The sequence below is a fragment of the Salinicola socius genome, from assembly GCF_001937195.1.
In the GTDB taxonomy this organism is placed as follows: domain Bacteria; phylum Pseudomonadota; class Gammaproteobacteria; order Pseudomonadales; family Halomonadaceae; genus Salinicola; species Salinicola socius.
The window spans coordinates 1-114,263 of sequence record NZ_MSDO01000025.1 but is presented as its reverse complement, the minus strand read 5'-3'; the positions used below and the strand labels follow the sequence as shown (position 1 = coordinate 114,263).

At 62.3% G+C, this 114,263-nt stretch carries 105 protein-coding genes (1 of these 105 running past the window's edge); 77 read left to right on the top strand and 28 right to left on the bottom strand.

The window, feature by feature from the left end:
• Nucleotides 1-69 carry the 3' end of an NUDIX hydrolase gene (locus tag BTW07_RS16420; RefSeq protein ID WP_075571256.1) on the top strand. It extends 489 nt beyond the left edge of the window, so only the last 69 of its 558 coding nucleotides appear in the window; its start codon lies off the left edge, out of view; it ends in the stop codon at nt 67-69.
• 13 nt (nt 70-82) lie between these two features.
• On the opposite strand, the gene BTW07_RS16415 is transcribed toward BTW07_RS16420, so the two are convergent.
• Entirely contained in the window at nt 83-427 is a 345-nt protein-coding gene (locus tag BTW07_RS16415; RefSeq protein ID WP_075571255.1) for a YqfO family protein, read from the bottom strand.
• A 177-nt stretch (nt 428-604) separates the two neighbouring features.
• On the opposite strand from BTW07_RS16415, the gene ftsB reads away from it, so the two are divergent.
• The 13 genes from ftsB (at nt 605) to BTW07_RS16350 (ending at nt 12,481) form a co-directional block, all read left to right on the top strand.
• Nucleotides 605-928 (top strand): cell division protein FtsB, encoded by a 324-nt coding sequence (ftsB, locus tag BTW07_RS16410; RefSeq protein WP_075571254.1) that lies wholly within the window; start codon nt 605-607, stop codon nt 926-928.
• Nucleotides 925-1,650, top strand: coding sequence for a 2-C-methyl-D-erythritol 4-phosphate cytidylyltransferase (ispD, locus tag BTW07_RS16405; protein ID WP_075571253.1), 726 nt, complete (start codon nt 925-927; stop codon nt 1,648-1,650). Before ftsB ends, ispD begins: the two co-directional genes overlap by 4 nt.
• Complete coding sequence (ispF, locus tag BTW07_RS16400; protein ID WP_075571252.1) at nt 1,647-2,132, top strand: 2-C-methyl-D-erythritol 2,4-cyclodiphosphate synthase; 486 nt, start codon at nt 1,647-1,649, stop codon at nt 2,130-2,132. Before ispD ends, ispF begins: the two co-directional genes overlap by 4 nt.
• Nucleotides 2,129-3,190 carry a tRNA pseudouridine(13) synthase TruD gene (truD, locus tag BTW07_RS16395; protein ID WP_083941958.1) on the top strand — a complete coding sequence of 354 codons (1,062 nt, stop codon included), beginning with the start codon at nt 2,129-2,131 and terminating at the stop codon, nt 3,188-3,190. The genes ispF and truD overlap by 4 nt, the downstream gene beginning before the upstream one ends.
• Before the next feature lie 38 nt (nt 3,191-3,228).
• Nucleotides 3,229-3,981: a 5'/3'-nucleotidase SurE gene (gene surE, locus BTW07_RS16390; RefSeq protein ID WP_075571251.1), complete on the top strand. Its 753-nt coding sequence runs from the start codon at nt 3,229-3,231 to the stop codon at nt 3,979-3,981.
• 19 nt (nt 3,982-4,000) lie between these two features.
• Nucleotides 4,001-4,636 (top strand): protein-L-isoaspartate(D-aspartate) O-methyltransferase, encoded by a 636-nt coding sequence (locus BTW07_RS16385; protein WP_244158417.1) that lies wholly within the window; start codon nt 4,001-4,003, stop codon nt 4,634-4,636.
• Nucleotides 4,633-5,550: a DUF368 domain-containing protein gene (locus BTW07_RS16380; protein WP_232823907.1), complete on the top strand. Its 918-nt coding sequence runs from the start codon at nt 4,633-4,635 to the stop codon at nt 5,548-5,550. The genes BTW07_RS16385 and BTW07_RS16380 overlap by 4 nt, the downstream gene beginning before the upstream one ends.
• Nucleotides 5,551-5,601: 51 nt before the next feature.
• On the top strand, nt 5,602-6,786 hold the full coding sequence (locus tag BTW07_RS16375) for a peptidoglycan DD-metalloendopeptidase family protein (protein ID WP_075571249.1): 1,185 nt from the start codon (nt 5,602-5,604) through the stop codon (nt 6,784-6,786).
• A gap of 264 nt (nt 6,787-7,050) precedes the next feature.
• On the top strand, nt 7,051-8,022 hold the full coding sequence (gene rpoS / locus BTW07_RS16370; protein WP_075571248.1) for an RNA polymerase sigma factor RpoS: 972 nt from the start codon (nt 7,051-7,053) through the stop codon (nt 8,020-8,022).
• Between the two features lie 322 nt (nt 8,023-8,344).
• The gene (locus BTW07_RS16365; protein ID WP_075571247.1) at nt 8,345-9,805 is read left to right on the top strand and encodes a TolC family outer membrane protein; all 1,461 of its coding nucleotides are present in this window, start codon (nt 8,345-8,347) and stop codon (nt 9,803-9,805) included.
• Nucleotides 9,806-10,083: 278 nt separating this feature from the next.
• The gene (gene alr, locus BTW07_RS16360; RefSeq protein WP_075571246.1) at nt 10,084-11,172 is read left to right on the top strand and encodes an alanine racemase; all 1,089 of its coding nucleotides are present in this window, start codon (nt 10,084-10,086) and stop codon (nt 11,170-11,172) included.
• 94 nt (nt 11,173-11,266) lie between these two features.
• A complete protein-coding gene (gene lpxL / locus BTW07_RS16355; protein ID WP_075571245.1) occupies nt 11,267-12,181 on the top strand; it encodes an LpxL/LpxP family Kdo(2)-lipid IV(A) lauroyl/palmitoleoyl acyltransferase in 915 nt (304 codons plus the stop codon).
• Between the two features lie 141 nt (nt 12,182-12,322).
• Complete coding sequence (locus BTW07_RS16350) at nt 12,323-12,481, top strand: DUF1328 domain-containing protein (RefSeq protein ID WP_075571244.1); 159 nt, start codon at nt 12,323-12,325, stop codon at nt 12,479-12,481.
• 92 nt (nt 12,482-12,573) lie between these two features.
• On the opposite strand, the gene ettA is transcribed toward BTW07_RS16350, so the two are convergent.
• The 4 genes from ettA to BTW07_RS16330 all read right to left on the bottom strand — a co-directional run bounded on the left by ettA (nt 12,574) and on the right by BTW07_RS16330 (nt 16,621).
• On the bottom strand, nt 12,574-14,235 hold the full coding sequence (gene ettA / locus BTW07_RS16345) for an energy-dependent translational throttle protein EttA (protein WP_075571243.1): 1,662 nt from the start codon (nt 14,233-14,235) through the stop codon (nt 12,574-12,576).
• A gap of 191 nt (nt 14,236-14,426) precedes the next feature.
• Nucleotides 14,427-14,621 carry a PA3496 family putative envelope integrity protein gene (locus BTW07_RS16340; protein ID WP_198651317.1) on the bottom strand — a complete coding sequence of 65 codons (195 nt, stop codon included), beginning with the start codon at nt 14,619-14,621 and terminating at the stop codon, nt 14,427-14,429.
• Between the two features lie 141 nt (nt 14,622-14,762).
• Nucleotides 14,763-15,209 carry a PAS domain-containing protein gene (locus BTW07_RS16335; protein ID WP_232823906.1) on the bottom strand — a complete coding sequence of 149 codons (447 nt, stop codon included), beginning with the start codon at nt 15,207-15,209 and terminating at the stop codon, nt 14,763-14,765.
• Nucleotides 15,210-15,298: 89 nt separating this feature from the next.
• Nucleotides 15,299-16,621 (bottom strand): MFS transporter, encoded by a 1,323-nt coding sequence (locus BTW07_RS16330; RefSeq protein WP_075571240.1) that lies wholly within the window; start codon nt 16,619-16,621, stop codon nt 15,299-15,301.
• A gap of 163 nt (nt 16,622-16,784) precedes the next feature.
• Between BTW07_RS16330 and BTW07_RS16325 the strand changes: the two genes are divergently transcribed.
• The gene (locus BTW07_RS16325; RefSeq protein WP_075571239.1) at nt 16,785-17,063 is read left to right on the top strand and encodes an Rdx family protein; all 279 of its coding nucleotides are present in this window, start codon (nt 16,785-16,787) and stop codon (nt 17,061-17,063) included.
• A gap of 3 nt (nt 17,064-17,066) precedes the next feature.
• Here the strand turns inward: BTW07_RS16325 and BTW07_RS16320 are convergent, their stop codons facing one another.
• Nucleotides 17,067-18,038, bottom strand: a complete 972-nt coding sequence (locus BTW07_RS16320) for a zinc transporter ZntB (RefSeq protein ID WP_244158416.1) — start codon at nt 18,036-18,038, stop codon at nt 17,067-17,069.
• 199 nt (nt 18,039-18,237) lie between these two features.
• Nucleotides 18,238-18,870: an arylesterase gene (locus BTW07_RS16315; protein WP_110661441.1), complete on the bottom strand. Its 633-nt coding sequence runs from the start codon at nt 18,868-18,870 to the stop codon at nt 18,238-18,240.
• Nucleotides 18,871-18,916: 46 nt separating this feature from the next.
• Between BTW07_RS16315 and BTW07_RS16310 the strand changes: the two genes are divergently transcribed.
• The 9 genes from BTW07_RS16310 to BTW07_RS16270 all read left to right on the top strand — a co-directional run bounded on the left by BTW07_RS16310 (nt 18,917) and on the right by BTW07_RS16270 (nt 29,908).
• Entirely contained in the window at nt 18,917-19,639 is a 723-nt protein-coding gene (locus BTW07_RS16310; protein ID WP_075571236.1) for an ABC transporter ATP-binding protein, read from the top strand.
• Nucleotides 19,636-22,155, top strand: coding sequence for an ABC transporter permease (locus BTW07_RS16305; protein ID WP_075571235.1), 2,520 nt, complete (start codon nt 19,636-19,638; stop codon nt 22,153-22,155). The genes BTW07_RS16310 and BTW07_RS16305 overlap by 4 nt, the downstream gene beginning before the upstream one ends.
• A gap of 276 nt (nt 22,156-22,431) precedes the next feature.
• The gene (gene glyA, locus BTW07_RS16300; RefSeq protein WP_075571234.1) at nt 22,432-23,694 is read left to right on the top strand and encodes a serine hydroxymethyltransferase; all 1,263 of its coding nucleotides are present in this window, start codon (nt 22,432-22,434) and stop codon (nt 23,692-23,694) included.
• A 224-nt stretch (nt 23,695-23,918) separates the two neighbouring features.
• Nucleotides 23,919-24,704 carry a FadR/GntR family transcriptional regulator gene (locus tag BTW07_RS16295; protein WP_075571292.1) on the top strand — a complete coding sequence of 262 codons (786 nt, stop codon included), beginning with the start codon at nt 23,919-23,921 and terminating at the stop codon, nt 24,702-24,704.
• Between the two features lie 49 nt (nt 24,705-24,753).
• Nucleotides 24,754-25,902 (top strand): galactonate dehydratase, encoded by a 1,149-nt coding sequence (gene dgoD, locus BTW07_RS16290; protein WP_075571233.1) that lies wholly within the window; start codon nt 24,754-24,756, stop codon nt 25,900-25,902.
• A gap of 10 nt (nt 25,903-25,912) precedes the next feature.
• Complete coding sequence (locus BTW07_RS16285) at nt 25,913-26,599, top strand: 2-dehydro-3-deoxy-6-phosphogalactonate aldolase (protein WP_075571232.1); 687 nt, start codon at nt 25,913-25,915, stop codon at nt 26,597-26,599.
• Nucleotides 26,596-27,513 (top strand): 2-dehydro-3-deoxygalactonokinase, encoded by a 918-nt coding sequence (locus tag BTW07_RS16280; protein WP_083941956.1) that lies wholly within the window; start codon nt 26,596-26,598, stop codon nt 27,511-27,513. The genes BTW07_RS16285 and BTW07_RS16280 overlap by 4 nt, the downstream gene beginning before the upstream one ends.
• A 221-nt stretch (nt 27,514-27,734) precedes the next feature.
• Nucleotides 27,735-28,601, top strand: coding sequence for an HAD-IIB family hydrolase (locus tag BTW07_RS16275; RefSeq protein ID WP_075571231.1), 867 nt, complete (start codon nt 27,735-27,737; stop codon nt 28,599-28,601).
• Between the two features lie 86 nt (nt 28,602-28,687).
• A complete protein-coding gene (locus tag BTW07_RS16270; RefSeq protein WP_075571230.1) occupies nt 28,688-29,908 on the top strand; it encodes a glycosyltransferase family protein in 1,221 nt (406 codons plus the stop codon).
• A gap of 163 nt (nt 29,909-30,071) precedes the next feature.
• Here BTW07_RS16270 and BTW07_RS16265 read toward each other — a convergent pair whose 3' ends face one another.
• Nucleotides 30,072-31,892, bottom strand: coding sequence for a sugar phosphorylase (locus tag BTW07_RS16265; RefSeq protein WP_075571229.1), 1,821 nt, complete (start codon nt 31,890-31,892; stop codon nt 30,072-30,074).
• Between the two features lie 347 nt (nt 31,893-32,239).
• Between BTW07_RS16265 and nrdR the strand changes: the two genes are divergently transcribed.
• The 11 genes from nrdR (at nt 32,240) to BTW07_RS16210 (ending at nt 42,886) form a co-directional block, all read left to right on the top strand.
• Nucleotides 32,240-32,728 carry a transcriptional regulator NrdR gene (gene nrdR / locus BTW07_RS16260; protein ID WP_075571228.1) on the top strand — a complete coding sequence of 163 codons (489 nt, stop codon included), beginning with the start codon at nt 32,240-32,242 and terminating at the stop codon, nt 32,726-32,728.
• Nucleotides 32,729-32,786: 58 nt separating this feature from the next.
• Nucleotides 32,787-33,956 (top strand): bifunctional diaminohydroxyphosphoribosylaminopyrimidine deaminase/5-amino-6-(5-phosphoribosylamino)uracil reductase RibD, encoded by a 1,170-nt coding sequence (gene ribD / locus BTW07_RS16255; protein WP_075571227.1) that lies wholly within the window; start codon nt 32,787-32,789, stop codon nt 33,954-33,956.
• Nucleotides 33,957-34,142: 186 nt separating this feature from the next.
• Complete coding sequence (gene ribBA / locus BTW07_RS16250) at nt 34,143-35,276, top strand: bifunctional 3,4-dihydroxy-2-butanone-4-phosphate synthase/GTP cyclohydrolase II (protein ID WP_075571226.1); 1,134 nt, start codon at nt 34,143-34,145, stop codon at nt 35,274-35,276.
• 169 nt (nt 35,277-35,445) lie between these two features.
• Nucleotides 35,446-35,928, top strand: coding sequence for a 6,7-dimethyl-8-ribityllumazine synthase (ribH, locus tag BTW07_RS16245; protein ID WP_075571225.1), 483 nt, complete (start codon nt 35,446-35,448; stop codon nt 35,926-35,928).
• Nucleotides 35,925-36,425: a transcription antitermination factor NusB gene (gene nusB, locus BTW07_RS16240; protein WP_075571224.1), complete on the top strand. Its 501-nt coding sequence runs from the start codon at nt 35,925-35,927 to the stop codon at nt 36,423-36,425. The genes ribH and nusB overlap by 4 nt, the downstream gene beginning before the upstream one ends.
• Nucleotide 36,426: 1 nt before the next feature.
• On the top strand, nt 36,427-37,398 hold the full coding sequence (gene thiL, locus BTW07_RS16235) for a thiamine-phosphate kinase (RefSeq protein WP_075571223.1): 972 nt from the start codon (nt 36,427-36,429) through the stop codon (nt 37,396-37,398).
• Nucleotides 37,395-37,868, top strand: coding sequence for a phosphatidylglycerophosphatase A family protein (locus BTW07_RS16230; RefSeq protein ID WP_075571222.1), 474 nt, complete (start codon nt 37,395-37,397; stop codon nt 37,866-37,868). Before thiL ends, BTW07_RS16230 begins: the two co-directional genes overlap by 4 nt.
• Before the next feature lie 60 nt (nt 37,869-37,928).
• Nucleotides 37,929-39,254, top strand: a complete 1,326-nt coding sequence (locus BTW07_RS16225) for a DUF945 family protein (protein WP_075571221.1) — start codon at nt 37,929-37,931, stop codon at nt 39,252-39,254.
• A gap of 146 nt (nt 39,255-39,400) precedes the next feature.
• Nucleotides 39,401-41,890 carry an endopeptidase La gene (gene lon / locus BTW07_RS16220; protein WP_075571220.1) on the top strand — a complete coding sequence of 830 codons (2,490 nt, stop codon included), beginning with the start codon at nt 39,401-39,403 and terminating at the stop codon, nt 41,888-41,890.
• Nucleotides 41,891-41,966: 76 nt separating this feature from the next.
• On the top strand, nt 41,967-42,170 hold the full coding sequence (locus tag BTW07_RS16215; RefSeq protein WP_075571219.1) for a hypothetical protein: 204 nt from the start codon (nt 41,967-41,969) through the stop codon (nt 42,168-42,170).
• 98 nt (nt 42,171-42,268) lie between these two features.
• Nucleotides 42,269-42,886: a LysE family translocator gene (locus tag BTW07_RS16210; protein ID WP_075571218.1), complete on the top strand. Its 618-nt coding sequence runs from the start codon at nt 42,269-42,271 to the stop codon at nt 42,884-42,886.
• A 34-nt stretch (nt 42,887-42,920) separates the two neighbouring features.
• Here BTW07_RS16210 and BTW07_RS16205 read toward each other — a convergent pair whose 3' ends face one another.
• The gene (locus tag BTW07_RS16205) at nt 42,921-43,844 is read right to left on the bottom strand and encodes a DMT family transporter (RefSeq protein ID WP_075571217.1); all 924 of its coding nucleotides are present in this window, start codon (nt 43,842-43,844) and stop codon (nt 42,921-42,923) included.
• Nucleotides 43,845-43,963: 119 nt separating this feature from the next.
• The gene (locus BTW07_RS16200; protein ID WP_075571216.1) at nt 43,964-44,734 is read right to left on the bottom strand and encodes an SDR family NAD(P)-dependent oxidoreductase; all 771 of its coding nucleotides are present in this window, start codon (nt 44,732-44,734) and stop codon (nt 43,964-43,966) included.
• 444 nt (nt 44,735-45,178) lie between these two features.
• Here BTW07_RS16200 and BTW07_RS16195 point away from each other — a divergent pair, with 444 nt between their 5' ends.
• Together BTW07_RS16195 and BTW07_RS16190 are read left to right on the top strand one after the other, a co-directional pair.
• Nucleotides 45,179-46,438 (top strand): acyltransferase family protein, encoded by a 1,260-nt coding sequence (locus BTW07_RS16195; RefSeq protein WP_075571215.1) that lies wholly within the window; start codon nt 45,179-45,181, stop codon nt 46,436-46,438.
• Between the two features lie 306 nt (nt 46,439-46,744).
• Nucleotides 46,745-47,794 (top strand): oxidoreductase, encoded by a 1,050-nt coding sequence (locus BTW07_RS16190; RefSeq protein WP_075571290.1) that lies wholly within the window; start codon nt 46,745-46,747, stop codon nt 47,792-47,794.
• Nucleotides 47,795-47,884: 90 nt separating this feature from the next.
• Here BTW07_RS16190 and BTW07_RS16185 read toward each other — a convergent pair whose 3' ends face one another.
• Nucleotides 47,885-48,928 carry a 2-keto-3-deoxygluconate permease gene (locus BTW07_RS16185; protein ID WP_075571214.1) on the bottom strand — a complete coding sequence of 348 codons (1,044 nt, stop codon included), beginning with the start codon at nt 48,926-48,928 and terminating at the stop codon, nt 47,885-47,887.
• A 128-nt stretch (nt 48,929-49,056) separates the two neighbouring features.
• Nucleotides 49,057-50,622, bottom strand: a complete 1,566-nt coding sequence (locus BTW07_RS16180) for a UxaA family hydrolase (RefSeq protein WP_075571213.1) — start codon at nt 50,620-50,622, stop codon at nt 49,057-49,059.
• Nucleotides 50,623-50,836: 214 nt separating this feature from the next.
• On the opposite strand from BTW07_RS16180, the gene BTW07_RS16175 reads away from it, so the two are divergent.
• Nucleotides 50,837-51,775 (top strand): LysR family transcriptional regulator, encoded by a 939-nt coding sequence (locus tag BTW07_RS16175; RefSeq protein WP_075571212.1) that lies wholly within the window; start codon nt 50,837-50,839, stop codon nt 51,773-51,775.
• A 120-nt stretch (nt 51,776-51,895) separates the two neighbouring features.
• Nucleotides 51,896-52,258, top strand: a complete 363-nt coding sequence (locus BTW07_RS16170; RefSeq protein ID WP_075571211.1) for a hypothetical protein — start codon at nt 51,896-51,898, stop codon at nt 52,256-52,258.
• A 180-nt stretch (nt 52,259-52,438) separates the two neighbouring features.
• On the opposite strand, the gene nudE is transcribed toward BTW07_RS16170, so the two are convergent.
• The gene (gene nudE, locus BTW07_RS16165; protein ID WP_075571210.1) at nt 52,439-53,032 is read right to left on the bottom strand and encodes an ADP compounds hydrolase NudE; all 594 of its coding nucleotides are present in this window, start codon (nt 53,030-53,032) and stop codon (nt 52,439-52,441) included.
• A 141-nt stretch (nt 53,033-53,173) separates the two neighbouring features.
• Between nudE and BTW07_RS16160 the strand changes: the two genes are divergently transcribed.
• The 8 genes from BTW07_RS16160 (at nt 53,174) to rsd (ending at nt 62,743) form a co-directional block, all read left to right on the top strand.
• Nucleotides 53,174-53,833, top strand: coding sequence for an HAD-IA family hydrolase (locus BTW07_RS16160; RefSeq protein ID WP_075571209.1), 660 nt, complete (start codon nt 53,174-53,176; stop codon nt 53,831-53,833).
• Nucleotides 53,834-53,880: 47 nt separating this feature from the next.
• Nucleotides 53,881-54,273, top strand: a complete 393-nt coding sequence (locus tag BTW07_RS16155; RefSeq protein WP_075571208.1) for an RNA-binding S4 domain-containing protein — start codon at nt 53,881-53,883, stop codon at nt 54,271-54,273.
• Between the two features lie 97 nt (nt 54,274-54,370).
• Nucleotides 54,371-55,243: an Hsp33 family molecular chaperone HslO gene (gene hslO / locus BTW07_RS16150; RefSeq protein WP_075571207.1), complete on the top strand. Its 873-nt coding sequence runs from the start codon at nt 54,371-54,373 to the stop codon at nt 55,241-55,243.
• Nucleotides 55,244-55,455: 212 nt separating this feature from the next.
• Nucleotides 55,456-57,036 (top strand): phosphoenolpyruvate carboxykinase, encoded by a 1,581-nt coding sequence (locus BTW07_RS16145; RefSeq protein WP_075571206.1) that lies wholly within the window; start codon nt 55,456-55,458, stop codon nt 57,034-57,036.
• A gap of 277 nt (nt 57,037-57,313) precedes the next feature.
• The gene (locus tag BTW07_RS16140) at nt 57,314-59,692 is read left to right on the top strand and encodes a Tex family protein (RefSeq protein ID WP_075571289.1); all 2,379 of its coding nucleotides are present in this window, start codon (nt 57,314-57,316) and stop codon (nt 59,690-59,692) included.
• A gap of 228 nt (nt 59,693-59,920) precedes the next feature.
• Nucleotides 59,921-61,492, top strand: a complete 1,572-nt coding sequence (gene gshA / locus BTW07_RS16135; protein ID WP_083941976.1) for a glutamate--cysteine ligase — start codon at nt 59,921-59,923, stop codon at nt 61,490-61,492.
• Between the two features lie 128 nt (nt 61,493-61,620).
• Nucleotides 61,621-62,175, top strand: coding sequence for a disulfide bond formation protein B (locus BTW07_RS16130; protein WP_144076938.1), 555 nt, complete (start codon nt 61,621-61,623; stop codon nt 62,173-62,175).
• A 49-nt stretch (nt 62,176-62,224) separates the two neighbouring features.
• Nucleotides 62,225-62,743 carry a sigma D regulator gene (gene rsd / locus BTW07_RS16125; protein WP_075571205.1) on the top strand — a complete coding sequence of 173 codons (519 nt, stop codon included), beginning with the start codon at nt 62,225-62,227 and terminating at the stop codon, nt 62,741-62,743.
• A gap of 127 nt (nt 62,744-62,870) precedes the next feature.
• Here rsd and BTW07_RS16120 read toward each other — a convergent pair whose 3' ends face one another.
• A complete protein-coding gene (locus BTW07_RS16120; RefSeq protein ID WP_075571204.1) occupies nt 62,871-63,527 on the bottom strand; it encodes a histidinol-phosphatase in 657 nt (218 codons plus the stop codon).
• A 424-nt stretch (nt 63,528-63,951) separates the two neighbouring features.
• On the opposite strand from BTW07_RS16120, the gene BTW07_RS16115 reads away from it, so the two are divergent.
• Both BTW07_RS16115 and ptsP read left to right on the top strand, forming a co-directional pair.
• Entirely contained in the window at nt 63,952-64,452 is a 501-nt protein-coding gene (locus BTW07_RS16115; protein ID WP_075571286.1) for an RNA pyrophosphohydrolase, read from the top strand.
• A 132-nt stretch (nt 64,453-64,584) separates the two neighbouring features.
• Complete coding sequence (gene ptsP / locus BTW07_RS16110; RefSeq protein ID WP_075571203.1) at nt 64,585-66,846, top strand: phosphoenolpyruvate--protein phosphotransferase; 2,262 nt, start codon at nt 64,585-64,587, stop codon at nt 66,844-66,846.
• Here ptsP and BTW07_RS16105 read toward each other — a convergent pair.
• On the bottom strand, nt 66,837-67,616 hold the full coding sequence (locus tag BTW07_RS16105) for an NRDE family protein (protein ID WP_075571202.1): 780 nt from the start codon (nt 67,614-67,616) through the stop codon (nt 66,837-66,839). The genes ptsP and BTW07_RS16105 overlap by 10 nt on opposite strands.
• A gap of 271 nt (nt 67,617-67,887) precedes the next feature.
• Between BTW07_RS16105 and BTW07_RS16100 the strand changes: the two genes are divergently transcribed.
• The 10 genes from BTW07_RS16100 to BTW07_RS16055 all read left to right on the top strand — a co-directional run bounded on the left by BTW07_RS16100 (nt 67,888) and on the right by BTW07_RS16055 (nt 78,004).
• Nucleotides 67,888-68,679, top strand: coding sequence for a sulfite exporter TauE/SafE family protein (locus tag BTW07_RS16100; RefSeq protein WP_075571201.1), 792 nt, complete (start codon nt 67,888-67,890; stop codon nt 68,677-68,679).
• Nucleotides 68,680-68,716: 37 nt separating this feature from the next.
• The gene (gene lgt / locus BTW07_RS16095) at nt 68,717-69,529 is read left to right on the top strand and encodes a prolipoprotein diacylglyceryl transferase (RefSeq protein WP_075571200.1); all 813 of its coding nucleotides are present in this window, start codon (nt 68,717-68,719) and stop codon (nt 69,527-69,529) included.
• A gap of 106 nt (nt 69,530-69,635) precedes the next feature.
• Nucleotides 69,636-70,430, top strand: coding sequence for a thymidylate synthase (locus tag BTW07_RS16090; RefSeq protein ID WP_075571199.1), 795 nt, complete (start codon nt 69,636-69,638; stop codon nt 70,428-70,430).
• Nucleotides 70,427-70,960, top strand: a complete 534-nt coding sequence (locus BTW07_RS16085) for a dihydrofolate reductase (RefSeq protein WP_075571198.1) — start codon at nt 70,427-70,429, stop codon at nt 70,958-70,960. The genes BTW07_RS16090 and BTW07_RS16085 overlap by 4 nt, the downstream gene beginning before the upstream one ends.
• A 104-nt stretch (nt 70,961-71,064) precedes the next feature.
• Nucleotides 71,065-71,985 carry a ProQ/FINO family protein gene (locus BTW07_RS20200; protein ID WP_075571197.1) on the top strand — a complete coding sequence of 307 codons (921 nt, stop codon included), beginning with the start codon at nt 71,065-71,067 and terminating at the stop codon, nt 71,983-71,985.
• 455 nt (nt 71,986-72,440) lie between these two features.
• A complete protein-coding gene (locus tag BTW07_RS16075) occupies nt 72,441-73,493 on the top strand; it encodes a porin (protein ID WP_075571196.1) in 1,053 nt (350 codons plus the stop codon).
• A gap of 379 nt (nt 73,494-73,872) precedes the next feature.
• Nucleotides 73,873-74,985, top strand: coding sequence for an extracellular solute-binding protein (locus BTW07_RS16070; RefSeq protein ID WP_075571195.1), 1,113 nt, complete (start codon nt 73,873-73,875; stop codon nt 74,983-74,985).
• Nucleotides 74,986-75,172: 187 nt separating this feature from the next.
• Entirely contained in the window at nt 75,173-76,309 is a 1,137-nt protein-coding gene (locus tag BTW07_RS16065) for an ABC transporter ATP-binding protein (RefSeq protein WP_075571194.1), read from the top strand.
• A complete protein-coding gene (locus tag BTW07_RS16060) occupies nt 76,290-77,177 on the top strand; it encodes an ABC transporter permease (RefSeq protein ID WP_075571193.1) in 888 nt (295 codons plus the stop codon). The genes BTW07_RS16065 and BTW07_RS16060 overlap by 20 nt, the downstream gene beginning before the upstream one ends.
• A 26-nt stretch (nt 77,178-77,203) precedes the next feature.
• Nucleotides 77,204-78,004: an ABC transporter permease gene (locus BTW07_RS16055; protein WP_075571192.1), complete on the top strand. Its 801-nt coding sequence runs from the start codon at nt 77,204-77,206 to the stop codon at nt 78,002-78,004.
• Nucleotides 78,005-78,032: 28 nt separating this feature from the next.
• Here BTW07_RS16055 and plsB read toward each other — a convergent pair whose 3' ends face one another.
• Nucleotides 78,033-80,453: a glycerol-3-phosphate 1-O-acyltransferase PlsB gene (plsB, locus tag BTW07_RS16050; RefSeq protein WP_075571191.1), complete on the bottom strand. Its 2,421-nt coding sequence runs from the start codon at nt 80,451-80,453 to the stop codon at nt 78,033-78,035.
• Nucleotides 80,454-80,660: 207 nt separating this feature from the next.
• Here plsB and BTW07_RS16045 point away from each other — a divergent pair, with 207 nt between their 5' ends.
• Nucleotides 80,661-81,788 carry a phospholipase D-like domain-containing protein gene (locus tag BTW07_RS16045; protein ID WP_075571190.1) on the top strand — a complete coding sequence of 376 codons (1,128 nt, stop codon included), beginning with the start codon at nt 80,661-80,663 and terminating at the stop codon, nt 81,786-81,788.
• A 66-nt stretch (nt 81,789-81,854) separates the two neighbouring features.
• Here BTW07_RS16045 and BTW07_RS16040 read toward each other — a convergent pair whose 3' ends face one another.
• Nucleotides 81,855-82,541, bottom strand: a complete 687-nt coding sequence (locus BTW07_RS16040) for a YecA/YgfB family protein (RefSeq protein WP_075571189.1) — start codon at nt 82,539-82,541, stop codon at nt 81,855-81,857.
• Nucleotides 82,542-82,620: 79 nt separating this feature from the next.
• Here BTW07_RS16040 and BTW07_RS16035 point away from each other — a divergent pair, with 79 nt between their 5' ends.
• The 3 genes from BTW07_RS16035 to BTW07_RS16025 all read left to right on the top strand — a co-directional run bounded on the left by BTW07_RS16035 (nt 82,621) and on the right by BTW07_RS16025 (nt 86,488).
• The gene (locus BTW07_RS16035; protein WP_232823903.1) at nt 82,621-83,220 is read left to right on the top strand and encodes a SprT family zinc-dependent metalloprotease; all 600 of its coding nucleotides are present in this window, start codon (nt 82,621-82,623) and stop codon (nt 83,218-83,220) included.
• A 261-nt stretch (nt 83,221-83,481) separates the two neighbouring features.
• Nucleotides 83,482-85,434 (top strand): acetate--CoA ligase, encoded by a 1,953-nt coding sequence (acs, locus tag BTW07_RS16030; protein ID WP_075571188.1) that lies wholly within the window; start codon nt 83,482-83,484, stop codon nt 85,432-85,434.
• Nucleotides 85,435-85,822: 388 nt separating this feature from the next.
• A complete protein-coding gene (locus BTW07_RS16025) occupies nt 85,823-86,488 on the top strand; it encodes a response regulator (RefSeq protein WP_075571187.1) in 666 nt (221 codons plus the stop codon).
• Between the two features lie 227 nt (nt 86,489-86,715).
• On the opposite strand, the gene BTW07_RS16020 is transcribed toward BTW07_RS16025, so the two are convergent.
• Together BTW07_RS16020 and BTW07_RS16015 are read right to left on the bottom strand one after the other, a co-directional pair.
• On the bottom strand, nt 86,716-87,354 hold the full coding sequence (locus BTW07_RS16020; RefSeq protein ID WP_075571186.1) for a hypothetical protein: 639 nt from the start codon (nt 87,352-87,354) through the stop codon (nt 86,716-86,718).
• Between the two features lie 114 nt (nt 87,355-87,468).
• On the bottom strand, nt 87,469-87,933 hold the full coding sequence (locus tag BTW07_RS16015; RefSeq protein WP_075571185.1) for a GlcG/HbpS family heme-binding protein: 465 nt from the start codon (nt 87,931-87,933) through the stop codon (nt 87,469-87,471).
• A gap of 101 nt (nt 87,934-88,034) precedes the next feature.
• On the opposite strand from BTW07_RS16015, the gene BTW07_RS16010 reads away from it, so the two are divergent.
• The 6 genes from BTW07_RS16010 (at nt 88,035) to BTW07_RS15985 (ending at nt 94,213) form a co-directional block, all read left to right on the top strand.
• Nucleotides 88,035-88,706 (top strand): GntR family transcriptional regulator, encoded by a 672-nt coding sequence (locus BTW07_RS16010; protein ID WP_075571184.1) that lies wholly within the window; start codon nt 88,035-88,037, stop codon nt 88,704-88,706.
• Nucleotides 88,707-89,164: 458 nt separating this feature from the next.
• Nucleotides 89,165-90,145, top strand: coding sequence for a TRAP transporter substrate-binding protein (locus tag BTW07_RS16005; RefSeq protein WP_075571183.1), 981 nt, complete (start codon nt 89,165-89,167; stop codon nt 90,143-90,145).
• 63 nt (nt 90,146-90,208) lie between these two features.
• The gene (locus tag BTW07_RS16000; protein ID WP_244158411.1) at nt 90,209-90,772 is read left to right on the top strand and encodes a TRAP transporter small permease; all 564 of its coding nucleotides are present in this window, start codon (nt 90,209-90,211) and stop codon (nt 90,770-90,772) included.
• On the top strand, nt 90,769-92,055 hold the full coding sequence (locus BTW07_RS15995; RefSeq protein ID WP_208605424.1) for a TRAP transporter large permease: 1,287 nt from the start codon (nt 90,769-90,771) through the stop codon (nt 92,053-92,055). Before BTW07_RS16000 ends, BTW07_RS15995 begins: the two co-directional genes overlap by 4 nt.
• Before the next feature lie 55 nt (nt 92,056-92,110).
• Nucleotides 92,111-92,899, top strand: coding sequence for an enoyl-CoA hydratase (locus BTW07_RS15990; protein WP_075571182.1), 789 nt, complete (start codon nt 92,111-92,113; stop codon nt 92,897-92,899).
• Nucleotides 92,900-93,025: 126 nt separating this feature from the next.
• Entirely contained in the window at nt 93,026-94,213 is a 1,188-nt protein-coding gene (locus BTW07_RS15985; RefSeq protein ID WP_075571181.1) for a CaiB/BaiF CoA transferase family protein, read from the top strand.
• 54 nt (nt 94,214-94,267) lie between these two features.
• Here the strand turns inward: BTW07_RS15985 and BTW07_RS15980 are convergent, their stop codons facing one another.
• Entirely contained in the window at nt 94,268-95,215 is a 948-nt protein-coding gene (locus tag BTW07_RS15980; RefSeq protein ID WP_075571180.1) for a LysR substrate-binding domain-containing protein, read from the bottom strand.
• A 158-nt stretch (nt 95,216-95,373) separates the two neighbouring features.
• On the opposite strand from BTW07_RS15980, the gene BTW07_RS15975 reads away from it, so the two are divergent.
• Nucleotides 95,374-96,753, top strand: coding sequence for an L-serine ammonia-lyase (locus tag BTW07_RS15975; RefSeq protein WP_075571179.1), 1,380 nt, complete (start codon nt 95,374-95,376; stop codon nt 96,751-96,753).
• A gap of 166 nt (nt 96,754-96,919) precedes the next feature.
• Nucleotides 96,920-97,654 carry a Crp/Fnr family transcriptional regulator gene (locus BTW07_RS15970; protein ID WP_075571178.1) on the top strand — a complete coding sequence of 245 codons (735 nt, stop codon included), beginning with the start codon at nt 96,920-96,922 and terminating at the stop codon, nt 97,652-97,654.
• A 70-nt stretch (nt 97,655-97,724) separates the two neighbouring features.
• Here BTW07_RS15970 and BTW07_RS15965 read toward each other — a convergent pair whose 3' ends face one another.
• On the bottom strand, nt 97,725-98,612 hold the full coding sequence (locus tag BTW07_RS15965) for a LysR family transcriptional regulator (RefSeq protein WP_075571177.1): 888 nt from the start codon (nt 98,610-98,612) through the stop codon (nt 97,725-97,727).
• Nucleotides 98,613-98,792: 180 nt separating this feature from the next.
• Here BTW07_RS15965 and BTW07_RS15960 point away from each other — a divergent pair, with 180 nt between their 5' ends.
• The gene (locus BTW07_RS15960; protein ID WP_075571176.1) at nt 98,793-99,902 is read left to right on the top strand and encodes an S-(hydroxymethyl)glutathione dehydrogenase/class III alcohol dehydrogenase; all 1,110 of its coding nucleotides are present in this window, start codon (nt 98,793-98,795) and stop codon (nt 99,900-99,902) included.
• Between the two features lie 90 nt (nt 99,903-99,992).
• Entirely contained in the window at nt 99,993-100,850 is an 858-nt protein-coding gene (gene fghA, locus BTW07_RS15955) for an S-formylglutathione hydrolase (protein WP_075571175.1), read from the top strand.
• A 124-nt stretch (nt 100,851-100,974) separates the two neighbouring features.
• On the opposite strand, the gene BTW07_RS15950 is transcribed toward fghA, so the two are convergent.
• From BTW07_RS15950 to BTW07_RS15930, 5 genes are all read right to left on the bottom strand, one after another.
• Nucleotides 100,975-102,105 (bottom strand): sulfate/molybdate ABC transporter ATP-binding protein, encoded by a 1,131-nt coding sequence (locus BTW07_RS15950; protein ID WP_075571174.1) that lies wholly within the window; start codon nt 102,103-102,105, stop codon nt 100,975-100,977.
• The gene (gene cysW, locus BTW07_RS15945) at nt 102,102-102,968 is read right to left on the bottom strand and encodes a sulfate ABC transporter permease subunit CysW (protein ID WP_075571173.1); all 867 of its coding nucleotides are present in this window, start codon (nt 102,966-102,968) and stop codon (nt 102,102-102,104) included. The genes BTW07_RS15950 and cysW overlap by 4 nt, the downstream gene beginning before the upstream one ends.
• Before the next feature lie 10 nt (nt 102,969-102,978).
• Complete coding sequence (gene cysT / locus BTW07_RS15940; RefSeq protein WP_075571172.1) at nt 102,979-103,806, bottom strand: sulfate ABC transporter permease subunit CysT; 828 nt, start codon at nt 103,804-103,806, stop codon at nt 102,979-102,981.
• Nucleotides 103,807-103,827: 21 nt separating this feature from the next.
• Nucleotides 103,828-104,898: a sulfate ABC transporter substrate-binding protein gene (locus BTW07_RS15935; RefSeq protein WP_279626543.1), complete on the bottom strand. Its 1,071-nt coding sequence runs from the start codon at nt 104,896-104,898 to the stop codon at nt 103,828-103,830.
• 119 nt (nt 104,899-105,017) lie between these two features.
• Nucleotides 105,018-106,040, bottom strand: a complete 1,023-nt coding sequence (locus BTW07_RS15930; protein ID WP_244158409.1) for a CysB family HTH-type transcriptional regulator — start codon at nt 106,038-106,040, stop codon at nt 105,018-105,020.
• A gap of 109 nt (nt 106,041-106,149) precedes the next feature.
• Between BTW07_RS15930 and BTW07_RS15925 the strand changes: the two genes are divergently transcribed.
• Nucleotides 106,150-107,091 (top strand): ABC transporter substrate-binding protein, encoded by a 942-nt coding sequence (locus BTW07_RS15925; RefSeq protein ID WP_075571170.1) that lies wholly within the window; start codon nt 106,150-106,152, stop codon nt 107,089-107,091.
• Between the two features lie 15 nt (nt 107,092-107,106).
• Here BTW07_RS15925 and BTW07_RS15920 read toward each other — a convergent pair whose 3' ends face one another.
• Nucleotides 107,107-107,805 (bottom strand): alpha/beta hydrolase fold domain-containing protein, encoded by a 699-nt coding sequence (locus BTW07_RS15920; protein WP_232823901.1) that lies wholly within the window; start codon nt 107,803-107,805, stop codon nt 107,107-107,109.
• 282 nt (nt 107,806-108,087) lie between these two features.
• Here BTW07_RS15920 and mtgA point away from each other — a divergent pair, with 282 nt between their 5' ends.
• Nucleotides 108,088-108,795: a monofunctional biosynthetic peptidoglycan transglycosylase gene (gene mtgA, locus BTW07_RS15915; RefSeq protein ID WP_075571168.1), complete on the top strand. Its 708-nt coding sequence runs from the start codon at nt 108,088-108,090 to the stop codon at nt 108,793-108,795.
• A gap of 14 nt (nt 108,796-108,809) precedes the next feature.
• Here mtgA and BTW07_RS15910 read toward each other — a convergent pair whose 3' ends face one another.
• On the bottom strand, nt 108,810-109,511 hold the full coding sequence (locus BTW07_RS15910; RefSeq protein WP_075571167.1) for a GntR family transcriptional regulator: 702 nt from the start codon (nt 109,509-109,511) through the stop codon (nt 108,810-108,812).
• A 271-nt stretch (nt 109,512-109,782) separates the two neighbouring features.
• Here BTW07_RS15910 and BTW07_RS15905 point away from each other — a divergent pair, with 271 nt between their 5' ends.
• On the top strand, nt 109,783-111,054 hold the full coding sequence (locus tag BTW07_RS15905; protein ID WP_075571166.1) for a pyridoxal-phosphate-dependent aminotransferase family protein: 1,272 nt from the start codon (nt 109,783-109,785) through the stop codon (nt 111,052-111,054).
• Nucleotides 111,055-111,117: 63 nt separating this feature from the next.
• Nucleotides 111,118-114,099: an FAD-binding and (Fe-S)-binding domain-containing protein gene (locus BTW07_RS15900; protein WP_244158407.1), complete on the top strand. Its 2,982-nt coding sequence runs from the start codon at nt 111,118-111,120 to the stop codon at nt 114,097-114,099.
• Nucleotides 114,100-114,263: the final 164 nt, after the last annotated feature.

The window sequence follows — 114,263 nt, the reverse complement described above, 5'->3', positions numbered from 1 at the left end:
GGCACTTTCGAACTGCACCTTAGCCAGATTGGCCAGGAAGAACGCGAACGCTTTTTCGGTTCCGCTTGAGCGCGGCCGGCCGTCAGCGCTCGTCGAATCGGTCTTTCGGCAGCGACGCCAGACTGCTCAGCGGCCAGACGTCGAAGGCCGGCTCCTCGTAGGGGTGCGCATCGATCAACGCTGCGATCGCCGCGCGGATTCGATCGTCCGCGCAGACCAGTTCGACCCGATACTCTTCGACACTTTCCAGCCTGCCGGCGGCACCGATGTGCGGCTGCGCCCCTGCGAGCGGCCGAAACTGGCCCTGGCCGCGCAGCTGGAAACAGCACGCCTCGTAATCCCCGATGCGGCCGGCACCGCTGGCGAAGACCGCGGATTTGACGCTTTCCAGGTGGGATTCGGGAACGAAGAACGCCAGTTTGTACATGAGGATCCTCCGATTCGGATTCTGTCGTGACGGTGGGCCGCGTGCGGCGATGATGGCATAATGAGCCCGCTCCGACAGCGGGCCTGCCTCCCTTTTTCCGGGTAGGTGCGCTGTCTGGAACGAAACTGTTCAGGAAGAACTGTTCGAAATGAAACGTGCCGACCGGAAGCCTTGGCGATGTGGAAATGGGTCATTGTAGTACTGGTTGTCATGCTGGGGCTGATGCAGTACCGGCTGTGGTTCGGCGAGGGCGGCATTCGAGAATTCAACGACATCCAGGCGCGCGCCGATACCCTGGAGGGTAATACCGATACGCTCAAGGCGCGCAATGATCGTCTGGCCGCCGAGGTCGTCGATCTCAAGAACGGTCTCGATGCCATCGAGGAGCGCGCGCGCAGCGATATCGGCATGGTTCGCCAGGACGAGCAGTTCTTCTGGGTGCCCGGTGTCGACGATTCCGGTGATGGACCCGCCGCCCGTACGGGAGTCGTGCAGCCATGACGCTATGGTTGATCGTACCTGCCGCCGGTCGTGGCCAGCGCATGCAGGCCGACCGCCCCAAGCAATACCTGATGCTCCAGGGAAAAAGCGTGCTGGCCCGCACGCTCGAGCGCCTGCATCAGGCGTTTCCCGAGGCCGTTCTGCGGCTGTGTCTCGACCCCGACGACGAGTATTTCGATCCTGCGGACGTGCCTTTCGAGGCGTGGCAGCGTGTCGGCGGCGGTGATGAACGTGCCGACACGGTAGGCCGTGCGCTGTCGACACTGGTGGAGCAGGCGGCGGACGACGATTGGGTGCTGGTGCATGACGCCGCCCGACCCTGCGTGCGGCTCCAGGATCTGCAGGCGCTGCGCGAAGCGCTCGAAGACGAGGCGATCGGCGCGCTGCTGGCAACGCCGGCGGCCGATACCATGAAGCGCGCCGACGCCCGCGGTCGCGTCAGCCACACCGAACCGCGCGATGGTCTCTGGCACGCGCTGACGCCGCAGGTATTCCGCTTCGATCTACTCCGTCAGGCGCTCGACGCGGCGCTGGCCACCGGCATGATGGTGACCGATGAAGCCTCGGCGATCGAAGCCATGGGGCTGGCACCCAGACTCGTCGCCGGTAGCCGCGACAATCTCAAGATCACCCATCCCGAGGATCTGGCCATGGCCGCACGAATTCTGGCCGTGCAGCGGGAATCGGCAACGCATGTCGGCGGGCAAGGAGTGGAAGCATGAGTGTCAGAATCGGACATGGTTTCGACGTGCACCGCTTCGGTGACGGCGACCATCTGATGATTGGCGGCGTCCGCTTGCCGTTCGATCGCGGTTTCGTCGCCCACTCCGACGGCGACGTGCTTTTACATGCCGTCAGCGATGCGTTGCTGGGCGCCTGTGCGCTGGGCGACATCGGTCGTCACTTTCCGGATACCGACCCGGCCTGGAAAGGTGCCGACAGTCGGGCGCTGCTGCGCCACGTCGTCGGGCTGGTGCATGACGCCGGCTATCGAATCGGCAATCTCGATGCCACGCTGATGGCACAGGCGCCGCGCATGGCCGAATGGATTCCGGGGATGCGCGAGACGATCGCGGCCGATCTTGACGTCGAGCTGGGCGCGGTCAACGTCAAGGCGACGACGACCGAGCGCCTCGGCTTCACCGGGCGTGGTGAAGGTATCGCCGCGGAAGCGGTGGCGCTGCTGATCGCGAGCGGCGAATGAGCGATCCGGCGCCGCCAACCGTCGATTCGTGGCCGCCGAACTGGTGTTACGTCGCGGGCATGCCGACCGTCGCCGGTGACTATCGCCAGCGGGCCGAGGATTTCCAGGTCGAGGAGCAGTTCGATTTCACGCCGGAAGGGCAGGGCGAGCATCTGTGGTTGTGGCTGGAAAAGCGCGGGTCGACCACGCCGGATCTGGCGCGTCTGCTGGCTCGGGCGGTCGACATCCCGGTGCGGGACGTGGGTTTCAGTGGTCTCAAGGATCGCGATGCGGTCACGCGTCAGTGGTTCTCGCTGGCGCTGCCCGGTCGCGAGCCGCCGCCGGGCTGGAAGGCGGGGCTGGCCGAGCGCCATGTCGAGTGTCTCGAAGCGGTTCGGCATCCGCGTAAGCTGAAACGCGGCGTGCATCGGGCCAATCGGTTCCGTCTTAGAATCCAGGGCGAAGCGATTGCCTCTTCGGCTACGCGAGAGCGCTGGGATCGACTGGTTGCCGACGGCGTGCCCAACTATTTCGGCCCGCAGCGTTTTGGCCCCGCCGGACGCAATCTGCATCGCGCCCGCCAGCTGCTGGCTCGTGGCTGGCGCAAACGCCAGGATCCGCAGGGGCTGCTGTTATCCACGGCGCGCAGCTATCTTTTCAACGCGGTGCTGTCGGCTCGGGTAGCCGATGGCAGCTGGTGCGTGCCGCAGCCTGGCGACGTACTGAATCTGGATGGCACCGCGAGCCGCTTTGCCTGCGAGACGATCGATCAGCAGCTGCTGGCCAGAGCGCAGGCCGGTGACCTGCATCCGACCGGGCCGCTGTGGGGAAAGGGCCGGCTGGAGAGCCTTGCCGACGTCGCCGGGCGGGAAACGGCCATCGCGACCGGCTTCGCCGAATTGGCTGACGGTCTCATCCAGGCCGGGGTACGTCAGGATCGGAGGCCGCTTCGGCTGCGGCTTGCCGACGCCAGCTGGGAAGCCGCGGATGATGCGGTCTGGCTCTCCTTCTCGTTACCGCGAGGTGCCTTTGCCACGTCGGTGCTGCGAGAGCTGTTTCAGCATCCGTCGCTGATCTGACGCCGCCGATTTCGGCAACTCATCATGAGGATCAAGAGATGCGCAGACTGTTGTTGTCCAACGACGACGGCGTCCATGCTCCAGGATTGAGGGCTCTGGCGCGAGCTCTCGAAAGCTACTCGCGGCTGCGAGTGGTGGCGCCGGATCGTGACATGAGCGGTGCCAGCAATTCGCTGACGCTGACACGACCGTTGGCGTTGACCGCACTGGACAATGGGTTCTACAGCGTCGACGGCACGCCGGCTGACTGCGTCTACCTGGGTGTCAACGGCGTGTGGGAAGAGAAACCCGATCTGGTGATCTCCGGGATCAATCATGGCGGCAACCTGGGTGACGACGTGCTCTACTCGGGCACCGTCGCGGCGGCCATGGAAGGACGCAATCTAGGCATGGCAGCAGTGGCCATTTCGCTCTGCGGGCAGCGCCACTTCGAGACCGCCGGACGCGTTGCCGCGAGTCTCGTCGGCGCGGCGGAGGCGCTGTCGCTGCCGCCTCGCAGTCTGCTCAATGTCAACGTGCCGGATCTGCCGTGGGGCGACATTCGCGGCTTCCGGGTGACGCGTCTGGGGTATCGCGGTCCGGCTTCGCAGCCGATACACGTCAAGGATCCACGCGGGCGTGACCGCTACTGGATCGCGGCGGTCTCGGAAAATGCCGATGACGGTCCCGATACCGATTTCGCGGCGATCGAGGCGGGCTTCGTCTCGATCACGCCGCTGCAAACCGATCTGACCCGTCACGAGACGCTAAACGACGTACAGGGCTGGCTGGATGGACTGTCACACGCCTGAAGAACTGAGCGGCGTCGGCATGACGTCGCAACGAACACGCAATCGCATGGTCGAACGTCTGGCGGCAGGCGGAATCCGCCATGCTCGCGTGCTGGAAGTGATGGCGGCCGAACCGCGCCATCTGTTTCTCGACGAGGCGTTGGCGCACCGTGCCTATGAAGACACGTCTCTGCCACTGGGGTTGGGACAGACCCTGTCTCAGCCCTGGATCGTGGCGCGGATGAGTGAATTGGTGGCTCTGGCCGAGCCGCAGCGCGTGCTGGAGATCGGCACTGGCTCAGGCTACCAGACGTTGATTCTGTCGCGTCTGGTCAGGAGCGTCTGGAGCGTGGAGCGTATCGCGGCGCTGCAGTCTCGGGCTCGGCAGCGCCTGAAGCGTCTGGGCGCGCACAACGTCAATCTACGCCACGCCGATGGTGGCATGGGCTGGCCGCAGGCAGCGCCGTTCGACGTCGTGTTGCTGACCGCCTGCGCCAGTGAGCTGCCCCAGCCGCTGTTGAGGCAACTGCGTGATGGCGGGGTACTGATTGCGCCACTGGCGGACAGCGAGGGACGTCAGTGGCTGACGCGGGTCCGCCGGCGTGGGCTGGCATTCGATCATCAGCGTCTCGAAGAGGTGCGTTTCGTACCATTGCTTGAGGGAGTCATTCGTTGAAGCGCATCGCGAAAACCGTATTGAAGGGTATGGGGATGGGGGCGGCAGATGCCGTGCCGGGCGTCTCGGGTGGCACCATCGCCCTGATCGTGGGTATCTATCAGGAGCTGATCGAGACCATCAAACGCTTCGGGCCGGGCGCCTTCGGCGTCTGGCGTCAGCAGGGTTTGACCGGACTGGTGAGCTACCTCAACCTGCGCTTTCTGGTGCCGCTGGTGGTGGGGATCGGGCTCAGCCTGGTGACGGTTGCCCATCTGGTGACCTGGTTGATGGCGCATCATCAATTGCCGCTCAACGCGTTCTTCTTCGGATTGGTGTTGGCGTCGGCCTGGGTGGTCATGCGACAGGTCGGCCATTGGCGCTGGCGTTACCTGCTCCCGGTGCTGATGGGGTTGGTCGTTGCGGCGTTCTTGCCGCACCTGTTGCCGGACATGAGCCGAGCCGGCGACGCGACGCTCTTTGTCGCGGGTGCCATCGCCATCAGTGCGATGCTGTTGCCGGGCGTGTCGGGCAGCTTTCTGCTGCTGGTGATGGGGCTCTACGGCACGGTGATGAGCGGCATCAAGAGTTTCGATGTCGGCCTGATAGCCGTCTTTGGGGCTGGCTGTCTCCTGGGTCTCTTCACCTTTTCCCGGCTGCTGTCCTGGTTGTTGCGTCATTATCATGCGATCACGCTGATGGCGATCGTCGGTTTCATTCTGGGTTCCTTGCCGCAACTCTGGCCCTGGCGTCAGATAGCGAGCTACCGCATGGGAGCCGATGGCCAGCAGGTAGCTCTTGCATACCACTATCTGATGCCTTCGGAGTACGCGGCGATCACCGGTCAGCCCTCACAGTGGCTGCTGGCCGGCGTGTTGATCCTCGCCGGCATTGTGGTGGTAATGTGTCTGGGAGAGCGCCGGGAGGCGTCATGACACGGTTCATCGGCTGCTGTTCGCTGTCCGTCACGAAAAAGGAATTTTCTTATGAGTAAACGTCGAACTGCACTGTTACTGGGGCTTCTCCCCGTCTTCGCCGTGGGGTTGAGCGCCTGCTCGACTTCGAGCGGCCGGCCTCAGGTGCAGGATCTCTCTGTCAGCCGCAACAGCACGACGAACTCCAGCTACACCGTCAAGAGTGGCGATACGATCTACGGCATTGCCTGGCAGAACCGGGTCGATTTTCGTGATCTTGCGCAGCTCAACGGCATTTCGCCTCCCTATCGTCTGGAGCCGGGCCAGCAACTCAGGCTGAAAGCCGGGGCGACTATCGACGCCGGCCAAACCGTTGCCAGTAGTGGCGGCGGAGTGACCGCGACGGGGCTGGGCGCTGCGGGTAGCGGTGCCAATCAGGCGCAGTCCGCGGCGGCCGACGGTGACAACCCCTCCTGGTTGCTGCCCTCAGGCGGAAGCGCGGCAGCGGGAAGCGCGCAAGACGCGTCGCAGAATGGAGGGAAGGGCACCACCGGCGCGTCCTCTTCGAACCCGGGACCGGTCTACGCGCAGGGCAATGACCAGAGCGGTACGTCGAGCGCTACCCGGAACGTCGCTCGGAATGAGGCGAGCAGCGGCTCGCAGCAGAGTTCTTCTACGGCAAACGCCAACGCCGGCGCGGGTCAGTCCAGCAGCTCGCAAGTGGCGTCCGGTTCGACGCCAACTGACACCGAATCGTCATCGTCTTCTGCTTCCATGAACCGGAGCAACACGAAGACGGCGGCAGGAAACGATGCGGGTACCGAGGTCGCGGGCGAGCCCAGCGGGGCGCCAGACCGTTCCGATAGAACCTACAAGCCGGTCGAAAACGTGCCTTGGCAGTGGCCGGCCAGTGGTCAGGTGGTCGGCAAATTCCAGGATGATTCGAACATAACTCCCGGCATTGATATTGCCGGTCAAAAGGGGCAACCTGTCAAAGCAGCCGGACCAGGGATTGTGGTGTATGCCGGCGACGGTGTGCGGGGATATGGCAACCTCATCATCCTCAAGCACAATGATCGCTTCTTGAGTGCTTACGCTCACAACGACGCGTTGAAAGTGAAGGAAAACGATGTCGTTGAGGCCGGAGAAACGATAGCGACGATGGGTCAGACGGATGCTGACCAGGTCGAGCTACATTTCGAGGTTCGCGTGAACGGACAACCTCAAGACCCACTGCAATACCTGCCTGCGCGTTGATTTTTTACATCGACAGTCTTCGGACTGTCGATGAAGGGCTTGCCGAATCCATCATCGAAGGCCGCATCCAATCACTCGACCTCAACGTAGTTGCCTTACGGGGCGACGTCGAGGTCGGTGATCGATAACGGCGACATTCGATACGGGGATTTGGCGAACCGGGATAACTAGGGAAAGTTATAACACTGCAAGGAATACGCGGTCGCCTTGATGAAGGATGGTCATGGCGAGGGACTCAGGTAGCCAAGATTGGGGGTAGTGGACATGAGCATGCTTGAACGGGAAATTCAGGATGTTGAGCTCGACGGTGATACTGCAGAAGTCGATATCGACAATGCGGGTCGCAAGGATGATGAAAGCGCTTTTGAGAAAGCGTTGAACCGTGAAGAAAATTCCTACCACCAAAGTCTCGATGCGACACAGATCTATCTCAACGAGATCGGGTTTTCGCCGCTGCTGACTCCCGAAGAAGAGGTGCATTTCGGCCGTCTTGCGCAGAAGGGCGACCCGGCCGGGCGTCAGCGGATGATCGAGTCCAATCTGCGCCTGGTGGTCAAGATCGCGCGGCGATATCTCAATCGGGGGTTGTCGCTGCTCGATCTGATCGAGGAAGGTAACCTGGGGTTGATTCGCGCCGTCGAGAAATTCGATCCCGAGCGAGGGTTTCGTTTCTCGACCTACGCCACCTGGTGGATTCGCCAGACCATCGAACGGGCGCTGATGAACCAGACGCGGACGATTCGCCTGCCGATCCACGTGGTCAAGGAACTCAATATCTATCTGCGTGCCGCCCGCGAGCTGACTCAGAAGCTCGATCACGAGGCGACCGCCGAAGAGATCGCCGAGTTCCTGGACAAGCCGGTGGGTACTGTCAAGCGCATGTTGGGACTCAACGAGCGTGTCTCCTCCGTCGATTACCCGATGGGCGCCGAGAGCGACAAGCCACTGATCGATACGATCGCCGACGAAAACGAAGATGGCCCGGAATCCAACTTGGTCGACGACGACGTCAAGCAGCATGTCGACGAATGGCTGATCGAGCTGAGCGAAAAACAGCGCGAGGTCGTTCTTCGTCGCTTTGGCCTGCGCGGGCATGAAGCGGCCACGCTGGAAGAGGTCGGCGAAGAGATCGGACTGACGCGTGAACGGGTCCGTCAAATTCAGGTCGAGGCACTCAAGAAGTTGCGCCGCATGCTGGAAAAACAGGGCCTGTCGATGGACTCGATCTTCGAATAAGCGGCTTCGGGCGCATAAATGCGCAAATGTCCGTGAAGGGTTGGTCTCGCTATTGATCCGGCAGCATACATGCGGCATTGTATGTAAACCTCAGCCGAGGCGTCAGCAGACATGCTGGCGCCTCGGCCATTTGTAGTGTGGCCCTGATGGCGTCGAAGACTATCGGCGTCTTGAGTCCGCCGGAAAAATAGCCATGATTGGGTTTCTGGGCGATGCCGACAGTGTCGCTACCGCTAGTGTCGGCTGGCTTGTATACGTTCAAGCCTGACTCGCATGATCGGTTGTATATCGTCTTCAGTGCTCAACGATAGGAAATGTCTCGATGTCGCCTCTCATCTCGTTGCCGTCGCGCTCCCCCTTGCGACATGCCATTTCTCTGCTGGTCGTGGCAGCGTTCGTGCCCTCGGCCCATGCGGCGGATCTACTGACCATCACGCAGGATGCACTGGAGCACTCCGCGACGTTGAACTCCTCGCGCTCGACGTTCAAGAGTACCGAAGCGGGCCAGGACGTCGAGCGTGGCGACTTGCTGCCGCAGATCAGCGCGACCGGCAGTCTGTATCACCAGAAAGTCTTCGACGAACAGAGCTCGACGCTGAGCGCCGGTAGCGGCAGTGGCGGGGCGGGTAGTGATGACAGCTACAACGGCAGTAGCGCAGGCGTCAATGTCACCCAGGCGCTGTTCGATGCGACCAACTGGTACGAGTACCTCCAGAGCAAGAAGCAGGTCGGTCAGCAGTCGTTGCAGTTGGAAATCGACCAGCAGCAACTGCTTTATGATGTCGCCGAGGCCTATTTCGAGATCCTGCGAGCCAAGGAGGTGCTGGACGCCAGCCAGGCGCAGGAGAAGGCGATCGGGCGGCAGCTGGAGCAATCCAACGAACAGTTCAACGTGGGTCTGGTGGCAATTACCGACGTCAACGAGGCGAAGGCCGCCTATGATTCGGCCCGAGCTGAGCGGATTGCGGCCAAGAGCGACCTTCAGGTGAGTTTCGAAGCACTCGAGCGCCTGACGGGCCGACGGTATCCCAGCATCGAAAGTTTGGCGGACGATCTGCCGATCGAGCCACCCATGCCCGCCAATCGCGACGACTGGGTGGACCTGGCGCTGGCCAGCAGCCCGTCGATCCAGTATGCCCAGGCGTCCGTGGAACTCGCGAAATCTGGCGTCGATATCGCCCAGGCAGGCCATCTGCCGACGCTGGATGCGTTCGCGGACTACTCCTATTCCGATAGCGATAATGACTACACCCGAGGCCACGGAGAGGATCTGCAAGTCGGTGTTCAGGCCAACCTGCCGATCTATACCGGCGGATCCACCAGTGCATCGGTCCGCGAGAATACCTATACGCTGGAGGCGACCCAGTACGATTTCGAAGATCAGCGTCGCTTTACCACGCAGCAGGTGCGCTCGCTGTTCGCCCAGGTCAGCAACGACGTCGAGTCGGTCGAGGCGCAGCGTGAGGCGATCGTCTCCAGTCGCAGCGCACTGGAAGCGACCCGCGCCGGATACGAAGTAGGTACCCGTAATATCGTCGATGTGCTGGATGCCGAGCAGGCGCTCTACGAGTCGATTTCCAATTATGCCGATGCCCGTTACACCTATGTCACGGATCTGCTGCAGCTGCGCCAGCAGGCTGGCGTGTTGAATCTCGACGTGATTCGCGGTACCAATCGCTGGCTGCGCGACAGTGATCCGGTCTCTCTGACCACGATCGACGATGATGGCGCGTCGGCTGTTGATGACATCGGCGCGCGTCCGACGCCGCCGCCCGCCCCCTGATCAGAAGCCGGCGCTGCTGGCTCCACTCAGGCAGCCGGCCCCGCCGGAGACGGTTTGTCGGCAGGCTGTGCCAGCAGCCCGCATCGGGCACCAAAATCGACGCCGCTGTCCTAGCGGCGTCGTCGTTTTCATGGACGGATGGTTTGCCAGTCAGCCGGCTCGAGTCGATCGACCCCGAACGTCGTCCCAGAGGGTGAAAGTACCGTTCGACAAGGTAACATGACGGTATTCGGCCGGTGTCAGCCACCGGCTTTTCTGATGGTATCGAAGGAAATGTCATGGCCCGGCCGCTCATTGCCGATATCGATCTCGACGCACTGCGCCACAATTACGCCGTCGCCAGAGCCCTGGCACCGCAAAGCCGCTCCATGGCGGTGATCAAGGCCAACGCCTACGGTCACGGGGCGGTGGCGTGTGCGAAAGCGCTGGAGGCCGTGGCGCCGGCCTTTGCGGTGGCGTCACTGGAGGAAGCCGAGACGCTGCGCGAGGCGGGGATTCGCCATCCGATACTGCTGCTCGAGGGAATCTTCGAGGTCAAGGAGCTGGCCCGGGTCGAAGCGCTGGGGTTGTGGCAGGTCGTGCATAGTGACTGGCAGTTCGATGCCGTGATGAACTATCCGGCGGCGCAACCGTTGCCGGTCTGGCTCAAGCTGGATTCGGGCATGCATCGGCTCGGGTACGACCCGGAATCGTTCGTCGATCGCTGGAGCCGATTGAAGGCTGCTCACCGCCGGGTCCGCGATCTTCATCTGGTCAGCCACTTTGCCAGTGCCGATCAATCCGATACCGCGCAGTTCGAGCATCAGTGGCGGGTCATCGAATCGATCCGTCAGCGTCTCGAAGCCCCGCTCTGTATCGCCAATTCACCAGCGACGCTGGCCAAGCCAGTCACCCATGGCCAGTGGAATCGTCCCGGCATCATGCTTTACGGCAGCAACCCTCTGGAGAGCGAACTGCCCGCAGGGGTGTCGCTCAAACCGGTCATGACGCTACGCTCGCGTCTCATCGCGGTGCAATCTCTGCAGGGCGGGGAGCCGGTAGGCTACGGGTCCCGCTGGCACACCTCACGGCCGTCTCGGATCGGAGTGGTCGCCGCTGGCTACGGCGACGGCTACGATCGCCATGCCGCCGACGGCACGCCGATACTGGTCGATGGTCAACGCTGCCCCCTGGTGGGGCGTGTGTCGATGGACATGTTGACGGTGGATATCAGTCACCTGCCCGAAGCCGATATCGGCAGCGAGGCGGTGCTTTGGGGACGAGGGCTGAGTGTCGATGAAGTCGCGAGCCATGGTGATACCATCGGTTACACGTTGCTGACCGGACTGCTGCCGAGGGTGCCGCGACGTTATCACTCGGGCGCCTAGAGCCCGCCCGCGCCAGTTCGCTACACTATCCGCCTTTTACACGACATCCCGGCATTCATACGAGATCCGGCATTCATACGACATCGGAAGAATCATGGCCAAGAAACGCTATCCTGCCAATCGCGCTCATCCCCGTTACTGGGGTGCCTGGCTTGGTATCGGGCTGATGCGAACGGGGGCGATGCTACCCTGGCGTCTCAAGCTGGCGTTGGGCCGCGGCCTCGGGTTGCTGACCTGGAAGCTCGCCAGGCGTCGACGTCATATCACCGACACCAACCTGTCGCTGTGTTTTCCCGAGCTGGACGGTCAGCAGCGGGCGGAACTGGTCAAGAAGACCTTCATCGCCAACGGAATCGGTATTCTCGAGACGGCGACCGGTTGGTGTCGCGATCCCGAACATCTGCGCCATCGAGTGACTTTCCGAGGAACCGAACACATGGAGCGCGCCATGGCGCAGGGAAAGGGAGCGCTGATCATCGGCATCCATTTCTCGACCCTGGATCTCGGCGGCGCCCTGCACTCGCTGTTCTTTCCCGCGGACGTCGTCTATCGCCCTCACGACAATCCGGTATTCGAGGATTTCATGACCCGTGCCCGGCGCAATATCTTCGGTGCGGCGATCGACCGTCACGACTTGCGTGGGGTCGTCCGTCGCATCAAGTCGGGTCACGCGGTCTGGTATTCGCCGGATCAGGACTTCGGCCGAGAGGTGAGCGTATTTGCGCCGTTCTTCGGGGTTTCCGCGGCATCGATCAAGCTGACGGCCAAGATCGCGCGGATGACGGGAGCGCCGGTCATGCCGCTGATGTTCCATCGCAATCCGGACGACCGGACCTACACGCTTGAGTATCTACCGCCGCTTGAGAATTTCCCCAGCGGCGATGATGTCGCCGATGCCGCTCAGGTCAATGCCTTCATCGAGCAGGCGATTCGTCGGCGGCCTGAGCAGTATCTCTGGCTGCATCGGCGTTTCAAGACCCGCCCGCCTGGCGAGGAGTCTTTTTATTGAGCGAGTCGTCGGGTACGAAACTTGACGAAAAGGCGGCGAACGACAAGGATGAGTCTGTCCTCACGGAACGAGAGGGCGGTTTGCCGAAGCCGGATAGCCCGGCCCAGGCGAGTCCAATGGGTCAGCACAGGAAGAGTTGCCATGCTTAGCTACGCCGTGATTTTCCTCATCGTCGCGATCATTGCCGGGGTTCTTGGGTTCGGTGGTGTCGCTGGGATCGCTGCGACGATCGCCAAAGTGTTATTCGTGATTTTCTTGATTCTGTTCGTCGTCTCGTTGGTTCGCGGACGGGGCCGCTGAAACGAATCGAAAGCCACCGTCACCAACCATTACCCCGCCATCAGGCGGGGTATTGGTTCATGCGGCAGTCGGAGCGAGCAGCGGTTTTGGGCTCAGGCGTCGATACGCTTGTACTTCATTCGCTTCGGCGTGTCGTTGCCAACTCGCTTGTGATAATCCGCTTCGTACTCGTTGTAGTTCCCCTCGAACAACACCACGTTTGAATCTCCCTCGTAGGCGAGAATATGGGTCGCGATGCGGTCCAGGAACCAGCGGTCGTGCGAGATGACCAGCGCGCAACCGGGAAACGCCAGCAAGGCTTCCTCCAGCGCTCGCAGGGTCTCGATATCCAGATCGTTGGAAGGTTCGTCCAGCAACAGCACGTTGGCGGCCTGCTTCAGCGTCTGGGCCAGTTGCAGACGCCCACGCTCACCGCCGGACAGATCGCTCAGGCGCTTCTGCTGATCGGTACCCTTGAAGTTGAACCGGCCGACATAGGCGCGGGAAGACACTTCGTAACCGTTGATGTTGAGAATGTCCTGACCACCGGAGACGGCTTCCCACACGGTCTGGGTATTGTCGAAATGGTCGCGGAGCTGTTCGACGTAGGCCACGTCGACCGTCTCGCCGAGTACCACCTCGCCGCTATCCGGCTGCTCGTTGCCGGCAATCAGCTTGAACAGCGTCGATTTGCCGGCCCCATTGCCGCCGACGATGCCGACGATTGCGCCGGGCGGAACCCGGAACGAGAGATTGTCGAACAGCATCTTCTCGTCGAAGCGCTTGCTGACATCTTGGAATTCGATGACCTTGTCGCCCAGTCGTGGCCCGGGCGGAATGTAGATCTCGTTGGTCTCGTTGCGCTTCTGGTAGTCGCCGGACTGCAGTTCCTCGAACCGGTTGAGGCGCGCCTTGCTCTTGGCCTGTCGGCCCTTGGCATTCTGACGGACCCACTCCAGCTCCTGCTTGATCGCGCGCTGACGGCCGGCTTCCTGCTTGGACTCCTGGGCGAGGCGCTGCTCCTTGGACTCGAGCCACTGAGAGTAGTTGCCTTCGAACGGAATGCCGTGACCGCGATCGAGTTCGAGAATCCAGCCGGCGACGTTGTCGAGGAAGTACCGGTCGTGGGTGATCGCCACCACCGTCCCCGGATAGTCGTGCAGGAAGCGCTCGAGCCAGGCGACCGATTCGGCATCCAGATGGTTGGTCGGCTCGTCCAGCAACAGCATGTCCGGGCTCGACAGCAGCAGACGGCAAAGCGCCACGCGGCGACGCTCCCCCCCGGACAGATGGCCGACACTGGCCTCCCACGGCGGCAGGCGGAGCGCTTCGGCGGCGACCTCCAGCTTGCGCTCGATATTATGGGCGTCGGCGGCTTCGATGATGTTCTCCAGGCGCGCCTGCTGCGCGGCCAGGGCATCGAAGTCGGCGTCCGGCTCGGCATAAGCGGCGTAGACGGCTTCCAGCTCCACCTGGGCCTTTTTGACCTCGCCCAGGGCTTCCTCGACCGTCTCGCGTACGTTCTTGCTGTCGTCGAGTTCGGGCTCCTGCGGCAGATAGCCGATATTGATACCCGGCATCGGGCGAGCTTCGCCGTTGTACTCGGTATCGACGCCGGCCATGATTCGCAGCAGTGTCGATTTTCCCGAGCCGTTGAGACCGAGCACGCCGATCTTTGCGCCAGGGAAGAAGGAGAGCGAGATGTCTTTCAGAATCTCGCGCTTCGGGGGGACGACCTTGCCCACCCGGTTCATGGTGTAAACGTATTGCGCCATGGAAATCCGATTCAGTGAGTCACAGTGGATAAAGACAGGCAATCGATGCTGCAGCGCCCGCCAACGGGGCGCAGCCTGGATAGGGCAGGGTAAACGACTCATGCCGACAATGCGAACGGGCGCCTGGGCGCCCGTCGGTACAACGCTCAGGGTCGCGACCTGCTCTATTACGACCTGCTCTTAATTACGACCTACTCTTCCTCGTCGCCGAAATCATCGTACCAGTCGTCTTCGATGGCACGTTTGAGGCGGCGTTCTTCCAGCAATGCCTCGACCTGGCGTCTGGCGCGCAGCGAGTCTGCCTTGCTACTGCGGGGACGTTCGAACTGTTCGTCGTTGATGGCTTCGGAAAAATCCTGATCCTCGACATAATCCTCACGGCTCATTACTTGGCCCTCCCGTGAAATCGCATCTCAGTGACGCTCCGGGCTATATATCGTCGAATCCGATCGGGTACAAGCGTTTCCTGGCTTAAAAAAAACTATCGCCGCAGTTGGCGGCGATAAGTGATGATCCCCGGATGCCGTTCAGGCGGGATCGCGCTCGGTTTTCAACGTCTCCAGCTCCTCCAGCGCCTTGGCCAGGTTGGTGACATCCTTCTGCACGCCAATGAAGTAAGTGAGCTGGTCCTCATCGTCGTAGACCGGGGTGATCGACAGCTCGTTCCAGAACGGACTGCCATCCTTGCGATAGTTTCGCAGCACCTCGCGGCACGACTTGCCTTCACGCAGTGCGGTACGAATTCTGTCGATTCCCGGTTGATCACGATCGCCGTTCTGCAGGAAACGGCAGTCGCGGTAGAGAATCTCGTCGATGGTATAGCCCGTCAGACGTTCGAAGCCCTGGTTGGCATAGATCAGGATATTCTCGTCGCCTTCCTGCTCGGCCACCACGATGCCGTCGTCCGAGGCGTTGACGATACGCTCCAACAAGGCCGGGCTGATCATGGGCGGGTGTTTACTGGTACTGGCCATCCTTGCCTCCAGGCTGGGCATTCGACGGATTGTAGGAGCGATACTTTCAATAATGATGCCATGGTGCGATGGGATTACAACGCTTTACGTCAGCTCGGCGTCTCGACCTCCGCCAGCGCGTGCGAACTCAGGGCCGCCGCGACCGCCAGCACTGCAAGCATCAACATCAGACCCGCGCTGCCCAGCCATTGCGCCAGCGCGCCGAGCAGGAGTCCGACGACCAGCATCAGCGCGCCGGTGAAGGTGTTGGAAAAGGCGACGTAGAGCGCGCGGGTGCTGCTGTCGGACAGGTCGATGACATAGGTCTTGCGGCCCAGGCGGACCCCCGCGTGAGCGATCATCAGCAGGCCATAGATCAGGGCGTAGGGCCATACGCTGGTTCGTATTGGCGCCGGAAGCCAAACGCAGGCGGCGCCTGCCAGGCAGCAGACGGCAGCGCCGATGGCACTGTTGCGCATCACTCGACGGCTGGAGCGATCGGCCAGTCGCCCCCAGATCGGGCCGGCAATCATGCTGGCTGCCCCGGAAGTCAGGATCAGGATGCCGAGGCTGGCCAGATCGGTACCGCTGTTCTGCTGTCCCAGCAGGGCAAGATAGGGAAGCGCGAGGGCACTGGACAGCAGCAGGGCGCGCGAGAGATTGAAGTGCAGGAAACGACGGTCGCGGCGCATCAGAGAGACGCCCTGCTTGATGCTGTCCCAGGCGTTGGCGCCGCCTTCGATAGCGCCCGGCGTCTCGCGAATCATGGCCGCGCACAGCGCGTTCAACGCCCAGCCCAGGGCGGCGGCGAACAGCAGGATCGCCAGCGCCCAGGTGCCGGGCTGGTCATCCAGAATGACCATGCCGGCGCCGACGATCAGCGTCAGCGCGCCGGCGACACTGGCGCTCCACCCCATCAAGGTGCCGCGACGCTGCTTGGCAATCGTCTTGCCAAGGACATCCTTGGTCGCGACCGACGAGAGCCCGCGGCCGAGCGCCAGGCCGGTCAGCGCGATCAATACCAGCATGCCCCCCCAATTGCCGTGACCAAACAGGGCGAGCAGCGCCAGCAGCAGTGCTCCGATCGCCTGGACGATGCCGCCGATCACCCATACCCACTTGCGGACAGGGCGCAGGCGGATGTAGCCGGCAATCATCAGTTGCGGCAGCAGGGCGCCGGCCTCGCGGATGGGCACGAGTAGACCCACCATCCAGATCGGTGCGCCGATCGCGCCCATCAGCCAGGGGAGAATCAGACGGGCGTTGGAAAGCTCGTCCGCCAGCTTGTTGCCGAGGGCGGCGATCAGGTGGCGGAAGAAGTTGCCGGGCTGCTCGTGACAGGCTTCGTCGGAGATGTCACGACACATGCGACTATCTTCGTCACCGGTGACGCGCTCGAAAAGGCGAGTGAGGCTGGCTTGCTGGGCTGACATGAAAAACGTTCCCTGTTTTCCGAGTAATGGCTTTCTGGTGCCGAGGCGTTGCGTCGACCGCCGATCCGACGAATATGAGCTGCCCGGAATCGCGCTGCGCTCCGCTTGAGTTGTGGCGCTTCAGCGCCGCATCATGTCGCTAACCTTCCCAGGAGAGAGCGATATGGCGCGTGTTCGTATTCACTATTGTACCCAATGCCAATGGTTGCTGCGTGCCGGCTGGTACGCGCAGGAGCTGTTGCAGACCTTCGGAGAAGATCTCGAGCAGGTCGCGCTGGCGCCCAGCCATGGTGGTCACTTCGAGGTGTTCTACGACGACGAAACGCTATGGGAGCGTAAACGCGACGGCGGCTTCCCCGACGTCAAGGAGCTCAAGCGCCGGGTTCGCGATCGTCTCGATCCAGAGCGCGATCTGGGTCACACGGATCGCGCCGCGCGCTGAGCGTCACCACCAGTGCTTGCGTTTGAGCAGCCACATCACCCAGCCGCCGACCACGGCGGTAATCGTCACGAACACGACGAAGCCGTATGGGCTGTCTGCGCCGGGTATGCCGCCCACGTTGATGCCCAGCAGACCGGTCAGAAAGCTCAGAGGCAGGAATACGGTGGTCACGATCGCCAGCATGTACATGCGCTGGTTCATGCGCTCGTTATGTTCGCTGAAGAGCTGTTCCTGCAGGATCAGCGCGCGCTCCTGCATGGCGTGGAAATCCTCCACGTAGCGTGACAGCTGGTTGGCACTTTCTCGGATCGACACCTTGGTATCTTCGTCCAACCATTCGGGACCGTGTGCCATCTGATCCAGACAGTCCCGTTGCGGTCCCATGAAACGCCGCAAGGTAACCAACGAGCGCCGAACGCGAGAGAGATCGTCGGGATCGACTTCACGATCGCTCAGTTGGTCCTCCTCGAGTTCGCCCAGGCGATCGTCGAGCTGATGCGTGACATCACCGACCTTGTCGACCAGCGTCTCGGTCAGCCACGCCAGCAGATCCGGGACCGACAGCGCGCCGTCGCCGCCATCGATGCGTTCACGCACGTCGCTGACCGATCTCAATGGCCGACGGCGCAGGGTGATCAACCGATTGGGGGCGCACCAGATGCGCAGCGAGATGAGATCCTCCGGCGCGGCGCCAGGATTGAGGTTGATACCGCGCAGCGTGGTGACGGCCCCGTTACGGAACTTGGCAACGCGGGGGCGAGTATCTTCCTCCAGCAGCGCCTCGATCGGTGCCTCGTCGAGCCCGGCGATCTCCTCGAGGTAGGTGTGAACATCCTCGTGACGAAAATCGAGATGCATCCACAGGGGGCGTTCAGGATCCGCCCACGCTTCGCGCAGTTGGCGCACGCTGAGAAGGGCGCCGCCGCCTTGCCCGTTGAGTTCGTAAGCGGCGACCAGGGCCGTTTCTGTCTCCATCATCAACCTCCTTGTCGAATCCAGACTCGCCATGCCGCGAGTGTTTTCAAGGTGGTGACGATAGCACGTTGGTCAAAATCGGGAGATGGGACGGGGCGCATGTCATGCTGGTGCGGAGGCGAGCCGGTGGAAACCTTGCCGAGGGCGGCCCTGTTTCCAAGCCCGTTCAGTCTCCAGGCCAGTTCAGTCCCGAGGCAGTTCAGTCGCTGCCGTTCGCCGAGGCCGACAGCATTGGCGCCAGTTTCGACCAGACGTTTTCGAGGATGATCGGCTGAGCTTCGGCGGTGGGGTGTATCCCGTCGCTCTGAAGCATGCTGTCGAGATCGACGCCCTTGAGCAGGAACGGCAGCAGCGTCACGCCATAGTCGCGGGCCAGCTGCGTATAGACGGCGCGAAAGGCCTCGGTGTAGGCGGGGCCATAGTTGGGTGGGACCTCGATGCCCAGCAGCAGCACCCGGGCGCCCTGCTTCTGGCTACGCTCGATCATCTTTCCCAGATTGACCTGCATCTGCTGGGGGGACAGGCCACGCAGGCCGTCATTGCCGCCAAGTTCCAGCAGAACGATATCGGGATGGTATTGTCCGAGAATGTCAGGGAGTCGTGCCGAGCCGCCGGATGTCGTCTCTCCGCTGATGCTGGCATTGACGACCTCGTGCTCGTCATCCAACCGATGCTTCAACAGACTGACCCACCCCGCCTGCGGATCGATGCCGTAGGCCGCGCTCAGACTGTCGCCCATGACCAGAATGGTGTCGGCACGCGCCGCATCGGGTGCCAGCGACAGCACGGTAAGACACAACAATAGTGCGCCACCTGCACAGCGCTTCGCCATTCTGGCGAAAGGCCTTTTGATATCAAGCACAGGGAAACCAGGCACCATGTCTTACTCCTCGGACAATCAACGAACGCGAATTTTATACGCCAACCAGCTCGGCAAAAGGGTAACAAGCGGGGAACGAGAGCTCGTTATCCTCGAATCGTTGGCGCTGGAAGTCGACCGCGGTGAGAGTGTTGCCATCGTTGGAAGTTCCGGGGCAGGCAAGTCGACGCTGCTGGGGTTGCTGGCGGGGCTCGATGCGCCGAGCTCGGGTGAGCTCGAAATGTTCGGTCAGTCCCTGAGCGCCCTCGATGAAGACGGACGGGCGGCACTACGAGCCGGTCGCGTCGGCTTCGTGTTCCAGAATTTCCAGTTATTACCCACTCTTACCGCCATGGAAAACGTCATGTTGCCGTTGGAACTGTCTCCACGGCAAGACGTGGCGACCAAAAGTCGTCAATGTCTGGAGCGTGTCGGTCTGGGCGCGCGTCTGGATCATCTGCCGAAACAGCTTTCCGGTGGCGAACAGCAGCGGGTGGCGGTGGCACGAGCCTTCGTGACCGATCCCGATCTGGTCTTCGCCGACGAGCCCACCGGCAATCTCGACGAGACGACCGGCAAGCGCATCATCGATCTGCTCTTCGATCTCAATCGCGAGTCCGGCACGACCCTGATCCTGGTGACGCACGACATGGCCCTCGCCAGGCGCTGCGATCGCTGTCTGCAGCTCGAGGGCGGCAGGCTGCAGGCGGCCGGGCGTCAGCATCACGGGGTCGAGGCATGAATCTGATTGCACTGTCGCTCAAGGGGCTCCGGCGTGACCTGCGGGCCTCCGACGTGAGAGCGCTGTTCGTGGCGCTGGCGCTGGCCGTGGCGGCGACCACCATGATCGGCTTTTTCCTTGACCGGCTCGATCGCGGGTTGACCCGTCAGGCCGGCCAGCTACTGGGCGGAGATCTGGTGCTGGAACAGGGCCAGCCCTTCGACGACGGGCTCCGGCAGGAGCTGCGCCAGGCCGGTCTGACGTTGAGCGATCAGGTCGATCTGGTGTCGATGGTCAGTCAGGCGGACGCCTTCCAGCCGGCCGGGCTCAAGGTCGTCGACGACCATTACCCGCTTTACGGGCAGGTTCGCGTCGACCGAGGCAACGGTGTCGAAGAACTCGGGCAGGGCCCGCCGCCGGGCAACGCCTGGATCGCGCCGCGGCTGGCTCAGCTGCTGGACGTCACCATCGGCGACGAGGTCCAGGTTGGGGCGCTGTCGTTGACCATCACGGGGCTGATCGATCGTGAACCCGATCAGCAGGGCGGGTTCGCCGGGCTGACGCCGCGTATCATGCTCAATCTCCAGAATCTCGAGGCGACCGGGCTGGTCAGACCCGGTTCGCGCATCGAATACGAACTGCTCGCCGCCGGCCCCCCGGCGGCGATCGACAGTCTCTCGAACCGACTGGACGCATTGCGCCAGGCCGGTGTCGAGATTCGCGATGTGCGTGTGGATCGGCCCAGCCTGGGTCGCTCGTTGGAGCGCGCGCAGAAATATCTCAGCCTGGCCGGGCTGGCGGCAGTATTGCTGGCCGGCGTCGCCGTGGCCATGGCCACTCGTCGCTACGTCGATCGCCATCTCGATACGGCAGCATTGCTGCGCTGTTTCGGGGCTTCCCAGCGACAGCTGGGCCAGCTATTTGCCTGGCAACTGGCGTGGCTGGGGCTGGTCGCGGCCGCGATCGGCGCGCTGCTGGGGCTTGCCGGGCAGGCGGTGCTGCTGGCGCTGCTGACGCGTTTTCTGCCGCTGGAGCTGCCGCCACCGGGCGGAATGCCGTGGCTGATGGGCGTGCTGACCGCGCTGGCGGTGCTGGTGGGGTTCGCCGGACCGACGTTACTGCGACTCAAGCGTGTCAGCGCGCTGAAAGTGCTGCGCCGCGAGCTCGATCCGATCCCGGCGTCCGGGTGGCTGGTGGTGGCCTTCGCCAGTCTCGTGTTCGGCGCTCTGCTGTGGCTCTATTCCGGCGATCCGGTGCTGTCGATCGGCATTCTGGTGGGCGGCCTGATCGCCCTGGTCGTGCTGTGGGGTGTGGGGCAATTGATGCTGCACCTGCTGCTTGGCGTACTGGCTCGCCTGCCGCAGCAAGGCCAGAAGGCTCGAGCGTGGCAACTGGGCGGTCGTCAGTTGGCAAGGCGGCGCACGGCGAGTCTGGGCCAGCTGCTGGCGTTTTCGGTCACTTTTGCCGCCATGGCGATCATCGCACTGGTCCGTGGCGATCTGCTGACGACCTGGCAGGCCCAGCTGCCGGCGGACACGCCCAACTACTTCGCGATCAATATCCAGCCTCAGGAGCGTGCGGGCGTCGAATCGTTGATCGAGGGTGCGGCCGACAGCTCCAGCGGGCTCTATCCGATGGTGCGGGGCCGGCTGACCGCCATCGATGGCAAGCCGCCGCAGCAGCAGGTACCGGAAGCCCATCAGACCGATGGTGCGCTCAGGCGTGATCTCAATCTGACCTGGCGTGCCGTGCTGCCCGAGGGCAACCGGATCACCGAGGGAGAGTGGTTCGACGCCGATGCAGCGCCGTCGAGCGATGGCCCGGCTCCGATATCCATCGAACAGGAGCTGGCGGGGAGGCTCGGCCTCTCGCTGGGCGACGAGCTGACGTTCACCATCGGCAGCGACAGCGTGACCGGCCGCATCACCAGCTTGCGCCATCTCGATTGGGAGAGCTTCCAGCCCAACTTCTTCATCATCTTCCCGCCCGGTGCGCTGGATGGCTTCGGTCACAGCTACATCACCTCGTTCCACCTGCCTGACGCCAGCAACGATATGCTTGGCGAGATGGTGCGACAGTATCCGGGGGTGTCGGTGCTCAACGTCGAAGCGCTGCTGGAGCAGGTCCGGGGGATCCTCGTCCAGGTGACGCGAGCCATCGAATTCGTGCTGGGGTTCGTGCTGCTTGCCGGCATCAGCGTGCTCTACGCGGCACTCACGGCCAGCCGGCCGGCGCGAGCCCACGAGGGTGCGCTGTTGCGGGTATTCGGCGCCGGCAACCGCGCGCTGTCGCGCATGCAGTGGGCCGAGTTCGCGCTGCTCGGGTTTGCCAGCGGGCTGATGGGCGCGGCGCTGGCCGAGGCGTCGGCGCTGGGTATCTACGGCTGGCTGGGGCTGGCCCCCAGGGTGCACTGGCTGATGTGGGGCGTGATGCCGGTGCTGGGTGCTGCAGCGGTGGGGGGCATCGGCTTCATGCTGTCTCGAGGTGCACGCCGACAAGCGCCGATGGATAGCCTGCGACTGCTGGGAGAGACCTGAGGCGATGGAAAGCGGTGTGATGGAAAGCGCCCGTGGTTCGCGAAGCACGAGAGACGTCCTGGCTGGCGGGCCTGGAACATCGGGTGGCGCGGACGAGCATGCTTTACCGAGGCTAAAGCCAAGGTGAGAAATTATGCTTCCGTGCATGACGGACTTTCATGGGAAAGGTCGTCAGCGCTGGGGTATCATTGCGACCGTCAAATCTAGATCGAGCCGCCGGATGCCGGACTTGCGCCGGTGGCAGTCGAACCATCCCCGAGCCGAGGATACCCGTCGATGTTCACCCGAGAGATGCAGGTTGCCGGATTCGATGACGCCCTCTGGGACGCGATGCAGCAGGAAGTCGTGCGCCAGGAAGCCCATATCGAGCTGATCGCTTCCGAGAACTACGCCAGCCCACGCGTGATGCAGGCCCAGGGCACGCAGCTGACCAACAAGTACGCGGAAGGCTATCCCGGCAAGCGCTACTACGGTGGCTGCGAGCACGTCGATGTGGTCGAGCAGTTGGCGATCGACTATGCCAAGGAGCTGTTTGGCGCCACCTACGCCAACGTTCAGCCACACTCCGGTTCTCAGGCCAACGGCGCGGTATTCCAGGCGCTGGTCAAGCCGGGCGACACCGTGTTGGGGATGAGCCTGGATGCCGGCGGTCACCTGACCCACGGTGCCAGGCCGAGCTTCTCGGGCAAGCACTACAACGCCATTCAGTACGGCATCGACGAAAGCGGCCGGATCGATTACGACGAAGTCGCCAAGCTGGCGCGCGAGCATCAGCCGAAGATGATCATCGCCGGCTTCTCCGCCTATTCGCAGATCATCGACTGGTCCAGGTTCCGCGAGATTGCCGATGAAGTCGGCGCGTTTCTGCTGGTCGACATGGCGCATGTCGCCGGTCTGGTCGCGGCAGGCGTCTATCCGAGTCCGCTGCCTCACGCTCACGTGGTCACCACGACCACGCACAAGACGCTGCGTGGTCCCCGCGGCGGTCTCATCCTGTCGGCCGAGAACGATGCCGACATCGAGAAGAAACTGCAGTCCGCCGTTTTCCCGGGCGGACAGGGCGGCCCGCTGATGCACGTCATCGCGGCCAAGGCGATCTGCTTCAAGGAGGCGATGGACCCCGGGTTCAAGACCTATCAGCAACAGGTGGTCAAGAATGCCCAGGCGATGGCCGGCGTGTTCATCGAACGCGGCTACGAGGTGGTCTCCGGCGGTACCGAAGACCATCTGTTCCTGCTGTCGCTGGTCAAGCAGGGTCTGACGGGCAAGGATGCCGACGCCGCTTTGGGTCGCGCTCACATCACCGTCAACAAGAACGCTGTGCCGGGCGACCCGCAGAGCCCGTTCGTGACGTCCGGTCTGCGTATCGGCACGCCGGCGGTGACGACTCGCGGCTTCGGTGAAACGGAATGCCGGGATCTGGCCGGCTGGATCTGCGACATTCTCGATGCCATGCAGGCGGGCGACTCCAGCCGGACGGAAGCCGAGGTCAAGACCCTGGTCGAAACCGTCTGCGCGCGCCTGCCGGTCTATCGTTGACCGTCAGGTTCGGCTCACGACGCCCCTCCTCGGAGGGGCGTCGTCGTTCTGGTCCCCGATGAGCGCTCGAGACACGATCTCGCCATGCCTGCGCCTTCGTCTGCGTATTTCGATATCAAGCCTTCTACGACTTTAGTCTTGGTCATGACCATGGTCTAAGAGCCAACGCGCCTGTCTTGCGAGAAGCTATGTCGGACATAAGCGCCACTGAGTTGAACATCGCCATGGCAGCAGATTCTCCTGTGACCGGTTCTTGCTCCGCCCCCAGAGTGGATATCGCCGAAGCTCTCGCCGAGGCTGTGTTCAGTGGCGACTATGCGATCGGCGCCACGATTCCGCGGGAGGTCGACCTCTGTGTGCGCTTCGGCGTCAGTCGGAGTACGGTTCGCAGCGCGCTGCAAAAACTGGTCAATGCCGGCCTGCTGGTGCGCGTCTCCGGCCAGGGTACCCGGGTCTGCGAGCTGTCGGCCTGGCATCTGCTCGATCCCCAGGTCAGCGCGTGGATGGCACGTTATGCCAAGCCCAACCCGCGGCTGCAGCGGGAAGTCTTCGCCTTCCGGGTGGCCGTCGAACCGTTCGTGGCCGGCCTGGCAGCGACCCACGCCACGGCTTCGGATCTGCTCGCCATCGAGACCGCCTACGAAGGCATGATCCGGGCGCTCGAACAGGCCGATCTGCGCTGGCAGGGCCACACGCATGACGACTACGACGTCGCCTTCCACGAAGCGATATTCGCGGCGTCCCATAATCTTATCTGGGCACAGATCAGCCACGTGCTCAAGCCCGCAATCGCGCTGATCGTCGAACGTTCCAACCATAGCGCCAAAGCGCTCGACGACAGCATGGCGCGCCATCTGAGGATGATGGAGGCGATCCGTCTGCGCCAGCCCGAAACGGCTGTGCAGGCGGCGCTTGCGGTGCTGGAACGGACCAGCCGCGATCTCGGCATGGAAGATCTGATGGCGAATCCGCCCTCCATCATGCTGCCGCTGCCGACACAAGCTCGCTAGCGTACTGGCGTTTCCCGGAATCGACTGAACTGAAAGCAACAGGTGATCCATGAAAATTACGCAACTCAAGACCTGGCAAGTACCGCCGCGCTGGCTGTTTCTCAAGATCGAGACCGACGAGGGCTGCTATGGCTGGGGCGAACCCGTGGTCGAGGGGCGTGCGGCCACCGTCGAGGCGGCGGTACATGAACTTTCCGATTATCTGATCGGTCAGGACCCGCATCGCATCGAACACTTGTGGAACATCATGTATCGCGCCGGTTTCTATCGCGGCGGCCCGATCCTGATGAGTGCCATTGCCGGCATCGATCAGGCGCTTTGGGATCTCAAGGGGCGTGATCTCGGCGTGCCGGTGCATCAGTTGCTGGGCGGTGCCTGTCGCGACAGGATGCGGATGTACGCGTGGACCGGCGGCGACAAGCCCAGCGACGTCGGCGCCGGTGCCAAGGCACTGGTCGAGCAGGGCTTTACCGCGTTCAAGATGAACGGCACCGCCGAGATGGCGATCGTCGATTCTCACGCCAAGGTCGACGAGGCGATCGCGCGTGTTGCCGAGGCCCGCGATGCGGTGGGTTCGGATGTCGGCATCGGTATCGATTTCCATGGTCGCGTGCATCGACCGATGGCCAAGGCCCTGCTGCGGGAGCTCGAACCGTATCACCCGATGTTCGTCGAAGAGCCGGTGCTGCCGGAGCATCTGCCGAGTCTCAAGCACATCGCCGGCGGCCTTGGATACCCCATCGCCACCGGCGAGCGGCTGCACACGCGTTATCAGTTCCGTGATCTGCTCGTCGAAGGGATGGTCGATATCGTCCAGCCTGATCTGTCTCACTGCGGCGGCATCAGCGAAGGGATGAAGATCGCGACGCTCGCCTCCTGTTTCGATGTCGCGCTGGCGCCGCACTGCCCGCTGGGCCCGTTGACGCTGGCCGCGTCGCTGCACGTGGATGCGGTCAACCACAACGCCTTCATCCAGGAGCAGAGCATGGGGATCCACTACAATCGGGACAACGACGTGCTCGATTATCTGGTGGACAAGAACGCGCTGGCGATCGAGGACGGTTTCTGTGCGATTCCCCAGGGGCCGGGACTGGGTGTGGAGATCGACGAGGCTTTCGTCGAGGAGCGCTCCAAGGTCGGTCACCGCTGGCGCAACCCCGTCTGGACCCATGAAGATGGTTCCGTCGCGGAGTGGTAAAGGAGACAACATGAACGAGACACGCAAGTTCGCACTGGAAACGGCGCTGCGCGAGCGGCCGCTGGTGGCCATTCTGCGCGGGATCACGCCGGAAGAGATCGATGCGGTATTCGACGCGCTGGTGACGGCAGGCTTCAAGCTGATCGAGATCCCGCTCAACTCGCCACGGGCCTGGGACAGTATTGCCGCCATCGCCGGGCGTTGCCCGGATGACGTGGTGATCGGCGCCGGTACGGTACTCGACCCCGCCCATGCCGAGCGGTTGGCCGATCTCGACGCACCGCTCCTGATCACGCCCAATACCGACCCGGAAGTGATTCGCGCCGGTGTCGAATACGGCCTGGCGCCGATGATCGGCTGCATGACGCCGAGCGAGGCGCTGGCGGCGGCCAAGGCTGGGGCCACGGCGCTCAAGCTATTTCCGGCGGCCCGTCTGGGGACCGGCTATTTCAAGGATATCAACGCGATCCTGCCCAAGGGTTTGCCGGTGCTGGCGGTCGGCGGCATCGATCAGAGCAACATGAGCGAGTGGCATGCCCATGGCGTGGCTGGCTTCGGGTTTGGCAGCAATCTCTACAAGCCGGGACGCAGCGCCGACGAAGTCGGACGGATTGCCGCTGAACTGGTCGAGGAGTGGCAGCGGCTGAGCGAGGTCGCCCACTATGCCGATCAGCTGGAACGCGAGGCCGATGCATGAGCGGCAACACGCCCGATCGCCTGATCGTCATCGACTGGGGGACCAGCAATTTTCGCGCGTTTCTGGTCGATACGGCCAGCGGCGACGTGCTGGATAGCCGGCGCTCGGCTTCCGGCCTGCGCGCGCTGAGCCAGAGCGAGTTCCCGCACTATTGTGCGTCGCAGACCGACGATTGGCGCGAAGGCGGTCGGGTTCCGATCTATCTCGCCGGAATGGTGGGGTCGGCGCGGGGCTGGCACGAGGCGCCGCAGCTGGAGCTGCCGGTGACGGCTGCCGATCTGGCGAACAATGTGGTGGCCGCGCCGGGGCTCGATAACGTCTGGATCGTGCCGGGCGTCAAGCAGGTCATGCCCGAGCATGTCGACGTGATGCGCGGCGAGGAGGTCCAGGCGTTCGGCGCGCTGGCGCTGGCTGGCACCGACAGCGGCGATTGCTGCCTGCCGGGTACGCACAGCAAGTGGGCGCGTCTCGACGCTGGCCGCATGGTCGAATTCACCACCGTGATGACCGGCGAGCTCTATCACGCCGTGCGCTTTCACACCCTCCCGGGAGAGCCTGCCCGCGACGAGTCGCCGTTCGACGAGGCCGCATTCCGGCTGGGTATTTCCCGGGCCGGTCGCCCCGGTGGCGTGATGCATGCGCTGTTCGAAGCGCGCAGTCGTCATCTCTATGCAGGGCTGGAAGCGGGGCAGGTGGGCAGTTTTCTGTCGGGCGTGCTGATCGGTGAGGAAGTCCGTGCCATGCGCGAGGCTCGCCCCGGGCTCGACACGGTGCGTTTGATCGGCGCCGCGTCGCTGCGCGAGAGTTACACCATTGCGCTGGATTCGGCCGGCATCCGGATCGAGGCGATAGACAGCGACCGGGCCACGCTGGCCGGCGTCGCCGCGATCGCGGCACGTCATGGCCAGCGCTGACGGTCAGCGTGCCACAGTGACGCATGGCGCTCGCGTCGATGCACCAAAAGCATGCATTAGCGGCTGCAAAGCGGCCCGGAATCGCCGCCGACGGCCCGAGGCTTCCCCGAATGCCTCGGGCCGTCGTGTTTGGCATGATCCGTGCTACCTTCATCTATGCGACTGCTGACCGGCAGCCGATCGTGTACGACTTGAAGAGGTGATGCCATGCAGGTGATGCAATGACACAGCCGGCCCTGAACAAACCTCCCCTGTTGGTGTTTACCGATCTCGATGGATCGCTGCTGGATCACGACACCTACAACTGGCAGCCGGCGGCAGCGTGGCTTTCGCGCCTCGAACGCCAAGCGATCCCGGTCATCCCCACCACCAGCAAGACGCGCACCGAACTGCTCGCCTTGCGTCAGGAGCTGGGCCTCGAGCACACGCCGTTCATTGCCGAGAACGGCGCCGTCATCGGCCTGCCGCCATCGTGGCAGCATGCGCGACTGGATCGCGACCCTGCGTCTCCGGACGGTCTGGTGGTCAAGACCCCGAGCATGGACGTGGACTATATCCGCAGACGCCTGGACGTGGTGCGTGAACGTCACGGTCTGCGCTTTCGTCGCATGGGCGAAATGGCGTTGGCCGAGGTGCGGGAGCTCACCGGGCTCAGCACCGCCGGCGCCGAACAGGCCATGGCTCGGGAAGGTAGCGAGCCGCTGGTATGGGAAGACGACGACGCCAGGCTGCAGGCACTGCATGAGACACTTCGGGCAGATGGCCTGCGGCTGACCCGAGGCGGGCGCTTCTGGCATGTGATGGGCGCGGTCGACAAGGGCCAGGCATCGGACTGGCTGGTCGCGCGATTCGAAGCGCTGCGGGGCTATCGTCCGCAGACGATCGGGCTGGGCGACGGTCCCAACGATCTGGCGCTGCTGGCTGCCACCGACATGGCGGTCGTCATCGCCGCGAATCATGGTCAACCCATGCCGCTGGAGGGTTCGCGGATCTATCGAACCCGGGCGCCAGGGCCGGCCGGCTGGTCGGAAGGCGTCTCTCACTGGCTCACCCGGGAGCTGGGGTGGTCCGGTGATCTGGAGGATTAAGAGAGAGTCCCGGCGGCTATCTTTGGAGAGTCCCGACAACAGGCGTCAAGGACCGACGCCAGACGACAACATCACGAGGGCGGCTCATGAGTGACTTTTATCAGAACGGTATCGTTACCAACTTTCATAACCTCACGCGTCGCTCGGTGGAAGCGCTGGAGACCGATCTCAAGCAGTTCTCGCGCAGCCGGCCGATGGGGTTGATCCTGCCGTCGCTCTACTCCGAACTGGAAGGACCGGCGCTCTCGCATATCGTCGACGAGCTGTGCAAGGTGCCTTATCTCAGCGAGATCGTCATCGGTCTCGATAGGGCCGATCGCGAACAGTTCCTCAAGGCGCGCGAGTTCTTCTCGCGCCTGCCGCAACATCACCGCATTCTCTGGAACGACGGCCCGCGTCTTCAGGCCCTTCACCAGGAGCTGGCCCAGGAAAATCTGGCTCCCCAGGAGCCGGGCAAAGGCTGCAACGTCTGGTACTGCTCCGGCTACGTGCGCGCGTCCGGCAAGGCCGAGTCGGTGGCGCTGCACGATTGCGATATCGTCACCTACGATCGGGGGCTACTGGCACGGTTGATCTATCCGGTGGCCAATCCGCGTTTCCATTACGAGTTCTGCAAGGGTTACTACTCGCGGATTGCCTCCGGCAAGCTCAACGGCCGCGTGGCCCGGCTGATGGTCACGCCGCTGATCCGGGCCTTCAAGATGATCTACGGCCCGCTGCCTTATCTGGACTATCTCGATAGCTTCCGCTACCCGATCTCGGGAGAGTTCTCGATGCGTGCCGATGTGCTCGACGGCATTCGCATCCCCAGCGACTGGGGTCTGGAGATTGGCGTACTCTCCGAGGTGCATCGCAACTTCTCGACCAAGCGGCTGTGTCAGGTCGATATCGCCGATGCCTACGATCACAAGCACCAGCCGGTCTCGGAAGATGATCCGGCGGGCGGGCTGAATCGCATGAGCATGGATATCGCCAAGGCGATGTATCGCAAGCTGGCGACGCTCGGGGTGGAAATGAGCGTCGAAAGCTTCCGCACCGTCAAGGCGACCTACTATCGCGTGGCGCTGGATCTGATCGAAGCCTACGACCACGATGCGGCCATGAACGGGCTGAAGCTCGATCGTCACAGCGAGGAGGCGGCGGTGGAGCTCTTCGCCGACAACATCATGCAGGCCGGTGCGGCGTTCTTCGAGTCGCCGCGCGACAAGCCGTTCATCCCTAGCTGGAATCGGGTGCAGGCTGCCATCCCCGATCTGCAGGATCGACTCTACGAGGCGGTCGAGCTGGACAACAGCGGCGACGTCTGATCGTCACTGCTACCGAATCCGGTGATCGAACGGCGGTGCGGGCGGGGAAGCGCGGGGCGGACCTCTTCGCTCGCGCGATCCGTCTCCGCCAGTGGTCTCTCCGCGCATCTCCCCGATCCGTCTTCCGATCCGGCTCTTCATTCCAGCCCGGCTCTTCCATCCGTCAGGGCTGTACCAGCCACAGGCTGCGGTAAGGGCGCAGAATGTCGCGTTCGTCGGGATGCGGACTCCAGCGCTTGCCGTCCTTGAGGACGTCGTACCAATCACCGTCGTTGAGCTCGTCGATCTTCAGCGGCTGGCGGGTGTCGCTGATGTTGTAGATCGCCAGCAGGCGTCGGCCATTGGCCAACGGTCCGCGTTCGATGGCGAAGATGCCCGCTGGCGTATCGAGTACGCGCTGGGCGGCTTCGGGATGGAAACAGGGTTCGCTGGCGCGGATGTTGAGCCGTCGTTTCAGCGACGTGAACGCCTCGCGGGTCGGCGTGCTGCGGCTGTCTATCAGCTCGTCCAGCTCTTCCTTGGGCCAGCGACGGCGATTGATCGAGCGCAGCTTGCCGCTGCGCTCGACCCCGCCGTGGTCATTGAGCGTCGCGGTCAAGCTGTGGAAATAGACGCCGGGGATGCCCTGCAGTGCCAGCATCAGGTTCTGGCTGCACAGGAAGCGTTCGACCTGCCAGGCATCGGCGCCTCGCCGGGTGCCTTTCATGGCGTCATAGTAGGTGATGTTGATTTCGTAGGGCGAGTCGCTGCCATCGGCGTTGGTTTTCATGCTGACGTAGCCGCCGAAGCGGTGCATCAGTTCGAGCATGATGTCGAGCTCGTGGGCTGGCAGCAGACCTTCGAGCGCTCGGACGCCGATACCGTCGTGACTGGCGGTGAAGTTGAAATAGGTACAACCCGGTGGCAGCGCAGGCAGGCTTCTTGCCCATTCGCTCAACGTCGTCGCATCGCCGCTGGTCAGCGTGTGCACGAGCAGGGGCGGCAGCGTGAACTGGTAGATCATGTGCGCTTCGTCGGGCATCGCGGCCGGATCTACGTCGTGGTCCTGACGTTCGCGATCCTGACGTTCGCGATCCGGGCGCAGACGATCAAGGCCGAAGTAGCTCATGTTCTCCTGATGCGGCACGTTGGTCTCGGTGATCAGCAGGGTGCCCGGTGCCATGAAATCCAGAATGGCTCGCAGCAGGCGCACGATGGCATGCGTCTGGGGGAGATGGACGCAGCGGGTGCCGACCTCCTTCCACAGGTAAGTGATGGCGTCGAGACGAATGAGACGCGCGCCCTGCTGGACGTAGTAGAGCAGGATGCCGATGAACTCGAGCAGGACATCGGGATTGGCGAAGTTGAGATCGATCTGGTCCTCGGAGAACGTCGCCCACAGATGGCGGGTGCCGCGGCGTGTGGATACCGGCACCAGCAGCGGCGAATTGCGTGGCCGGGTGACCTGCGAGAGGTCCGTCTCCGGATCCATCTCGATGAAGTAATCCCGCCCTGGCTGGGTCCCGGAGAGATAGTCGATGAACCACAGCGAATCGCGTGAGACGTGGTTGATGACCAGGTCGACCATCAGATCCACCCGCGACGCGAGCCGCCGGACGTCCTGCCAGTCGCCGAGTTTGGGGTTCACTTCGCGATAGTGGATCACCGAGAACCCGTCGTCGCTGCTCCACGGAAAGAACGGCAGGACATGCAGGCCGCTGAACGTGCCGTTGAGACGGGTGGCGAGAAAATCGTCCAGCACTTCCAGCGGCGGACGCTCGCCATCGGTGATGGTATCGCCGTAAGTGATCAGGATCTGGTCACGCTCGCTCCACGTTGGCCGAGGCAAACTGTCCAGTGCGCTGCGATGGTGCATGAGTAGCGTCATCAGACGGCGCATGACCTCATCACGGCGGGGGCCGTACACCTCTTCCAGGCGGGCGCTCGCGCGCTCGATGAAGGCGTCTTCGGAAAGCGCTGGATAATTCGCGGCACGGCTGGGCATGGAGAGAGGTTCCTGATTCAGCGGTTGGCATACGCGACGGCGTGCGTATCGAGACATTGTCGTGACGGACTTGTTGTCGTGACGGATTGTCTATTGTGAATGACCGTCACATTATCCTTGCAGAAGTTGGGCCAACATGAAAACCGCTGCAGTTTTTCGGCGTATTTCCGCTATGTTGCCCAAACCGTTACACTATCCATCGTTCATTTGACACCGTCCTGTCGTGCATGTGACACGGTCCTGGCGTGCATTTGACGCCGTTACCCCGTTCACTCGATCCGTCATCTCGTTCTTTCAACAATAGCGGCGGTTCTGCCAATCGCCCACGCTGACAGGTAGCCCCGACGATGCATTGCCCTTTCTGCGGTACGCACGATACCAAGGTGACCGATTCCCGCCTGGTGGCCGAGGGGGATCAAGTGCGTCGCCGCCGCCAGTGCGCCGAATGTGGCGAGCGCTTCACGACGTACGAGACCGCCGAGCTGGTGATGCCGCGCGTGGTCAAGTCCGACGGCTCGCGAGAAAGCTTCGACGAGCAGAAGATGCGTGCCGGAATGGCGCGGGCCCTGGAGAAGCGCCCGGTCAGCGTGGAATCCTTCGAGGCGGCCGTGGAGCGAATTCGCCAGCGGCTGCGGGCCAGAGGCGAGCGGGAAGTCGAGGCGCGTGAGGTGGGTGAAGAGGTGATGGGAACCCTCCAGCGGCTCGATCACGTGGCTTACATCCGTTTCGCCTCGGTCTACCGCCGTTTCCAGGATCTCGACGAATTTCGTGCCGAGATCGACCGATTGTCCCAGGAGCCGACGTTATCGTCGGGTGACGAGGACAATCCGCGCTGAATCGGCGCTTTCGTTCCGGTTTCGTTGTCAGACCATCCGTCGTTTCGAGCGAGTCGCCATGTCTGCTGCCAGTTCCGAATGTCTTTCCCCCGCCGCCTGCATGCATCGGGCGATTCGGCTCGCCTGGCGCGGGCAATATACCTGCGACCCCAATCCGCGAGTCGGCTGCGTGCTGGTCAAGGAGGGGCAGATCGTCGGCGAGGGCTTCCATGCACGTGCCGGCGAGGCGCATGCCGAAATTCACGCGCTGCGGAAGGCAGGGGAGGCCGCCCGAGGTGCGACGGTGTATGTCACGCTGGAGCCCTGTTCGCACACCGGGCTTACCGGCCCTTGCAGCCAGGCGCTGATCGACGCCGGCGTGGCGAAGGTGGTCGCGGCCATGGAGGATCCCAATCCAAAGGTGTCCGGTCGCGGTTTCGCGATGCTGCGCGAGGCGGGTATCGCAGTCGAGGTCGGCCTGCTCGAGGAGCAAGCGCGCCTTCTCAATCCCGGTTTCATCCGGCGCATGCGCGAGGGGCTGCCGCGCGTCACCTTGAAGATGGCGATGAGTCTCGATGGACGGACGGCCATGTCAGACGGTGAATCCCAATGGATCACCGGGCCTGCCGCCCGGCAGCAAGTGCAACGTCTGCGAGCGGCATCCAGCGCGGTACTGGCCGGGGTGGAATCGGTCATCTTCGACGACTCCCGGCTGACCGTTCGCGCCGGCCAGCTGGGGCTCGATGATGCCGAGGCGATCGCCCGGCGTCAGCCTCTCAGAGTGATCCTCGACAGCCAGCTGCGGTTGCCGCTGGCGGCGGCGTGCCTGAGCGAACCGGGTCGCACGCTGGTCTGCACGATCCAGCCGGAGATGAGCGAACGTCGGCGCAAGCTCGAAGCGGCGGGTGCCGAAGTGTTGGTCATGCCGGCCAACGCTGAAGGGCGTGTCGAGTTCACGGGTGTGCTGCGCTATCTGGCCACTCGCGAGGGGTGCAACGAGGTGCTGGTCGAGACCGGTGCGACCCTGGCCGGGGCCTTGCTGGAAGCGGACTGCGTCGACCGGCTCGAGCTGTTCATGGCGCCGACGCTGCTGGGTAGCGAGGCACGTCCGCTGTTCGCCTTGCCGGGCCTGGCGACGATGAGCCAGCAGCGCCGATTGCAGATCGACGAGATCCGCGCGGTGGGCGAGGACTGGCGCATTTCGGCACGGCCGGTCACTGCTGCGGCGCGGCAGGAGCAGAGCCGGTGACGCTTGCAGCGGGCGCAAGCGCTTCGCGTGCGGGTCCGTGTCGCGGCCATCCGACAGTAGCGTCCGCGTCTCGCGACAGGTAGGCTGTGCCGCATCGAGCCTGCTGGCCTCCAGCGGCCGGCGGGTTGCGTGGCATTCCCGTAGACGTGGTTTCAGCAGACGGCAGTTTCCGTGGACGAATCAGCAATGACGACAGCGCAATCGAGCCAGCTGGCCAGCATCGACGTTCTGGTCGAAGAGATTCGACAGGGCAGGATGGTCATCCTGATGGATGACGAAGATCGCGAGAACGAAGGCGATATCATCATGGCGGCCGAGTGCGTCGAGGCCGACCATATCAACTTCATGGCACGTCATGCCCGAGGCCTGATCTGCCAGCCGATGTCGAAAGCGCGCTGCCAGCAGTTGAAGCTGCCGCTGATGGTCAGCGACAACGGCTCCGGCTACGGCACCAAGTTCACCGTCTCCATCGAGGCGGCCAGCGGTGTTTCCACCGGCATTTCCGCGGCGGATCGCGCGCTCACCGTGCGTGCCGCGGCGGCGCGTGGCGCGAGGCCGGAAGATATCGTCCAGCCTGGGCATATCTTTCCGCTGATGGCGGAACCGGGTGGCGTTCTGCGCCGGGCCGGCCATACCGAAGCGGCCTGCGATCTGGCCGCCATGGCCGGTTTCGAGGCGACCGGCGTGATCTGCGAGATCATGAACGACGACGGCAGCATGGCGCGGCGGCCGGAACTCGAACGCTTCGCCGCCGAGCACGACATCAAGATCGGCACCATTGCCGATCTGATTCACTACCGCATGCTCAACGAGCGCACCGTCGACGCCGTCGAGCAGACACCAGTGGCAACCGCGTTCGGCGATATGACCCTGCATGTCTTCCACGACACCATTCAGGATCGGCATCACCTGGCGCTGGTCAAGGGCAAGCCCCAACACGCCACGCCGACGACGGTGCGGGTGCATGGCGGCGACACGCTTCGCGACCTGCTTGCGCTGTGTCGTGCCGATAGCCACTGGACGGCCCACACTGCACTGGCCGAGATCGGTCGGGCCGACGCCGGCGTCTTCGTGCTGCTCGACGATGCGCGCCCCCAGGGGGACTTCAAGCAACAGCTCGACGTGCTGATGGGGCGCCGCGCTTCGCCACGATCCAGCGCTTCCGACGGCTCGGGAAATTTCCTGTCGATCGGTACGGGGGCGCAGATTCTGCGTCAGCTCGGGGTCGGCAAGATGCGACTGTTGAGTTCGCCGTGGCGCTTCTCGGCCCTCTCCGGTTTCGACCTGGAAGTGGTCGAACTGGTCAGCGGCGACGCCTGAGCAAGAGTCAGCCAAGCCTCTGCGGGCATGGTAAGGCTGCGCGGCCATGGTAAGATGGCCGGCTTCGCGCGCCGAGCGCTAGGTTCTGGCGCCGGCCAATCAGACTGTTTTTATCGCGTCCAGATTCGAATTCATGACGAATCTGGCGCCGTGTATCCGGAACCCGACAATGCAACCGATCGCTCAACTGGAAGGTCAGTTCACCGATGTCGATTGCCGTTACGCCATCGTCGTGGGCCGTTTCAATCATCATGTCGTCGACAGCCTCGTGGAAGGCGCCGTCGACAGTCTGACGCGGCACGGCGTCAGTGAAGAGAACATCGAGCTGATCCATGTCCCCGGCGCCTGGGAACTGCCGTTGGCGGTCAAGCGCGTACTGCAGGTGTCCCGCCCCGATGCCGTCATCGCGCTGGGTGCGGTGATTCGTGGCGGCACGCCACATTTCGAGTACGTCGCCGGAAACTGCAATTCATCGTTGAGCAGTCTGCAGCTGGCGTTCGATACACCGATCGCCAACGGCGTGCTGACGGTCAACTCGATCGACCAGGCCATCGAACGTGCTGGCACCAAGGCGGGCAACAAGGGCACCGAAGCGGCCATGGCGGCAATGGAAATGGTATCGCTGTTCAAGCGACTGGGAGGCGAGGCATGAGTTCACCGACACGACAGCCGACGCCGGCTCAGGAGTCGCGCCGCGCGGCTCGCGAACTGGCCGTCCAGGGTCTCTATCAGTGGCAGATGACCGGCAAGTCGATCACTGCCGTCGAGGCCGAATTCCGCTCCCAGATCGCCGATGACGATCTCGAGGATCACGAAAACTGGCACAAGGTGATGGAGATTGCCGACAAGGCGCTCTTCCATGATCTGCTTCACAACACCGCCAGTCAGCGCGCCGAACTGGATGCCGCCATCGCACCGTTGCTCGATCGGCGTCTGGAGGATCTCGATCGGATCGAGCTGGCGATTCTGCGGCTCGGTACCTACGAACTCTCTCACCGCCCCGAAGTTCCCTACCGGGCCGTCATCAACGAAGGCGTCGAGCTGGCCAAGATATTCGGCGCCACCGATGGCCACAAATACGTCAACGGCATCCTCGATAAGCTCGCCTCGCGGCTGCGGGGCGCCGAGGTCGCTGCTCGCCGTCGTTGACATGGATCGCGTCTCGTTGAGCGAGTTCGAGCTGATCGCTCGCTATCTGTCGCGGCCTGCGGCCGCCGAGCGGGGCGATGTCGTCGTCGGCAATGGCGATGACTGTGCCGTGCTCGCGCCGTCTCCCGGCCATCAGCTGGCGATCAGCGTCGACACCTCCGTCGTCGATGTCCATTTTCCCCACGACGCGCCGCCGGCGGCCATCGGCCATCGGTCGCTGGCCGTCGCCCTGAGCGATCTCGCGGCGATGGGCGCCAGAGCGCGCTGGTGTTGCATGGCGCTGACGCTGCCGGCGGCCAACGCCGAGTGGCTCGCGGCTTTCGCCGAAGGTTTCCGGGCGCTGGCTGCCCGCAGCGGCTGCGAGCTGATCGGCGGCGACGTGACCCGCGGTCCGCTGACGATCGGCGTCACGGTCCACGGCGAGCTGCCGGCCGGCCAGGCGTTGCGGCGAAGTGGCGCGCGTAAAGGGGATCTGATCGCCGTGACCGGTTATCCCGGCCGCGCCGTCGCCGGGCTTGCCCGCTGGCAGCGCGGCGAGCGCGAGTCGGGGCACCCGTTGCTCGAGGCCTATCTGCGTCCGGAGCCTCGCCTGGCCGCGGGGGAGGCGCTGCGCGGCCTGGCCAGTAGCGCCATCGACATCTCGGACGGTCTGCTGTCGGATCTTCGGCACGTGCTGATGGCCTCGGGGCTGGGAGCCAGGATCGATATCGACGCATTGCCGCTGGCCACACCACTGCGTGCCTCACTCGATCTGGACGAGGTTCGGGAACAGGTGCTCAATGGCGGCGATGATTACGAACTGCTGGTGACGCTGGCGGCGTCGGATCTTGCCGAGGCCCAGCGTCGCCTGGCGCCGCTCCATCTGCCGTTGACGCCCATCGGGCGAATCATCGAAGGCGAGGGCATCGAGGGAGTTCCGCCGCGTCATCTCGGACGCAGCGGGTGGGACCATTTTCCGGAGATCGCCTCATGAATCGGGCGCCCGCGAGTGTATGGCGTCGACCGACGCATTTCCTGGCCTTCGGGCTGGGCAGTGGTGCGGTGCCGTTTGCGCCCGGAACCTTCGGCACTCTGGCGGCGATTCCGTTCTACTGGCTGTTGTCGGGACTGCCGCTGACCATCTACATGGGCGTGATGGGCGTGGCCACGCTGGTCGGCATCTGGCTCTGCGAGACGACGTCCCGCGACCTCGGCGTCCACGACCACTCGGGGATCGTCTGGGATGAATTCGTCGGCTATTGGCTGACCATGGCGGCCGTGCCGTTTTCCTGGGAAGCCGCGCTGTGGGGTTTCGTGGTGTTTCGTATCTTCGACATCCTCAAGCCGTGGCCGATTCGCTGGGTCGACCGTCGGGTTGCCGGCGGTATCGGCATCATGTTCGACGATATTCTCGCCGGCGTGTATGCCTGGAGCACGATGCACCTGTGGTTCTGGTTGCACTGAACGCACGCTGGCGTCGTTTGAAGACGCCCGTCAAAAAAATGATTGTCGAGGGATCAGAGAATGCGCAAGTGGGTTGGCGTGGTCGGCGGGATCGTGATTGTCGCAGCGGCGGGTTATCTCGGCGCTCAAGCCTATTCGAGCCAGCGCTTCGACAGCGAGATCGACGAGCTGGTCTCGCGACTCGATGCCAGCCCCGATTGGCAGGTATCGCGTGATGATGTCGACAGCGGCTGGTTCCATTCCAGCGGTCGCATCGAAGCGCGCTATCTGGAGGCGGCTCAGAATACTGATCCCGTCGTCGTCGAAGTCCCTTACGAAGCGAGTCATGGCCTGCTCGAAACGACGCTGAACGGCGAGGTCCAGATCCGAGGCAGCGAGGGCGAAGCGCTGTTCGGAGAAGTGATCGAAAGCGAAGGCCCGGTGACCTGGACCGGACGTTTCCTGACCCGCGAGCAGAAGTTGCAAGCCCATTTTATGCTGCCGAGCTTCTCCCAGACCGTCAGCGTGCCGGCGCAGCAAGTCGCCGGAGAGACGACCGCTCCGCGCGACATGCAGCTGGATTTCGCCGGGCTGACGCTCGATCTCGAGCAGGTAGACGACAAGGTGACCTTCAACGGCGAGGCGCCACGCCTGCAGATGGCCGACGATCAGGCCGATATTCTGGTCGAGGGAACCTCGCTCTCCGGCGCGTTCGAGGGCAACGAGAAAGCGTTCCATCAGGCGATGTCGCTGACCATCCCCACCACCACCGTCACGCCCAATGGCAACCCCGCGGTGGTTTCCAAGGATGTCAGTTATGCAGTGGAAGCCACGCTCGATGCCGAGCAACTGGCGATGCAGCTGCAGATGAAGATGGGCGAGACGCGAGTGCAGGATCAGTCGGTCTTCGACGGCGGCTTTGCGTTGACGCTGGATCACGTCGATGGCGATGCTTATCGCTCGCTGGTGGCCGCGCTGGACGAGCATCTGACCGATATCCAGAGCGCCATCGACGCCGACGACGATCAGCAGCTCCAGTCGGCGCTGCAGCCGCTGCGGCCATCGATCAAGGCGGTGCTGGCAGGATCGCCGCACCTCTCGCTGGATAGCCTGACCGCCAACAGCCCGGTGCTGGGAATGAAGATGCGGGGCAGCGGCGAGCTCGGCATCGACGGTGACGGCATCGAGAGCTGGGATCTCGATACGATGAACGTCGAAACGCTACAGCGCGTACTCCTGCCGCGGCTGGAAGGACGCCTCACCCTCGAAGGCGCGCCGGCAATGATGCTGATGGCACTGGGCCTGCCGATGAGTCGCGATCCGTTGCAGGTCGAACTGGCGGATGGTGTGCTCCAACTCAACGGCCAACGGATGCCGTTGCTGCCGCCGACGTCCGCGTCGGAGTGACGACTGCGCCATCTCAACCGGGCCGAGCCGCCGCGTTCGGCCCGTCGATTTATTCCCCGATCCCGCGCTCACGACTTGAACTCCGGCCTCGGTGCCCGCATCCCTAGGTCATTCGGCCAGCACTGGCCACGAACTCAGGGTGAATAATGAGCGATCATAATCGGGATTCCGCGGACGACTTCGACACCGTCCAGAACGCGTTCGAGACTCACCGTCACTCGTCCGAGGCCGGTCAGGATTCGTCCGATGGCCAGAATTCCGCCGACCACGATCAACACGCGTCACAGTCGACCAGTGGTGCCGTCGTTCCCTCAGGCGATTCTCTGCCGGAGCGGATCTATCTTCTCCCCATCCACAATCGACCTTTTTTCCCGGCCCAGGTACAGCCGCTGATCATTCAGCGTCAGCGCTGGGAAGAGACCATGAAACGCGTCGGCAACACGCCCCACCACATGGTGGGAGTGGCGTTCGTGGGCGACGTGAGCATGGAAGCGCTGAGTCCGGACAGTTTTCCCGAGATCGGGACGGCGGTGAAGGTGCATCGTCACCAGAGCGAAGAGCAGCAGATCCAGTTCATCGCCCAGGGCGTACGGCGTTTCCGCATTCACCGCTGGCTGTCGAAGACGCCGCCGTATCTGGTCGAGGTCTCCTACCCGCGGGAGCCGGTCGATGCCGAGGCCGAGGAAGCTCGCGCCTATGCGATGTCGCTGATCAACGGCATCAAGGAACTGCTGCCGATCAACCCGCTTTACGGCGAGGAGCTGAAAAGCTATCTCAACCGGTTCAGCCCGCATGAGCCGGGCCCGCTGACCGATTTCGCCGCGGCCATTACCTCGGCCAAGGGGCGCGAGCTGCAGAGCGTTCTCGAGACGTTGCCGATCATGGATCGGATGCAGAAGGTGTTGCCGCTGCTGCGCAAGGAGATCGAGGTCGCGCAGCTGCAGAACCAGATCAGCGAGCAGGTCAATTCGCAAATGCAGGAGCGCCAGCGCGAGTTTTTCCTGCGTGAGCAGCTCAAGGTGATCCAGAAAGAACTGGGTATATCGAAAGACGATCGCGAGAGCGATGTCGATACCTTTCGCGACCGGCTCGAAAGCCTGCAGGTGCCGGAGCGGGTACAGGGCCGAATCGACGACGAACTCGGCAAGCTGTCGGTGCTGGAGACAGGCTCGCCAGAATATGGCACCACGCGCAACTATCTCGACTGGCTGACCTCGCTGCCCTGGGGCATCACTTCCGAGGATCAGCTCGACCTCAAGCGCGCCCGAGGCGTGCTCGATCGAGATCACGACGGTCTCGGCGACGTCAAGGAACGGATCATCGAGTTCCTGGCCGAAGGGTCGTTCAAGGGCGACGTGGGCGGTTCGATCGTGCTGCTCGTCGGCCCGCCGGGGGTGGGCAAGACTTCGGTCGGGCGCTCGATTGCCGATGCCCTGGGCCGCAAGTTCTATCGCTTCTCGGTCGGTGGCATGCGCGACGAAGCCGAGATCAAGGGCCATCGCCGGACCTATATCGGCGCCATGCCGGGCAAGCTGGTGCAGGCGCTCAAGGAGGTCGAGGTCGAGAATCCGGTGATCATGCTCGACGAGATCGACAAGATGGGCCAGTCGTTTCAGGGCGACCCGGCCTCGGCGCTGCTCGAGGTGCTGGATCCCGAGCAGAACGTCGATTTCCTCGATCACTATCTCGACGTACGCCTGGATCTCTCCAAGGTGCTGTTCGTGTGTACGGCCAACCAGCTCGACACCATTCCACCGGCGCTGCTCGACCGCATGGAGCAGATCCGGCTCTCCGGCTACATCGCCGAGGAAAAGGTCGCGATCGCCAAGCATCACCTGTGGCCGAAGCTGTTGAAGCGGGACCGCATTCCCAAGAAGCGCATCAATCTGACGGACGCGGCGCTGAAGCAGGTGATCGAGGGCTATGCGCGTGAGGCCGGCGTGCGTCAGCTGGAGAAACAGCTGCATCGAATCGTGCGCAAGGCGGCGGTCAAGATGCTCGAGCAGCATCAGGAGACGGTCAAGGTTTCGGTCAACAACCTGGAAGAGTTCCTTGGCGCCCCCTTGTTCCGCAAGGAGAAAGTGCTCAAGGGCGTGGGCGTGGTCACCGGATTGGCCTGGACGGCGATGGGCGGAGCGACCTTGCCGATCGAGGCTACCAAGGTCCATGCGCTGACCCGCGGCTTCAAGCTGACCGGCAAGCTGGGCGAGGTGATGCAGGAGTCCGCCAATATCGCCTACAGCTACACGCTGGGGCATCTGGGCGAGTACGGTGCCGATGCGGATTTCTTCAACGAGGCTTTCGTCCACCTCCACGTGCCGGAAGGCGCGACGCCGAAGGACGGGCCCTCGGCAGGCGTCACCATGACAACCGCCCTGATGTCGCTGGCGAAAAACCAGAACATCGATCGGCCGCTGGCAATGACCGGCGAACTGACGCTGACCGGGCAGGTGCTGCCGGTCGGGGGTATTCGCGAGAAGGTGATCGCCGCACGTCGCAGCGAGATCTTCGAGCTGATCCTGCCGGAGGCCAATCAGCGCGACTACAATGAGTTGCCGGACTATCTCAAGGCGGGAATGACCGTGCATTTCGCCCAGGTCTATCGGGATGTCGCCAAGGTCGTGTTCGGCCGCTGAGACGCCCAGCTCTTGCATCATGTTACGCTGATGGACGAGGCCGGCGTGACGATCGGCATGACATGAGGAGAAAGGTGTGTTCAATAGCGAGAAACGGCGGCGGTCGCGTTATGTGATCACGTCGATCTGGGGGTTACTGGCCATGGTACTGTTGAGTGCCTGCAGTTATCACCCGGCGCGGATCGACCCGGAACCGCCGGTCATCATCGGCGATGGCGATCATCGCCACGGCGATGGTGACTTCTGCCCGCCGGGGCAAGCAAAAAAGGGTAACTGCTGAACCCCGGCGGTTCGCGAAACCCGAGCGGCAGCGCACTTGCGCTGCCGCTTTTTTGGATCGGATAATCGGTACTCGCCGACATCGGAATACTGACCCTCATGACACCCGAAAGCGCTGCCACCTATCTGCTGGCGATTTTTCTGTTCGCCATCACTCCCGGTCCGGGGGTGTTCGCCCTGATCGCTACCGGCATGAATGCCGGCTTCCGAGGGTGTCTGTCACTGGCAGTCGGCATGACGCTCAGTGACGTGCTCTACCTGCTGCTTGCCACCTTCGGTCTGGCGACCCTCGCCGAGCACTGGGGGGAAGTCTTCGGGGTTATCCGGGTTCTGGGTGCGCTCTACCTGTTCTACCTGGGTTGGAAACTGTGGACGAGCTCGACCCAGGACGAGGAAATGCCAGCGACTGGCGCCAACGGCGGAGCGCTTGCTGGCGTGACGCAGGGTTTTCTGATCTCCGCGTCCAATCCCAAGGTGATCCTGTTCTACATCGCTTTCCTGCCCACGTTCGTCGATCTGGATCGGCTCGGGGGCGCTTCCTTGACGCTACTGGTAGCGCTGACCGTCGTCGGCCTGATGAGTGGGCTCTGCCTGGTCGCGGCAGGTGCGGCGCGGACACGGCGGATCTTTCGCTCGTCCCGCGCCCAGCGGCGCCTGAATCGGGGCGCCGGATCGCTGATGATCGGCGCCGGTGCGCTGCTGATCGCCAAGAGCTGAACGAAGGGAACCGCATGGCACGCCGTCGCCGGGCTCACGCTTGCCGGTTGCGGGGCTTGCGGCTGACCAGGGCGACGCCGGCGGCAGCGATCGCCATGCCAAGCCAGGAGACCGCGGGCATGGGTTCATCGATCAGCCACCAGGAAAACAGCGCCGCGCACGGCGGTACCAGATAGAAGAGCGCCGACACTCGCGAAGCCTCTCCGCGACGGATCATCGCCAGCAGCAGCGATATCGCGATCAGCGAGTTGCCGATGACCAGGTAAGCCAGCGAGCCGACGAGGGCACCGTCCCAGTCGAGCGTGAAGTGGCCGAACAGCACGATTAGCGGCAGCGTGGTGAGCAAGCCGGTGAAGTACTGAATCAGATTGGCACTGACGGGATGCAGCGGCTGGCCGTAGCGCTTTTCGTACAGCGTCGCACCGCTCATGCCGAGCAGGGCGGCGATGGTCAACAACAAGCCGCCCGTGGTTATCCCCTCCACCGTCGATCGGCCCAGAATCACCACTACGGCGCCGACGAAGCCCAGCCCGAAGCCGAGCCAGCGCCGCGTACCGATGGTTTCTCCGACCATCGCCGGGGCGGCGAGCGCGACCAGGATTGGCTGCAGTGACACCACCAGCGCCACGACGCCGGCGGAGCTGCCGAGCGCAAAGGCGCTGTAGCAGCAGCCGAAGTAGACGGTCTGGATCAGGAACCCGACCACGGCCTGATGGCCCCAGGCGCTGAGCCGGGTCGGCATCGGCGGGCGTAGCCACAGCCAGACCGGCAGCATGATCGCCAGCACGAGCACGAATCGCAGACCCAGGAAAAGCAGCGGGTCCACGTGCTGGGTGCCGATCTTGGCAACCGGAAACCCCAGCGACCACAGCAACAGGAAAAGCCCGGGGGCCGCAGTGAGCCAAAGGGGTGGCCGCTCGCGAGCGGAGGTCGCCGCGGCGGAGGAGGAATCAGACATGTCGATCCGTGATTGTGATTATCGAGAGTGCCCTTGGTGGCAAGCGCGGTCGAGCATCGAGATTGCTCTCCATCGTCTGCAATTTCCAGTGAGTCGCGGGCTTCCCTTCCGCTCGGCGTTCATCCGTCTCGATTGACCGACAGGCCACCCCAGGACTGGCACACCGGCATGATCTCGAGGCGGTTGATGTTGAGATGCGGCGGTAACGTCGCGGCCAGGAAGACCTGCTCGGCGACATCCTCCGGCTGGATCGGCTCCACGCCGCCATAGAGCTTGTCGTGAGCGCTCTGATCCCCTTTCATTCGCACCAGCGTGAATTCGGTTTCCGACATGCCGGGGGCGATGTCGGTGACGCGAACCCCTGTGCCTCTGAGATCGCAGCGCAAGTTGTAGGAAAACTGATTGACGAACGCCTTGGACGCGCCATAGACGTGGCTGCCCGGGTAGGGCCACAGCGCGGCGGTGGAGCTGATGTTGATGATGGCGGCACCGCGACCGACCCCGATCAGTGTCGGCAGCAGCGTCCGCGTCACATTGACCAGCCCGGTGATGTTGGTGTCGATGACGGTTTTCCAATCGTCCAGGTTGGCTTCCTGGGCCGGGCCGGCGCCCAGCGCCAGACCGGCATTGTTGACCAGTACCTTGACCGCCTCGAAGGCAGCAGGCAATTCGTCGATCACCCGGGCAACGGCTTCACGGTCTCGGACATCCAGCGTGGCGACATGAACCGGGACCTTGCCCTCGAGCTGCTGTTTGACCGCGTCCAGACGCTCCTGACGCCGGCCGCTGAGTACCAGAGCCCATCCAGCCTCGGCAAAGCGATGGGCGCAGGCGCGCCCGAATCCGGATGTGGCACCGGTGATGAACGCGACGGGGGGATTGTGGCTCATGCAGACTCCTGATCCGGAAAAAGTGAAGGATGTCGACGCCGAACGAAGACATGACGGGATGATCGGGCCAGGCCGGTTCGCCTTTATCAGACTAGCGCATTCCCGATCGGAAATACCGCGGTTGGAAGATGACTACCGTGTCGTTCATTGGCGACAGGGGTGGCGGCTTTGTGTAAAACCCGGTGATTGCCGATACGCATTGATGAATGTTGTTGCCGTCTGATTACGTTTTGGCGACGATATCCCATCGTTCGCGCTGATCCTCGCGGTTCGGCCAACTCCCAAGGCATCACGTTTCTCGTAAACCCTTACGATCTTCGAACTGGCCGCACTCTTCTCGGCGTTTTATCAGCCACGGTATCAACCACTCGGGGATGGCTTCTCGAAGTCCTGTCTGCAGATCGGATCGACGGATGTCGTCTGGCGGTATGAAAGGAGGTGGCGATGTCCACTATCAAGCGGCAGCGTTATTACGGGCTGGAGTGGCTTCGGTTTCTCATGGCGCTGTGGATGGTCGCCTACCATTTCGGGGGCATCTACAGCGACATGCCCGATATGCTGAGAGGCGTCATCGGCATGGGCTTTTTCGCCACCAGCACGTTTTTCATGCTATCCGGGTTCCTGCTCGCTCACGTGGCGCTGGATCACGCCGGCGAGATGAAAATGTACGGGCCGGCGTTCGTCGCCAGACGATTGTGCAATCTCTACCCGATTCACGTGATGACCATGCTGTTATCGATCGGGCTGCTGTTGCTGCAATATCCGATTCGGCCCGAAGGGGTCTACGTCTACTTCAACACTCACCCGTACTACCCGCTGAGCGACGAAGCGCGCGCGGCATTTGCGGAACGTATCTCGTGGCCGAGTGCGCTGGGGCATATCGCGCTGCAGTTGACATTGCTACAGGCCTGGGAGCCTCGCTTTCTGTGGTTGAACGGTGCGTCCTGGTCGATTTCGGCGTTACTTTTCTTCTATGCCTGCTTTCCCTGGTTGGCCCCGCGACTGATGCGGCTCCAGCGTTGGGGGCTGGTGCTATTGGGTGTCTGGGGACTCTATGCGCTGGGTCCGCTGGTGGCGACGCTGGCAGGCTCGTTCGACTACGTGACGGTCGGCGTCCTGCATCGTAACCCGTTATTCCGGTTGCCCGAGTTCCTGACGGGCATCCTGCTCTACCGCGCCTGGCAATCGGAGCGCGTGAGCGAGCTGTTTCGACGTTTTCGCTATCCGCTGCTGGCCGCCGGACTGTGCGGCGTGCCGATCGGTATCTGGCTACTGAAGCTGGATGGTCTGCAGCTTTACTATCTGACCCACAATGGACTGCTGCTGCCGTTCCAGGGACTGGTACTGCTGAGTGTGTGTACGTTTGGCGCCCCTGAGAGCGCGACGATACGCGCCTGGGCCCAGCGCCTAGGAGAATCGGCATTGTGTATCTTTGCCCTGCACACCCCGCTGATCGGGCCGACTGCGAGAGCGACACGCTGGCTTCTACAGCGATGGCACGAAAGCTGGATCGCGGACAGCAGCAACGCGGCGCTCAAGTTCGCGATTCCGCTATGGACGATGGCTTTCCATCTCGCGCTGATCGTCGTTCTGGCGTTGCTAATGCAGCGCTTCGTGGTCGCTCCGATGCGACACTGGATGGAGGCGAGACTACCGTCGGCGTGGCAGCAGCGTCGGCTGCCGTTGGTCATCGCCAAGGCTTGATGGCCGACGCTATCTTTCTCTCTTTCTCTCTTTCTCTCTTTCTCTCTTTCTCTCTTTCTCTCTCCTCTCAAGCTCGGTGCATGTTTCTGTCTCGAGCGCCGATTCCCTCTACCTGATGTCCAGGCTAGCTTGACGTTGGCCGTTGGCGTCGCGCTGGCAAGGCGGCGGCGTCGGCCTGCGGATCCTGTGGCGCGCCTCCATCGTTTGGGGTAAATCATTGCCTTGAAGGATGCGATATCCTTGGAAATTCGTGCTTCGCCGGTCGTTCGGCAAAGCGATCGCGAATTCATCTCTAAGGGACGCCGCATGAAGGAATCCATCCGCGTGGGACTGGTCGGCTATGGCATGGCCGGCAAACGATTCCATGCGCCTTTGATCTCCGCCCAGGAAGGGCTTTCGCTGGTGGCCGTGGCGAGCCGGGATGCCGACAAGGTTCATGTCGACTGGCCGAGCGTGCCGGTGGAGCCGACGCCGCAGGCGCTTTTCGCCCGCGATGATATCGATCTGGTCGTGATTCCCACGCCGAATGCGACCCACTATCCGCTGGTCAGCGAGGCACTGGCTGCCGGCAAGCATGTCGTCGTCGACAAGCCGTTTACCGTGACGGCGGACGAAGCCCGCCAGTTGTGCGAGCAGGCCGCTGACGCGAAGCGTTTGCTGTCGGTGTTTCACAACCGGCGCTGGGATGCGGATTTCCTGACCGTGCGTCAACTCATCGATACCCGGTCGCTGGGCCGGATCGTGCATTTCGAGTCGCATTTCGATCGTTACCGGCCGGAAGTCGCGCAGCGTTGGCGTGAAGACCCGGCGCCGGGGGCCGGTGCCTGGTTCGATCTCGGATCCCACCTGCTCGACCAGAGTCTGGTGCTGTTCGGGATGCCGGATGCCATCTCGCTCGATCTCGCCTGTCAGCGCGAAGGAGCCAAAGTCGACGACTACTTTCACGCCGTACTTCGCTACCAGGAGTGCCGCGTGATACTGCATGGCGGTACGCTGGTGTCTGTCCCCGGGCCCCGTTTCACCGTTCACGGGACGCGGGCCAGCTATGTCAAGCACGGTCTCGATCCACAGGAAGACATGCTCAAGCGCGGCGATCGTCTGCCGTCGCCGTACTGGGGGGAAGATTGGCGCCACGGCATGATGACGGTGGGTCAGGTGCGGGAGGGCATTCAGCCCGAGTTGCACGAGGTGGCGACCCTGCCCGGCGACTATCTCGCCTACTATGCCGGGGTACGCGATGCCATTCAGAACGGGGTACCGCTCCCGGTGACGGCGGAAGACGCACTGACAGTCATGCGAATGCTGGAGGCCGGCATTCGAAGCGCCGAGTCGGGGCAGGTCGTCACCCTGTCCTGATGCGGTTCGGCGTCGCCATCAGTCACTGCAATGGATCGAGCCAGCGAATGCGCTGGCTCGAATCGTTTGGGGCACTGGTATCCAGAACGGTCACTTCATGATTGCCTCAGACCGCACCAGGTTGGATGCATCGCCGATTTCCGCAACTTCCTTTCGTGTTTCTTCCGGTGATCGCAGCTCGCCGTTGCGTTTGAGCAGCCACGAGGCGATGGCTGGTGCCATCAGGGCGGAAACCAGTACGCAGGCTGCGACCTGGGTCGTTGCGACGCCGACATAGGATTGGAGCGAAGGATCGGCCGCGGCAGCGATCGCTGGCGTCGCAATGGAATTACCGGCAGTGGTTCCAGCGGCGAAGCCGATGCCGCTACGTGGACCGCGTTTCAGCAGGTATCGATAGCCTAGATAGACTAGTCCTCCGGTAAAAGGGGCGACGATCAAGCCCAGCGCCAGTCCGGTAATGCCTCCATGTAATACATCGGTGAGATTGATGCCGGTGCCGAGCCCGAAGGAGAAAAATGGAATCACCATCTCCGGTACCGGACGCAGAACCTCGGTCCATTTTGGATCGAGGTTGCCCACCAGAATGCCCAGCAATAGCGGAATGATCGCGGCCATGAAGACTTCCAGAGGAATGTCTGCCAGCCCCGATGCTCCGATCAAAATCAGGGTGAAGAACGGACCATCATTGATCGCGCTGGCGATGTAGGCGCCGCGATCACGTTGATCACCGTAGCGTCCGGTAAAGGCGAGCCAGATACCGCCGTTACTGTTATCCATCGCGGCCAGCATGGCCAGAATCGAGATGCCGAACAGGCCGTGCATACCTGTGGTCAAACCGAGCACCGCGATCAGAACACCGGGAATCAGGCTCTTGGTTAAAAGTATGACGCTGGCGGTACCGACAATGGGGCCGGCATTGCGTGGAGTGATCTGCATGCCGGTGGCGAAGATCACCAGGCCCATGAAGGCCATGGCGCCATCCTTGAACAGCGCGGTCGTGAAACTACCGATCTCCAGCGCGGAGGGCGCTAGTGTACCCACGATCGAACCGAGTATCAGCGGCACGATCATCAGGCCGCCGGGAATACGATTGAGTGTGTCGTAGATGGGGATGCGAGATACAGGAGCCGACATGCGATTTTCTCCATGCCTATCATGATCAGACGCCGTCAGCGACGGCGCCCGCTGATTTAAGAGCGAAAAGCCTGGTTGACAAACGGAAGCCCAAATCGCGCACGAAAAGTAGCGGAAGGGCGTTGAATTCAGGTAATGACGCCGATCTGCCAGGGCACGAATTCCTGTTGCCCGTAGCCGTGGCGTTCACTTTGGCTGCGCTCGCCGGAAGCCAATGTCAGAAAGCGCTGGAATATCTGCTCGCCGAGCTGTTCCAGGTTGACGTCGCCGTCGGTCAGGACGCCGCAGTTGATATCCATATCATCCGACTGATGACGCCACAGCGCGGTGTTGGTCGAAAGCTTCATGGATGGCACCGGTGCGCAGCCGAACGCGCTGCCACGGCCGGTGGTGAACGCGATGAGATTGCAGCCGCTGGCCACCTGCCCAGTGACCGAAACGGGGTCGAATCCGGGAGAATCCATGAAGGCCAGGCCGCGTTCGCGCATCGGCTCGGCGTATTCCAGCACTTCGACCAGCGGCGTGGTGCCAGCCTTGGCCACGGCGCCCAGCGATTTCTCGAGGATCGTGGTCAACCCGCCGACCTTGTTGCCGGCCGAGGGGTTGTTATCGAGCGAGGCACCACGCACGCGGCAGAATTCTTCCCACCAATGAATACGCTCGATCAGCTTGTGGGCGACGGCGGGACTGACTGCCCGACGTGTCAGCAGATGCTCGGCGCCGTAGACTTCCGGCGTCTCGGCGAGCACGGCGCTGCCCCCATGGGCGATCAGCCGGTCGACGGCAACGCCCAATGCCGGATTGGCGGTAATGCCGGAGTAGCCATCGGAGCCGCCGCACTGCAGTGCGACCCGCAGATGTTCGGCCGAGCAGGGCGTGCGTTCGACCTGATTGGCCTCGCCGAGCAGCTGCTTGATGTGCCGTATGCCTTCGGCAATGGCCTTGGTGGTGCCGCCGATCTGCTGGATGGTAAAAGGGTGCAGTTTGGGGCCCGGCTTGAGGCCCTGGGACTCGATCAAGGCATCGATCTGATTGGTTTCGCAGCCCAGGCCGATGACCAGCACGGCGGCGAAATTGGCATGGCGCGCGTATCCGGCCAGCGTGCGCTGCAGCATCTGCAGCGCCTCACCATCCGCTGCCACTGCGCAACCGACGCCGTGGGTCAGGGCGACCACGCCATCCACGTGGGGATAGGGCGCCATTGCTTCGGGGTGAACGTCGCGCCGGAAATGATCGGCGATGGCATGAGCGACCGTGGCCGAACAGTTGACCGAGGTCAAAATGCCGATGTAGTTGCGTGTGGCGACTCGGCCATCCGTGCGCTGGATACCCATGAACGTGGCGGTGGGGGAAATCCGCTCGACGGGCGTGACCTCGCTACCGATGGCATAGTCCTGTTCGTGTCCGGCACCTTCGAGGTCACCAATACTCAGATTGTGAACATGGACATGGTCACCGGGTGCAATGGGCTGTGTGGCGCGGCCGATGATCTGGCCGTAGCGGCGAATCATGTCTCCCGTCCGAAGATCCCGGACGGCGATCTTGTGGGCGGCGGGCACCGCTCCTGTCAGGACGATGCCCGGCAGGACCTCGGTCCCCTTGGGTAGCGGTACGCGTGCGATGACGACATCATCGCGTTCGTGCAGGCGAATGATCGAGGCGGGTGCCTCGGTGGTATGGTCGATCAGTGCCATGAATCGGCTCCTCGAGCGGCTGGTGCCACTTTGGTCTATGCGACTTTAGACTTAAAGTCGTTTATAATCAGCGGTTTATTAGGATATTGCTGGTAGCCACACCCTATCCGCTCGCTCTGCAATGCACTACTGAGAGTTACTGATCGAGTGATAACGACGGCGCATTCGGCCAAAGTCTTATTTCTAGTCACATCGTGAGCGAGAGGATTCGTCGATGCCCCCGACGCTGGAAACGTTGATGTCGCGCCTGCGATTGCGCCAGCTGCGTCTATTGATGGCGCTCGACGAGTGCGGCTCCATTCACAAGGCCGCCGAGCAGGTGGCTATCTCCCAGCCCGGCGCGACACGCGCGTTGAACGAGATCGAGTCGACGCTGGGGTCGCCACTGTTCCTGCGAAGCGCGCGAGGATTGCAAGCCAACGATCTGGGGCGTTGCGTAATTCGCTACGCCAGATTGATTCAGACCGACGTGGCGCATCTGCGCGAGGAGATGATCGGTATACAGCAGGGCTACGGCGGCCATCTGGCGGTGGGCGGCACGATGGGTGCCATCGCCGCGATCGTCGAGACCATCGTCAAGGTTCGTGCCGAGCAGCCGTCGCTGTCGCTGCAGGTCATCGAGGATACGAGCGAAGGGTTGTTGCGTCTGCTCGACCACGGGCGGATCGATGTCGCGCTGTGTCGTTCCAACTTCGGTCGGCGCCCGGGCGACTACGAATGCCACGGCCACTTTCCCGAGCCGCTGTGGGTGGTCGCCAATCCCGGGCACCCGCTGGTCGAGGTCGGGCAGCCCGATTTCACCACGCTGGCCAGACAGGCGTGGATCGTCTATCCCGTCAGCATGCCGCGAATGCTGGAGCAGGAGTTCGTGACCGCCGGTCTATCGCAACCGGTGCAGGCGATCGAGATTTCGTCGACATATGCCATTCTGGCGATGCTGGAGCGAGACAAGGGAGTGTTGGCGCTGCTGCCAGAGCGGATTGCGCGCGAGCAGGTGGAGCGGGGCCATCTGGCTCGGGTGAGCTACTGCTTCAAGACGCGCAATCCCGCTTTCGAGATGCTCTGGCGCCGGGATCGAGAGCTGTCGCCGGTCGCGCGACGATTTATCGAATGCTACGACAGCGAGGAACAATCTGGCGGCAAGATTTGCTAACTGACGAATTGTTGTCTAGGTTTTGTATAGATTGCTCAGGCAAGTCGACGTGACACAAGCAGCATTGGCAATGGCTGCTGGGACCGTGTCGCGAATCAGGATGAATTACGGAGGATTCAAATGAAAAAAGTCAACGCCGCCATTTTTGCCGCACTCATCGCTCTTCCGACGGCAGGCGCCTTTGCTCAGGATCAGGCGCCCAGCGTCAGCCCGGAGACCGGCTCGGCCAACACCCAGTCCGGTGACAACACGACCAAAGCACAGGGTGGTACTGCGGCCGGCGACACTAGCGGTTCGCTCCCGACCGAGAACAACCTGCCCGACACTGACAACGCGCAGACCGGTTCTGCCAATACGCAGCCGGGCAGCCTGAAAGCCGAAGGCGGTACTGCGCAGGATACCTCTGCCGCGAAGGGTGCCATGAAAGACGATATGGAAAACAACCACGGCGTCGACTCCGCGCAGGATGTGGACCCCAACTAAGCAGTTTGAAGTCTCGCGATAGAGGCTCCGAAAACTGGCATTACTGTCGACGATCGCCCCGCTGAGCGGGGCGATCGTCGTCTTCAAGGCACGAATTCAAAGCGCGAGCTTCGAGGCACGGACTCGAAGCATGGATTCGGAGGAAACATGGTGGGTCGTACCTGGGTGAAAGTGACAAACCTACCACCAGCTTTCCGATTCACGCTCGCTGCGCAGCTTCTCGCGAGCGATGAACAGCGCCGCAATGGCCCGACCCTCGTGGAAGTCATCGCGAGCCAATAGCCCGACGATGTCGTCGATGGCATGCGTCTCGACGATCAGCGGTTCGGGCTCGTCGCCTTCCAGGCGTCTTTCGTAGAGATCGCTGGCCAGCATCACCTGGATGCGATGATTCATGTAGTTGGGGGCCAGTGACAGCTCCACCAGTGGTTCGATGCGGTTGGCCCCATAGCCGCACTCTTCCATCAGCTCCCGATTCGCTGCCGTGATGATATCTTCGCCGGGATCGACCAGCCCCTTGGGCAGCGTCAGCGTGTATTCGTCGAAGCCCGCCGCGTATTCTCGAATCAGCAGCACGTGATCCGGATCCGGCATCGCCACCAGCATCACCGCACCGCGGCCCTTGCCCTTCAAGCGTTCGAAAGTCCGCTCCGCACCGTTGGCAAAGCGCAGGTCGAGCGATTCGATGGCGAACAGTTCGCTCTGGGCGACATTGCGCCGGGCGAGAATCGCCGGCTTGATCGAGGATTTCGAGGGAGAGTCTGTCGGCACCATGCGGCCTCCGTGCATCGGGCGGGTTGCACTGGGTACAATAATCGACGCTTGTCCTCGTGGGAAATGACCCTGATGCATCCTGGCGAGAATAGGGGCGTTCCGCGAGAGGATTTCCTTCACCTGACGGCCGAGAATTCTCCGATGATCGACTGGAACACGATCGATACCGTTTTCCTGGATATGGACGGTACCTTGCTCGATCTACATTTCGACAGCCACTTCTGGCTCGAGCACCTGCCACGTCGCTACGTCGAGCTGCATCGGCTGGATGATGCGCACCGCTCGGCGCTGGAAGCGCGAATCCTCGATGCCCGTGGATCGCTGGACTGGTACAGCCTGGCGCACTGGAGTCGCGAGCTATCGGTGGATATCGTCGCGCTCAAACGCGAGGTCGCGCACCTGATCGGTTGGCGCGCCGATGCGCTGGCGTTCATGGAGTGGCTCAAGGCGGCGCCGGTGAAGGTCGTGCTGGCGACCAACGCCGATCGCGAGAGCCTCGGGCTGAAATTGCCGCTGACCGGGCTGGATCGCTACGTCGATCGCATCGTGTCGTCGGCGGATGTCGGTGTGCCCAAGGAGCAGCCGGCATTCTGGGACGCCATGCAGGGACTGCATCCGTTCGACCCTGCGCGGAGCCTCTTCATCGATGACAACACCGAGGTGCTGGGCAGCGCGCAGCGTTACGGCATCCGCCATCTGCTGGGCATTCATCAGCCCGACAGCCGCAAACCGGGGTGCAAGCATCCGACGTTTACCGTCGTCGAGCGCTTCGCGTCGCTGATGCCTGCAACGCCGGCTTGAACCCGGGACCAGCGGCCCCCATCTAGGCAGGTCGAGGTAACAGACCCATGAGTGAAACGATACGTATCGACAAGTGGCTGTGGGCTGCGCGGTTCTTCAAGACGCGCCAGCTGGCCAAGAAAGCGATCGAGGGTGGCAAGGTTCGCTACAACGGCGGCCGTGTGAAAACCAGCCGGGCCGTCGAGGTCGGCGCGCTGATCGAGGTGCCGCAAGGCTGGGATCATGCGACCGTCGAAGTCCTGGCGCTGTCGGATCAACGCCGTGGCGCCCCCGAGGCTCAGGCACTCTATGCCGAGACGCCGGACAGCATCGATCGTCGCGCGCGCGAGGCGCACCAGCGGAAGTTGGCCAATCAACTGATGCAGCCGCCGATCAAGCGCCCCGACAAACGCCAACGTCGTGATATTCACCGCTTCCAGCGCCAGCACGGCGACGACTGAACGTTCGGCGCCTGCGCCTTGAACGGTTTCCGACATCCCTTCTGCCATGGCCGGACGAGCGTCAGCGATTCGTCCGGCATCCGACGAGATCCGATTGATGAACGACGAAATTCAGCGCTTCCTCTTCGATGACACCAACGTACGCGGCGAGATCGTGCAATTGGAGACCGCCTACCGAGAAGTGCTCGAGCGTCAGGACTACCCCGAGCCGATTCGATATCAGCTGGGTGAGTTGTTGAGCGCGGTTGCCTTGCTGACCGAGACCGTCAAGCTCGATGGCACGGTCAGCCTGGAAATCCGGGGCAAGCAGGGCGTCGATGTATTGATGGCCGAATCCAGTCCCGGCGGGCAGCTGCGGGCCATCGCACGTTATGACGAGAATCAGGTATTTGCCGACAATGCGACGCTGCGCCAACTGGTGGGCGACGGACAGATCGTGATTACGCTCGATCCCGCCGAAGGCAATCGCTATCAAGGGATCGTGGCGTTGGAGCACGACCGGTTGGCGGGCTGCCTGGAAGAGTACTTCGCGCAGTCCGAGCAGCTGGCCACTCGCCTGTGGCTGAGCGCCGATGGCGAGCGCAGCGCTGGCCTGCTGTTGCAGCAGTTACCGAACGACGCCTCCAATCGTGACCCCGACGCCTGGGATCGCGTCGTTCACCTGGCCGCGACGATTACTGCCGAGGAAATGCTGACGCTGCCGGCGCAGGACGTGCTGTATCGACTGTTCCATGAAGAGACCACCCGGGTGTTCACGCCCAAGCCTCTGGCGTTCGGCTGCACCTGCTCGCGGGAGCGCATCGCCAACGCCCTGCACACTTTCGGGGCCGACGAGCTGCGCAGCATTCTGGATGAGCAGAAAGCCATCGATACGCAGTGCCATTTTTGTCATACGCAGTACCATTTTAGTGCGGCAGAGATCGAGGCGATCATCGACTCCCCGCAGGCGCCGTCGCCGACGCTGCACTAATACCGGCGCTCGGTGGTAGCCGGGCTTCGATCAAGGCGGAATTGACATCGAGCGTTCGGCGTTTGCGCGCCGGGCGCTTTTTGCCATAATGGCGATCCTTTTTCGCCCGCCAGACGCCGAGGTCGCCTGTCCCAGAGTGATGTCACCGGGACGGCGGATCTTCGACGCTGTGATAAAACACGAACAGAGGCCTTAGCGCCCAGGATTGGACAATGACCACCTCTCAAGCCTTCCAGGCTGCCGGCGATTCCCGCTCCGCCAAAGCGCACACCAATTTGACCACCGCCGAGCTGGTCGAATATGCCCTTGTCAGGGGAGAAGGCGTGCTGGCCGCCAATGGTGCACTGGTGGTGGAGACGGGAGCGCGTACCGGACGCTCTACCCTGGACCGCTTCATTGTCGAGGAGCCCTCCACGTCGGATCTGATCGACTGGGGGCAGGTCAATCGTCCAATCGGCCCTGATGTTTTCGATGCGCTATGGGAGCGGGTCGAGGATTATCTGGCGGGCGGCGATACTTTCGTTTCGGAGCTGCATGTCGGCGCCGATCCGGAGTATTACCTGCCGATCCGCGTCGTCACGCAGACGGCCTGGCATTGCCTCTACGGGCGCAATCTCTTCGTGCGTACCGACAACTGGAATCCTAAGGACAAGAGCGAGTGGACGGTGCTAAGCGCGCCCGATTTCGTCTGCGATCCGCAGCGCGACGGCACTCGCTCCGAAAGCACCGTGATGATCAATTTCGCACGGCGCCGAGTGCTGCTGGCGGGCATGCGCTATGCGGGCGAAATGAAGAAGGCGATGTTCTCGGTTCAGAACTTTCTGCTGCCGGAGAAGGACGTTCTGCCGATGCACTGCAGCGCCAACGTCGGTGAAGATGGTGAAACCACGCTGTTTTTCGGCCTTTCCGGCACTGGCAAGACGACACTGTCGGCGGATCCGGAGCGCTACCTCATCGGCGACGACGAGCATGGCTGGGGCGAGGGCACCGTCTTCAACTTCGAAGGCGGCTGTTATGCCAAGACCATCGATCTATCGCGCAAGAACGAGCCGATTATCTGGAATGCCATTCGCTTCGGCACCGTCCTGGAAAACGTGGTTCTGGAGGCGGATCGGGTGCCTGACTACTCCGACGACAGCCTTACCCAGAACGGCCGTGCCGGTTACCCGCTGGAGTTCGTCGACAAGCGCATCGAGGTGAATCGTGCCGGCGAGCCTAACGCGATCATCTTTCTGACCTGTGACATGAGCGGCGTGCTGCCCCCGGTGTCGCTGCTCACCAAGGAAGCGGCGGCCTATCATTTTCTATCCGGCTACACCGCCAAGGTCGGTTCGACCGAGATGGGCTCCACCAGCGGCCTGGAAGCGACCTTCTCGACCTGCTTTGGCGCGCCTTTCTTTCCGCGCCCGGCACATGAATACGCCGAGCTGCTGATCAAGCGTATCGAGGCGTTCGAATCCCGCGTCTACCTGGTCAATACCGGTTGGAGCGGCGGTGCCTACGGCCAGGGCGGCAGCCGCTTCAGCATTCCGACGACCCGCGCCATCATCCGCGCGATTCAGGAAGGCGACCTGAAAAATGTCGAGACCCGTCATATCGACGGTCTCAATCTCGACGTTCCGGTGGCGGTGGAGGGTGTCGATGCCAAACTGCTCGACCCGCGCGACGCCTGGGCCGATCAGGAAGCCTACCGCGAGCAGATGAATGCGCTGGTGGCCAAGTTTACCGCCAACTTCACCAAGTTCGATAACGTCGATACGGCGATCCTGGCGGCCGGTCCGCAGGTGCTCTAGCACGCGACAACGATGCCGATAGCGCCGATGGGGACGCTGACAGCCTCGAGGATGAGGCGGTCAGCCTGCTCGCCGGCGCTGATAGCCCGATCGCTGATGCTTGAAGTGCCGGATCGAAAACCTTGAGTCGCCATGTCCGACGATTGCACGGCAGCCATTGACGGGGATGACCATCGGTCATCCCCGTCCGGTTTCCGGCACGCCGGCAGCGTCGAGGTGTGAGCCATTCGCGCCGGTGTGCTAACGTGGCGCGATCCTACCCATCGTGATGGTTTTCATGTCCAAGATCCAAACCGCAATCATTGCGTTGATCGCCGAAGAACTCGGCGTTCGCCCGCTTCAGGTCAATGCTGCTGTCGAACTGCTGGATGGCGGCGCCACCGTCCCGTTCATCTCCCGCTATCGCAAGGAAGTCACCGGCGGTCTCGACGATAGCCAGCTACGGGCGCTGGAAGAGCGGCTGCGCTACCTGCGTGAAATGGAAGAACGCCGCGAAGCGATCCTGCAGGCGATCGACGAGCAGGGCCAGCTGACCGAGATGCTGCGCGCCGAGCTGAATTCGGCGACCACCAAGCAGCGCCTTGAAGATCTTTACCTTCCCTACCGCAAGAAGCGTCGGACCAAGGCGCAGATCGCTCGCGAGGCGGGACTGGAGCCACTGGCGGACCGGCTGCTGAGCGATCCGAGTCTCGACCCGGAGCGCGAAGCGGCGGCGTTCGCCGATAGCGCTACCGGTGCTGGCCACGGCATCGAGGACGCCAAGAGCGCGCTGGACGGGGCCAAGCAGATACTGATGGAACGCTTCAGCGAAGCGGCCGAACTGGTCGGTCGCCTGCGGGAACGGCTGTGGGAAGACGGCCAGCTTCGCGCCCGGGTGGTCAAGGGCAAGGAGGCGGAAGGGGCCAAGTTCTCGGATTACTTCGAGCACGACGAAGGTCTCGCCAAGACGCCTTCACATCGGGCGCTGGCGATGTTTCGAGGGCGCAAGGAGGGCGTGCTGTCGCTCTCGCTGGCCATGGCCGGCGAAGACGACGCGCCGATTCATCCTGCCGAGGTAGCGATCGCGCGTCATGTCGGTATCGATCTGGGGGCCGAGCAGGCCGCCTCTCGGTGGTTGAAAGAAGTGGTCCGCTGGAGCTGGCGCGTCAAGCTCTACACGCATCTCGAGACCGAATTGATGGGTCGGCTGCGAGAGCGCGCCGAGCAGGAAGCGATCGATGTCTTCGCCGCCAACCTCAAGGATCTGCTGCTGGCAGCACCGGCGGGACCGCGTACGACGCTGGGTCTCGATCCGGGTCAGCGTACCGGGTGCAAGGTTGCCGTGGTCGATGCCACCGGGCGTTTCCTCGAGGAAGCGGTGATCTACCCTCACGCGCCGCAGAAGCGCTGGGACGAGGCGCTGGCCACCCTGGTCACGCTGGTCGAGCGCCATGAGGTGTCGCTGGTGGCGATCGGTAACGGGACCGCCAGCCGCGAAACCGACAAGCTGGCCGCCGAACTGGTCAAGCGCGTGGCGCCGCGCCAGCTCACCAAGGTGATGGTCAGCGAGGCCGGAGCGTCGGTCTATTCCGCGTCGGAGCTGGCGGCCAAGGAGTTTCCCGATCTCGATGTCTCGATTCGTGGCGCGGTATCGATTGCCCGCCGGCTGCAGGATCCTCAGGCCGAACTGGTCAAGATCGACCCCAAGTCGATCGGCGTGGGGCAGTATCAACACGATGTCTCCCAGGTGAACCTGTCCCGCAGTCTCGAAACGGTGATCGAGGACTGCGTCAACGCCGTGGGCGTGGATCTCAATACCGCCTCCAGTGCGCTGCTTTCCCGAGTCTCGGGCCTCAGCACGATGCTGGCCGACAATATCGTCGCGCGGCGTGATCGCGAAGGCCCGTTTCGGACTCGCAAGGAGTTGCTCAGCGTCGACAGACTGGGGCCCAAGACCTTCGAGCAGTGTGCCGGCTTCCTGCGCATCATGGGCGGCACCAATCCGCTCGATGCCAGTGCCGTGCATCCTGAAGCCTATCCGCTGGTGGCGCGCATCGCCGAACGCAATGGGCGTGAGCTGGGCGGTCTGATCGGGGATAGCCGCTATCTCAAGTCACTCAAACCGTCGGATTACGTCGATGACGCGCTGGGAATCGATGCGACGTTCGGGTTGCCGACGGTGATCGATATCCTGGCGGAACTCGACAAGCCCGGTCGCGATCCGCGCCCGGAATTCAAGGCGGCAACGTTCCGTGAGGGGGTCGAGAAGCTTGGTGATCTCGAGCCCGACATGCTGCTGGAAGGGGTCGTGACCAACGTCACCCACTTCGGGGCCTTCGTCGATGTCGGCGTACATCAGGATGGCCTGGTGCATATTTCCGCACTGGCCGACAAGTTCGTCGACGATCCGCGCCAGGTGGTCAAGGCCGGCGATATCGTCAAGGTCAAGGTGATGGAGGTGGACGTGGCCCGTAAACGCATCGGCCTGACGATGCGGCTCAGTGACTCAGCGGGTGAGAAATCGCCAGCGGGCGAGCGCCGATCGAGCGGCGGCCAGTCGCGGGGTGGCGAAGCGAATCGGGGTCGTCAAGCGCGTCAGGGCAACGGCGACCGTCAGCCTGCGCAGCCAGGTGGCGCGATGGCCGAGGCGCTGCGCAAGGCTCAGCGGCGGACATAGCGTCGGAAGCGGCATCGAACATGTCGCCGGGAATGGCGTCGACGGAGAAGTCGTTAGCCTTGAAAGTGCTATCGCCGCCTCCATAATGAGATTTTGCTCGAGGCGGACCGGACAGGAACGAGTCCCGTCCGCCTCGTCGACGCACGGATAAACGGGGGAGTGCTGCTCCTCCAACGAGATAAGGTGTTGAGCGTGTCTGATCAACTCGCCAAGAACGTTGGCCAACTGATGGCGCCGGCCCGCAAGGGATTGCTGGGTCGCCTGCGCCGTGGCATCGAGAAGGAAGGCCTACGCGTCGATGCGAAGGGTGCCATCGTGCAGACCTCTCACCCGCATGCGCTCGGTTCCAAGCTGACCCATCCGCATATCACGACCGATTATTCGGAAGCGCTGCTCGAGTACATCACGCCGGTTTACTGTCGTCCCGCCGATGCACTCTCGTTTCTGGGCGATCTGGTGCGTTTCACCTACCGCAAGCTCGATGACGAGTGGCTGTGGCCGGCCAGCATGCCGGCGCGGCTGGCGGGTAACGACAGTATTCCGATCGCCGATTATGGCACGTCCAACATCGGTACCATGAAGTATGTGTACCGCAAGGGGCTCGACGCGCGATACGGCCGCATCATGCAGTCGATTGCCGGAATCCATTACAACGTGTCGCTGCCGGACGATATCTGGCCGATGCTGCAGGAAATGGAAGGGCGCCAGGAGGAGTCGCTGCAGGGCTTCCGTTCGACGCGTTACTTCGACCTGATTCGCAACTTCCGTCGCAACAGCTGGCTGTTGCTCTACCTGTTCGGTGCTTCGCCGGCACTGGATCGGAGCTTTCTGGGGGAAGAGGGCGGCGATGACCGCTGCGACAAGCTGAAGCCGCTGGGCGACAAGACCCTCTATGCGCCCTACGCCACCAGTCTGCGGATGTCCGATCTGGGTTATCAGAACAAGGTGCAGGAGCAGTTGAAGATCTGCTTCAACTCGCTCTCCAACTATGTGGGGACGCTGCGCAACGCGATCTCGACCGAATGGCCTGGCTATCGCCGGATCGGCGTCGATGTCGATGGCGAATGGCGGCAGCTCAGTGCCAATATCCTGCAGATCGAGAACGAGTATTACAGTGACATTCGGCCCAAGCGCGTGGCGCGACATGACGAGACGCCAACTCAGGCCCTTGAAGCGCGCGGCGTGGAATATATCGAGGTGCGCTGTCTCGATTTGAACCCGTTTCTGCCGCTGGGGATCGACGAGCCGCAGATGCGTTTCATGGATACCTTCCTGCTCTGGTGCCTGCTTTCCGAAAGCCCCTGGATCCCTGACGAGGAGTGCGACCGCCTGGACGACAATCGCCGGCTGGTCGTCGAGCAGGGGCGCGACCCGGCGCTCGAGCTGCAGATCGGGGATCGTCGGGTGTCGCTGCGTGTTCGCGGCCACGAGATCATCGAAGGCATGCGCAAGGTGGCCGAATTGCTCGATACCCTCGAGGGAGACGATCTTCATGTTGCCGCGATTGCCGCCATTGCCCCGCGCCTGGATGACCCCGAGCTGACGCCTTCCGCGCAGATGCTGCGTGCCTTGGAGGCGCATGGTGGCGAGTGGGCGGATTTCATTGCCGATCTGGCCAAGGAGCAGGCGCAGCACTGGCGTTCGACGCCGATGGACGAGGCGCGCGCCGAACTGTTTTCCCAACTGGTCGAGACATCGCATCAACAGCAGCATGACATCGAAGCCGAAGACAGGCTCTCGTTCGGCCAGTTTCTCGCCGAATATTTCCAGCGGGCGAGGGAACCTCGGTCGGCGACGTGAGTCAGTGAACCATTGGCGTTCATCGAGCGTACCCAGGATCGACTGTCGTCGAACGTACTTGTGACCGGCGGTCGTCGAGGATGAAAACCGCCGGCGCGAACGTGCGCCGGCATTCAGTGGGAAAGGACATGCAAATCAAGCATTGGATGGCACAGGCCAGTACTCGTCAGTGGTGTTTGCTGGGCCTCTTGATGTGCTGCTTCATGATGGCCGTCGCTCTCTATCTCCAGTATGGCGTCGGCCTGGAGCCTTGCCCGCTGTGCATCTTTCAACGCGTCGCGGTCATATCCGCGGGTGTCGTGTTCCTGATCGGCGCGATTCACAACCCCGCACGCGGCGGCCGTCTCGTCTACGCGGCGCTCTCTCTGTTGGCGGTGCTGGGTGGCATCGGCGTGGCGGGTCGGCACGTGTGGCTGCAGACGCTGCCTCCGGATAGTGTCCCCAGCTGCGGACCGGGTCTGGATTACATGATGGACATGCTGCCATTGTGGGACGTCATGGCGCGGGTGCTGCACGGCTCCGGAGAGTGTGCGTTGGTCGAGGGGTCGCTGTGGGGTGTGACGTTGCCGCAGTGGACGCTACTGGGTTTCGTCGTCCTGGTCATCATTCCGGTGATGATGATCGTGTCCCGATTGCGCTACAGTGGCAAAACGGTTCGCGAACCGGCGGGGCAGGCGTCCTGAATCGGGTTCGATGCCTCCCGGGAAACAGGCGACGAGGGAGAGTCTGATCATGCTGGAAGATTGCAAAACCGCCCAGGAACGGTGGGGTGGCGTTCATACGCTGATCGATCGATGGCTGGACCAGCGCCACGACATGCTGGTGACACTGGTCGATCTCCGCGAATTCTGCGATGGCGATCTCTCGGCGGTGTCGAAAGAGCGCATCGATGCTTTCAGCGAAGCCTTGATGGATTACATCAGCGCCGGACATTTCGAGATCTATCCACAGCTGCGCGAGGAGGCTAGAGCCTTCGACGACCGCGAAGCGCTCGACGTGGCAGACAAGCTATTGGCCCGTGTCGATGCATCGACGCAGATGGTGCTCGATTTCGATAACGAGTACGCCACGCCAGCGCGCTGTCAGCGCTATACCGACCGTCTTCCCGGCTGGCTCGATAAGCTGGGCGCGACGATGACAGAGCGCTTCGCGCTGGAAGACCAGCTCATCAGCCGTCTGCATGCGGTCCATGCGCCTTCCGCTGCCGACGTGGCGAAGGCGCCTGACGATCGGTCCGTTCGCACCGACTGATGGTGCCTTTCGTTCTACCTGAAGCCCCGGCCCTGGTCGGGGCTTGGCTTTTGTGACGTCGGCAGACTGTCGCAACCCTCCATGCCTGACTCGAACACGGCTCGCCACGCTCGAACGCCGCCGAGGACTAGCGCAGAGACAGTATGCGCCACGCCCGCTCACTCGCCAGGGCTCTGAGCTCGTCGTCGGGATCGACCGCCACCGGCTGGCTCACGGCCTCCAGCAGATAACGATCATTGATCGAATCACTGTAGAACCAGGCGTCGTCCAGGGTCAGGGTGGGGTGATCGTCCAGCCACTGCATGACGCGCGTGACCTTGCCTTCGCGGTAGCTGGGAACCCCTTCGACACGACCGGTGTAGCGTCCATTCTCGCGCTCCGCTTCAATGGCAATGAGATCGTCGACGCCGAGGCGCTCGGCGATGGGGCCGGTAATGAAGCGGTTGGTCGCGGTGACGATCAGCAGGAAATCGCCCCGTTGACGATGCCAGGCCAGCAGCGTCTCGCCCCGCGGCAGAATATGGGGTTCGATCCTGCAGGCCATGAACTGCTGGTGCCAGGCGTTGAGTTGCGCCTCGCTATGCTCGCTCAGCGGTTTCAGCGCCATCGAAAGATACGCCATGATATCCAGCTGGCCGGCTTGATAGTCTTGCAGATACTGATCGTTGGCACGGCGATAGCTTTCGCCGTCCACGGCGCCCTGTTCCACCAGGAATTCGCCCCAGGAATGGTCGCTGTCACAGCTCAGCAGGGTATTGTCGAGATCGAAGATGGCCAGGCTCAAAGGTGGGCTCCCGTGTTGGCGTGCGGCGCGTCTTGGTAGGTCGAAGTCTTTTTGGCCAGGTCTTTTCGGCCAGGTCTTTTCGACAAGTCTTGTCAGCGAGGTCTGTCAGTCAGCTCCTGACAGTGTCGAACGCTTGTCGGTTCAGCGATGAATACGAGCGCTCGGCAGTATCGCAAACTCCCGCCCCTTTGCCCACGCGCGCATCCCGGCAACGGCTCGAGAAACCGCTGTCGTCGACGTGGCCTGAGGATAATCCCCTATGAAGCTATGCCTCAACCTGACCGATCGGGATTCCGATGGGGCAGTGGGTGCAACCGAAGGATTTGAGTGAAGGTTTTATGGCCGGTTGGCTTAAGGCGTATTGATGCCCTTTCTCGCTTTGTGGAAGAATGATCCCAACGACGATTGAGCTAAGGTGAACGCTGTGATAGACGCCGATGGCTTTCGGCCGAACGTTGGCATCATCATTGCCAACTGTGACGGCCAGCTGCTCTGGGCGCGTCGGGCGGGACAGGAGGCGTGGCAATTTCCGCAGGGTGGTATCAATGCTTGCGAGACGCCGCATCAGGCACTCTTCCGGGAACTGGAGGAAGAGATCGGGCTGACATCCAAGGATGTCGATGTCGTTGCCTGTACGCGAGGATGGCTACGCTACCGTCTGCCCCGGCGCATGGTCCGGACACACTCGAAACCGATCTGTATTGGCCAGAAACAGAAGTGGTTTCTACTGAAGATTCGCTGTCACGACAGTCGGGTTTGCGTGGATAGCACCCCCAAGCCGGAATTCGATGGCTGGCGATGGGTGAGTTACTGGTATCCTTTAGGGCAGGTGGTCTCCTTCAAGCGTGAGGTCTACCGACGCGCGTTGCGGGAGCTGGCGCCAGATTTTCATCGACTGTCGCTGGAGGAAATGGCCAGGCTGTAGAACGACCCTGCTGTTTGAGTTCACGGGCCACGCTCCCCGATTCTGATGCCGATACCCGGTTGAGGTTTCGGGGATTGGCGCTGTCCACCCGAAGCCACCACGAGGATCTCCTCGCCCACAAGAAAAAGGCCCATGCTCGATACTCTTCGCCGCATCGTTCAGGAAGTCAACGGCGCCCGTAGCCTGGATGCCGCGCTGGCCACCATGGTACGTCGCATCCGTAAGGCGATGCGCACCGATGTCTGTTCCATCTACCTGTTCGACCGCGAGCGCGATCGTCTGGTGCTGATGGACACCATTGGCCTGCGAACCCAGGCCGTAGGCGTGGTGACGATGCGGCTCGGTGAAGGGCTGGTCGGACTCGTCGGTCAGCGGGAAGAGCCGTTGAATCTCGAGGATGCGCCTGCGCATCCGCAGTTCCGTTATTTCGTCGAGACCGGAGAGGAGCGATTCTCGAGTTTCCTGGGTGTGCCCATCATCCACCAGCGGCGAATGCTGGGCGTGCTGGTGGTTCAGCAGCAGGAAAAGCGTCGCTTCGACGAGGGCGACGAGGCGTTTCTGGTTACCATGGCGGCGCAGCTGGCCGGCGTGCTGGCTCATGCGCTGGTATCGGGGACGCTCAATCGCCGCGCCGAGCCTGACGGTCAGGCGATGTTTTCCGGCGTGGCGGCATCGCCGGGCATGGCCATCGGCGAGATCGTGGTGATCGCGCCGCCGGCGGACCTGGATAGCGTTCCCGATCTGATCCCCACCGACCCGGATGCCGAGGTGGTTCGCCTGCATGCGGCTCTGGCCCACGTGCGCGAAGATATCCGCAAGGCCGGCGCGCGCCTTGCCAGCCGTATTTCCACCCAGGAGCTGGCGCTGTTCGATGTCTATCAGCAGATGCTGGGCGATGCGGCGCTGGGCAACGAGGTCGAAAAGCGGATTCGCGAAGGGCAGTGGGCGCCGGGGGCGCTGGCCGATGTGGTGCGGCGCCATACGCAATACCTGGAGCGGGTCGACGACGGCTATCTTCGCGAGCGAGCGGCGGATATCCGCGATCTGGGGCGCCGCGTGCTGGCGCGTCTGCAGGAAGGCAATGAACTGACGCCATCGACCTACCCCGACAATGCCATTCTGGTAGGTGACGAGATCAGTGCGGCAACGCTCGGCGAGCTGCCCAGGGGGCGTCTGGCGGCGCTGGTCTCGATTCGCGGCTCCAGCAATTCGCATGTCGCCATTCTGGCCCGCGCCATGGGCATTCCCACCGTGCTGGGCATGGTCGATCTGCCGCTGCCGCGCATCAACGGGGCAAAGGCGATTCTCGACGGACACCGGGGCCGGCTGTTCGTGCGGCCCGATGCTCAACTGGCCAAACGCTATGAACGCCTGATCAAGGAGGAGCAGGCGCTGGCGGAGGTGCTCGAGCACGAGCAGCATCTGCCCAGCGAGACCTCCGATGGCTACAAGATGCCGCTCATGGTCAATACGGGGCTGGCGGTGGATGTCGTGGCGCAGCTCAAGCCACGGGTCAGCGGTGTCGGCCTGTACCGGACGGAAGTCCCGTTCATGATGAACGAGCGCTTCCCCAGCGAGCAGGAGCAGACCCGCCTCTACCACGAGCAGCTTTCCAGCTTTGCACCGCTGCCGGTGGTCATGCGAACGCTCGATATCGGCGGCGACAAGGACCTGCCTTATTTCCCGATCAACGAAGCCAATCCGTTTCTTGGCTGGCGAGGCATTCGGGTCACGCTCGATCACCCGGAAGTGCTGATGGTGCAGATGCGGGCGATGCTGATGGCATCGCGCGAGCTGGACAATCTGCGCATCCTGCTGCCGATGATCACCAGTGTGGACGAGGTCGATACCGCACTGCGCCTGCTGGCGCGAGCTCGCGAGGAACTCGCCGAGGATGGCATCGAGGTCGCCTCGCCCAAGGTCGGGGTGATGATCGAAGTACCGGCCACGCTCTACCAGTTATCGGCGCTGGCGGAGCGCGTCGATTTCTTCTCGGTGGGAAGCAACGATCTGACCCAGTATCTCCTGGCGGTCGACCGCAACAACGCCCGAGTGGCCAGTCTCTACGACGCCTGTCACCCGGCAGTGCTCAATGCCCTGGCGCGCCTGGCGACGGAGAGCCAGCAGCTCGGCGTGCCGGCCTCCGTCTGCGGCGAACTGGCCGGCGATCCCGCCGGCGCACTGCTGTTGATGGGCATGGGCTTCGACGCGCTGTCGATGAACGCGCCCAGCCTGCCTCGGGTGCGAGCGGCCATTCGGCGCGTCAGTATCGAGGATGCGCGCTCGCTGGTGTCGGAAACGCTCTCGTTGCCGACCACCGCGGTCGTCAGAGCGCACCTGCGCCAGCGGCTGAACGATTGGCAGATAGGTCACCTGCTTCCGCCTCAGGACTGATCCGTTCCCGTTGCGCGCGTCGCCAATCGCGTGATGTTGTCTGCCGGCACGCCGCCAGGGTCGAATCGCTGCTCTTCCAGCATCGTGTTCCCTGCAGCGGCCGTCACCAGCGTGGTGGCTCGCGTCCCGTAGTGGTAGCCCTCGATGAATGCCGGCGAGAGAACGCGTTCGAGATCCTGGCCGACGCCGGTATCGGGGAGCTCGTCGAGCGGTGCCTGGCGGGCATCGCGCATGGCCGACCACAGGTCGACTCGCCAGTCCGGCGCCGTCAACGCCTGTTGCAGGGCGTGCCGCGCCTGAACGAGCTTGGGCCAGGGCGTGTCGAGGCTGGCGTTGGACAGGCCGTGAATGCCGGCGGACACGAGTTGCCAGTGGGTGACTCGATGGTCGTGATGAAGCGTCCACAGCCGATGGCCCGACATCAGCAGCAGGTTGAATCCGGCGTACCGTTCGGCGCCGCCCGCGGCCAGGGTTTCCAGCCAAGCGACCGGATCGTCGGTCTCCAGCGCCTGACGCACCAGTTCGCCTCGGCTGGGCGCGCCGGGTGCCGCGGCCGGTCCCGGTTGGCGAACGTTGGTGAGCGCGGCCACGCGCGAGGGCGTCGCGGCAAGCCAGGTTCCCCCGCCCTGCAGGTCGCGGCCACCGATCAGTTCGGCGTCAGGCCAGCGATGCAGTGCCTGGGCTGGCCTGGCGTGGAATTCGTCGCGATTGGCAGCGAGGCGCAATTTCACCTCGGATCGAGGCTGCCAGTCGAATACGATCAAGCACATGGCATGGATTCCTGATTGGCAAAGCGATCCGGTCGAGAGACGGTGCCATGACACCATCCTGGCGGCAGCGTAACATGAGCATGCTAGCGATCCGCGGTCGAAATCTCTGCCCGGTTTCGGCGTTCGATCTTTGGCTCTCGCTCTCAACATCAACCGATACCTTGCGCCTACAGGATCGCTTCATGCCAGCCTTCACCATTCCGGCCGCTGCGCCAACCCGCATGGGTGCCACGCTCCCCTCCAGCGATATCGAGCAGGCCAGGAGCATTCCATGCTGACCGCGATCCTGATCTATCTCGTGGTCGGTGCCGCCGCTGGCCTGATGGCGGGCGTTTTCGGTATCGGTGGTGGCATCGTCATCGTTCCCGCGCTGGTCTTTACCTTTCTGGCGCAAGGCTTCGATCCTTCTGTCGTCGCGCATCTGGCGGTGGGTACGTCGCTGGCGACGATCGTGGTCACCGGCGCCTCGTCGGCCTGGGGGCATTGGCGTCGCGGCAGCGTGCGTCGAGACTGGCTGCGGCTGATGATCCCGGGTCTGCTCGCAGGCGGCGTTCTCGGTGTGCTGCTGGCGTCGGCGCTACCCGGTCATGCGCTGACTCGGCTGTTTGGTGTCTTTGCGGTGGTGATGGCGCTGAAGATGCTGTTGACGCGACCGCCCGCGACTCAGGGGCAAGTGCCGCGACGCTGGCCAATGACGGCAGCCGGCGCCGTGATCGGCGGCGTCTCGACCCTGTTCGGTGTCGGCGGTGGGGTGATGTCGGTGCCCTGGCTGTCACGTTTCACCAGCCGGATGACGGAAGCGGTGGGAACGTCCTCGGCGATCGGTTTGCCGATCGCGCTGATCGGCACCGTCACCAATATCGCCGTGGGTTGGAGCGAGATGACGCTGCCGGCCGGCGCGACCGGCTATGTGATGTGGCCAGCCTTTCTCGGCCTGATGGCGACCAGCGTGCCGATGGCTCGAGTCGGCGTCAAAGTCGCCCATGCATTGCCTGCCAGAACGCTGCGACGTATCTTTGCCCTCCTGCTGATCGTGGTAGGGGTCAAGCTGATGATTGGCTGACTCGCGATCTGGACCATCCCGTAGCCAAGGAGAAAGCATGCTGGCTTACCCCGAGATCGATCCGGTGGCCGTTTCGTTGGGCCCGCTCAAGATTCACTGGTACGGGCTGATGTACGTCATCGGCTTCGTGGGAGCCTGGTGGTTGGGACGTCGACGTGCCGACCGCCTGGGACTGAAGCCCGATGACATCGGCGACATGCTGTTCTATGGCGCGCTGGGGGTCGTACTCGGCGGTCGTATCGGCTATGCGCTGTTCTACGGTTTCGATCGGTTTCTGGACAACCCGCTGTGGATCTTTCAGGTCTGGGACGGCGGCATGAGTTTTCACGGTGGCCTGCTGGGGGTGCTGCTGGCGGCGCTGTTGTTCGCGCGCAAGCATGGTCTGGCGTTCTTCCAGCTCACGGATTTCATCGCGCCGCTGGTACCGATCGGGCTCGGCGCAGGGCGTATCGGCAACTTCATCAACCATGAATTGCCGGGCCGCGTGACGGACGTCCCCTGGGCGCTCGTGTTTCCGGGGATGGGCGGGCAGGGGCGCCATCCCTCTTCGCTGTATCAGTTCTTTCTGGAAGGCGTCGTGCTGTTCGGGGTGCTGTGGATGGCGTCCTTGTCGCCTCGTCGACGCGGCTTCATCTCGGGCCTCTTCCTGATCTGCTATGGCGCGTTTCGATTCCTGTCCGAATTCTTCCGGCGCCCGGACCCGCAGCTCGGCTTTATCGCCTTCGACTGGCTGACCATGGGGCAGCTGTTGTCACTGCCGATGATTGTTGCCGGTATCGCGCTGATCGCCTGGTCGCGGCACAATGGCGTCGACGACGCTCGCGTGGGGCAGCCGGCAGCTCAAGCGTGACTCATCGAGTGCTCGGCCGCCTGATTCCTGGCGGTCTCAATTTTGAACAAGTGTCTTGACGGGCTTGCCGTATGTGGCGAGCCCGTCACCGGAAAGGAGCGTGCCCATGCGGCCTTATCTCGACTTGATGCAACGCGTGCTCGACAGCGGCGTTGAAAAAGCCGATCGCACCGGGGTCGGTACGCTGAGCGTGTTCGGGCATCAGATGCGCTTCGATCTGCGCGAGGGGTTTCCGCTGGTGACCACCAAGAAGCTTCATCTGCGCTCGATCATTCACGAGCTGCTCTGGTTTCTGCGGGGCGAGACCAATATCGCCTATCTGCATGAGCACAACGTCACGATCTGGGACGAGTGGGCAGATGCCAGCGGCGATCTGGGTCCGGTCTACGGTTATCAGTGGCGCAGCTGGCCGTCGCCCGATGGTGAACATATCGATCAGATCGCCAAGGTGGTCGATCAGATTCGGCGTAATCCCGACTCCCGCCGGCACATCGTCTCGGCCTGGAATCCGGCCCTGGTCGATGAGATGGCGCTGCCGCCTTGCCATGCCCTGTTCCAGTTCTACGTCGCCAACGGTGAGCTGTCCTGCCAGCTCTACCAGCGCAGCGCCGATATCTTTCTGGGCGTGCCGTTCAACATCGCAAGCTATGCGCTGCTGACCCACATGGTGGCGCAGGTCTGCGGGCTGAAGCCCGGCGACTTCGTGCACACGCTGGGCGATGCACATCTCTATCTCAATCACCTCGATCAGGCCCGGTTGCAGCTGTCGCGCGAACCGTTGGCGTTGCCGAGACTGAAGCTCAATCCCGCGATCGATGATCTGTTCGACTTCCGGTTCGACGATATCGCGATCGAGGGGTATGAATCCCACCCATCCATCAAGGCACCGATTGCCGTATGAGCGACGTGAAACCTTCGACGCGAGAAACGCCGATCGCGATGATCGCCGCGATGTCGTCCAACCGGGTCATTGGCGTCGATAATCGCCTGCCCTGGTATCTGCCGGAGGATCTGAAGCGCTTCAAATCTCTCACGCTAGGCAAGCCGCTGGTGATGGGGCGCAAGACGTTCGAGTCGATTGGCCGGGCACTGCCGGGTCGGCTCAACATCGTGATCACGCGGGACCCGCACTACCAGCGCGAGGGCATCCGGATCTGCCATTCGCTGGACGAGGCGTTGCGACTTGCCGATCATCAGGCGTTGATCGATGGCGCCGATGAGATCATGGTAATGGGCGGAGGAGAGATCTACGCGCAGGCACTGCCGGTGGCCACGAGACTCCATCTCACGGAGGTGGACGTCGAGCTCGAGGGTGATGCCTTTTTTCCGGCCTTCACGCGAGAAGAGTGGGAGGAGGCTGAACGCACCGTCAGGACGGGATCACCGGATTATGCTTTCGTCCAGTATCGTCGTAGGCTCGGTTCTGGCTGAGTCTCTGCTGGAAGCGTGCGTCCGAGAGGGATCGAGCGCCTGTCGTCAGGATGACCGGCGGCGTGTCCCGATGTCGATTGAGAGGACTTGAGAGGAGTTGTGCCGTGTTGACGGATCGAACACAGGCGCTCCTGGCTGCCATCGAGCACCAGGTCGAAGCGGGTCAAGCTGCTTTGGAAGCCGAGAAAGAGCGCTACAAGGCGCTGGAGGCGGAAAACCGGGCGCTGAAGGAGCGGCTGCTTGCGCTGGCGGAGCTGGACCCCTTGATGGTCAAGGGGCACGATCATAACGAAGATCCGGACGGCGGAACTCGCGCCCGTGGGCTGGGTAATCTGGCGTTCCGACGGCCCCGGCCGAAACTGGACGAGACACCCGCTGGCCGCTCCAGCCAGACGATTTCGCCACTGCAGCGGCTGACATCGTCGTCCAACGGGACGCCAGGCGAACCGCCGGCTGCGCATCACCCAGAGACCCGGTCGACCGAGAGGGCTGAGATCGAAGGCGACGCGCACCCGACGATTGGGGAAGGGGCGTTAGCTTTCGAATCGCGCCCACCCGAGGAGCCGGGGGACTTTGCGTCGTCGATGCCGGATGCCGGGCAGCCACAGAACTCGCTGGCGTTTGGTGCAGAACACGAGGCGCCTTCGCCGCACTCGCTGCTCGCCCAGTGGTACAAGCGTTACCCGAAAACGTTCTTCAAGGGCCACACGCGGCCGTTGAAGACCGGCATTCATCTCGAATTGTGTGAAGTGGAGCCCTGGCCCGAGAAGCTGGTTCGCCGCGCGCTGGCCTGTTACGTGCATCTGCCACGCTATCTGAAATCGGTCCGGGAGGATGCGCGGCGTGTCGGCATGGACGGTGAAGATTGTGAGGCCGTCACCGCAGAGGAAGCCAAGCACGCCAAGCGGCAGTTGGAGGCCTTGCAGAAAAAACAGAAAACGCGTGAAACGCAGCAGCGATCCGAAAAGCTGGATCGCAAGATTAGCGCGTTGCTGGCCAAGCACGGCCAGCAGCCTCAGGAGTAGCGACGTGGTCGGATGAGCATCACGTCGCGCTGGAGAAGACAGGTCGACAGCAGCCGTTGGCGTTAGACCAGAGCATTTGGCGGTAAACTTTAGTCTCGTTCTGGCGCCAGGCTGTCAAATGTTCTACCGCTTTTCCTTGCCGAGCGGTGGGGTGTCATGGGATTGTCACCGCCCGAGGCTAGGCTGCGAGCGCCCGACAACTTCGTAGTTATCACCAGCATAGGTGAGAGCGACGGAGGCGAGAAGACGCCGCGACGGGAACGAAAACAGTGTTTTTTTCTTGTTGCGTTCCTCCAACGTCCAGTATAAGGTTTCTGGGCGAGCATTGGACAATAACAAGGCTTCTAAGTTCCACAGCCGTCATTCGTTCGCGTGACGATGCTGGTTGAAGGTGCCGAAGCCGACTGCATCTGCAGACACGATCGAACAGTAAGCTAGTTAAGGAACCTATCGCGATGAAAAAGACGCTCTTAGCGACTGCTATTGCTGGTGCCCTGGGCGCCTCCGCCGCTGCCCAGGCAGCGACTGTCTACAACCAGGACGGCACGCAGCTCGACATCTACGGCAACATCCAGATTGCCTACAAAAATGTCAAAAACGAACGCGGTAACTACGAAGACGAAATCTTCGACAACGGTTCGACCATCGGTTTCTCCGGCCAGCACATCATCAACCCGGGCCTGACCGGCTACTTCAAGGCCGAGTTCGAGCACCAGGCTGACGAAGAGAAGTCCAACGGTGGCATCAACGATGGTGACCAGGCCTACCTGGGTCTGAAGGGCAACTTCGGTGACGCACGTCTGGGTTCGTGGGATGCGCTGATCGATGACTGGGTCCAGGATCCGATCTCCAACAACGAATACTTCGACGTCAGCGATTCCAGCGGTGCTGCTCTGGATCCGTTCAGCGATGATGTGAATCTGGGCACCAACGACCGTGAAGGCGACAAGTTCCAGTACATGTCCCCGGTCTGGGCTGGCCTGCAGTTCGCCGTCGGTAGCCAGTACAAGGGCGACGCCGAAGAAGAAAACATTCGCAATGACAGCAACGCTTCTTTCTATACCGGTCTGAAGTACGCTGTTGGCGCATTCTCCATCGCGGGTGTCTATGACGATCTGGACAACTACGATGGAACGTATACCAGCAACGGCGCGACCTACGAGTCTGGCGACCAGTACGGTATCACCGCTCAGTACACCATCGATGCGCTGCGTCTGGCTGCCAAGGCCGAGCGTTTCGACAGCGAGCAGGGCGATGCCGACGCTGACTTCTACGCGCTGGGCGCTCGCTACGGCTACGGCTTCGGTGATGTCTACGGTGCCTATCAGTACATCAAGGCTGATGATGGCTCCACTTACCTCAACGGTGATGACACGGCCAACGAAATCGTCGGCGGTGTGACGTACAACATCTCTCCGGCGATGTACACCTTCATCGAAGGCGCGCTGCGTGACCGTAACGAAGACGAAGGCGACGGCGTTGCTGTCGGTGCCGTCTACAGCTTCTAAGCTGATCCCGATGCGAGTGGCCGCTTTGAGCCACTCTATCGAACGAAGCCGGCCTCAGGGCCGGCTTTTTCGTGGGTGAAAGATATTAGGCGATGGCGCGTCGACAACCATTTTCAGCCCTTGAATATTCCCATCGCTGTGCAACCGCCCGGCTTCGCCCTTCACTCTGCGTTTCATTCCTTTGTCCTGCCTGGCACTTCCCACCCTGACCTTTGTTCAGATGTCATTTCCGTGACGGGCTGGTAATCTCTCGTTGAGCGGACGTTCGATAATGATGGAGCGTCACGCGCCAGTAACAGGTCTGTCGTATAACAACGTTTTCCGCCGGCCGGTATTTTGCTAACCGGGTGGTGGATCGACAAACAACAGGAGACCTTCGATGACCCTTTCCCGTCGTCGCTTCTTGCAGGGCGCTGCGGCTGCCAGTGCCGCCGCTTCGGTACCGTTCTATATCAATCGCGCCTTCGCCCAGGATCAGGTGCTGCGCATTTATGCCTGGGCGGGCTATTTCACCGATGAAATGCTGTCGGATTTCACGGCCAAGACGGGCATCAAGGCGACGTTTACCCCTTACGGCACCAATGACGAACTGATGAATTCGTTGCGGGCCACCGATGGCTCCGGATTCGACGTGATCATGCCGACCGTGGACCGCGTCCCGGGTTATCTGGATTACCAGCTGATTCAGCCGCTGGATACGTCACGCATTCACTGGGATGGCTGCCTGGATACCGCGTTGAAGGGATCGGAAGTCGGTGGAATGGTCGACGGCAAGCGCTATTTCGCGCCGTCGGACTGGGGCACCGAGGCCATCGCCTACAACACACGGTACACGGATATCGACCGCGCCCAGCTGAGTTACGGTGATCTCTGGAACCCGGAAATCGGCCCTGGGGTGACGGTACGCGCGCATTCCGCCCTGGTGGGCATCGGCCTGTGGCTGGAAGCGCAGGGCAAGCTTCCCAGGCCATTGCTCGAGTCGTTCAAGACCGAAGAAGCGATGCGTGCCAACTTCGATGTCATTCTGGCCGAGGCCGTCAAGCACAAGGACATGGTGATCCAGTTCTGGTCGACCGAGAACGAAGCGCAGGGTGCTTTCCGTACCAACGGCGCCATGATCGGCCAGACATGGGACAGCACCGCCTTCCGGCTACAGACCGAAGGCGAGCCGATCGCCTACGGCGCACCCAAGGAAGGGGCGCTGGCGTGGATGGAGGGGTTCGTGATTCCCCAAAATGCGCGCAATGTCGATGCGGTTTACGAGCTGATCAACTGGTACTACACCCCGGAAGCGGGAGCGATGTTCGTCAAGTCCACCGGTTATAACTCGACGGCGGTGGGTGCCGAGGATCTGTTGCCAGAAGCGACGCGTCAGTTCTTCCAGAACTCCTACACTCAGCAGGATCTGGACAATCTGTGGTGGTGGCCGGTCCAGGATCCCTGGTACGTGGCGTTGCGCAACGAATATCAGGACCGTTATCTGTCGGCTTGATTGCACGGCTGTCGAGCGTCATTTTGCTAATGACGAACGCGATTCACGTTTTCGAACGACGAGCGCCACCCATGCTCATTGTCAGCCGGTCTCGAGGGGAATGTCGCACGATATTCGGACTTGAGACGCTGACCGCCAGCGAACGTTCAATGGCGGATAGGCAGCCGAATTACTCGAAGAGGGCGTCATGGACGGTCGCGTATCCTTGAACCAAGTCGCGATGCGGTTTGGTGATTTCACGGCGATTCAGCCGACTTCTCTGGAGATCGAGTCAGGCGAGTTCTTCAGCTTTCTTGGCCCCTCCGGCTGCGGCAAGACCACGCTGTTGAACCTGATCAGCGGGTTTCTGACTCCCAGCGAAGGCAGCGTTGCCATCGGCGGCACCGATATGACCCGCGTGCCGGTCAACCGGCGACCTACCGCAATGATTTTCCAGAATCTGGCGCTTTTTCCGCTGATGAGCGTCTATCAGAATATCGAGTTCGGGCTGGAAGTTCGCGGTATCGATCGTCGCGAGCGCCGTCGTAGAGCGGACGAATTGCTCGAGCTGGTAGCCCTGGTCGGTAGTGGTGACAAGCCGGTTGTCGAGCTCTCCGGTGGTCAGAAGCAGCGGATTGCGATCGCGCGTGCGCTGGCGGTCGAGCCGCGCGTCCTGTTGCTGGACGAGCCGCTATCGGCGCTGGATCTCAAGCTGCGCCAGCATATGCGGACCGAACTCAAGGCGATTCAACGCAAGACCGGTATTACCTTCATCTATATTACCCACGATCAGGGCGAAGCGCTGACCATGTCCGACCGGGTTGCCGTGATGTCCGAGGGTCGAATCCAGCAGGTCGCCGATCCGATGACGCTATACCGGCAGCCGGCAACGGATTTCGTCGCCAATTTCGTGGGTGAAACCAACTGCTTTCCGGGGTGCGTCACGGTGGTAGCGGGCGAGATGGTGACGCTGGAGGCCGGGTTGGCGCTACCGTTGATCGGACGTTCCAGCAGCCCGCTCAAACCCGGCGATGAGGCGACACTCTATGTGCGGCCCGAGCAGTGGCAAGTCGGGGGTATCAACGAGACGCATCTGCCGCTCCTCGGGGTTGTCCGGAGCGAGCACTTCGAAGGCGCGTGGCTGACGCTGGAAATCGCTCTGGATCAGGGGCCGACGGTTCGCGCGCACGTGCCACATGCCGGGGCAGGCGTTGGCCTCGACGATCAACTGGCCGTGGGGGACGTTTGCCGGCTGGACCATTCGCCTCATCAGGCCATCGTGCTGCCGGGTGCCAAGGTGGAAGCATCGCGCGAGGAGGCCGTCGATGTGGCAGCAACTGCGTAATCGCTTCGGACTCCCGCTGACCATGGCCATCGTCTCGCTGCTGGGAATCTGGCTGATCGCGATGGTGTTGCTGCCGCAATGGCAGATGGTCGACTACTCGTTTCACCCGTCGCTGCTGCCGGCCGAGCGTGGGGGCGTGAAGGATGTCTGGTCGTTGACCAACTACGCGACCTTTTTCAATAACGACATTCATCTGGCGATCTTCTTCAAGACGATCTGGTCGAGCGTTCTCGTCACCGGGCTGACGCTCATCGTCAGCTATCCGCTGGCCTACTATCTGGCCAAGGTCGCGACGCCTGGCCAGGCGGCGCTGTGTCTGCTGTTGTTGATCATCCCGTTCTGGATCAACGAAATTCTGCGTACCTTTGCCTGGTACATCATCTTCGCGTTTCGCGGCCCGCTCAACGAGCTGCTGTTCGCACTGGGCTTGATCGATCGTCCGATCCGCTTTCTCAGTGGAGATTTAGGCGTGCTGGTGGGCATGGTCTATGCCTACATTCTGTTCATGGTCTTTCCGCTCTACAACGCCATCGAAAGCCTCGACGCCAATCAGATTCGGGCGGCGAGGGATCTGGGGGCAGGGTGGGGTCGAACCCATCGGCGTATCGTGATTCCCCACGCCAAGCCCGGTATCGCCACCGGCTGCATCATGACGTTCATGCTGGCGGCAGGCAGTTACGCGGTACCGGCGCTGCTGGGATCGCCGGGCAGTCGCTGGTTCACGCAGATCATCTACAACTGGTTCTTCGAGGGCGGTGACTGGAATCAGGGGGCCGCCTACGCCTTTCTGCTGCTGGTGCTGTGTATCGTCTTCGTCACCGTCATCATGCGGGTTTTCAAGGTCGGCCTCGGCGACATCGCTAAATAGACCATGCCAAACAGGAACAGCGTTTCATGAGCTCTTCGCGATTCTTCTCCTGGGCGCTCAAGGCCTATCTGCTGGTTTTCTTCATCTATCTGTTTCTGCCGCTGATCATCATGGCGGCAGCGACGTTCAACGAGAGCCGTTTTCCCACCGTCACCCCGTGGACCGGTACCACGCTGCGGTGGTTCTCGGCGCTGTGGGCGGACAGTGGCATGTGGAACTCGCTGGTCAACAGCCTGCTGGTGGCCGCTGGCGTGCTGTGCCTGGCGCTCCCCATCGGCGTGGCCAGTGCGCTTTTCCTGACCACGGTCGAGGGCCGCGGCAAATCCTTCATCTATGCGCTGATTCTGTCGCCACTATTGACGCCGGGCGTGATCATCGGCATCTCGACGCTGATTTTCTGGCGCGGCTGGGGCGTGAATGGCGGTATCGCGCTGACCATCATTGCCCAGAGCGCCTTCATCGCGGCCTACGTCATGCTGATGGTGGCGGCTCGGCTTCAGCGCTTCGATCGCACGCTGGAGCGCGCGGCCCTGGACCTGGGGGCCAGCCAGTGGCAGACGTTCCGTCGAATTCTGCTGCCCTATCTCAGGCCGGCGATTCTGTCGGCGGCGGTGCTGGCGTTCCTGCAGTCGCTGGAGAACTACAACACCACGCTGTTCGTCGCCGGTTATGACACCACGCTGACGATCTACATTGCCTCCAAGGTCCGCACCGGCCTGACGCCAGCAGTCAACGCGCTGGCGCTGCTGATGATCCTGTTCACCGTCGGACTGGCGATGATCTATGAGTTCAAGCGCCGGCGCGAAGCTGCCCGGCGTATCGTCTGAGGGATCGAATGCCATCTGGAGCCGGCGCCTACTGGTGCGTCAATCGCACCAGACGATGACGCAATTCCGGATCGAACAGTGCCCGGCTGCGCATCTGCAGGCGTGGCAACGTATCGTCGTAGAACAGGTGCTCGTTCTCGACACGTAGCCAACCTTGCTGCTCAAGTGTCTCCAGCATCCCGCTGAACAGCCGCTTGTCGAAAAACTCCGGTGCGTTGAGTCCTGCCAGCAGTGTCAGTCGCTCGGCCAGTTGACGACTGTGCTCTTCAAGCGCTTCCCGGGTCAGGTCGCCGCTGGGATAGCGCAGCAGCGACGCCAGCAGCAGATAGGCGCGCTCCAGCGTGGGCTGCACCGGCTGGCCCAGCAGTCTCAAATGTTCGCTGGACTCGAGATGTCCCGGTTGTCGGCGCCAGCCGTTGGCGGTGGCTTGCAGCAGGCCTTCCTCCGTCAGTGCCGCCAGCGTGGAAGCCAGGCGCTCGCGGGGATCGTTCGGCGGCGCGAAATAGAGTTCTCGCGCCAGTAACGGCCAGGCCGGCGACAGCAGCGTATCGAGATCGTCCAGCGAGAAGGCAGCGTTGTTGCGAAAGGCGAATGCCACCAGCCCCAGATGCATGAAGAGATGCAGAACGTTGTTGCGATACCAGGTCAGGAGCGTTGCCTGTTCCGGACGTGCGGTGATCAATTCGCCAAGCGCCTGCGGCTGCCGGGTGACGAAACCCAGGCTGACCGCTTGATCGATCCAGTCGGCAGGCTCGCCTGTCGGCAACTGACAGCGCTGGCTGCCGGGCAAGTTTTTCTGAAGCCTGACCAGCAGGCCGATATGGTTCGCCAACAGGTCGGATTCGATGGTGTGGTGCGGGGTGGCCAGCAACGTCATCGCCACCAGCGAGACGGCATTGAGACTGGCGGCATCGTTGATCCGCCGGGCCAGCGTTTCCCCGAGTAGCGGGACGGCTCGACTCAACCATTCCGGGCGCGCCGAAACGGGATCGTCCTGCCATCCGGGAACCGTTTCACTCAGGAAACCCGCCAGCGACAGGGGTTCCCCCACGCTTACCGTGACCCGGCCATGGGGCTCGCGTAGATGCTTGAGGACCCGCAGCAGGTCGAGCGGAGACTCCTTCTTCTTTTTACCGCCGCGTAACTCGCGCAGATAGCTGTTGCTTTCCAGGACTCTTTCGTAACCCACGTAGACCGGCACGAAAGCGACGTCGCGGATCGCATCCCGGGCAAACGAGCGCAATGTCATTGCCAGCATGCCGGGGCGCGGAGAGAGCATTCGACCGGTTCGCGAGCGGCCGCCTTCGATGAAATACTCCAGCGGATGACCCCGGGCGATCAGGCGGTGCAGATACTCGTTGAAGACCGCCGCATAGAGGCGGTTGTCCTTGAAGCTGCGGCGCAGGAAAAACGCCCCGCCACGCCGCAGCAACGCGCCGATGACCGGCATGTCGAGATTGCGGCCCGCGGCAATGTGCGGCGGCATCAAGCCCTCGCGGTAGAGCACGTAGGAGAGCAGCAGATAGTCGATATGGCTGCGATGGCAAGGAACGTAGATGAGCGTGCGCTCGCCGGCGATGGCCTTGACCGCGTCGAGGCCGTGTACATCGACGCCATCGTAGAGGCGGTTCCACAGCCGCTTTAGCAGTTCATAGCAGAAGCGCAGCATCGGATACGACATGTTGGAGGCAATTTCGCGGGCGTAACGCTCGGCGCGGCGGTGTTCACGCGCCGGCGTGCTGCGATTGGCCGCGACTGCCTCCAGCACCGCTGCCTGGACCGGCCGGCTGTCGACCACGCCACGCATCAGCGTGCGGTGATGCGATATATCCGGTCCCAGCACTCTTGCTCGAATGCGTCGGAAGTGAACGCGCAGTACCCGGGCAACCTTGCGCTGGGTCAAGGTGACGGCCGGGTCGTCGATCAGCGGCCTTAGCCGGATCGGCTCTCCGAAGTGCGCTTCCAGATGACGGCCGTTGACGGCCACCGACAGCAGTCGGCGTAAACGCCCGCTCCAGGCCCAGTCGTCGGCGGCCATCATCTTCCAGAAGCCGAAATCCTTGCCGGGTGCGCGACTCCAGAACACGCTGACCGGCACCAATTGGGCGTCCAGGGTGGTGTCGTTGTCGAGCGCATCCAGCAACTGCTGCAGATGAGCCGAATGCTGGCCTCGAATTCTCCCGCGGCTCCCCCGCAAACGCGGCAGTGCGAAGCAGCCGGGAAGCAGGGCGCGGTCCAATGAGTGCCATTCACCAGCGCCGGGGAGATCGAGATCCCGGGTCAGGCGTTCGACAGCCAGCTCGTCGGTCAGCGAAGGGCGGGCGATGACATAGAAAGTCGGTAGCGTGGCATCGAGCGCGAAGGGTTCCGGCTCGACCAGGCGAAAGGCAAGCCAGCGATCGAGCACGCGACTGACCAGGCGATGCCACAGTCGTTGAAGTTCAATCACGATCGTTGAATCCCCTGGTCATTGCATCTCCGAACATTGGAAGCCTTGTTCCTTGAAGTCTCAAAAGCGCCAGCATCGAGACAATTTCGTCCGCAAAACGTCCGAGTATAGCGACAAGCCTGGCCGGCAGCGATGACCCCAAACGACCCGCTTTCCTTGTCACCGTAAACGTGCGTCAATCGTCGGCGACCAAGGAGGCGGCAGTTGATGCAAGTGACGTGGAGGGACGGCAACCGATTCGAACTGTTGCCGGAAGGCAAGCGGTTCTGGCCGGCCATGCGAGAGGCCATCGAAGGCGCTCAGCGCCATTTGTGGATCGAACTCTACCTGATGGAATCGGGCTCTCTGGCCGAGCGCTTCATCGATGCCCTGGCAGCGGCGTCGGCGCGCGGGGTCGAGGTCAAGCTGATGCTCGACGGCGTCGGTAGCATGGGCCTGACGAACAGCGATCGGCAGCGACTGCGGGATGGCGGGGTCGAGCTGCGATTCTTCAATCCGCTGTCGGTGACGCGGTTGGGCGGCAATCTGATGCGCGATCATCGCAAGCTCGTTATCGTCGATGGCGTCACCGCGTTTACCGGTGGTTTCGGCATCGTCGACGAGTTCGTCGACGCCTGGTACGAGGTCGCCGTGCGCATTCAGGGGCCGGTTGTCGAGGACTGGATGCGGTTGTTCGCCCAGGTCTGGGATTCTCCGCTGACCAGAGGCGGAGGGACGCGAACGCGCTTGTCGCGATCGATTCCGGTGGCTTCATTGCCGACCGAGCCCGTCGCCGGCGGCATGCGCGGTCGCGCCATTTGGGGGCGAGGACATCGTTATCAGGCGATTCGGGTCTCGCTTCAGGGACGCATCGGCACCGCCCATCGCAGGCTGTGGTTGTGTACGCCCTATTTCGTGCCGACGCTCAGCCTTCGCCGGGCGCTGGCTCGCGCTGCGCGCCGCGGTATCGATGTGCGCCTGTTGTTGGCAGGCGGCCACCACGATCATCCGGGCGTTCGCTACGCCGGTCAGCGGTTCTACGGTCGACTGCTCAAGGCGGGCGTCAGGATCTATGAATTCCAGCCCAATTTCATTCACGCCAAGTTCAGCGTCGTCGACGACTGGGTATCGCTGGGATCGTGCAACTTCGACCACTGGAGTCTGCAGTGGAATCTGGAAGCCAACCAGGAGATCGATGATGCCGACTTTGCCGCGGAGATCGCGCAGCTTTTCGAGCGCAACTTTGCCGCCAGTGAGCGTATCGATGCCGCAAGCTGGGCCGAGCGATCGTGGGTCCAGCGAGTGAGAGAATGGCTGTTCGGCACGCTCAATGCCTGGGTGACGCGACTCAAGTAGATCGCCGCCGACACCGCCATCGAGCGGCTCCGGCGGAGCCGCTGGCGAGACACGGTCAGCGCTGTCTCAGCGCTTGCGGCCGCGCTTGCGCCCGCCGGACGAGGCCTTGCCTGCCGCCTTGCCCTTGTTCTTGCCCCCAGAGGGTTCCGGTGGCACCCGAAAATGCAGGTAGAGATCCAGCGTCAGCTCCGGCAGCTGGCGCGCCAGGGCGACGAACTGTTCGTCCTCGGCGATCATTTCCTCGATCTCCGGCTCGTCATCGAACAATCCCGATAGCGCCATGAACGGCAGCAGCAGGGCGGCCACGTGAGATTCATCCTGCGAGAACCAGGCTCCTTCGTCGAGAAAGACGCCTTGCATGAATCCGGCGCACCAATCCTCGATGGCGGCAGCCATCTCGCCGGCCTCGTCGAGCTCGGTGTCGAACGGCAGCTCGACCCAGTGTCCGCGCTCCAGAATGCTGCCGGCATTGCTCTTGAGCGTCTCCAGCAGGCCCAGAATCTCATCGCGCTCATCGACGCTGTCGAACGGCGGCTCTCCTTCGAACAGCTCGGCGATCCACTGTTTAGGTTCGATGTCGCGAGGAGAGACAGCCAGCGCAACCAGATAGCCGTGGGCGGCGATGACATCGGGCGCTTGTTCACCGAGGCGTTCGTCGTCCAGGTAGTCATCGAGGCGCGCCAGCGCATCGTCGCCCAGAGGCGGTTGGCTTTCGATGGCGTCATCCGGTGATTCGGACGAGAGGTCAGGCATGCGGCGCTCCAGATCATGGCGATATGAATGTATGGACAACCTGAATCTTGCAAGGGCTCAATGGGCTGGACGCCCGTTCATGTCCCCGGCATTCTATCATCCCATGACCCATCTGCGTTCCTCTCCTGCCTCTCCCGCGCTCGGCCAAAGTGATGCCCAGGCGCTGGCTGCGCTTGATCATGCGTCGCTGGAAGAGGCGTTGCTGCACCGAGCCGACGCTGCCTGGCGGCTCGCTCGCGAAGTGCATCCTGAATTACCGAGACCCGGAATCTGGTTCGATCTACGCGGCAGAAGCGCCGGGCAGGCGCATTACCAGCGCGGCGGACTGCGCTTCAATCGAACGCTGCTGCGCGAAAACCGGCAGGCCTTCATGGACGAGATCGTGCCTCATGAAATGGCGCACTGGCTGGTCTTTCATCTCGAGGATGGAGCCAAAGCCCGACCCCACGGGCATGAGTGGCAGAGCGTGATGCGCAAGCTCTATGGGCTGACGCCGGTCACCACGCATCGTTTCGATGTGACTCGCGCCAGCCCCGCGCCTTACTGTTATCGCTGTCGCTGCGAGACACTGCATCGCTTCACCGGTCGCCGTCATGCACAGGTGTCGAAAGGGATGCGCTATCGTTGTCGTCATTGTCGCGCGACATTGACGTTTGCCTATCGGGAAGCGTCGGGATAACGCCGGCGCGTTCGGCTCGCAGCCATCGCCAAGCCTGAAACCACGTGCGTCTGCCAGCCACTGACAGCGCCCGGTTCCGGAGGATTGGCTGAATCGGGGACGCTTGCCGAAACATATTGAGACGAAGGTCTAATAGGGGGTGGCCGGTGCCGTCGTTATATGCTGGCCGACTTGACCGTCGATGGTCTATCACCTTGAGCCGGCTAGGCTTTCACCGTCGAACGAGTACGAACGCAGCACGATCAACAGGGAGTCTGGAGCATGAGCGAACAGCAGCGCGTATATCCTGTCGATGAGCGCTTGGCGGCCGATGCCTGGGTCGATCGCGATCGCTATGAGTCGCTCTATCGTCAGTCCGTCGAGGATCCCGAAGGCTTCTGGCGTGAGCAGGCCGAAAGCCTGAGCTGGAGTCGCAAGCCAGCCACCATCAAGAACACGTCGTTTGCTTCCGACAATGTCGACATCCGCTGGTTCGAGGACGGCGAACTCAATGTCGCCCACAACTGTCTCGATCGCCATCTGGACTCGCGCGGCGATCAGCCTGCCATCATCTGGGAAGGCGACGATCCGAACGATCACAAGATCATCACCTATCGCGAGCTGCATCAGCGGGTCTCGCAGCTCGCCAATGGCCTCAAGTCTCTCGGGATCGGCAAGGGCGATACAGTCACGCTCTACATGCCGATGGTGCCGGAAGCGGCCATGGCCATGCTGGCATGTGCGCGCATCGGCGCGGTCCACTCGGTGGTGTTTGGCGGCTTTTCACCCGATGCACTGGCAGGGCGTATCGTCGACTCCCAGTCTCGGGTGGTCATCACTGCCGATGAATCGGTTCGCGGCGGCAAGCAGGTTCCGCTCAAGGATAACGTCGACGCGGCGTTGACTCGCGAGGGGACCGATGTGGTCGACTCCGTGCTGGTGGTCAAGCGTACCGGCGGCGATATCGAGTGGCACGAGGGTCGCGATCTCTGGTTCGACGAGGTCGTCGACCCGCAGGACACCGACTGTCCCGCCGAGACGATGAATGCCGAGGATCCGCTATTCATTCTCTACACCTCCGGGTCGACGGGAACGCCGAAAGGACTGAAGCATACCTCCGGCGGTTATCTGCTCTACGCTGCACTGACGCATCGTACCGTTTTCGACTACCACGACGGCGAAGTTTACTGGTGCGCCGCCGATGTCGGCTGGATTACCGGCCACAGCTATATCGTCTATGGTCCCCTTGCCAATGGCGCCACGACGTTGATGTTCGAAGGCGTGCCGACCTATCCGACTCATGGCCGGATCGGGCAGATCGTCGACAAGCACCAGGTAGCGATTCTCTACACTTCGCCGACAGCGATCCGCTCGCTGATGGCGCACGGCGAGCACATCATGGACGACAGTCGACGCGACTCTCTCCGGATACTCGGATCCGTCGGCGAGCCGATCAATCCCGAAGCCTGGGACTGGTTCTATCGGGTGGTGGGCAACTCGAACTGTCCGATCATGGATACCTGGTGGCAGACCGAAACCGGCGGTCACATGATCACGCCGCTTCCTGGCGCGACCGATCTGAAACCGGGTTGCGCGACCAAGCCGTTCTTCGGCGTTCAGCCGGCGCTCCTCGATAACGAGGGGCAACGTCTGGAAGGGGCGACCGACGGCAATCTGGTAATTCTGGATTCCTGGCCCGGGCAGGCGCGTTCGATCTGGAACAATCACGAACGCTTCGTGCAAACCTACTTTTCGACCTATGAAGGCGTCTATTTCACCGGGGACGGTTGCCGTCGTGATGTCGATGGCGATTACTGGATCACGGGACGCATCGACGACGTGCTGAATGTCTCCGGCCACCGGATGGGAACGGCGGAAATCGAGTCTTCCCTGGTGGCTCATCAATCCGTAGCCGAAGCCGCAGTCGTCGGTTATCCGCATGATATAAAAGGTCAGGGAATTTACGTCTACGTCACGCTCAACGATGACGTCGAACCCAGCGACGAGCTGAAGCAGGAACTCAAGCAGTGGGTGCGCAAGGATATTGGCCCGATCGCGACGCCCGATGTGCTTCAATGGGCCCCAGGGTTACCGAAGACCCGCTCCGGCAAGATCATGCGCCGTATTCTGCGCAAGATCGCCGCCAACGAGTGTGATGGCCTGGGAGATACCTCCACGCTTGCCGATCCCAGCGTGGTGGAAGACCTGATCGAGAACCGTCATCTGAAATCATGACGCTTCCCGGTGCACCGGGCGAACCGGTGCACCCACCACCAGGCGGCGTATTAACTATATGATTAGTTAAGCTAAATCTTCCTGGTTTTTATTGATCGATGATTATCGTTCGATTGTCTTGAAAGAGGCTCTCCTCCCGGTACTTTTCGTGCCGCTCCAAAGGGAGGGAAGCGCGCCAGCTTTCCAGGACGATCGAACTTTTTTTACGCTTTTATGGCATGTTTACTCAGCCATTATCCTGGGATTTTCCTCCCGTTGATTTGAGACTTGGGATTCCACGATCGCATGGGGTAACATGCTGTTAATCAATAGTTGAATCATCTTGTCCAGATGGCGACAGTGAACCGGCTATCTCGCCACATATCTAGACAGCGCCGGAGGAGAATCAATGGCTTTTGCCCAGAAATTCATCGTTGCCGATGACCACCCACTCTTCCGGGCGGCTCTCAATCAGGCATTGCGACAGGTTTCGCCGCAAGCGGAAATCGTCGAGGCGGACACCATGGAGGCCACGACAGAGGTCGTCACTCGGCATCCCGATGCCGACTTGATCCTGCTTGATCTGCATATGCCCGGCGCTCACGGATTCTCCGGGCTGATCCAGTTGCGCGGGCAGATGCCGGATATCCCGGTGACGGTAGTATCCGGCAGTGAAGAGGTCAATGTCGTTCGACGCGCCATCGACTATGGCGCGTCGGGCTTCATTCCGAAATCCGCCTCACTGGATACCATCGCCGAAGCGATCGGAGAGGTGCTCAAAGGTGAAGTCTGGTTGCCTCCCGAATTGGCGGGGGTCATGGGCGATGGGAATGAGGAAGACACGCGTTTCGCGGAGGCGATCGCGTCACTGACGCCACAGCAGTTTCGAGTACTCAACATGTTGACCGAGGGGCTGCTCAACAAGCAGATCGCCTACGAACTCAATGTTTCCGAGGCCACCATCAAGGCCCATGTGACAGCGATTCTTCGCAAGCTGGGGGTTCACTCCCGCACCCAGGCGGTGATCGCCGCTCAGAAGCTGGAGATCGAACCACCCAAGGTTACCGACAACTAGACGTTTCTCGATCCACATTGATTTTCGGTCGGGTATCGTACGCCGGGATCGAGAAGCTATCGAAAGCCGCCCACTCCCTCCCAGGGATGGGCGGCTTTCTCGTTCCCGCCCCGGGTAACGTGGCCACTGGCGTGACAGAGGTCGTATGGCTGCTTGTATCCGCTGGCAGGGCCGGTATGAGATCAACCGGTGCCAGATCCGCCTATGCCAGATCCGCCTATGCCGGATCAGCCGGCCTCGAGCAGCCTGCGATCGCGAAGCCGTCTGGCCAGCAGCAGCAGTTCCACGCTGGCGAACAGCAGCAGGCTGTAACCGGTCAGCTCCGTGATCTCTTCCGCTGCATCCTTGACGATTCGCAGGTAGTGATCACCCATCAGGGCATGCCACAGCTCACTACGTCCATAAAGGCGAGAAAACACATAGGTCGTCAGGAAACCGCCGGCAAACAGGCCGAACCCCAGGCTATTGGCGATCAGCGAAAATTCTTCGAGAAAGGCGCGTCGCGAGCGTAGCACCGACAGCAGGGCGGGCAGTGCCATCAGCACGACCAGCCATTCCCAGGCACCATCGAAGAGATAGGTATCCAGCCATAGATCGTTTTCCCGCACGAGGGATATCGCGAAGAACGCGGCCAGCAGCAGGCTGACGTTGCGAAGCACCCCGACGCGTTGGCGGATGATCAGCATCAGGACAGTGCAGAGAAACAGCAATGCCGCCTGGGTGATTTCGGTCAGCGAGGTTTCGCTGAAATCGGCCGCTACGGGATGCCTTGCATCCACCATCAGCACGGCCTGCATCAGCCCTGCCAGAAACAGGATGTAGAGGCCGGCCCTCGAGGCGACCGTACGGAAGGAAAGAGTCGGCATGATCGATTCCTGCACAGCAATTAATAGCTGGCTAAGGATATCAGCCTCAAACCCGTTAAGAAACGCTGTTCGGTAGATTTTTTAAGGTTTCCTTAATCTCAGGGTGTCTTGCGTTCAGTTTTCCGGTGTCAGACCGACCCGAAGATTGGCCGCCTCGATACCCGCGATGGCCGCTCGTTCATCGTTGTCGGAGCTGTCTCCGCTGACGCCGACTGCGCCGATGACATGGTCCTGTGCGTCGAGGACCAGTACGCCCCCGGCGACGGGAATGAATTCGCCCCGGGACGCCGAGGCAACCGCCGACAGGAATGCCGGGCGCGACCCGTTACGGTCGCCGATGGTCCCGCTGGAGAGTCCGTAGCCCAAGGCGGCCTTGGCTTTGCCGTGGGAGACCGCCAGTCGTAGAACGGCGCAGCCATCTGCCCTGTCGCAACTTATCGGGTATCCGCTGGTGTCCATGACCGTAACGGTGACGGGATTCATGGCCTGTGCGTTGGCGTAGGCCAGCGCCGCTTCAATGATGGTGCGGGCTTGGGTGCGGGTCAGTGTCTGGTGGGTGAGATAGACATTACGAGCCATGCGGACCTCCGTTTCGATTCTTTGTATTCATAATTCATTTTGGGTGGCGTGATCCATGCGCCATTGGGAGAATGGCGTATTGAAACCGTTCTGAGTGCACCATGATCAAGATCCAGCAAAATACGCTCCATGGCGAAGCCGCCGCCCGTATCCGTGAGATGATCAACGACGGGTCGCTCCTTCCCGGTATCCGCATTCCGGAGAAGCAGCTGTGCGAGCAGTTCGGCATATCCCGAACGCCGCTACGGGAGGCACTCAAGGTTCTGGCGTCCGAGGGCATGGTCGAGCTTCTACCCAACCGGGGTGCGTGGGTCATGCGCTTGACCCGTCAGATGCTGGAAGAGACCTACAGCGTGATGGGCGCTCTGGAAGGTCTCTCCGGTGAACTGGCTTGTCGCTACATTACCGAACAGGAGGTCGCCGATATTCAAGCGCTGCACTATCAGATGCTGGCGTACTACAAGCGCAAGGAGATCCGCCCCTATTTCGAGCTCAATCATCGAATTCACGATGCGATCATGATCGCATCGCGTAATGAAGTGCTGCGTGAGACGCACAGCAGCTTGAATTACCGCATCCAGCGGGTGCGTTATTCCACGCGCATGGTCGGTGACTACTGGGACCAGGCCGTCGCCGATCATGAGGCCATCATCGACTGCTTGCTGGCCCGCGACGGCGAGCGGCTCGGCCGTATCCTGCGTGAGCACTTGCGTCACAAGCTGGTGGTGGCTGCGGAGAGTGGCGTGATCGATGACGAACGAACTGCGGGCTGATCGCGGCGTGATCGTCATTGATGCTTCAAGATCGTGACACCTTCCATAAACGTGGGCACGGCGTTTCAACGGGATCGCCGCCGCGAATCTTCTTGCTGCGGGTTTTGAACACCGGCCTTGATCGGTGATGCATTATCGGCGTCACCGCCTTCCTATTGCTTCCCTTCCATAATTTTTGCGCCGACCGGCATAATTTAAAATGAATTCATTGTGTTGGGGCTAATCTCGACACCTGGTCTTAGGTAACTCGCTAATTTTAAATGCTTAGCGTTGAGACTTTACGCCAATAGACAAATGTTGGATTGGTTCCAATTGAATTATGAATTCATAATTCGCGGGCAGGATCCCATGGTGCTCGCACTGCGGGAGGAGTGGAAAAGGACGTTGAGAGGATTCCGTCACCGTCCCCGGTCCATCGTTCAGGCGAGCCAATATAAAAAGACGGAAGGACGCCAGTGATGAAAAGTCTCAAAGCAGGACTGTTGGCGATAGCACTGATGGCCGGCGTCAACCACGCCGGTGCTCAGGAAGTTCAGGTCAAGTTTGCTCATGTTGGCGAGCCGGGCTCGCTGTTCGCCGATGTGTCCCAGGAATTCGCCAAGCGCGCCAACGAAAAACTCGCGGGTGAAGCCAAGGTGGTCGTCTACGGCTCGAGCCAGTTGGGCGGCGACTCGGAACTGCTGAAGAAGCTCAAGCTGGGCACGGTCGACCTGGCGCTGCCTTCGACCGTCATGAGTAGCGTGGCACCGCAGTTTGCGCTGTTCGAAATGCCCTATCTCATCGCGGATCGCGACCACATGGCGAAGGTGCGCGACGAGGTGGTGAGGCCTCAGCTCTACCCCGTGGCTGCGAGTCGCGGCTACCACATCATCGGTGTCTGGGAGAACGGCTTCCGCCAGATCACCAACAACGTTCGCCCGATCAAGACGCCGGCCGATCTTTCGGGCATCAAGCTGCGCGTGCCCCAGGGCGTTTGGCGGGTCGAGATGTTCAAGAGCTACGGTGCGAACCCGTCGCCGATGGCGCTCTCGGAAGTGTTCGTCGCGTTGCAGACAGGGGCGATGGACGGCCAGGAAAACCCGCTGGTCCAGACCTATGCCTCGCGCCTCCAGGAAGTGCAGAAATACCTCTCGCTCTCCGATCACATCTATACCCCTGCCTTCGTGACCGCGGGTCTGAGCTGGAACCGCCTGCCCGAAGATGTGCGTGAGGTGCTCCAGCAGACCGCCGTGGAGATGGAATCCTACGCGCTCGAGCAGGGGGCGAAGCTCGACGAGGAGACGCTTGCCAAGATGCGCGATGCCGGTCTCGAGATCAACGAGGTCGATCGTCAGGCCTTCATCGATGCTTCCAGGCCGGTCTACGACAAGTTCATCAAGGACGTCGAAGGTGGCCAGGGGATGCTCGACAAGGTGCGTGAACTGCAACCTGCCAGTTAACTCGCGGGCCTGGCCGCGTCCGCTGATCGGGGCGCGGTCGGGCTGCGGACGAAGGAGCCGCCTGTGAAAACTCTGAATACGCTGCGCGATGGATTCAGCCGCCTGCTCGAGGTCATCGTGGTCATCAACATGATGGCGCTGGCGGGGATCGTCATCGTCGGCTTCCTGTCGCGTCTGGTGGGGTCGCCGTTTACCTGGTACGACGAAGCGGCCTCTATCAGCCTGGCCTGGCTGACCTACTACGGTGCGGCGCTCGCCGCGGCCAAGGGGGCACACATTGCCTGTCCGAGTATCGTCAATGCGTTTCCGCCCACGATACGGTTACCGATCGCGCTGCTGGGAGAGGCGGTGACGATCGCATTCTTCGTGCTGCTGGCGGTGACAGGATGGCAAGTCGTCCAGATCCTGGCCGGTTCCACCATGATCAGCCTGACCAGTGTCTCTCTGCAGTTCACGCAGTCGGCGCTGCCGATCGCCTCGGTCCTGTTCATCATCGCTGAGCTGCTGCGTCTGCCGGAAGTCATCCGTCAGGCACGCGGGGAAGGCTTCGTCGATCACGAGCTGGAGGAGGTGGGCCTGAGTCCGAACATGGCAAGCCAGTCCGACGCGGGGAGGGTGACACGATGATTCTGGCGCTGATGTTCGCAGGACTTCTGGTATTGATCGTGCTCAACGTCCCCATTGCCATCGCGTTGGGCCTGGTCGGTGCCATCGCGGTGTATTCCAGCTACGGCGTCTATGCGCTGCCCAATATCGGGCTGACCATGTTCGAGGGCGCGACCAACTTTCCGCTGATTGCCATCCCGCTGTTCATTCTGGCCGGGGCGATCATGAATGCCTCGAGCATCTCGCGGCGTCTGATCGACTTCGCGGCGTCGCTGGTCGGTTTCGTCAAGGGCGGCCTGGCGATGGTCACCATCGGTTCCTCGATCTTCTTTGCCGAGATTTCCGGCTCTGCCGTGGCCGGGGTTTCCGCATTGGGCAGTCTGCTGATTCCGGCGATGAAGAGCCGCGGCTACTCCAAGGAGTTTGCCGCGGCGATCTCCTCATCCGCCGCCAGCCTGGCGATCATCCTGCCGCCCTCGATCCCGATGATTCTCTATGCGGTGATGTCAGGAGAGTCGGTGGTCAAGATGTTCGTCGCCGGCATCTTTCCTGGGCTTCTGGGCGCCCTGGGCCTGGCGATCGTCTGCTACTTTCTGGCACGCAAGCACAACTTCCCATCCGAAGGGCGCTTCCAGGCCAGCCGGGTGTGGAAGTCGTTCAAGGAGGCGATCTGGGCGCTGCTGATTCCGGTGATCATCCTCGGCGGTATCTTCGGGGGCATCGTCACCGCGACCGAGGGCGCGGCGTTGGCGGTGGTGGTCGCCATCTTCATCAGCGCGGTGGTCTATCGCGAGTTTTCGCTGAAGACGCTATGGAAGTCGTGCCTGGACGCCGGCATCCAGACCGCGGTGGTCATGCTGCTGGTCGCCAGTTCCGCGCTGGTGGGGCTCTACCTCACAGAATCCCAGCTGCCGCAACAACTGGCCAGCTCGATCAGCGGGCTCACCGACAACAAGTACGTGATCCTGGCGCTGCTCAACATCATCTTCCTGATTCTGGGGATCTTCCTGCACTCGGCGGCGGCGATCATTCTGGTGGTGCCGATCGTGTTGCCACTGATCATCAGTGTCGGGATCGACCCGCTGCATTTCGGCCTGATCGTCACGCTCAATCTGGCTATCGGCCAGCAGACGCCGCCGGTGGCGAGCGTGCTGATCGCCTCGTGCTCGATCGCCAAGGCCGATATCTGGCGCACGACTCGAACCAACCTGTGGTTCCTCGGCGTGCTGTTCATCGTGCTGATATTCAATACCTACGTCCCTGACTTCGCGCTGCTGCTGGTGCACATGATCTACGGCAGCTGAGACGGGACACCGAGTTTGCGGAATTGGGCATGTTTCGATCCGAGGAGAAACCGCAATGATTCAAGACGACGAGATCCGCTGTTACCAGGAGGGCGCGATCGGCTGGATTCGCTTCAACCGGCCCGAAGCCCGTAACGCCATGACCTGGCACATGTATCAGGCAATGACCCAGGCCTATCGGCAGTTCGACGAGAACGAGGCGGTCAAGCTGATCGCCTTTCGCGGCGAGGGCGGCGAAGCCTTCGTCGCGGGGACCGACATCAAGCAGTTCGCCGAATTCCGCGAGCGCCGCGATGGCATCGACTATGAGCGTCGTATCGATGAAGTGATCGGCGGGCTAGAACGCTTGGCGACGCCGACGGTGGCGCTGATCGAGGGGTACTGTATCGGGGGAGGGGCGGCCATCGCGCTGGCCTGCGACTTCCGCTACGCCAATGGCGCTCTGAAGTTCGGAATTCCTATCGCCAGAACGTTGGGAAACTGCATGTCGATAACCAACGTGGCACGACTGATCGACTTGATCGGCGTTTCCCGAACCAAGCGCGTCCTGATGCTGGCCCAGATGATCGAGACCGAGGAGGCGCTGGCGGCAGGGCTGATCGAGACGGTCGTCGACGGCGACGACCTCGACGAGACCGCCCGCAAGCTCGCCGAGAGGTTGTCGGGCCACGCGCCACTGACGATGCGGGCGGCCAAGATGTGCATCAGTCGGGTTCTGGATCAGCGGCGCGCCACTCATGAGGCCGGCGATGACCTGATCGAACTGTGCTACACCAGCGAGGATTTTCACGGCGCCGTCAAACGCTTCATCGACAAGACTCCGTACGCCTGGCAGGGCCGCTGAACCCGAGCGACAGCAACGCGTATCGATCCGAACGACGGCACGTTCACTGCAGTTCGCTGCGGCGGTAACGTGCATGTCCATCAATGATGCCGGCCGTCTGTTGGAGGACCGGCAGGGAGAATCGCCATGTTACCGCTGGAAGGCATGAAGGTACTCGACATCTCGCAGATCATGGCGGGGCCGTACTGCACCATGGTGCTGGGCGACATGGGTGCGGACGTGATCAAGGTCGAGAAGACTCAGGGTGGTGACGACAGTCGTCAGATGGGGCCTTACGTCAATGACGAGTCCACCTGCTTCGCGCAGATCAACCGCAACAAGCGCAGTATTTCGCTCAATCTCAAGGAGCCCGACGGGCTGGCGCTGTTCTACCGGCTGGCGAAGGAAGTGGACGTCGTGGTCGAGAACTATCGCCCCGGGGTGACTCAGTCGCTGAAGATCGATTACGACACGCTCAAGGAGATCAATCCCGGTCTGGTCTACTGTTCGATCTCCGGCTACGGGCAGACCGGCCCTTATCGGCGCAAGGGCGGATTCGACCTGGTTGCCCAGGGGATGACGGGGTTGATGTCGATGACCGGCGAACCCGGGCGGCGGCCGTTGAAGACCGGGGTCGCGGTCTATGATATCGGGGCCGGGATCACCGCGATCTATTCGATACTGGCGGCGTACATCCACAAGCAGAAGACCGGCGAGGGGCAGCTGGTGGACGTGGCGATCGCCGAGTGCGGGCTGCCCTGGTTCACCTGGGAAGCGGCTGCCTATTTCGCCGAGGGGCGCGTTCCGCAGCCGACCGGATGGCGGCATCGGGTCTCGGCGCCTTATCAGGCCGTCAAGGTTCGCGACGGCTACATGATGCTGGGGTGCGCCAATCAGCGTACCTGGGAGCGATTCTGCAATGACGTGCTGAAACAACCTGACCTGATCGCCGATCCTCGTTTCGTCACCAACAGCGACCGGGGGCGAAATGTCGATACGCTGGAGACGTTGCTGGAAGAACTGATGTGCACGGCGGACCGGCAGCACTGGCTGAGCCGTTGCGATGAAGCCGGCGTGCCGGCCGGGCCGATCAACGACTTCGCCCAGGCGATGGACGACCCGCACTACCGGGAGCGCGGCATGGTTCAGGAGCTTGATCATCCCGTGATCGGACGCATGCAGACCATCGGCTTTGCCAGCAAGCTATCTGCGACGCCGTCTCAGATTCGCCGGCCGGCACCGGTCTTCGCCCAGCACACCGAAGAGGTGCTGGCGACGCTGGGTGTCGAAGGCGAGCATCTGGCGGGTCTGCGTGAGCGCGGGGTCGTGCGCTAGACGCCGTCAGGCGAGCTCGTCAGTATCGAGCGAAAAGTCGTCCGGAGGCGGTGCTCAACCGTCGGAATCGAAGCGCGGCGTGGTCTCCAGGGATCGTCGCGCCTCCTCTTTCAGCCAGTCGTGTACCGCTTGCACGCGGCGGTCGTCCAGTGCGCCCTGCGGATAGACCAGCCCGTAGCGCTTGCCGGTCGCGACCGATCCGGCGAACGGTGCGATCAGGCGGCCGCTGGCCAGCTCGTCGCCGATCAGGGTTCGGCGGGCGATGGCCACACCCATGCCGGCGATGGCTGCCTCTACCGTCAACTGGTTGCGATTGAAGGTGTAGCCCCGGCGCACGTTGACCCCTTCGCCACCGATGGCCCGCAGATAGTGCTCCCACTCTGCGTAATCGTGACTGCCACGCCAGGCGGTCACGTCGTGCAGGAGCGGGTAGTAGCCCAACGCCTCGGGGTGCGTGAGCGGGGGGCGTCTTCTCAGTAGTTGCGGGGAGCAGACGGCAAAGATCTTTTCATCGATCAGCGGCGTGGTCTGAAGGCCCGCGTAATGGCCATCGTTGAGGTCGATGGCCAGATCATAGCCGCCGTCGAGCAGCGAGAGGTTGCTGTCTTCGGCCGTGATGTGCAGGTCGATATCGGGAAATCGGGCCTGCAGTCGCGGTAATCTCGGCATCAGCCATTTGGCCAGGAACGAGGGCAGGCAGCGCAGCCTGAGCACGCCGCTCATGACGCCACCGCGCAGGCGATCGACCTCCAGCCCGACGGCATCGTAGGCCTGGGCGACGACGCGGGCCAGCCGTTCTCCCTCTTCCGTCAATGCCAGCTTTCGTGGCAGCCGCCTGAAAAGACGGAACCCCAGGCGTTCTTCCAGTTGCTTTATCTGCTGACTGACGGCGCCGGTAGTGACATGAAGCTCCTCCGCGGCACGAGTGAAGGACAGGTGCCGGGCACTGACGGCGAACACCTTCAGCCAGGCATGGGTCTGCGCATTGAGGGGCTGGATCATGATTTAGTCATGCTATATCCGAGGGCAGTTTTTATCGATTGTTTCCGGGTAGGCTGGCGAACACACTGAAGTCAGACTACACCATGTGCCGGTTCTTGAAACGACAGATCCTGGCGCAAGAGCGACATCCTGGCATTTGAACTATATGAGGTGGCCGCATGCCATTCAGTGTGTTCGACCTGTTCAAGATCGGTATCGGGCCTTCCAGTTCGCACACGGTGGGACCGATGCAGGCCGCCCATGATTTCGTCGCGACGCTACGCGAGCGCGAGCTGTTGACGACCATCCGACGCGTGTCGGTGACGCTCTACGGTTCGCTCTCGGCAACCGGTAAGGGCCATAACACGGACAGCGCCGTGATGGGGGGGTTGATGGGCGAGCGGCCCTCTACCGTCGACCCTGACGACCTGGCGCTTCGGCTGGCGGCTGGCGCGCGCGAAGGGGCGCTGAAACTGGCCGGCGTGCACCCGGTGGCATTCGATGCGACGCGGGACATCGAGTGGTGCGACGAGATCCTCGATTACCACACCAACGCTCTGCGCCTGGTCGCCTTCGACGACAGCGGCGTCGTCTACGACAACACCTATTACTCGGTTGGGGGGGGGTTCGTCGTCGATGCCGGGCAGGCGGCGCAGGGCGATGCCATCACGCCGACGGTCACGCTGCCATTTCCGTTCAAGAATGCCGTCGAGCTGCTTGATACCTGCCGCCGTGAAAATCTGGCCGTCAGCGATGTGATGCTGGCCAACGAGCAGGCCTGGCGCAGCGAGGCGGAGATTCGCGCCGGGCTGTGGCGGATCTGGCTGGCGATGAAGGCATGTGTCGACAGCGGCCTGGATCAAACCGGTGTTCTGCCGGGCGGTCTCAATGTGCGGCGACGGGCGCCGGCGCTCCATCGGCGTCTGATGGCGCTGGACAACGAGAAGAGTCTGATCGCGAGTACCTTTTCGGCGATGGACTGGGTCAACCTGTTTGCGCTGTCGGTCAACGAAGAGAACGCCGCGGGGCGTCGGATGGTGACCGCGCCGACCAACGGTGCCGCCGGGATCGTGCCGGCAGTGTTGCACTACTACATGAAGTTTCAGCCGGACGCTTGCGAACGGGATGTGGTCCGGTTCCTGCTGACCGCAGGCGCGATCGGCATTCTGTGCAAGACCAATGCCTCGATTTCGGGGGCGGAAGTGGGCTGCCAGGGCGAAGTCGGATCCGCCTGCGCGATGGCCGCCGCCGGTCTGGCGGAGTTGATGGGGGGGACGCCGGCTCAGGTCGAGAACGCCGCCGAGATCGGGTTGGAGCACAATCTGGGGTTGACCTGCGATCCGATCGCGGGGCTGGTTCAGGTGCCCTGTATCGAACGCAACGCGATCGGCGCGGTCAAGGCCATCAACGCGGCCCAGATGGCGCTCTGCGGCGACGGCGAGCATTTCGTTTCTCTCGACAAGGTCATTCGCACCATGCGTGACACGGGGCGCGACATGCAGGACAAATACAAGGAAACGTCTCGCGGCGGGTTGGCGGTCAACATCATCGAATGTTGAGCCTGTCGATTTCGGCAATGGTGGAAGATAGGCGCGTGTACCACCCGGATCGTTACCCTCAGAGAGGTCGTGAACCCTGATATGGGATAACGACAATCTCGGCTGGCTGTGCCAATATCGACTCCCTCAACATGGCGTCGCCAAAAGCATGAACAAGGGCAGGGTAATGAGCCACGACAGTTGCATCGTCTGTCATTTCAAGCACTACGGTGAGCTTTCCAAGAACGACGAAACCTTGCTGGCCGAGCTCGAGCAGAGCCCGACCGAGGTCAAGGCCGATCAGGTTCTGTGGCAGGAAGGCGATCCCGCGCGGGAATTCTGTACGCTCAGCAAAGGCTGGGCCTATTCGTTTCGTCATATGGAGGATGGATCTCGCCAGATTCTGGAGATCTACCTGCCCGGCGATATCATCGGACTGAGGGAATTTGCCTTCAAGGAGCGCCTGACCGGTGTTGCCATGCTCGAAGACGGCGTGGTGTGCCATTTCCCCCATCGGCGTCTGGTCAACGTTTTCCGTGAATCGCTGACGCTTTCGACCATTTTCTTCGCCATCTCGTCTCATCAGCAGGCCCTGTTGACCGAGCGCCTCGTCAATCTGGCGCGACGTAGCGCGCGTCAGCGTCTGGCCCACTTGATCTATGAAATGTACGTGCGGCTGGATCGAACCAAGGCGCGGCAGGGCAATGGCATCCGGTTACCGCTGTCCCAGCAGCATCTCGGCGATGCGCTGGGGCTGTCTTCGGTCCACGTCAGTCGGACGCTGACGGCCTTCCGCGAGGAAGGGCTGTTGTTGCGCTCGCGCCAACGCATCGAACTGCCCGATCCTGCCGCGCTGGCGCGGGAAGCGGAGTTCGGCGATGCCTACCTCAACGACGGTATCGATCACTTCTTCCATCATTGAATCGACGATTCGCGATGTGCCGGGCCGGGATGTCGCCGGCCCGGATGGCCTGCAGTCATGGCGCGAATGCCTAATCGGCCGCAATCGCATCCGGCAGCCGCTCGGCCAGGAAATCGACCAGCAGGCGAATCTTGGAAGAGAGCTGTCGGTGACGCGGGTAAACCGCCCACACGCCCGTATCGGTGAACTGGTAGCGATCCAGGACGGGTATCAACTGTCCCTGTCGGATCGCTGCTTCCACGTAGTAGTCGGGCAATTGAGCCAGTCCGATACCCTTGCAGGCAGCATCCAGCAATGCCGGCCCCGAATTGCCCCGCCAGTTCCCCGAAACGCGAATTTCCCGCTGTCGGCCGTCGACACGGAACAGCCAGCTGTCCCGCGATCCGACCAGACAGTTGTGATGCGAAAGCTCGGAGAGACTGTGCGGCGTCGGTCGTCGCTGAAAGTAATCGGGTGCGCCGACCACGTACTCCCGGCGTTGGCAGAGCCGTCGGGCCAGCAGGCTGGAATCCTTGAGCACGCCCATGCGGATGGCGACATCGAAGCCTTCGTCGATCAGCTCGACGGCGCGGTTGGTGAAGTGCAGTCGCACGTCGAGCTGCGGGTAGCGGCAGTGGAAGTCATTGACCAATGGGGCGATGTAACGTTCGCCAAAGGTGGTCGCGCAACTGATGGCGAGCCGGCCCTGGGGCTGCGACTGCAGTTCGTTGAGCGCGGCCTCGGCCTCCTTGAAGCCATCGAGCAGCGACCGGCAATGTTCGTAGTAGATCGCGCCGCTGTCGGTCAGTCGAATCTGTCGCGTCGTTCGATAGAGCAACGGCATCCCCAGTGTCTGCTCGAGCTGGCCCACCAGCCGACTGACGTGAGAATTGGACACTTTCAGTGACTGGGCCGCGCGGGAAAACGTCCCCAGACGAACCACGGCGACAAAGGCCTCGATACCCTCCCAGCGCGTCATGATGACTCCTCGATGAATGTGGCGGGATTATTGTCACACAGCAATAATCATATGCTGATTGCCAGGTTTATTGCATGGCAGTGACCACCTAGACTGAAGCCAGACCGGTCGTCACCTCGGCTGACGAACGATGGACGATCCCTGAAGTCCAAGCTTTCACGCTCAAATGGAGACAGTTCAATGAAATCGCGCGCCGCAGTCGCCTGGGAAGCAGGCAAGCCGCTCTCGCTGGAAGAGATCGATGTACAGGGCCCCAAGGCGGGCGAAGTCATGGTGCGCATCGTCGCCACCAGCGTCTGTCACACCGACGCCTACACGCTCTCCGGCAAGGATCCCGAGGGCCTGTTCCCGTCGGTACTGGGTCATGAGGGCGCCGGGATCGTCGAGGAAGTGGGCGAGGGCGTTACCGGCCTGAAGCCCGGCGATCACGTCATCCCGCTCTACACCGCCGAATGCGGCAAGTGCAAGTTCTGCCTTTCCGGCAAGACCAACCTGTGTGGCGCCGTGCGCGCCACACAGGGCAAGGGGCTGATGCCGGATGGCACGACGCGGTTCTCGAAGAACGGCACCTCGCTGCACCACTACATGGGCACCTCGACCTTCTCCGAGTACACCGTGCTGCCGGAAGTCTCGCTGGCCAAGGTCTCGAAGGAAGCACCGCTGGACAAGATCTGCCTGCTCGGCTGCGGCGTCACCACGGGGATCGGCGCCGTGCTGAATACCGCCAAGGTGGAGCCGGGTGCCACGGTCGCCGTGTTCGGCCTGGGAGCGATCGGCCTGGCCGTGATCCAGGGCGCGCAGATGGCCAAGGCGTCGCGCATCATCGCCATCGACGTCAACCCGGACAAGTTCGAGCTGGCGCGTCAGTTCGGGGCGACCGAGTTCGTCAATCCCAAGGATTACAGCGACCCGATCCAGCAGGTGATCGTCGATCTGACCGACGGTGGCGTGGACTACTCGTTCGAGTGCATCGGCAACGTCAACGTGATGCGCTCGGCGCTGGAGTGCTGCCACAAGGGCTGGGGCGAATCGATCATCATCGGGGTTGCCGGTGCCGGCGAAGAGATCTCCACCCGCCCGTTCCAGTTGGTCACCGGGCGAGTCTGGAAAGGTTCCGCCTTCGGCGGGGTCAAGGGTCGTACCGAGCTGCCAGGCTACGTCCAGCGCTACATGGATGGCGAGATCAAGATCGATGAATTCGTGACCCACGACATGGCGTTCGATCAGATCAACGAGGCCTTCGAGCTGCTGCATGCGGGCAAGAGCATTCGCACCGTTCTGCATTTTTGATTCATCGCGCCCGAGGCCGCGCGAAAAGCCAGAGCCATGCCGGTTTCGGGGCGCATGAAAAGCGGCGCACAAAGAGACAAGGAGAAAATCATGTCGATGAGCGAACAGCTGGAACTCGTCTCGGCTACCAAAAGCTTCGGTGGCTGGGTCAAGCGTTACAAGCATTATTCCCGGGCGCTGGATTGCGACATGATCTTCGCGATCTATCTTCCGCCGCAGGCCGAGGAGGGGCGCGTGCCGCTGATGTGGTGGCTCTCCGGTCTGACCTGCAACGACGAGAATTTCATGCAGAAGGCGGGGGCGCTTGGGACCGCGGCCGAACTTGGGGTGGCGATCGTCTGCCCGGACACCAGCCCGCGCGGTCTGGATCTGCCCGGAGAGCACGACAGCTACGATTTCGGCTCCGGCGCGGGTTTCTACCTCAACGCCAAGCGGGAGCCGTGGTCGAAGCATTATCGGATGTACGACTACGTGACCGAGGAGCTTCCCTCGGTGGTACGCCTGCACTTCCCTGTCAACGGTCGCGAGTCGATCAGCGGCCACTCGATGGGCGGCCACGGCGCGCTGGTGCTGGCCCTGCGCCAGCCTGGGCGGTATGCGGCGGTCTCGGCATTTGCGCCAATCGTCAATCCGACCCAGGTGCCGTGGGGGCAGAAGGCGTTCGAGAACTACCTGGGCGACGATATCGGCCTGCGCACCCAGTACGATGCCTGCGAGCTGGTGGCCAAGGGCTCGTCGCGCCAGCCGCTGTTCATCGACCAGGGCGAAGCGGACAACTTCCTCGAAGAACAGCTCAAGCCCGAGCGGCTGGAAGCGGTCTGCGAAGAGCACGATCACCCGCTGACCCTGCGCCGCCACCCGGGCTACGACCACAGCTACTTCTTCATCGCCAGCTTCATCGACGAACACCTGCGCTACCACGCCGAGAGGCTCTACGCCAAGCGCTGAACACAGTCGTCTCGGGCTCTAGCCCCGCCTCAGCGGCACGCATCATGCGTGCCGCTTTTTCGTTGCCGTGTCGGTGCCGAGGCGCATGACCGATGCTTCGCCAAGAAAAGCTCGATGCTCGTTGTCAGGCGGGAACCGGCGGGGCGATCGAGGGCTTCCCGATGACCTGTCGCGGCTGAAACCAGTGAATGTGATGGATTTTCAGACCGACTCGATCACCGAGGGATAACGACAATGACTTGAACGCGTGGCGAGTCAGTTCGATCACGATCAGTCCGCTTTCGATCTGAGGCCCATCTCCTCCAGAGGCATCAGCGAAGGGAACCGCCTCGATATGATAGCTGCTGCCCATCGGCTGGATGTGTTGGACTCTTGCTTGCCACTCTGATGTCGAAGGATGAACAATCTCGATGTCGTGCGGACGGACGAACGCGTTCTGCTCGGCAGCGTTGAGGGTATCTCTGGCATCCGTTAGTGGAAGACGCCAGCTGCCACTGTGGAAAGCGCCACTGCGAATGGTGCCCTGAAACACATTGACGTTGCCAATGAAGGAAGAAACGAACGGCGTGCGGGGTTCATCGTAGATATCGGCAGGCGTACCCACCTGCTCGATTCGCCCATGATTCATCACCACGATGCGGCTCGCGACTTCCATGGCCTCTTCCTGATCGTGAGTGACGAACAGACTCGTCACATGTAGCTCCTCGTGTAGACGGCGTAGCCAGCGTCTCAATTCCTTGCGAACGTTGGCATCCAGTGCGCCGAACGGTTCGTCAAGCAGCAGGTATCGAGGTTCCACTGCCAGAGCCCTCGCCAGCGCAATACGTTGGCGCTGGCCACCGGAGAGCTGTGGCGGAAAACGTTTGGCCAGCCATTCCAGTTGAACGAGCTCGAGGAGCTCATGGACGCGCTGACGAATCGCGGCTTCGTTGGGACGCTGGGCACGCGGCCTGACGCGTAAGCCATAGGCGACGTTCTCGAACACGCTCATGTGGTTGAACAGGGCGTAGTGCTGAAACACGAATCCGACCTGGCGATGGCGTATGGGCTCGAACGTCATGTCGCGGCCCTCGAGCAGGATGTTGCCGCTGTCGGCGAATTCCATGCCAGCAATGCTGCGAAGGAGCGTCGTCTTGCCGCAGCCGGATGGGCCGAGCAGTGCCACCAGCTCGCCATCGTCGATGGACAGCGAAATGTCGTCCAGTGCCGTGAAGTTGCCGTAGCGTTTGGTCAACTGGTTAACGTGGATACTCATGACGATGCATTCTCCCATTGACGCTGCTGACGCCACTCGACGATCGACTTGGCGATCAGTGTCACGATGGCGAGGCCAGCCAACAGCGTGGCGACGGCGAAGGCCGCGCTGAACTGGTACTCGTTGTAAAGAATCTCGACGTGAAGCGGTAGCGTGTTGGTCGAGCCACGGATATGTCCGGATACGACGGATACCGCACCGAACTCGCCCATGGCGCGCGCGTTGCAGAGAATCACGCCATATAGCAGCCCCCACTTGATGCGCGGTAGCGTGATCGTCCAGAACATCCGCCATGGGCCGGCCCCAAGCATGATTGCGGCCTCTTCCTGCTCGGCGCCTTGCGCTTGCATCAGGGGTATCAGCTCGCGGGCGACGAACGGCAAGGTGACGAACATCGTAGCCAGCACGATGCCTGGCAGCGCGAAGATGACGGGAAAACCGTTGGCCGCGAACCAACCGCCGAACCAGCCTTGAGCACCGAAGATCAGAATGAAGACGAGGCCGGCGATGACCGGCGATACCGAAAAGGGCAGGTCGATCAGCGTGGTCAGAAGACTACGACCCGGGAACTGGAACCGTGCGATACACCAGGCTGCGGCAATGCCGAAGAGCGTGTTCAACGGCACACAGATCAGCGCCGTGAACAGGGTCAGCAGAATCGCGTGGCGCGTGTAGCGATCGGTGACGGCGGTCAGGTAGGCCTGCCAGCCTTCCCGAAACGCCTCGAACAGGACAGCGACCAGGGGCAGAATCAAAAACAACCCGATGATGGCCAGTGCCAGCAAGCTCAGCAGGTAGCGGACGAACGGCGTTTCTGCCTTTTGCTCTCGCGACGCGGTTTGGGGTTGGAGAATACGACTCATGAGGTTTTCCCTAGTCGCGACCGGTGCGCTTGCGCGTCCAGTGCTGCAGTCCGTTGACGACGAGCAGCATGATGAAGGCAACGACCAGTGAAGCCAGCGCGATAACGGTGGCGCCGGCGTAGTCGTACTGCTCGAGTTTGGTGACGATCAACAGAGGTACGATTTCGGACCTCATCGGCATGTTGCCGGCGATGAAGATGACCGATCCGTACTCCCCCAGCCCTCTCGCAAAGGCGAGCGAAAAGCCGGTCAGAATGGCCGGTACCAATGGCGGTAGCAGTACGCGGTAGAAGGTCTGCCAGCGCGACGCGCCCAAGCTGGTCGAGGCCTCTTCTTGCTGTCGATCCAGTTCCTGAAGCACGGGTTCGACCGTGCGCCCGACGAATGGCAGCCCGATGAAAATCAATGCCACGATGATGCCCAGTGGCGTGAAAGCCACGCGAATCCCCCAGTCCGTGAAGAACTGCCCCAACCAACCGTTGGGGGCATACAACGTCGTCAGCACGATCCCCGCGACGGCGGTGGGGAGCGCGAACGGCAGATCGATCAGGGCATCGAAGCCGCGTTTGAAAGGAAGGGGGTAGCGCACCAGTACCCAAGCGACGATCAACCCCAGAAACACATTGGCGAAGGCGGCTGCAAAGGCGGTCGAGAAGCTGACGCGAAAGGCCGCCAGCACCCTGCGATCCGCCAGCGCGTCCCACATGCCGCCGAGACTGAGCTCGGCGGATTTCGTGACGAGAGCCAACAGCGGGATCAGCACCAGCAGCGAGAGCGTGAATACCGTGATACCCAGACTCAGCCCGAAACCCGGTAACAGCGTCTTTCGCTGGCTCATGAGAGATCGGCTTCCAGGCATTCAGGGCTGATAGATCTTGTCGAAGACGCCACCATCATTGAAGTAGGTTTCTTGCGCTTTGCGCCAGCTACCGAAGACTTCATTGACCGTGTGCAGTTCCAGATCGGGGAAGCGTGCGAGATCCTCCTTCGCGGCAGACTCGGGATTGACCGGGCGATAGTAGTTGGCAGCCGCCAACGCCTGGGCTTCTGGTGAGTAGAGATGCTCGAGATAGGCGTGAGCGGCCTTCTCGGCAGCCTCTCCCTTTTTCCTGACATTGCCCTCGACGACCGCGACCGGGGGCTCTGCGAGAATGCTCACCGAGGGCACCACGATATCGAACTGACCCTCACCCAGTTCTTCCGTGGCCAGGAATGCTTCGTTTTCCCATGCCAACAGCACGTCGCCGATCCCCCGTTGCACGAAGGTATTGGTGGCACCGCGTGCGCCGGAGTCGAGTACCGGCACATGGCGGTAAAGGTCGCCGACGAATTTCTCTGCTGCCGCTTTTGCGGCGCTGACTTCATCGGCGTAACGAGGATCGTCGAGCTTGCCCAGGTCGCCCATTTGCTGCTTCAGGACGTAGATCCAGGCGGCCAGGAAGTTCCAGCGGGCGCCGCCGGACGTCTTGGGATTGGGCGTGATGACCTCGATGCCATCTTTCGTCAGATCGTCCCAGTCCTGAATGTTCTTGGGATTTCCCTTGCGAACCAGAAAGACGATCGTCGACGTATAGGGTGCACTGTTGTGCGGAAACGCGCTCTGCCAGTCCTCTGGTATCTTGCCGGTGCGATCGGCAATGGCGTCGATGTCGTAACCCAGCGCCAGCGTCGCCACGTCCGCAGGCAGACCGTCGATGACGGAACGTGCCTGACTGCCAGAACCTCCATGGCTCTGTTCGACGGTGACGTCGTCACCGGTCTGTTGCTTGTACCACTTGCTGAACAAAGGGTCGTAGGCTTGATAAAGCTCACGCGTCGGGTCGTAGGAGGCGTTTAGCAGCTCGATGTCTTCCGCCTGGGCGAATGACGTGGCGCTCAGCGCGAACAGCCCCAGTGCGCTGGCGAATGCCCAAGAAGTCAATTTTCCCACGGGTATCGGTTCCCTGAAGTCGATCGGTGGGAGTGTCTGTCCAATGACTCTAAGTGAGCTGTTATCTGATTAAAAAGTAATAAAAACTGAATTGCTTATCACGTTTCTGACTTATTGGGTCAGCGCGCACCGAGCGCCTGCTGCACGGTCGTTGTGTCCAGCGCAGCGCTGCAGAGCTGGAGGAATTCGTAGGCGAAGGCGTGCAGGAAATGCCCGCGCCTGAGGGCGAGATAGGTGGTATTGCGGGGGAACAACGACTCTCCCGACAGCAGTTCCAAGCCACGGTCGCGATCCGGGTGGTAAGCCAATGATGCGATGATTCCGATCCCCAGACCCAGCTCGACGTAGGTCTTGATCACGTCGGCATCCAGCGCGGTCAGAACGACATTGGGGACCAGCGAAGCCTTCTCGAAGGCCTGATCGATTCTGGCGCGGCCGGTGAAGCCTTCGTGGTAGGTCACGACGGGGTAGTCGGCCACGTCCTCCAGAGTCAGGGGCGCGGCTCTGGTCAGCGGATGGTCGTCAGGCACGATGACGCTGTGATGCCAGTGATGGAAGGGAAAGCGCACGAACGACGCGCCATCCTCGTTGACGGCCTCGGTGGCGATGCCGATATCAACTGCCCCCGTCTTCAGTAATGAAACGATCTCCCCGGGGCTGCACTGGTGAAGCTCGAGATGGACTTTGGGAAACCTTTCCTTGAACCGGGCGATGATCGGCGGCAGGGAATAGCGCGCCTGAGTGTGCGTCGTGGCGATCGCCAGCCGGCCCTGGTCCTGGTTCGCCAGCTGGTGGGCCGAGCGCTTGAGGTTTTCGGCATCGAGAAGCATGCGCTCGATGGTCTCGAGCAGCGCGCCGCCTGCGGTCGTCAATCCGAGTATCCGCTTTCCGCGGCGTTCGAACAGCTCGACACCGAGCTCGTCCTCGAGGTCGCGAATATGCTTGCTGGCACCGGATTGCGAGGTGAAGAGCGCGTTCGACGCCTCCGTCAGGTTGAAGCGTTGGCGCACGGTCTCGCGGACGATGCGTAGCTGCTGAAAGTTCATGGGCAGGGCCGGTGGTGATCGTTGTAATGGAATATAAATCAGGTTTTTTATTCTCTTTAATACATATTGCTCATATCCATATCGAGCAGCCGGCACCGCTATTGCCGTTTGGTGTGTAGCGGGCGTAGTGTGGAGTCAATCATCGGCCAGCGGGACCGTCACAGTAGAGGTGTTTCATTCGATAACAAGTCAAGGGAGATAACCCATGGATCATTCCAGCCTGAAACGTCACCTCATCACCGCCGCGCTGCCGCTGGCACTGTTGACGGCGGGATCGGCGCAGGCCGATCTCGACACCGTGCGTTTCGGTGTGCCGCCGTGGCCGGGCGTGACGGTGAAATCCGAGGTCGCTTCGCAGATTCTCGAGGCCATGGGCTACCAGACCCGGCAGAACGAGCTGGCCGTCGGGGTCATTCTCAACGGCCTGGCCAACGACGACCTGGATGTCTATCTGGGCGGCTGGTATCCGATCGAGCAGGAGATGATCGATCCGCTGGTGGCCGACGGCAAGGTCGACAAGGTCGCCAGGAACATCAGCAACGCCAACTCGGGGCTGGTCGTTCCGGAATACGTTCACGAAGCGGGCGTGGACAGCGTCGCCGACCTCGATCGCTACAAGGATCGCTTCGACGGCGAGATCCAGGGTATCGAAGCGGGTACCGGCATCAATGACGCCATTCTCGCCGCGATCGACAAGGATGCGGCGGGGCTGGGCGACTGGCAGCTGCGGGAAAGTTCAACGGCCGCCATGCTGGCCTATGCCGATCAGAAAATCAGCGACAAGCAGTGGGTGACGTTCGTCGGCTGGGAACCGCACTGGATGAACGTCAGCTACGATCTCTACTATCTCGAAGATTCCGACGACAGCGGCGTGGCGCAGATCGAGAGCACCGTGTGGACCGTGGTACCGGCGGGCCTCGAGGCAGAGGACGCCAACCTCTATCGTTTCCTGTCGCAGTACCAGGTCGCCATCGAGGACCAGAACGATTGGGTCTACGAGTACAGTTACGAAGAGCGTCCCGCTGACGAGGTTGCCAGCGAGTGGATTCGCGACCATTACGAGACCGTGGCGCAATGGCTGGACGGCGTGACCACTAGGGATGGCAAACCCGCGATCGAGGCCGTCAAGGCAAAGCTGGATAGCTGAACGGACTGCGGCGATTCAGGCTTCGTCCTCGAGCCGCCGTGCTATCGCCTGGCAGAAATCCTGCCATGCGATCCTCATCGCCGGTAGCTCCGCATGGCCGTGAAGGGCCGCGTGCACCATATCGGGCGCGCAGCGATAGCCTACCGATGCGCCGGCCCGGCGCCAGGCGTCGACAGCCCGTTCCAGCGGCCGCGTGAGGGGATCGCGCTCGGCGGAGAGGGCCTCGATGTTCGGGACTGGAGGTAGATTGGCCGGCACATCGGGGGCGCCAGGCGCCGCCATTCGCCATAGTGAGAGAATGTCCGCTCTCGACAGCAGTGGCGCGTCATCGCCCAGGTTCTCCCGCGTCGGCGCGCCTACTACCGGATAGATCAAGCCGAGCAATCCTTTCCACTCGCTGGTATGGGCGACATCGATCGCCAGCCGTCCGCCGGCGCTGTCGCCAATCACCGCACCTGGCGCGAGCGATTCGACCACGGCGCGACAATCTGCCAGCGCCTCGGCGTAGCTCGCTTCCGGCAGCAACCGATAGTCGACGCTGATCACCTCGCGCTGCAACCGCTCGGCCAGATTCGCGGTGATGCCGTGATGGCTGTCGACCGAGCCCAGGTTCCAGCCGCCGCCGTGCAGGTAGACGACGTCGCCGGCGTGGCAGCGGGCGGGGCGGAATCGGCGGACACCGACACCGGCCAGGATCTCGTCGTGAATCCGCATGTCGGCGGGATCCGCCGGGCGCCTTCGAGCATGCAACCTCTCATAGGCTCGCCGTCGTGCGTCAAGCGAGTCGTCTGCACCGTCGTCGCTGCGGCTGAATTCGCAAATGAACTGCTCGATATGCATGAAACGCTCCTCGTCGATGGGCCGTTTGGAAATCCGTCGTCGGGATCCGGCGAAGTCCCTGTCGTGACGGGGCAACGATTCGCCTCGATGCCGAACCCATGCCAGCAAGCCCTTGTTATACTAGGCTCCTACTTTTTCGACCATGAGCTCTCCGCCATGCCCTCAGGTTGGCCGCGCACGTTCCTTCGCTATCTGGTGATCGCCATTGCGGCTTTCGTGGGGTTGTCGATACTCTTCGTGCTGATCTTCCGCTTCGTGCCGGTGTTCGGCTCGATGGTGATGGTGGAGCGCAAGGTAAGTTCCTGGTTCCACGGAGACAACCTGACCATCGAACAGCAGTGGGAACCGTGGTCCCGACTCTCCGACAATGCCAAGGTGGCGGTGATGGCGGGGGAGGACCAGCGCTTCCCCGATCACTGGGGCTTCGATGTGGCGCAGATCAAGCGCTCGATCACGAGCTGGTCGGACGGAGGCGACTTGCGTGGCGCCAGCACCCTGAGCCAGCAGACCGCCCGGAATCTCTTTCTCTGGACGGGACGCAGCTGGATTCGCAAGGGGCTGGAAGCGTGGTTCACGCTGCTGCTCGAGGCGCTATGGCCGAAGCAGCGAATTCTCGAGGTCTATCTCAACATTGCCGAGTGGGATACGGGCGTGTTCGGACTGGAAGCCGCAGCGCAGCACTATTTCGGCACCTCGGCTGCCAATCTCAGCGTCTCTCAGGCCAGCCGGCTCGCGGCGATACTGCCCAATCCGCGGGGCTGGAGTGCTTCTCGGCCTTCCGCGCACGTTCAGCAGCGGGCGGCATGGATTCAACGCCAGATGCGTAACCTCGGCGGTACCGACTTTCTTCAGCGGCTCGATTGATTCCCGCGGCCTGCTCAATCATCCGTCCAATCGGCCAGCACCGCGTCGCGTTTCTCCAGCAGGTGGCGCTCCATGAGTGCGCCGAGCGCAGATCCATCACGAGTTTCCAGCGCGGCCATCATCTCGCGGTGTTCTTCCACCGCTCTGCGCCACTTCGCCTCCGAGCGATTGGAGGAGAGCCGCAGGGGATGAAGGCGCCGGTTGAGCGATAGATAGATCTGGCGCAAGGCATCGTTGCGGGCCGCACGGTTGATCAGATCGTGAATGCGCTGATTGGCGTGGTAGTAAGCTGGCAGATCATGGCGCTGCCAATGACCCAGCATCGCCTCGTGGGCTTCGCGAATCGCCGTCAGTTCCCCCGCCGTGATTCTGAGACACGCCAGCTCTCCGGAAAAACGCTCCAGTGCGCTCATCAACTCGAAGGTATCGTGAATTTCCTGGCGCGTCATGCGGGTCACGAAGGTGCCGTAGTTGGGCGAGATCGTCACCAGCTTCTCGGCTGCCAGCACACGCAGCGCCTCTCTGAGTGGCGTACGCGACACCGCCAGCCGATCGGCCAGCTCGCGCTCGTTGATGCGCTCGCCGGGTTTCAGATCACCTTCGGTAATCAGGTCGTGCAGCCGTTCCACGATCTTGTCGTGAAGCGCAGCGCGTTGGATGCGCATCGGACGCGCGGCCGTCTCGAGCGTGGTGCCATCGTCATTGAATGTCTGCATGCATTGAACCCTGGCCAGGCTTTCCTTCTTTCTATCGCAAGCGTTCGGTGCTGGCTACTCTCGGCTGAAGCCCTCGAGACCAGTCACTGAGCACTTACTCCTCTCGAACACCAGTCCGCGCATCTCGTTCTGCGACTTATGTCCAGGTGTGTCGGCGTTCGATTATTGGGCATATTGTGTAATGAATGCAAAAAACCAATTGAGTGACAAAAACCCGGTAAGTGCTAAAACGATGTGAGGCGGCTCCCGCTTCACTCTTGGAGATGCCGCCATGCTCAAGCTCGACCAACACCCCTCCGGCCGTCATTTTTTGCAGATACCCGGGCCTTCGCCGGTGCCGGATCGCATTCTGCGGGCCATGAGTCTGCCGACCATCGATCACCGAGGACCCGAGTTCAGCGAGTTGGGTCTGAAGGTCATCGGTGGCATTCAGAAGATCTTCAAGACCGAACATCCGGTGATCATCTATCCGGCATCGGGCACCGGCGCCTGGGAAGCGGCGCTCTCCAATACCTTGAGCCCGGGTGACGCGGTATTGATGTTCGAGACCGGCCACTTCGCCTCGCTGTGGAAGCAGATGGCGCTGCGCCTCGGGCTCGAGCCGGAATTCCTGTCACTGCCAGCGTCGCAGAGCTGGCGCTACGGGGTACGGCCGCAGCTCATCGAAGAGCGTCTCCGCCGTGATGGCGAACATCGGATCAAGGCGGTATGCGTCGTGCATAACGAGACTTCGACCGGCGTCACCAGCGACATCGCCGCCGTGCGCCGGGCCATCGATGCGGCCGGTCATCCGGCGCTGCTGGTGGTCGATACCATTTCGGGGCTGGCCAGTGCCGACTATCGCCACGACGAGTGGGGCGTCGATGTCACCGTTTCCGGTTCGCAGAAAGGGTTGATGCTGCCGCCGGGCATCAGCTTCAACGCGCTATCGCCCAAGGCGATCGAAGCCAGCCAGCGCTCCCTCATGCCCAAGAGTTTCTGGGCGTGGGACGAGATTCTCGCCGGCAACAACAACGGCTACTGGCCCTACACGCCGAGCACCAATCTGCTCTACGGTCTCAACGAGGCGCTGGACATGCTGCTGGAGGAGGGGCTGGATCAGGTCTTAGCCCGCCACGAGCGCTGGGGCGAAGGCGTCCGGCGCGCGGTCAATGCCTGGGGGCTGGAAATCCAGTGCCAGGAGCCCGCGCTCTACTCGCCGGTGCTGACGGGCGTGGTGATGCCGGAAGGCGTCGACGCGGATGATGTCCGCCGGACCATCTACGATCGCTTCGATCTGTCGCTGGGCACCGGCCTCGGCAAGGCCAAGGGGCGGATGTTCCGTATCGGCCATCTCGGCGACTGCAACGACCTGACCCTGATCGCCACGCTCGGCGGCTGCGAAGCCGGGCTCAAGCTCTGCGGGGTCGAGCTTTTCGGCAGCGGGCTGCAGGCCGCGCTGGAATTCTTCGCCGACAATCCGGCGCCCGGCACGCCGGCGGCCCGCAAGCTGGCGGCGGCTGCGTCGACGGGCCCATCACAGGCCGGTGCCGTTCGCGCCTGACAGGAGATCGCGATGAGCGTGATGCCGAAAAGCCCGGTCGCAAGACGGCCCCGACAAGCCGCCATGAGCGAATTCGAGAACCGGTTGCGGCGGGAGCTGAAAGGCCAGGTGGCGTTCGACGCCGGGTCGCGCGGTCGCTACGCCACCGATGCGTCGATCTACCAGATCATGCCGTTGGGTGTCGTGGTACCGAGAGACCAGCAGGATCTGTCTCTGGCGCTGGATATCGCTCGCGACATTGGCGCGCCGGTGCTGCCGAGAGGCGGCGGCACCAGCCAGTGCGGGCAGACCGTCAACGAAGCGCTGGTGATCGACACCAGCCGCTGGCTGACCGGCATCGGCGAACTCGATGTCGAGGCACGCACCGTCACGGTCGAGCCCGGGGTGGTGCTCGATCATCTCAACGCCTGGCTCAAGCCCCATGGACTCTGGTTTCCCGTGGACGTTTCCACCTCGGCGCAGTGCACGCTCGGCGGCATGGCGGGCAACAACTCCTGCGGTTCGCGCTCGATCCGCTACGGCAACATGGTTCACAACGTGCTGGGGCTCGAAGCGACGCTGGCAGACGGTCGCGAGGCACACTTCGGCTGGGTCGACGAGATCGGGCCGGCATCGCCCCTGGCCGAACTGGCGACGGCGGTGAAGGCGATTGCCCGGCGAGAAGCGGCAGCCATTCGCGAACACTACCCGCAGGTGCTGCGGCGGGTCGGCGGCTACAACCTGGATCTGTTCGACTGCCGCAACCCGATTCCTTATGACCCCGAGGGGCGTGCCAATTTCGGGCATCTGCTGATCGGTTCCGAGGGGACGCTGGCTTTCACTCGCCGGCTGACGCTGAAGCTGTCGCCGCTGCCGATCCATAAGGTGCTCGGCGTGGTCAACTTCCCGACCTTTTACCAGGCGATGGACATGACCCAGCACATCGTCGAGCTGGGACCCGCGGCGGTGGAACTGGTCGATCGCACCATGATCGAGCTGGCGCTGGAGAATCCGGCCTTCCGACCGACGGTGGAAAAGTCGCTGATCGGGCGTCCGGATGCGCTGTTGCTGGTGGAGTTCGCAGGGGAGGATCTCGATTCGCAACTGCGTCAGCTCGCACAGCTTAGGACGCTGATGGGCGATCTCGGTCTGCCGGATAGCGTGGTCGGGCTGACCGCCGGCGCGGAGCAGTCGGCGCTGTGGAACGTGCGCAAGGCCGGGCTCAACATCATGATGAGCATGAAAGGCGACGGTAAACCCGTCTCCTTCATCGAGGATTGCGCGGTACCGCTGGAGCATCTCGCCGAGTACACCGACCAGCTCACCGAGGTCTTCCATCGCCACGGCACCGAGGGCACCTGGTACGCCCATGCCAGTGTCGGCACGCTGCACGTGCGCCCGATTCTCGACTTGCGCCGCGATGGCGCCGCCAAGATGCGCGCCATTGCCGAGGAAGCGTCCGCGCTGGTTCGTCGCTACAAGGGGGCCTATTCCGGCGAGCATGGAGACGGCATCTGTCGTGGCGAATGGGTCGCGTGGCAGTTCGGTGCGGAGCTCAATGCGGCCTTTGGCGAGATCAAACGGCTGTTCGATCCGGATAATCGCTTCAACCCCAACAAGATCGTCGACACGCCGAAGATGGACGACGCGCGGCTGTTCCGCTTCCCCGCCGATCACCAGATCATTCCCGTTGCCACCGAGCTCGACTGGTCGGCCTGGGATGTCACCCGCGATCCGCTGAGCGGCGACCTGGGCGTACCGGGTAGCGGCGGCGACCCGGCCCAGGGTCTCGCCAAGGCCGTGGAGATGTGCAACAACAACGGCCACTGCCGCAAGTTCGATGTCGGTACCATGTGCCCCAGCTACCGGATCAGCCGCGACGAGCGTCATCTCACCCGCGGTCGCGCCAATACGCTGCGTCTGGTGCTGGCGGGCCAGATCGGCGATCGGGGGCTGGCCAGCGACGAGGTGGCTGACGCGCTGGATCTGTGCGTCTCCTGCAAGGGCTGCAAGCGCGACTGCCCGACCGGCGTCGACATGGCCAAGTTCAAGATCGAGGCGCGGGCTGCGCGGGTCAAGGAACAGGGTCTGAGCTGGCGCGACAAGCTGGTGTCCGAGCTGCCGCGTTACGCGCCCTGGATGCGCCATGTGGGCAAGCTCGCCGCGCGCCTCGAACGGGTCTCCTGGCTGGGCGGGCGCGGCAAACGCTGGCTGGGCTTCGCCGAGTCGCGCTCGTTACCGGTCTTCAATGGGGATTATCTGCGGAGCTCGCGAGGCGAAGTGGACAAGAGACCATCGGTTCAGGCGCCGCTCCCCGCCGGTGAAGTGCTGCTGTTCGTCGATACTTTCAATAACTACTTCGAGGGCCACAACGCGGCGGCGGCGCGGCGCGTGCTGGAAGCCGCCGGTTATCGAGTTCATCTCAACGTCCGCGGAAGTGAACGGCCGCTCTGTTGCGGACGAACCTATCTGGCCGCGGGTCGCGTCGATCGGGCCAAGGAAGAAGCACGCCGCACCCTCGAGACCCTGATGCCCTACGTCGAACGCGGCGTCAAGATCGTCGGGCTCGAGCCCTCGTGCCTGCTCACGCTGCGCGACGAGTTTATGCACTATGGTTTTGGTGATGAGGGGACGCGGCTGGCGGAGGCCGCCATGCTGTTCGAGGAGTTCCTGGTAGCAGAAAAGCAGGCGGGGCGGCTGAACCTGGAACTCGAGCCGTTGACGGTCGGTCGAGCCAAGGTTCACGGTCACTGCCACCAGAAAGCCTTCGATGCCTTCACGCCGGTGATGACCGTGCTGAACTGGATTCCCGAACTCGACGTCGAGGCGATCGTCTCTTCGTGCTGCGGCATGGCGGGCAGCTTCGGCTACGAAGTCGAACACATCGATGCCTCGCGACAGATGGCGGAACTGTCGCTGTTGCCGGCGATACGTGAAGCGGGCGAGGACGCCTGGATCGTGGCCGATGGCACCAGCTGCCGCCATCAGATTCTCGATGGGGCCGGACGCGAAGCGCTGCACGTGGCAAGAGTGCTGGAGACGGCGTTGAGCCGTCGCAAGACCTGAGACATTGGTCTTGCGACGCAGCGCCTGCCAGAGCATGGGTTTTTACCCTCGATAGCGTCGCCTGGGGAACGCTGCATGAATGCCTGCGCGAGCGAGTCGCTTCGTTGCGTGGCACGCGAAAACTCGCCTGACTTCATGTTATGTCTCGTTCCATGCGCCTCGCG

Bases quoted from the DNA above. Each gene is read 5' to 3' on its own strand.
- BTW07_RS16415 (WP_075571255.1), bottom strand. From the start codon at position 427: ATGTACAAACTGGCGTTCTTCGTTCCCGAATCCCACCTGGAAAGCGTC.
- ftsB (WP_075571254.1), top strand. From the start codon at position 605: ATGTGGAAATGGGTCATTGTAGTACTGGTTGTCATGCTGGGGCTGATG.
- ispD (WP_075571253.1), top strand. From the start codon at position 925: ATGACGCTATGGTTGATCGTACCTGCCGCCGGTCGTGGCCAGCGCATG.
- ispF (WP_075571252.1), top strand. From the start codon at position 1,647: ATGAGTGTCAGAATCGGACATGGTTTCGACGTGCACCGCTTCGGTGAC.
- truD (WP_083941958.1), top strand. From the start codon at position 2,129: ATGAGCGATCCGGCGCCGCCAACCGTCGATTCGTGGCCGCCGAACTGG.
- surE (WP_075571251.1), top strand. From the start codon at position 3,229: ATGCGCAGACTGTTGTTGTCCAACGACGACGGCGTCCATGCTCCAGGA.
- BTW07_RS16385 (WP_244158417.1), top strand. From the start codon at position 4,001: ATGACGTCGCAACGAACACGCAATCGCATGGTCGAACGTCTGGCGGCA.
- BTW07_RS16375 (WP_075571249.1), top strand. From the start codon at position 5,602: ATGAGTAAACGTCGAACTGCACTGTTACTGGGGCTTCTCCCCGTCTTC.
- rpoS (WP_075571248.1), top strand. From the start codon at position 7,051: ATGAGCATGCTTGAACGGGAAATTCAGGATGTTGAGCTCGACGGTGAT.
- BTW07_RS16365 (WP_075571247.1), top strand. From the start codon at position 8,345: ATGTCGCCTCTCATCTCGTTGCCGTCGCGCTCCCCCTTGCGACATGCC.
- alr (WP_075571246.1), top strand. From the start codon at position 10,084: ATGGCCCGGCCGCTCATTGCCGATATCGATCTCGACGCACTGCGCCAC.
- lpxL (WP_075571245.1), top strand. From the start codon at position 11,267: ATGGCCAAGAAACGCTATCCTGCCAATCGCGCTCATCCCCGTTACTGG.
- BTW07_RS16350 (WP_075571244.1), top strand. From the start codon at position 12,323: ATGCTTAGCTACGCCGTGATTTTCCTCATCGTCGCGATCATTGCCGGG.
- ettA (WP_075571243.1), bottom strand. From the start codon at position 14,235: ATGGCGCAATACGTTTACACCATGAACCGGGTGGGCAAGGTCGTCCCC.
- BTW07_RS16340 (WP_198651317.1), bottom strand. From the start codon at position 14,621: ATGAGCCGTGAGGATTATGTCGAGGATCAGGATTTTTCCGAAGCCATC.
- BTW07_RS16335 (WP_232823906.1), bottom strand. From the start codon at position 15,209: ATGGCCAGTACCAGTAAACACCCGCCCATGATCAGCCCGGCCTTGTTG.
- BTW07_RS16330 (WP_075571240.1), bottom strand. From the start codon at position 16,621: ATGTCAGCCCAGCAAGCCAGCCTCACTCGCCTTTTCGAGCGCGTCACC.
- BTW07_RS16325 (WP_075571239.1), top strand. From the start codon at position 16,785: ATGGCGCGTGTTCGTATTCACTATTGTACCCAATGCCAATGGTTGCTG.
- BTW07_RS16320 (WP_244158416.1), bottom strand. From the start codon at position 18,038: ATGGAGACAGAAACGGCCCTGGTCGCCGCTTACGAACTCAACGGGCAA.
- BTW07_RS16315 (WP_110661441.1), bottom strand. From the start codon at position 18,870: ATGGCGAAGCGCTGTGCAGGTGGCGCACTATTGTTGTGTCTTACCGTG.
- BTW07_RS16310 (WP_075571236.1), top strand. From the start codon at position 18,917: ATGTCTTACTCCTCGGACAATCAACGAACGCGAATTTTATACGCCAAC.
- BTW07_RS16305 (WP_075571235.1), top strand. From the start codon at position 19,636: ATGAATCTGATTGCACTGTCGCTCAAGGGGCTCCGGCGTGACCTGCGG.
- glyA (WP_075571234.1), top strand. From the start codon at position 22,432: ATGTTCACCCGAGAGATGCAGGTTGCCGGATTCGATGACGCCCTCTGG.
- BTW07_RS16295 (WP_075571292.1), top strand. From the start codon at position 23,919: ATGGCAGCAGATTCTCCTGTGACCGGTTCTTGCTCCGCCCCCAGAGTG.
- dgoD (WP_075571233.1), top strand. From the start codon at position 24,754: ATGAAAATTACGCAACTCAAGACCTGGCAAGTACCGCCGCGCTGGCTG.
- BTW07_RS16285 (WP_075571232.1), top strand. From the start codon at position 25,913: ATGAACGAGACACGCAAGTTCGCACTGGAAACGGCGCTGCGCGAGCGG.
- BTW07_RS16280 (WP_083941956.1), top strand. From the start codon at position 26,596: ATGAGCGGCAACACGCCCGATCGCCTGATCGTCATCGACTGGGGGACC.
- BTW07_RS16275 (WP_075571231.1), top strand. From the start codon at position 27,735: ATGACACAGCCGGCCCTGAACAAACCTCCCCTGTTGGTGTTTACCGAT.
- BTW07_RS16270 (WP_075571230.1), top strand. From the start codon at position 28,688: ATGAGTGACTTTTATCAGAACGGTATCGTTACCAACTTTCATAACCTC.
- BTW07_RS16265 (WP_075571229.1), bottom strand. From the start codon at position 31,892: ATGCCCAGCCGTGCCGCGAATTATCCAGCGCTTTCCGAAGACGCCTTC.
- nrdR (WP_075571228.1), top strand. From the start codon at position 32,240: ATGCATTGCCCTTTCTGCGGTACGCACGATACCAAGGTGACCGATTCC.
- ribD (WP_075571227.1), top strand. From the start codon at position 32,787: ATGTCTGCTGCCAGTTCCGAATGTCTTTCCCCCGCCGCCTGCATGCAT.
- ribBA (WP_075571226.1), top strand. From the start codon at position 34,143: ATGACGACAGCGCAATCGAGCCAGCTGGCCAGCATCGACGTTCTGGTC.
- ribH (WP_075571225.1), top strand. From the start codon at position 35,446: ATGCAACCGATCGCTCAACTGGAAGGTCAGTTCACCGATGTCGATTGC.
- nusB (WP_075571224.1), top strand. From the start codon at position 35,925: ATGAGTTCACCGACACGACAGCCGACGCCGGCTCAGGAGTCGCGCCGC.
- thiL (WP_075571223.1), top strand. From the start codon at position 36,427: ATGGATCGCGTCTCGTTGAGCGAGTTCGAGCTGATCGCTCGCTATCTG.
- BTW07_RS16230 (WP_075571222.1), top strand. From the start codon at position 37,395: ATGAATCGGGCGCCCGCGAGTGTATGGCGTCGACCGACGCATTTCCTG.
- BTW07_RS16225 (WP_075571221.1), top strand. From the start codon at position 37,929: ATGCGCAAGTGGGTTGGCGTGGTCGGCGGGATCGTGATTGTCGCAGCG.
- lon (WP_075571220.1), top strand. From the start codon at position 39,401: ATGAGCGATCATAATCGGGATTCCGCGGACGACTTCGACACCGTCCAG.
- BTW07_RS16210 (WP_075571218.1), top strand. From the start codon at position 42,269: ATGACACCCGAAAGCGCTGCCACCTATCTGCTGGCGATTTTTCTGTTC.
- BTW07_RS16205 (WP_075571217.1), bottom strand. From the start codon at position 43,844: ATGTCTGATTCCTCCTCCGCCGCGGCGACCTCCGCTCGCGAGCGGCCA.
- BTW07_RS16200 (WP_075571216.1), bottom strand. From the start codon at position 44,734: ATGAGCCACAATCCCCCCGTCGCGTTCATCACCGGTGCCACATCCGGA.
- BTW07_RS16195 (WP_075571215.1), top strand. From the start codon at position 45,179: ATGTCCACTATCAAGCGGCAGCGTTATTACGGGCTGGAGTGGCTTCGG.
- BTW07_RS16190 (WP_075571290.1), top strand. From the start codon at position 46,745: ATGAAGGAATCCATCCGCGTGGGACTGGTCGGCTATGGCATGGCCGGC.
- BTW07_RS16185 (WP_075571214.1), bottom strand. From the start codon at position 48,928: ATGTCGGCTCCTGTATCTCGCATCCCCATCTACGACACACTCAATCGT.
- BTW07_RS16180 (WP_075571213.1), bottom strand. From the start codon at position 50,622: ATGGCACTGATCGACCATACCACCGAGGCACCCGCCTCGATCATTCGC.
- BTW07_RS16175 (WP_075571212.1), top strand. From the start codon at position 50,837: ATGCCCCCGACGCTGGAAACGTTGATGTCGCGCCTGCGATTGCGCCAG.
- BTW07_RS16170 (WP_075571211.1), top strand. From the start codon at position 51,896: ATGAAAAAAGTCAACGCCGCCATTTTTGCCGCACTCATCGCTCTTCCG.
- nudE (WP_075571210.1), bottom strand. From the start codon at position 53,032: ATGGTGCCGACAGACTCTCCCTCGAAATCCTCGATCAAGCCGGCGATT.
- BTW07_RS16160 (WP_075571209.1), top strand. From the start codon at position 53,174: ATGATCGACTGGAACACGATCGATACCGTTTTCCTGGATATGGACGGT.
- BTW07_RS16155 (WP_075571208.1), top strand. From the start codon at position 53,881: ATGAGTGAAACGATACGTATCGACAAGTGGCTGTGGGCTGCGCGGTTC.
- hslO (WP_075571207.1), top strand. From the start codon at position 54,371: ATGAACGACGAAATTCAGCGCTTCCTCTTCGATGACACCAACGTACGC.
- BTW07_RS16145 (WP_075571206.1), top strand. From the start codon at position 55,456: ATGACCACCTCTCAAGCCTTCCAGGCTGCCGGCGATTCCCGCTCCGCC.
- BTW07_RS16140 (WP_075571289.1), top strand. From the start codon at position 57,314: ATGTCCAAGATCCAAACCGCAATCATTGCGTTGATCGCCGAAGAACTC.
- gshA (WP_083941976.1), top strand. From the start codon at position 59,921: ATGGCGCCGGCCCGCAAGGGATTGCTGGGTCGCCTGCGCCGTGGCATC.
- BTW07_RS16130 (WP_144076938.1), top strand. From the start codon at position 61,621: ATGCAAATCAAGCATTGGATGGCACAGGCCAGTACTCGTCAGTGGTGT.
- rsd (WP_075571205.1), top strand. From the start codon at position 62,225: ATGCTGGAAGATTGCAAAACCGCCCAGGAACGGTGGGGTGGCGTTCAT.
- ptsP (WP_075571203.1), top strand. From the start codon at position 64,585: ATGCTCGATACTCTTCGCCGCATCGTTCAGGAAGTCAACGGCGCCCGT.
- BTW07_RS16105 (WP_075571202.1), bottom strand. From the start codon at position 67,616: ATGTGCTTGATCGTATTCGACTGGCAGCCTCGATCCGAGGTGAAATTG.
- BTW07_RS16100 (WP_075571201.1), top strand. From the start codon at position 67,888: ATGCTGACCGCGATCCTGATCTATCTCGTGGTCGGTGCCGCCGCTGGC.
- lgt (WP_075571200.1), top strand. From the start codon at position 68,717: ATGCTGGCTTACCCCGAGATCGATCCGGTGGCCGTTTCGTTGGGCCCG.
- BTW07_RS16090 (WP_075571199.1), top strand. From the start codon at position 69,636: ATGCGGCCTTATCTCGACTTGATGCAACGCGTGCTCGACAGCGGCGTT.
- BTW07_RS16085 (WP_075571198.1), top strand. From the start codon at position 70,427: ATGAGCGACGTGAAACCTTCGACGCGAGAAACGCCGATCGCGATGATC.
- BTW07_RS16075 (WP_075571196.1), top strand. From the start codon at position 72,441: ATGAAAAAGACGCTCTTAGCGACTGCTATTGCTGGTGCCCTGGGCGCC.
- BTW07_RS16070 (WP_075571195.1), top strand. From the start codon at position 73,873: ATGACCCTTTCCCGTCGTCGCTTCTTGCAGGGCGCTGCGGCTGCCAGT.
- BTW07_RS16065 (WP_075571194.1), top strand. From the start codon at position 75,173: ATGGACGGTCGCGTATCCTTGAACCAAGTCGCGATGCGGTTTGGTGAT.
- BTW07_RS16060 (WP_075571193.1), top strand. From the start codon at position 76,290: ATGTGGCAGCAACTGCGTAATCGCTTCGGACTCCCGCTGACCATGGCC.
- BTW07_RS16055 (WP_075571192.1), top strand. From the start codon at position 77,204: ATGAGCTCTTCGCGATTCTTCTCCTGGGCGCTCAAGGCCTATCTGCTG.
- BTW07_RS16045 (WP_075571190.1), top strand. From the start codon at position 80,661: ATGCAAGTGACGTGGAGGGACGGCAACCGATTCGAACTGTTGCCGGAA.
- BTW07_RS16040 (WP_075571189.1), bottom strand. From the start codon at position 82,541: ATGCCTGACCTCTCGTCCGAATCACCGGATGACGCCATCGAAAGCCAA.
- BTW07_RS16035 (WP_232823903.1), top strand. From the start codon at position 82,621: ATGTCCCCGGCATTCTATCATCCCATGACCCATCTGCGTTCCTCTCCT.
- acs (WP_075571188.1), top strand. From the start codon at position 83,482: ATGAGCGAACAGCAGCGCGTATATCCTGTCGATGAGCGCTTGGCGGCC.
- BTW07_RS16025 (WP_075571187.1), top strand. From the start codon at position 85,823: ATGGCTTTTGCCCAGAAATTCATCGTTGCCGATGACCACCCACTCTTC.
- BTW07_RS16020 (WP_075571186.1), bottom strand. From the start codon at position 87,354: ATGCCGACTCTTTCCTTCCGTACGGTCGCCTCGAGGGCCGGCCTCTAC.
- BTW07_RS16015 (WP_075571185.1), bottom strand. From the start codon at position 87,933: ATGGCTCGTAATGTCTATCTCACCCACCAGACACTGACCCGCACCCAA.
- BTW07_RS16010 (WP_075571184.1), top strand. From the start codon at position 88,035: ATGATCAAGATCCAGCAAAATACGCTCCATGGCGAAGCCGCCGCCCGT.
- BTW07_RS16005 (WP_075571183.1), top strand. From the start codon at position 89,165: ATGAAAAGTCTCAAAGCAGGACTGTTGGCGATAGCACTGATGGCCGGC.
- BTW07_RS15995 (WP_208605424.1), top strand. From the start codon at position 90,769: ATGATTCTGGCGCTGATGTTCGCAGGACTTCTGGTATTGATCGTGCTC.
- BTW07_RS15990 (WP_075571182.1), top strand. From the start codon at position 92,111: ATGATTCAAGACGACGAGATCCGCTGTTACCAGGAGGGCGCGATCGGC.
- BTW07_RS15985 (WP_075571181.1), top strand. From the start codon at position 93,026: ATGTTACCGCTGGAAGGCATGAAGGTACTCGACATCTCGCAGATCATG.
- BTW07_RS15980 (WP_075571180.1), bottom strand. From the start codon at position 95,215: ATGATCCAGCCCCTCAATGCGCAGACCCATGCCTGGCTGAAGGTGTTC.
- BTW07_RS15975 (WP_075571179.1), top strand. From the start codon at position 95,374: ATGCCATTCAGTGTGTTCGACCTGTTCAAGATCGGTATCGGGCCTTCC.
- BTW07_RS15970 (WP_075571178.1), top strand. From the start codon at position 96,920: ATGAGCCACGACAGTTGCATCGTCTGTCATTTCAAGCACTACGGTGAG.
- BTW07_RS15965 (WP_075571177.1), bottom strand. From the start codon at position 98,612: ATGACGCGCTGGGAGGGTATCGAGGCCTTTGTCGCCGTGGTTCGTCTG.
- BTW07_RS15960 (WP_075571176.1), top strand. From the start codon at position 98,793: ATGAAATCGCGCGCCGCAGTCGCCTGGGAAGCAGGCAAGCCGCTCTCG.
- fghA (WP_075571175.1), top strand. From the start codon at position 99,993: ATGTCGATGAGCGAACAGCTGGAACTCGTCTCGGCTACCAAAAGCTTC.
- BTW07_RS15950 (WP_075571174.1), bottom strand. From the start codon at position 102,105: ATGAGTATCCACGTTAACCAGTTGACCAAACGCTACGGCAACTTCACG.
- cysW (WP_075571173.1), bottom strand. From the start codon at position 102,968: ATGAGTCGTATTCTCCAACCCCAAACCGCGTCGCGAGAGCAAAAGGCA.
- cysT (WP_075571172.1), bottom strand. From the start codon at position 103,806: ATGAGCCAGCGAAAGACGCTGTTACCGGGTTTCGGGCTGAGTCTGGGT.
- BTW07_RS15925 (WP_075571170.1), top strand. From the start codon at position 106,150: ATGGATCATTCCAGCCTGAAACGTCACCTCATCACCGCCGCGCTGCCG.
- BTW07_RS15920 (WP_232823901.1), bottom strand. From the start codon at position 107,805: ATGCGGATTCACGACGAGATCCTGGCCGGTGTCGGTGTCCGCCGATTC.
- mtgA (WP_075571168.1), top strand. From the start codon at position 108,088: ATGCCCTCAGGTTGGCCGCGCACGTTCCTTCGCTATCTGGTGATCGCC.
- BTW07_RS15910 (WP_075571167.1), bottom strand. From the start codon at position 109,511: ATGCAGACATTCAATGACGATGGCACCACGCTCGAGACGGCCGCGCGT.
- BTW07_RS15905 (WP_075571166.1), top strand. From the start codon at position 109,783: ATGCTCAAGCTCGACCAACACCCCTCCGGCCGTCATTTTTTGCAGATA.
- BTW07_RS15900 (WP_244158407.1), top strand. From the start codon at position 111,118: ATGAGCGAATTCGAGAACCGGTTGCGGCGGGAGCTGAAAGGCCAGGTG.